Origin of the sequence: Laspinema olomoucense D3b (genome assembly GCF_025370785.1) — a bacterium.
GTDB classification, from domain to species: Bacteria; Cyanobacteriota; Cyanobacteriia; order Cyanobacteriales; family Laspinemataceae; genus Laspinema; species Laspinema olomoucense.
The window spans coordinates 1-94,823 of sequence record NZ_JAMXFA010000006.1 but is presented as its reverse complement, the minus strand read 5'-3'; the positions used below and the strand labels follow the sequence as shown (position 1 = coordinate 94,823).

The following is a 94,823-nucleotide window of genomic DNA, read 5'->3' as shown; positions in this document are numbered from 1 at the left end:
GTATGCAATACGCCCCTACAATGTGATTCGGGTATTTGGTTCGCAATGCTTGCGCCCTCCATCCAGGGCGTATGCAATACGCCCCTACAATGTGATTCGGGTATTTGGCTCGTAGGGGCGCAATGCTTGCGCCCTCCATCCAGGGCGTATGCAATACGCCCCTACAATGTAATGGGGACTCATGGGGATAATTGTTTCGTAGGGGCGCAATGCTTGCGCCCTCCATCTAGGGTGTATGCAATACGCCCCTACAATGTGATTCGGGTATTTGGTTCGTAGGGGCGCAAGCATTGCGCCCCTAGTTGATTAAAATCGTAGATCCAGTAACAGTTCTGAATTATTGGCTTGAAATTGAGGATGATCCGGATCTTCTACCCAACGTTGGGGATTTTGTTGGATATATTCTCGAATTGAATCCAGTGTTCTTTCATCTTGGATAATAGATTCATAATAGTTCCTCTGCCAAATGGGAATAGATGGATTTTGACAGAGTTGATTAATTTTTTTAGTTACACTCGCTTTGAACCCGCCAATAAAAGAACCCAAGGAATTGGCTTTTCGATGAAATGATTGTTTTGATAATTTATGGGATAATTCTTGACAATTTACTTTACCTAAAAGCACTGGACTTGAATTGCTTTTTTGCTCTTGTTCTGATTCAAACATCCACACAATTGCATGGAAATGATTGGGCATAACAATCCATTCATCTAATCTTAAGTTTTGTCTCATTTGGGCAGATTTTAGCCATTCATTTTGTACAATTTCCCCGAGTAGATTAATGTGCATTGTTCCGTCCTTAATCTGCCCAAACCAACATTGTTTTTGGGTGGTACATAGTGTAATAAAATAAGCTCCGGGCTGAGAATAATCATAGGAAGGGAGACGGATAGAACGGCGATGATGAATTTCGGGGTTATATTTCATGCGGATGTTGGGAAATCACAAGAGAAGATGCCAGAAATCTGGTTTCTTGGGATAGCCGATCGGGCGTTTAGTCAGTTGTGAGCCAAGCATGACCTACCGGATTGAGATTTATTTGATTACAAATCGTCTCTTTCCTCCACTCCTGGCGACGAGAACCAAGTATCAATAATCGCTTGGCGGATATCTTGACCAAAAATCGTCACAATAAGTGCTAGAATCCCTACAATAAGTGCTAGAATCCCTACATATAGCATATAGAGATTTAGCCGAAAATTTGGATCATGAGGGGGCTGCTGTGGTAACGGTTTGACCCCTTGGGGAAGCGGCAACAAGGCTAAAAACTCTTCAATGGTTTGGGGGCGATCGCCATAATCCAACTCCATCCCCTGACGGATTGCCCAATTCGTTTCAGCACTTACCCCGGGGATGTCCGGCAACTTCTGATCCTTTCGCTGCAAATTCACCCGCTTTTGGGCATTAGGGGGGACATCCCCCGATAACAGATTGTAGAGAGTCGCCGCCAAAGCATAGACATCGGAATAAGGTTTCGCCTGCTCATTGGGATCATAAAGCTCTGGGGGGCTAAATCCATCGGTATTGCTGGAATCAATGGAGGTAAGCGTCTCGTCAAATCCCTTCGTCACGCCAAAATCAATCAGCACTGCCTCGGATTTTCCTGCCCGCAGCATGATATTAGCAGGCTTAATATCCCGATGCACCAACCCCTCCCGATGCACCACCGTTAATGCCTCTCCCACCTGGCGGATATAGGTCAACACCTCCTCTTCTGGCAGGGTTTTCGTAGGCAAACTCGCTAAATCATCCCCCGCCACAAACTCCATGACAATAAATGTCTGACCCCGTTCCAGAAATGAGTCCAAACACCGGACAATATGGGGATGATGGCAACCCCTCAACCGCAGCGCCTCCTTCATCAGCTTATTATTTAACTTGTCCCGTTGCTCTGGGGTCAGTTTTGCCAAAACGTCATCCCGCAGGGTCTTGATCACGACGCGATCGCCTCCTTTGCGCTGCGCCAGATAACTAATTCCCACCCGCCCTTGATTGAGCGATCGCTCCACCTGATAGTGTCCCCCGTGCAGAGTCTCACCCGCTTGCAAACTCATAAATTCTCCTCGACCTGACTCACCTCCTTTATGTTAATCGGAAGTTGGAGCATCGGAGCCAATCAATTCGTGGCAAGAAATCTTGCTGCCAGATCCGGATCGCTGTTACCCTCACTCGGCAAACTGTACCTACCGAATCACTGGGGAAACCGATATATATTTGTTAAATGCCGTGAGATTTTCCAGATTCTTGCTAATTATCTCCATCCTAATGGCTCTAAAATTAAAATGTTTGTGAAAACTTAATACGGAATTCGGTTCTGAGAGGTCTATACAAACAAACCCACACCCTCAAGGGTGGGTCTACACAGACAAAGCCCGCCTGCGCGGGCTAATACAGAAAACCGGATTTGGTATAATTTGTATATAAAGAAGTTGTGCCACGGAATTGCTGTATAAAGTAGGATTAAAATGAAGCTTTGCGGTTTAGACGGACAACATTGTATCTAATTTAAAATATAAGACATACCAAACTGATGACCTGAGTCTGAACTCATGTCATGCTGAAATCAGTTGTGCCATTGATTCGATTTGAATTTTGACGCCGGTTTCTCCGTCGGGGATGTGCCGCCAACTGCCGAAGGGAATCTGTTTGAGGCTATCGGATGAGAAGATTCCGGCTCCGACTAAAGCATCGCACACGCTGCCGATCGCATTGTCGCCATCTCCTCTATGTTTACCCCGTAAGATAATCCGCACGGCTGCTCTTTCAATGGGTAACTGCGGTAAGGGGTTCATCTGATGCACTTGCATGAGGATTTCTCCTTCGGCACGTAGTCTCCATTCCCGATATCGTTTGGGTAAAAATGTGCCATTGGCGGTCACCCGAGGACGCGCTTTGGGGGTGACTGACCCGGGAATCCATAAGGTTAGGGTTCTCACGGTCCGTTGAGCGTCCGGTTCCGTGGATTGCGGTGTCTCTTGGGGTTTAGTTTTTCGCGGTTCGGTTCGCAAAATTCGCGATCGCGTTTCGGGTTTGGGCCGTTGTAGCAACGAGACAAAGGTGAGTCGCTGTGCTGACTCAGACATCAGTTGAGCATTCACAACTAAGGGAGGTTCGGATATCTCTTCCTCTATGGCGGTGTCGGTTGCAGACTGTCCTATTTCCTGGGTTTCTGGCTGCAAATCATTGGGGACCGGGCTTGGGGCGATCGCCGGGTCTTCTTTGACCGAGGGCCATCCCTGGGCCATTTTCATATAGGTTTGTGCGGTGGCCTCTGGAACGTTACAATAAGCGGCTAACCAGACGTGCCATTTTTGCGCCGGGACCCGAAGTTTGGCCTGGATCAGGAGTTGTCCGGCGGTGCAAGCGTGCAGGAGTCCGATCGCCACCGACTGTTGACAGCGTTCGTGTTCGCGATTAATTTGGGCCGCTAGTGCGCTCAAGGGGACCATTCCTGGGGTGGATTGTCCCTGGCGATCGCCTTCTAAGGGCAGCCGGTGGCGGGTTTGCGAATCGATGGGGTAGAAGACGGAGGTTGTCGGTGGCATGAGGAAATAGCTTGGGTGGTTAGGGGCATCGGTTTCCAGACGCATCCGGATATCTTAACCTAGAGTTGAGATTCCTTCCAGAATTTAACCCGAGGATCTGGGCGATCGTCCGGGGGACTCTCGGGGAGGGACCGGATAGACTCTCGTTTTCACGGAGTCGTTCCATAGAAGTCTTCCACAGTTAATCCCGGAAATCCGCACAGTCTCAAGATTTATGCAGATTTGATGGGCCCTTGGTCATTGGTCCTTGGTCATTTAGCCCGCGCAGGCGGGCTTTGTTTGTAGAGCCAGACCCTTTAGGGTGCGGGTTTTTACAAACCCCTAACACCCCAATTTTGTATAAAGTTAATTATATTAATCATAGAGAAAGCGAGCATTTTACTCGGTTTCTTTATGATGAACTCCTCCCCGACGGGCTATATATACTTCGGCGACTTGGGGATGGGCAGAGAACCGGGGACCTGGATGCAGGATTGCCAGCCGATCGCCCTTTCCAAGCGGCACAATCTTCTGTCCAGGTTCCCCTAAATCCAGCCATTCTCAAGGTTTTAACTCTTCCACGAAGGCGATCGCCTGGGGATTGGCATTGGCCCAGGATTCGCGATCGCGCCGGATCTGGACTAGGTGCGGTTCTAGGGTTTCAGAAGTCATCAGGACGCCGAAATCTGGGGGAACGGAGGCCGTTTCATAGTCAAAGAGGCGATTGAGGACGAGATTGCCGACTTCTTGTCGATAATGCGAACTGTCCCAATAATAGGCCATATTCTCGCTGATGGGTTCGCTCGAAATGGAATGATAGCCGGAAAAATCCCAAACCGGGGCAATGGCGACCAGTTCCCGTTTCCACTGTTCAAAATCCTCCCAATGTCCTGCTATGCGTAAGGCTTCCCATTGAGTGGCATGAGAGGGGGAAATAAAGATGTGTAAGTCAATATTTCGGCTGCGACAAATTTCGACTAACTCTCGGAAATCATTTAAAAAACTTTGGGAGAATTTGTAGCGGGGATAATATCCTTCTTCCCGGAAAAACCCATGAATCATGTTTTTAAATTCCTGGGGCAGGGGACGGTCTGGTTCATTATTATGAACATACCGAAACCCATTGTCATGGTAGAGAAAATTGGCTTGCGATCGCCAGCTATTTTTTATCGTGCCTAAACTCGACTGGGTTACCCCTAAAGAAAGGGTAACATTCAGCCATTCTTGGGGGGTGAGGCTATCTCGTTCTAATCGAGCTTCTTCAAAGTCGGCAGGATTAGTTTTATATTCATTGAACATAAAGAAATCCACCCCGAGGACGACGGTTTTTAAATTGGGTTGGTTGGCGATCGCATGGTCAAAATAGCGTCTGACTTCATACATATTCGGACCCACTAATCCTAAATTGTAGGCGGGTTTCCCGTCAGCCAAGGCGGGATGTTTTGGGTCCAGTCCTAAATCGGTGCGGGATGAGCCTAATAACACCGTTTTGGGGGCGATGCGCTTAACTGAACTGGCTTTAAACAGGCGAACATGATTAAATTGTTCGGTTCTTAAGCGATTCAGTCGCCATTGAGGGCTATTCATTACCCCGTATGGATCAATGCCAATATTGAATAAGCCAACGGCTAATAATCCGGGTATGGTGAGGCCAAAAAAGGCGCGGTTAAATTGACGATAATTTTTCATAAAAAGCCCCCTGGATTAAAATTGGAAGTAGAGAAATTCAGAAATTCGGTTCAGGGAAAGTAGACAGGCGATCGCCACGGCACTGAGTCCGACAGCCCATGCGGTGGTCGGTTTAAAGCGTTCGACTATTTGTTGGGTATTGGGTAATAAAACCGCTCCCATTAATACCACTCCCAATATTACAAAACTTTGGCGGTAATTCGGTGGGAGAGCAGGGAGTTGAGCGACTTCTCGAAACTGCACAACGGATTGAGGTAACCAGCCTAATAAGGGTTGAAAATCGGGGGTTAAAATAATTCCTTTTAAGCCAAGGGCGGCTTGGATAATTTGTCCCGCTTGGGTGATATTTTCGGCGCGAAATACGACCCAACTCAAGACGACGGCGATAAAGGTAATAACCCAGGCGATCGCCCCGGGCATTTTCAGTCCCAAGCGTCGCCAGCCGTGATTGATGACTAGAAAAGTGCCATGCAACCCGCCCCAGAGAATATAGGTCCATCCCGCCCCATGCCATAATCCACCGAGTAGCATGGTAAGCAGCAGATTGATGTATCGGCGCACTTCTCCTCGCCGACTGCCTCCGAGAGCAATGTAGAGGTAATCTCGCAGAAAGAAAGATAAGGTAATGTGCCACCGTCGCCAGAAGTCTACGATGGAGGTGGATTTATAGGGAGAATTAAAGTTAAACGGCAGGCGGAAGTTAAACATCCATCCTAAGCCGATCGCCATATCGGAATAGCCTGAAAAATCAAAATAAAGTTGTAACGTATAGGCGATCGCACCCACCCAGGCTTCGATGAAGGTGAGGGAATCGGCTTGTGCAAATACGGCCCCCACCCAAGGGGATACCGTATCTGCAATTAGCACTTTTTTACCTAATCCTAGGATAAAAAAGCTTAAACCAATGGCGACATTTTTATGAGAAAAAACGAACTGCCTAAGCTTTTTAAATTGCGGAATGAGTTCGTCATGTCGTAAAATCGGCCCCGCAATCAGTTGGGGAAAGAATGTGACAAATAGGCTATAAGACACTAAGTCATATTGAGCATCTTTAGTTTGTCCGCGATAGGCATCGACTAAATAAGCAATTTGAGTGAAGCTATAAAAGGAAATTCCTAACGGGAGTTCGATGGCAGGAACCGGAAACTGGGTTTGAAATAGGCCATTGATAGAGGCAATCAAAAACCCTGCATATTTGTAATAACCCAGAATACCTAAATTAAAAAAAACTCCGGCCCATAATAAAATTTTGGCCTTTGGGGTTCCGGTTTGCACCCCATCTATCCACCGTCCAAAGTAATAGTTACCCAGGATAGAAATTAGCAATAGGGGGATGTAACTGATTCCCAAGTATCCATAAAAAACGAGGGAGGCTAACAGAAGCCATAGTGTTGCAGCCTTGACCTGACGATAGGCGCTCAACCCGAAGTAAACAATCAGGGCAAGGGGTAAAAAGATAAAGATGAATTCGTACGAGTTGAATAACAAGGTCTTTTCTGATGTTTTATTTCAACAGGTTTAGTGTGCCAGAAACTTTTTAGCTCGTCATCTGCTCTCAGGGGTTGTGTAATTGGCAAATTTGAAGTAAGATGTCACTTTTGGTGCTTTAAAGTTATATAAGAGTCCTTAATCAATGGTATTATGGATGCCCGGTCAAGACCCTCCTCTGTGCCTTCGCCTAGGGTGACGTCGGGGCAGCACATCTTCCTCGCTGGGTGGGTTACAACTCATTTAAGATTACTATGGCACGTCTAAATCAGTCTGCTCAAAGAATTGAGGAGTGGGAGCATTTTGCTCCGTACTGCTTCTATAAAGCAAGATGCTCTCACTCCTGCAGGGGGAATTGTCCCATTCATTTAGATGCCCTATCGTTTGTTGCTAAAGTAACAAACGATAGGGTATTGATTAAACGAGGATAAAATCATCAGCGTTAATCAGGGTGGCATGGATACCGCGAAGGATTGCCAAGGATTCCCCGGTATTGGCGATCGCAATCTGAGTCTGACTGGCATCACTGCCAGGGGAAATGACAAGCTGCTCAAACTGCAATCCGTTAGTGAGTCCGATGCGATCGCTACCGCTTTCAAAGTCCGCGATCGTGTTTGTTCCTTCCCCGGACGCTAAAATAAAGGTATCTTCACCCGCACCCCCGATCAGCCAGTCATTACCCTCACCGCCTCGGATCTTATTCGATGCATCATTTCCGATGAGAGTATCATCATAAGCGGAACCGATGATATTTTGCACATCAGTGAGGCTCTCTTCACCGCTGGGTAACATCCGAATTTCGGAATACCATTCATCTGCGAGTTTATCATATCCACTAGCATTTAGGTGAATACCATCCTTGTCATAGTCTCCGGCGACGAAGGGCAAATTAAACATATCCACAAACCGGATATTTGGGTTATTGTTGGCGCGGGGTGCAACAACAAATTTCTCTACTTTTTGACTAAATTCCTGGGTCCGCTGTTGCAAAGTTGGCTCATTAGAAATATGGGGAATAATGGAACTGACTAGCACTTGGACTTCGGGCATTCTTGTGATAATCCGGTCCACTAGAATTCCTAGGTCGGTGAGGGCTGTTTCTACAGGTTTGTTTTGAAGAATATCATTCGTACCCGCCATTAATAAAATCGCATCGGGTTGGGCGTAATTTAACGCATTTTCTATGGTCGAATAAAGGGGGGCTGCGGGCTGATTAAATCCCGAAAAGTTGTTGCTATTTTCAATGAGTTGAGGGATAGTAAATCCACCCCTGCCTTCATGGTCTCTATCAATATCTTCCGGTCCACTTTTAGCTTGCCCCACAAAATCGATATTAAACCCATTATCTACCACTAATCTTTCCCACAGGCGGGTTCGATATCCCCCAATACTTGCTTGATTAGGATAGCCCCTTGTATTGGAATCTCCTAAAGGCAAAATCTTGAAAGGAACATCCTCATCGGTGGTAAATAAACGGGTAACAACGCCTTCTGACAGGTCGGCAATAATCCCACTCGCCGCGTCAGAATAATTGGCGGTGGTGCTGATTTCACTGTCATCACCGCTACCATCATCCCCTTCCTCATCCACAGGATCATCCTCTATTTCGCCACTGGTATCCTCCCCCTGTTCATCTTCAATAGGGGGAGTTTCATCCTCGTCAGGGATGGGTTCCTCCTCTTCTTCGTCTGTTTCCGGAGGAACATCCGGTTCTAAATTCGATGGTTCTTCTTCGTCTGTTTCCGGAGGAACATCCGGTTCTAAATCCGAGGGTTCTTCTTCTTCGATTTCTGAGGAAATATCCGGTTCTAAATCCGATGGTTCCTCTTCCTCTGTTTCCGGAGGAACATCCGGTTCTAAATCCGAGGATTCTTCTTCGATTTCTGAGGCAATATCCGGTTCTAAATCCGAGGGTTCCTCTTCTTCGATTTCTGAGGAAACATCCGGTTCCAAATCCGAAGGTTCTTCTTCTTCGATTTCTGAGGAAATATCCGGTTCCAAATCCGATGGTTCTTCTTCCTCGGTTTCCCGAGGAACATCCGGTTCCAAATCCGATGGTTCTTCTTCCTCTGTTTCCCGAGGAACATCCGGTTCTAAATCCGAGGATTCTTCTTCGATTTCTGAGGAAATATCCGGTTCTAAATCCGAGGGTTCCTCTTCTTCAATTTCGCTCAATTTGTCGTCATTGAAGATAATCGATTCGGGCTGTTGCTGTTCTGGGAGGGTCACCATAACGGGATTAGTTAGCTCAATTTTTGCCCCTCCGGTTGGGTTGCTTAAAAGGAGAGAAAAGGTGCTTTTAAGGTCTTCTTGTTTATTTTTAATCAGGGGAATTGTCACAGTTTTTGCTGTTTCTTCCTCGTTAAAGGGGAGAATAGCAGAGGTGGTTTCAGAAGTTGCTGAAGCTGTTGTTATGCCCTTGTGGAGGGTAACTGTAACGCTGACTTTTTTATGAAGAGCATTCTGGCGAATTAAGGTAATTTCTAGGGCGGGGGTATTATCGTCTAGGACGGTATAGCGAATCGTACTGAAGGCGATCGCCGCCGAAGAGGGGTTGGGTTTAATAGGAGAAACTTTTTCACCGGGAGAAACCACATCGGTAGGAGAAGTGTCCTCAAGAGGTAGAGAGGGGTTTATCCGGGGGTTTTGAGGGGGTAAGGATGGGAGGGGTGGTTGAGAATATGGCCAAAAATTATCGCGGGCGATCGCCTCGGGAGGGATATTTTTGACAATGGCTAAATACTCTTGAGTCATTGTATCTTGAATGATAGTATCCCCTGCATTTTCCCCGGTATCCGCAAAAATATTCAATTCATCAAATGTCAGTTCCCCCAGCAGTTCAATTAAGTCTTGACCCGGGGTAAAGTCCATAATCCAGTCTGCATGATCCAGGGTCGGTCCTCCGGTACTGAGAAATCCGGGAACATCAAACCGCCTGCCAATTTGAAAGCGATTTTGTCCTTCACCGCCAGAGAGGGTATCGCTTCCTAAGTCACCCGATAAAAGATCATTTCCGCCATTGCCTTCCAAGCGATCGCTATCTTTACCCCCATAGAGGGTATCGTCTCCATCACCGCCATAGAGGGTATCATCTGCTTGATTTCCAAAGATTAGATCATCTCCGGAACCCCCTATTAAAAAGTCCTCTCCTTCCCAGTCTTCTGCGATCAGATGACCCGTTCCTCCAGACAGGGTGTTATTACCGCTTCCCCCATAAATAGTATCGTTGCCGACATCACCAATTAATAAATCATCTTCGGAACCTGCCAATAGCAAGTCGTTGGGTGAATCACTGGCGATCGCATCATCGGTTCCCACTCTGATTGGGGTATTGTTCCCTACTAGCGATCGCCGGATATCTGCTTCAGACAGTCCCGCTAGAATTTCATAAATTGATGAATCATTACTCCATACCATAGGAATTTTCTCCTTGATGTTTAAGAAAGGGGGTTCAAACAAGAATTTTAAAATTAGGTCAAAAACCTTCTAAATCTGGTTAAAGTGTTTTTTGGGGAAGTGTCGAGGGATGTAAATAGGCTACACTGGATTTAGTTAAATGGACGTTGAATTTCCTTCGGGGTCACTCATCAATCTATCTCTTTAGATCTACCCTCTGAGGGGGGGGAAGTATATCTATCTCTCGAAAGATTATAAAAAATGACCTTAATCTCCTTACACCGAAAGCTGTAGGAAGGAGAATGGGTCAATCAACAAGAAAGAGTGCTATCAGTGGCGCGACTCGGAGTTTAAATTTTTACCAAATTTAGACAAAATTTATATAAATTTTTGATAAAGATATAAATTAAATCATTAAAAATTTCGTAAAGTGGAGTCAAAAAAGTCCCTCTCTAGGGAAACAATATTTTTTTTTCTACAGAGGTTAAAATAGGAGCAGCAGGCTGAAACCAGAGAAGAGAGAGGAGGCCCAAGGGAAAAACAGAGAAATTGGGGGTTCAGGGGCGATCGCCAGCTCGGGTTATTCTCACAAAGCCCGGTACGGCATCTACCCAAAGGAGTAAATTTTTCATAAAGTGAGGCGATCGCCCCAGGGTCACAAAACAGAAAGCGTCACCCTGAAATATCACCCCCCCGTTTTTACGTCCATAATAGGGAGTCAAGATAGAGAAAAATCATAAAATCCAGCCATGATCCCTATTGATGATAATCTCCCCAATCGTTATCCCCCCTTGGCAACCTACGGCCTCATCGGGTTAAATGTGGCCCTGTTTGTGATGGAACTCAAACTAGAGGCAACGGGCCAACTCGGGGCCTTTTTGCAAAGTTGGGGCGTCGTCGGCGATCGCATGACTTCTGTAGTCACCGATGCGATTCGGAATCCCAGTCCTGCTGCTTGGGTGGCCTTAATTGTCATGTCTGCCGGTCCCTTGCTGTTTTCAATGTTTCTCCACAGCAGTTTTAGTCAAATTTTGGGGAATATGCTGTTCTTGTGGGTGTTTGGGAAGCGGATTGAAGAGATTCTCGGACATGGCCGGTTCTTGCTGTTTTACGTCTTGTGTGGCATCCTCACCGCGATCGCCCAGGTGGCGATCGCCCCGAACTTAGCAGTCCCCGTCGTCGGGGCTAATGGCGCAGTTTCGGCCATTTTGGGCGCTTATTTATTGAACTTTCCCAAAGCTAAAATCGAAACCCTCTTACCCTTATTCATCCTGTTTATTCCTATCGAAGTTCCCGCCTTATTTTATGTGATGTGGTGGTTTATTCAACAGGCATTTTATGGCATTGGTCAACTCACCGTCCTGAGAATGGTCAACCCCACTAGCTTGGGTTATTGGGCGACGGGAGTCGGATTATTTATAGGGGCAGGATTAGTTTCCCTGTTAGTTAAATATAAACCTAAGACGGCTATTTATTAACCCAAACATTGCCTAAACTGGCCTGTAATGTAAAAAAAGGAGGAAGAGCAATCCCTATCCTCCTTGGAAATATAAAAACGTTTAAAACTGGGATAATTTATGGCTTTTTAAAGCTTGCTGGTTAACAGGTGTATGCTGGAGATTTAACCGGAAATCGGGGCAATTTTCCGCATTTGGACCGTGGGGATGTATGGCACAGAGTAAGTGGGGATCTCCGGAGTAAAAGTGACAGCGATCGCACTCCCCGCATTGTTCTGATAAATCCCCTTGTTGGAACTGCCAAGACTTACCCCGATAGGTTCCAGAAATTTCCCCCGGTGGGGTTTTCACGGGAGGCGTTAAATCATAGCTGACACCACGATAATAAAGTTTCATCAATCTCACCTGTTAGCGATCGAGCAGTTCATGAATTCCTCAGCAAAAAAAGGCTTCACCCCAACTCTACCCTCGGGTAGATGTCAAAAAATTGGAATTGAGGTAGACTTCCTAAATCTGCAACTCATTTCTTCATTTCCTCGATCTTGACATCAGGAAACCGGCGATCGCACCGATCCCCAGTATGAGTTCCAGTCAATTTTGTGGAAAATTTCCCACCGACTCCCCCGATTTCTGAGTATCCGGGGTGCGATCGGTCCAAAAGTCGGTGCATTCTCAATCCAGAACGCACAGCATTACCCCTATCCCTCAAAATAGCAGCGTCATTAAATTCCGTCGATAAACCTTCGTCAGAGTATGGTCATTTCCCAGTAGCTCAAAAATAGACAGCATGGCTTTTCTGCCTCCATCCTTTTTATAACTGCGATCGCTTTCCACAATTTTTAGGAAAAGTTGCAACGCCTCCTCATAGTTTCCTGCTACAGTCAAACAAGATGCCTGAGAAAATATCCGGTCCAATTCACTCTCTCCTGAAGGATGATTACATTCCTTTTTAAACTCAAGTAACGCCTTCACTGCTTGCGCTTGCGCAAAAAATTCCGGTTCATCGGATTGAATTCCCTCTAAAAGTTCCTCAACCTTTCCCAACTCATCCTGACTGATATAGAACTTTGCCGCTTCTAATCGTAACCGTCTATTCAGGGGATATTTTGTTAACAGGGATGCAAACATCACCTCAGCTTCGGTGCGCTTTTCCCCTAAAAGTAACTGACGAATCGCCTCCAGTCCTTCGTCTAAACTCGACTTAATATCACAATTTGCTAAAAATTCTCGCAATTGGGGTTCCGGTAACACCCCCACAAACCCATCCAAAACTTCCCCATTTCGGATGATTTTTACATCGGGTACTCCTTCCACCCGAAATGCTTGTGCTAGATATTGATTTTCATCAATATTTACCTTTGCCACCACACAATCATATTCCAAGGCGACCTTTTCCAACATCGGTTTTAACATCTGACAAGGACCACACCAAACCGCATAAAAGTCCACGATCGCCGGAAGTTCATAAGACTTTTCTAAGACTTCTTGCTCAAAGTTGTGGTCATAGACCTCAATCGAATATCCCATCGTTTCTTCTGAGTTGCTAAACTGCGAATCCTCCCATTGTAGTGAAACCTGGGAAAGCAGGAAAGCTACTCGCTACCCTAGGCGCAAACCATAAAAGGGAGCCGCACAAAAAGCGGGCGATGGGACTCGAACCCACGACGTTCAGCTTGGGAAGCTGACATTCTACCACTGAATTACGCCCGCGTCAAGTCATTTGTTACAAACTGCTACTTTTTAGCACTGAAGTTATAACTTTAGACTAGAGAACCATTATATAACCATTGCCCCCAGGTTTGTCAAGGGGTCAGTTAAATTTTTCCTCCCAGACACCGCCCAGTTCAGCCCGAGGCCCTCCACTGTTCAACGTCCGGGCTTGCTGCCGTTATCCTTGCTCCTGTTCAATAGACTTCTTGCAAAATTCTTTAAAGCCCCCCTTGGAAAGGGGGGTTAGGGGGATCAATCCTTTGTTTGCAAGAGATCTAATATCACGACTTGCTATCGTTATCCCCCATTGGCAGTTTGAGAGTGACTTCAACATGAGAATTATGGCTGTCCTTAAGTTCGGATGCCTACCCTATCCCCAGCTAAATTGATAGGAAAATGCCGTATTCCTTCCGGGTGAATTTACTTTCAGAAAGTCCCCCAAATAACAAGTGCCTGTTATTTTGGGGTGGTATTCACACAATCAGTAATTGTCCCCCAGAAAACCGTAAAATTTAGGAAATTCCCGGTAGGGGAATGGTCCTGAGCGGCGGTATGTACTCACTTGATCCTGCGCGATCGCCTCGGTGACGGAAGGAACAAAAGGGCCAATTTTAGGGAGACCCAAGGGAACTACAATCGCTTCAAAAGTAACGGAATCCCCGAAGCGATCGCCGCCCGGTGTTCAACAAACAGGGAGTACCTCGCGATCGTCATCAAGCCTATATTTCACTCCGGTAGTGGGCAGTTAAAACCCCAAGATTATTGATTTTTTATGTCAATAATCCTCCTCCCCTTCTCCAAGTCCCCATCCTCTAATCCCTCAATTGTGGCCTGATCCCCCCATTTATAGGCCGTCTCAGCGCTCACTCTGGCTCGAAAGGGGTGTTCAAGGAGGGTGAGGACTTGCGATCAAATTCCCTCAATTAGGCGGAAATTTATTGCCCAAAAAATGGCATTTAAATACAAATAATCCAGGCATTGAGTCTTTTTTTGTAGTGAATCCTTCCTTTGGTAGATGTAAAATTCACGAAAAAAATGTACACCCAAGATTAGTAGATACACGATGATTAGCAAGTGAGCGAGTCTGACCACCCAAACCACCAGGACCTCTGTAAATGATGGAACAGCAGCCAGCCAAGCGGAAGATAAGGAGAGAACAATTGGGATGGACAGATAGCGCTTATCTGGACAGCCTAAGCAAGGTTTGTGACTGGTCCAGCACAGCTCTGGGTGCGATTGAGACTTGGGGCCCCAGTTGGCGGACAGCGGTGAGTTTGGGTCTTGCTTCCCAATTTCCGACCCTGATCTGGTGGGGTCCAGAACTGGTCCTGATTTACAATGAGGCGGCCCTGGGGTGGTTGGGGGACCACAATCATCCGCATTACCTAGGTAAACCGGCAGCAGAGGTCCTCAAGCGGGAAACCTGGTGCATCCTCTCTCCGATGCTAGAACGAGTGTTCCGCAGTGGAGAGGGCACAGGAACACAGAATTGTTGTCTGTTGTTCGATCGCCCGGGGTCGGAGGTGGTGGGGTGGTTCAATCTTTCTCACAGTCCCATATACGATGAAGGGAATGGAGTTTGTGGGGTCTTGACGACGGCGATCGCCCTGCCTACGCCCAGAAATGAACCCTCAAAGAACGAAGAAAAACTCCCCGAATCATTAGAGGTTCGTGAGCGGGAATCTGCACCGCCTGCGCGGATCTTGCTGGTGGATGATAACTCGGTACGTCGGGACTATGTAGAGTCCCAATTGGTACGCCGAGGATATCACGTCAAAACTGCAGGCGATCGCACAACCGCCCTGGATGCTGCCCGGGATTTCTCCCCCTCGGCGATTCTCACCGATGCGATCGTCCCAGAAATCGAGGATTTAGAGTGGGTACAGCAATTAAGGGCGAGGGTGAATGGAAAAGATATCCCAGTGATCCGGTTTCCCCTTCCGGCGATCGAAGGGGAATCTGTGGAGTTGACGACAGAAACTGACTGGGGGCCAGAGTTTCTCCACCGCTCATCCTCTATCCATGAATTGCTGACTCGGGTCAGCACTCACTTAGAAATCGCTGAATTGGATCAGGGACCCGAACTTCAGGGACAGACTCGACACCCATTCACCACAGCGCCCAAGAAGGAAACCTTGACCCTCCTAGAAAGTATCACCGATGGGTTTGCCTGTTTTGACCGCCAGGGGCGTTATACTTATATTAATCCTGCCGGGGCAAAACTGCTCACTCACCGGGCCGAAAATCTGGTGGGACAGTATGTGTGGGATGTCTTTCCCGAAAGTGTCGGGAGTTCCTTTTACCGGGGGTATCATCGCGCATTGGCAGAGGGAAGAACAATCGGACTCGAAGAGGATTATCCCCCGTTACAAAAACGATTTGAAGTGCGGTTTTATCCCCTGGAAGACGGGCTTTGTGCGTATTTCCGAGAACAGGGTGAAGGCGCACAATCAGCCAGAATGGAACTTCACCAAGAACGGGATTTTTTAGCGGCAGTGGTGAATGCGATTCCCAATTTAGTTGTGATTCTCGATCGCCAAGGTCGGATTGTGGGTTTTAACCAAGCTTGCGAAACCACCACAGGTTATTCTTTTGCGGAAGTGCAGGGGTTGTATGTTTGGGATCGGTTGGTGGTTCCCGAGGAAATCGAGTCCATCAAGCGAGTGTTTCAGACCCTGCGCTCAACAGTGACGCCCAACGAGTATATTAACGACTGGGTAACCAAAGATGGGGACCGACGAGCGATCGCCTGGTCGAATACGGTATTGTGCGATGCCCAAGGGGAGATGGAGTATATCATCGCCACGGGCATTGATATCAGCGATCGCTACGCTGCTGAAGCTGCCTTGCGCCAATCCACGGAACGGTTTCGTATTGCAGCGGAAAATACGAGTGATCTCATCTATGAATGGGATATTGCCACGGGACGAGTGGAATGGTTTGGGAACATTGACGACCAACTCGGATATGAGGCGGTCCCATTTGCCCGCACTCGCCAAGCTTGGCTCGATCGCCTCCATCCGAGCGATCGCGAGCGAGTCGAAAATGCGATAGACCGGCATTTACAGACCCGAGAGCCCTTTGATGAAGAGTACCAAATCCAAAGGGCCGATGGGATTTATCTTTACTGGAGCGATCGGGGAACGGCTTTGTGGGATGAGCAGGGACAACCCTATAAATGGATCGGCGCTACAACCGATATCACCTTGCGTCAGTGGGCACAGAGCGAAATTCTCAAGCTGAATCGTACCTTGAAGCGCCGGGTTAAAGAGTTACAAACCCTGCTCAAGTTTATCCCCATTGGGATTGCCATTTCGGAAGATCCTCACTGTGAAAAGATCCGGTTTAATTCGGTTCTGGCTCACAATTTAGGAATTTCATCGCCGAGTGTTCCCCATTTTAACCCCCTACCTGAAGCCAGGACACATGGATTTAAGCTGTACCACAACGGGCGGGAACTGGCTCCCGACGAGCTTCCTATGCGTTATGCGGCTAAACATCAGGTCGAAGTGCTAGAGTTTGAAGTGGATGCTATCCATGAAGATGGGAGAGTGATCGAGTTCCTAACTTATGCCGCTCCGATCCTAGATGAAGATGGGCAAACCCGAGGAACGGTGGGAGCTTTTGTGGATATTACCCACCGGAAACAGATCGAAGAAGCCCTCCGCAACAGCGAAGAACTGTATCGCTCCCTAGCGGAAGCTCTCCCCCAAATGATATTTTTGTTTACGCTGCAAGGAAAACTGGAATATTGCAACCCCAGTGGAGTGAATTATATTGGGCTGAGTTTAGAACAAATTCTGCAACGATCTGCCCTAGAGTGGATTCATCCGCACGATCGCTCAGAAGCTGTCGCCCATTGGCGAAATGCTCTCACTACGGCAACCGGCTACGAAATAGAGGTGCGCTTGCGGAGTTCCGAAGGACACTACCGTTGGCACATCCTCCGCATGAATCCGATCGCGGGAGTGGGCGATCGCCTCCGCAAGTGGTTAGGAACAGCTACCGATATTGATGATCGCAAGCGATCGCAGCAGCAAGAGCGATTTTTAGCCACCGCGAGCAGTATTCTGGCGAATTCTCTCGACTACCAAACCACCCTGGATAGTCTGGCTCATCTCACGGTCCCCAGTATAGCAGATTGGTGTGCGATCGATGTGGTGGACAAAGATGGTACAATTGAGCGGCTGGCGGTAGCTCACATGGACCCCGCCAAAGAAGAACTCGCCCAAGAACTGTTTCGCCGCTACCCTCCGAAAAAAGACATGACAACGGGGCAACTTAACGTCCTGCGCACGGGACAATCGGAACTGTATCCGCATATTGCCGACTCGCTGTTGGTTGAGGCTGCATTGGATGCAGAACATTTGCGAATTTTGCGCGAGTTGCGCCTCCATAGCGGAATGTGTGTACCGCTCAAAGCCCGAGGAAAAACCCTCGGAACCATCACGTTTGTGTTAGAGGCGGGCAGTCGTTCCTATGATCACACCGACCTGATTATGGCAGAAAAGCTGGCTCATCGGGCGGCGATCGCCTTAGATAATGCCCGTCTCTATCGGGAAGCTCAAGATGCCAACCGGCTCAAAGATGAGTTTCTGGCGACCCTCTCTCACGAGTTGCGAACCCCCCTCAATTCCATTCTGGGATGGGCGCAGATTTTACGCAATCGCCGACTGTCTGAGGAAAAAATGAGATTAGCCCTGGAAACCCTCGAACGCAACGCCCGATTACAGTTTCAATTGATCGAGGATCTGCTGGATGTATCCCGGATCATTACGGGGAAATTACGTCTGAATGTGACCTCGGTTTCCCTGTTGAAGGTGATTGAAGATGCGATCGAGTCGGTTCGTCCCGCTGCGGAGGCTAAACATATTCAACTGAAAACACAACTAGATCGCCATGCCGGTCCCGTTTCTGGCGATCGCGATCGCTTGCAGCAAATTGTCTGGAACTTACTCTCCAATGCCATTAAATTTACCCCCCCAGAGGGCTGCGTCACGGTGATTTTGGAGCAGTTCCAAACTTCTATACAAATCTGCATTGTGGATACAGGGCAAGGGATTAAACCAGAATTTCTGCCCTATGTTTTTGATCGCTTCCGGCAGGCGGACAGTTCTAGCACCCGCGCCTATAATGGACTCGGACTCGGACTGGCGATCGTGCGACACCTCACGGAACTGCACGGGGGTACAGTGTCAGCGGACAGTCCTGGATTGGGTCAAGGTGCGATGTTTACGGTGGAACTGCCTCTGATGCCTCGGTGTGAGCTTCCAGAACCGACTGAATCTAATCCCCTCAGTTTACAGCCTGCCCAGGAGTCAAACGCCAAGAATTCTCTGGATGGTGTGAGGGTGCTGGTGGTGGATGATGAAGCCGATGCACGGGGTTTACTCACTCTCGTCCTGGAAGAGTGCGGTGCACAGGTCCAGGCAGCCGCCTCGGTCCGCCAAGCCCTGATGGCGATTCCCCAATTTTACCCCCAAGTGCTAATTTCCGATATCGCCATGCCGGAAGAAGATGGATATACCCTGATCCATCACATTAGAAGAATGGAATTATCGGAAGGGGGATATTTACCCGCAGCCGCAGTCACAGCGTATGCCCGGTCAGAAGACCGCACCCGCGCCCTCAAAGCCGGATATGATATCCACCTCCCGAAACCTCTGGATACAGCGGAGTTAATCGCTGTAGTCGAACGCCTTGCGGTGCGATCGCGTCATACCCCTTAATCCGGGGAGAGGCGATCGCCTGGGGGATTTACCGATAGCAGGCTAACCGCTGTAGCACTTGGTTTTGCAGGGTCTGACTTTGCAGCGATCGCACCACCTGCATCGCCGAGTCCTTCTTTCCCAGTTGCCCGAACCGGATGGCGATTTCTTCATACAAACTCCCTCGATCCATCGGGTCTTCTACTTCGGTGTAACCAAACCAATTCCCCTCGGCATCCATCTGTCCCCCAAATCTCATAACATTAGATTCTTCCCCAGGAATGGTCCGTGCCAGCTCAAAGGCTTTGTCTAAGGCTTCCCGAGCAACATCTTGCTCTCCCGCCTTCAGACTGCGATCGGCAATAGCAATTAAATTCGTAACTTTTTCCGCCGGGGATTTCAACAACTCGATCGCCTGATAGGCTTTATCAATTTGTCCCCCTTGGATGAACGTTTCCACCAGCCTCTTAATTAATGAGCTTTGGAAATATTCTTCCTTCATGCTGCGGACTAGCTGCAAGGCCAAGTCATCCAGTCCACCCTCCACAAGCCGGTCAAATACCGTCACCCAGGCATAAGAGTTTTCTTGAACCTGGTTGCTGATTAAGAGGACTTGGGTAAATAACTCTTCCGCTTTAGCCTGTTGTCCAGCTTTGGCATATTCTACCACAAGAGAGGCAAATGCTTCAAATTTTAGCTCGTTAGTTTCTAGGGAATCAATGGATTTTATCCCTCGGTTTAAGAGTTCGTTCCCCCGTTCCAGTTGGCCGATATTTTGATAGATAAAAGCCACAGCAACTAAGTTGATCGGCATAATTTCCGCAGCCTTCACCGCTATTTCATCATCCCCTCGGTTTGCGGCTTCAGTTGCCAAGGCTAACAAAAGAGCCTGTTTTTTTTCTGGATAAGGAACTTGTTGGGCAGCTTTAATTGCCACTTCATAGAGTCCCAACCGAGTATAATCTCTAACCATGTCCATCAGCAGAAATTGTTGTTCATGGGCTTCGGAAATTGTCCCGACGGTTTCTAAAGCTTGTCCGGCGATGGTGGAAGCTTGTTCCCGTTGTCCTTGGGTGGCATATTCAATCGCAATAGCGCTGAGGACTTTGGCTTTTATTTCCGGCCTTTCTAGGGGGGTAATTTCCTGCAAAGCTCGGTCCGGATATCCCGCTTCCGCATAGTGGATTAAAATGGGGGAAAGGGCAACCATACGAGTGTTTGGATCCGAGATTAAATTGGCCTGACGCAAAGCCTCTGTAAATAAGGGAATCACGCGATCGCTTTGTCCCTGTTTGGCCGATCGCAGCCCAATTTCTGCCAAAACTCGGGCATTAATTTCCGTGTCACTGACGCCATTTAAAACAATTTCATGGGCGCGTTCAATGTTACCTTGCTCCGCCACATCTTTGGCAATTCTGGCAAAAGTCTCATTGCGATAATAAGGCTCAGGAATTGTCCTAGCCAGCTCTAAAGCTTTATCCAATTGTCCAACTTGACCATAATAAATGGCGAGGGGTTGGAAATCCCAAGCTTGACTGTAGGCATCCTGATAGACGATGGATTGAGCCTGCTGGAGCGATCGCCCCAGGATTTGTGAGGCTTGAAGGGTATCTCCTAGAGCAATATAAGTGCGGGCAATTTCACTTAATCCCTTGGTTTTAAAGGCCGCACCTCGGATGCCCGTTTCTGCTAAAATAGCACGGGCGAGGGTTGTCCTGGCGCGATCGCGCTGTTCAGTTTGGATATACAACCGCGCAATTCCTGCCAAAGTCCGGGTTTTGCCATAGCTATATCCCGTATCCAAACTATTACTCACTCCCGCTGCCGCATCCAGGACTGACACCGCCTGAGAACCCTTTCCCTGTTCCACTAGGCGATTAACCAGGGTTTCTAACATCCCCTCTTGTGCCTGAGTGCCAGTGACGATTTCAATCAAAGATAGGACTGTATCTCGCCGAGGACTGACCGTTTGCATCCCTTGAAATAGCTCAATCAGGTCCTTTGCTGCCTGCTCCAGTTTGCCGGATTGGATATGATTTTGAGCGCGATCGCGTAATTCAAACAGGCGGTTGTAAGTAGCTTGATTCTGCTCATCCTGACAAGTCACCCCCTGGGCGATCGCCAAGGGTTCCAACAGCTTACAGCCACTCATGAACAACATCATCCCTAACCCTAATCCCACGGTCCCTACGAGTGATTTTTTCATAGATTTATCTAGGCTAGTTATCGCTTCCTTCGTCCGATTCAGAAGTGCTTTTAGGAAACTCATTCTCTGGATAGTCTGGACTCGAAACCTGTTCCAAATGTTCGGAGGATTTGGATGGTTTCTCCCCCCATTCCGAGGCCCGTTCTGCCGCTTTTTTCCTGGATGCTTTACCCACCCCATAAATCGGCGTAGGCGTGGGAGTCGGCGGCGAGGAACCCGGTAGCAGTTTTAATGGCTGGGGTTTAGACTCAGGCGGTTTCGGTCCGGTTTGAGGGTTGGTTTGCCTCGTTTGGCCAAGACCACGCCGCCGTTGCGAGGTCCCTTCCTCTGCTGTATCTTCTGCCACCACTTCATACAAAATTGCTCGTTTATTTTTCTGGGTTCCTTTGCGTAGAATTCGTCCTAACCGTTGAATATACTCCCTGGTCGAACCCGTTCCCGAGAGCAAGATTGCCACTCTCGCATCTGGCACATCTACCCCTTCATTTAAAACATGAGATGCGATAATCGTTTTATAAATTCCTTCTTTAAAACGAGTCAAAATTTCGTGACGTTCTTTGACCGGAGTTTGATGGGTCAAGGCGGGAATTAAAAAGTCCTGAGAAATGCGATAAACCGTAGCATTATCTGCGGTAAAAATTAGAATTCGTTCCGGGGAATGTTGCGCCAGTAAATCCGCAAGAATCCGCATTTTTCCATCGGTTCCCAGGGCGATTTCCTTGGCTTCCCGATGCGCTAACATAGCCCGACGTCCCGCAGGCGATCGCGCCGAAGCTTGAACAAAGTGCTGCCATCCTTGAAGACTGCCCAAGGCAATGTGAGATTGCTGCAAAAACTCATTGCGCGTTTTAATTAACCGATCGTAGCGATCTCGTTCTAACTTGGAGAGTTTAACTTTAATTTGGACGATTTCATGTTCTGCTAAAGCACCACCGGCTAAATCTTCCGCCGTTTTGCGATAAACTTCCGGACCGATTAACTGCGTCAAATCCGCGTGTTTGCCATCCGATCGCTCAGGAGTCGCCGTTAACCCCAACCGATAAGGCGCGATCGAATATTCCGCGATCGCCCGATTAAAATCCGTCGGCAAGTGATGACACTCATCAAACACAATCGACGCATAGCGATTCCCCAACGCCTCCGCATGGATCGCCGCACTGTCATACGTTGCCACCAAAATCGGACTTTTATCCCGAGAACCACCCCCCAACAACCCCACCTCTACATCAGGAAACGCCGCTGCCAGATGCGCGTACCACTGATGCATCAAATCTAACGTCGGCACCACAATCAGGGTCGTGCGCGGGGTCGCCTGCATCGCCAACTGGGCCAAATACGTCTTCCCTGCCGCAGTCGGCAGCACCACCACTCCCCATCGTCCCGCCTGTTTCCATGCCGTCAGCGCCTCTTCCTGATGTTGATAAGGTGGCATCTCAAAGCTCGGGACCAGATCCAGCGGTCCAAACCCTTTCGCCTCGTCAATAAATTCCGTCCCTTCTGCTTTGAGCGCCTCAATCAACGGACGATAGTCAATCGCACGAACGCGAAACTTTTCCACCCGTTCATCCCAAGTGGCAAAATCAATCCACCCTTTACCTCGCGGTGGTGGATGCAGCAACAAAGTTCCCCGGTCAAAGCTAATCGTCGGTATGCGGGCCATCAGTTCATCACGGATTCAATCTCTCACCCATTGTACTACAGCATGAGTATTGCATGAAATTCCCCGAACAAGATTACAGATTCACTCCTACATTTGGGAGTGAATCTGTAATTAGGGTTACGTCTTGGATAAACATCGAATGCTGTCTTGATGCTCTAATCTTCTATTTTATACCCCAACTCCGCCAACTGAATGCGAGATTGTCGCCAATTGGGTTGGACTTTGACAAAGATTTCTAAATAAACTTTACCCTCAATGAGCTTTTGCATTTGTTCTCGGGCCGCCGACCCGATCGCTTTGAGCATTTGTCCGCCTTTGCCGATAATAATTCCTTTTTGAGAGGGACGTTCTACATAAATAGTTGCTAAAATCCGGGTTAAATCCTTCGTTTCTTCCATGAGATCCAGGCTAATGGCAACGGAATGGGGCACTTCTTCTCGGGTTAAATAGAGAATTTGTTCCCGAATCAGTTCGCTAATAATAAAGCGTTCCGGTCGATCAGTGACTAAATCTGGGGGATAGTAATAAGGGCCCGGTTCTAAGCGATCGCGCAGTAAAGTTAATAAATCCGGCAGTCCCTCCCCAGTAGTGGCTGAGAATCTGGCGATCGGCCACTTGAGGTTGTCCGCGAGTTCCTGATAGCTGCGATCGATGACTTCTACATCTCGTGAACGGGATAAACTAGACCGTAAATCGATTTTATTTAAACCGAGAATAACCGGCGTTTTGGTTTGCAGCAAAATTTCCGTAATAAAGCGATCGCCTCCCCCCGCTTCCACCGAACCATCCACCATCAACAGCAGGATATCCACGGTAGAAATGGCCCCGATCGCATTTTTCACCAACACCTTTCCCAGTTGGTGATGGGGTTTGTGAATCCCCGGAGTATCCACAAAAATAAATTGAGCCTCTGGCGTTGTTAAAATTCCCCGTAAACGGTTTCGGGTCGTCTGCGCCACTGGGGAAGTAATCGCTATTTTTTGTCCCACCAGGTGATTCATCAGGGTAGACTTGCCCACATTGGGCCGTCCGATAATCCCGATAAACCCGGATTTAAACCCGGCAGGGGGTTCGGGAATGACAGAAAAATCTGAGGGATTCAGGGTCGTACCTCCTAAAAAAATAAACCAGTTTCTTGCTATTTTAATTCATTTTCAGAAAAGCTTGTCAATTTTTTTGGAGTTTATGTACCTCTCAACGGTCAATCTCCCGGTTTGGCGAGGAAGCAACCCCAGGCGATCGCCCCATCGGACTTGATTACTTTTTGCAACCGACTGTTAAGAATTCGCAATAATTCCGGACAGTCCAGAACCTAGATGCTAAAATCGCCAAATTAAAGCCAAAGCCTTACCTGACAGGAAGTATCATGAATTACTTTTCAGTGCTGGTTAAACTACTTCAAGATCGCCAATCCTTTTTGGAAGAAATCCACAAAGGTATAAAGCTGAACAACAAAATCGTTGCTTTATTGATATCGAGTGCCGGTTTTTTTGGAATCTATGGGGCAATTATCGGGGCATCTCATAGTTGGATGCAAGTTGTTTCTTCGTTTTTTAAACTACCGGCCCTTTATCTCCTAACCTTGCTGATTTGCTTCCCGACGTTATACATTTTTAGTATCATTTTTGGTTCAAAGCGGAGTTTCACCCAGTATTTAACCTTACTGATGACTGCGGAAGCCATTATGAGCGCCATCCTCTTTGGGTTTGCCCCAATTACCCTATTTTTCCTGATAAGTACCCAAAGTTATGATTTTTTTCTGTTGTTGAATGTGGCCATTTTAGGGTTAGCCGGATTTTTGGGCATCAAATTATTTTATGAAGGAATGCAGCTACTAGCAGAACCGGAAATAACCGGGCAGGATACGCGAACTAAATTGCTACAATTTTGGTTATTGCTCTATGCCTTTGTGGGGACCCAAATGGCTTGGACCCTAAGACCGTTTTTTGGGTCTTCCGGAGATTTTCAACTGTTTAGAGATTTAGAAGGAAATTTTTACGTCAATGTCTTGCAAATCGTGGGGCGGTTATTGGGTTATTAAACCCAGGGCGATCGCCGGGTATAACCCTTGACAAAATCAGGAGAGAATAGGAGGATTAAAGAGTTTATGCGCCCCGATTTAGAAAGTGCCATCGTCACCGACAGCGAACTAGAGGCGATCGCGGGGGTAGATGTGAATGATATTGGGTTAAGTCTAGCCTACCGCCCTGCTTTCCTCCAAAATTTGAACAAACTCCTATCCTTTGCGATCGCCCAGTTGTTTATCTTGGTCGTCTTCTTCATTTTACTCACCCCCCTGGGAATTTTAATGGTTCGCAATTCCGGACTCTCTGGACAAGAGATGGCGACAACCTTTTATTTTCTGCTATTCACCGGCGGAATTGCTGGAGTTGCGACCCTTCTTCTTAACTTGTATTTATGGAGGCGATCGCAAAAATTCCAGACCTTTTTAACCCTTCTGGATGAAATTCAAAAATATAACGAAGTCGTGCGATCGCTCGATATTTTAGATAAAATAGAAGCAGCCGGGGCCAACATCCAACTCAGCGATCGTCAGGAAGTTATTGAAGCCCTCTGCATCACCCGCGAGAGTTTACTCGGTAGCTTGCGAACCGATAGAATTCTCCGAGAAAATCAAGACCTCATCGACCGTCGCTATGAATTATTTGCTAAAATAGAAAATAATCTAGCCACCTTAAATCACTTAAAAATTAGCGACGAAGCTACCGAATATGGGCGATTGCTCAATCAAGCCCTCAAAATTGGCGTCAGCGTCGATCGCGAAATTCGTCGTCTTCAAAATCGTCCCTTGAATTAATCAGCCTGCGTCCCTATATTCCTCCAAATTGTATCACATCCTGTTCTATTTCTGTTCTATTTACAAAAAAAGTAGGGGCAATTTATCAATCGCCCCTACTTGAAATTTATGAGTATTACATGACCGCAATTATAGGGATTCTAAATCGATGCCCTTCTCCCGCAGTCGCGCTTTAAGTGCCTCCAATTCCGAGAGGGCTTCCTCAGCCCGTTGGCGTTCATCCTCAGCCCGTTGGCGTTCATCCTCAGCCCGTTGGCGTTCATCCTCAGCCCGTTGGCGTTCAATTTTAGCCAGTTCTTCGGGCAACAAAATCAAACTTCCCTCGCCATCAAAAAACCTTAACCAAGTTGCTGTTTCCTGTTGCAATGTTCCCTCCCAAGTTCCCAACCAAAACCCGAGAGAATTGCACCATAACCAACCGCGATCGTCCTTAGGTAACTCCTCATACCCTTGTCCCGTTAACCGCCATCCCCGCAATGAATCAGGCGCAAATGGGTCATAAACAAAATAATCAGGGAGTCTAAAAACCCGTTCATAAATGTCCTTTTTATGCCCGAGATCCTCGCGCGCTGTAGAGGGGGAGAGGAACTCTACAATCACATTGGGATAGCGTCCTTCTTCTTCCCAAACGACCCACCCTTGCCGTTCCTTTGTCCCATCAACATCAAGGGTGACAAAAAAATCCGGGCCTTTAAAATCCCGATTTCGGGCTTGTTCGCTACTAAAATAGACGAACATATTGCCCCCAGTAAAATAGTCTTGCCGCCCAGCAAAGGCTTCATGCACTGCGGCAATCAGTACATTCATGGCGATCCGGTGACGATTACTTTCCAAGGGTTCTCCATCATCAAAAATTAAATCCGTAGGAGGCATCGGGGGAGTCCATTCCTCCTCCACCCCTATGGGATTTTGCAGTTCTGGGGTGAGTTCAGCTTTAGTCATAAAATTCCCCACCAATTACTAAATTATGCTGTTTTTCACTGCCCCGAGGGACAGGGTAGGAATAAGGCAATGCCCTATCTTCCCCCCTTCTTCCCCGGCTAGATCTATTGTACCCGATAGGGCTTCCGAATTTGCCCAAAAATCAGCAACTTTAGCTCTTTTAAAGGTCCCCTAAAATCATTGGGTAATTCTTCAAATAGTCCTTAAATCAGAAATTGAATTGTCAAGCTGTTCTTGCCATCTTAAAACAGCTTCTTTGAATTGGGTTAAGGAAATTGTTTCGATGGGTTCAGCGTCCACCAAGAGATTCTCTATCGTCACAGTTTGCGGTGAAAGAATCAAATAATAGGCATTTCCGGATCGCGTCCATTCGCAAATTTTTCCTGTCTCTAGGGCTTCTATTTTGTCTAATAACTGATTAACCCATTCTTGGCTATTTTGAATATCCAGAGTCAGAAACTCTAAAACCCGCCGATGAGCATTACTTTGGTCAAACCAGTCCGTTTCATTCCACGCTTGTTCGGTCATAATCTTGATTACCTTAAGGGAAAGCCCGTATTAATTTTACCATCTCGAAGGCTTGCCCCAGCAATCCGATAGGAACTGCTATTATTCGCGGTACAAAACCGAGTTTGCTGGCTGCTGTCTGTCGGCCCATTTAATCCGCACCAGGCCCAATTCGGTGCGCCGTCCGGACATTGTACCCGATTGGCTTCGGCATAAGCAATGGAATTGATCACTTGTTCTGCACTACAGCGATCGGGAAACATGGTTGAAAACTTGCTTCCGCCCCCGGAGGTATGACTCCATTCTCCCCCGTAAATCCCCTGATTATTCACCGATTGAGTGACTCTAAATTGGCGGACAGTAGAGGGGTTTTGTCCCCGGGGTCGCGCATGAAATCCCACCAAACGCCCCTCTCGATTCACCTCTCCACAAAAAATGTGAGCGTGATTCACCTGCTGATTATTATAAGCTGTCACCCAATGGGATGAATTCCCACAATTGATGCCCTGGCCTTGGGCTTGTGCTATACTGTTTAAGCAAGCCACGAGCAAACAGGCGACTGCGCCTATTACAATTTGACGGATTGTTCTCCTGTTTAACAGTTGCCCAAATGTGCGGTTCATTTGTGCGCTTAACCTCCAGATTTTATGCATAACTTGAAATTGGCTCTCAACGTATCATACCGGCTATCTCAACGCAATCCGCAAATTTGCTAGAGATGAATGGGCGAACGTGAGAATTTTGAAGTGAGGAGAGAGGGATTGGTCATTGGTCATTGGTCATTGGTTGCGGGTGAAGGGGCGATCGCCACTGGGTGCGGATACTCTAAGGATTTGATAGGATGAACCTTCAAGGCTTATGCTATCCTCTGTGTCGAATACCTGCACTGACTTGCTCCCTCCCTATGCTAAGAACTTCCCGTTTGACTGCTGCCGTATTGGTCACCCTATCTGTACTCATAACGGCTTGCAATCCTTCAGAAGCCCCCCAAACTGAAGTCCCCTCGGCAGCAGCCTCGGACCCAGAAATTCCGACTCCCGAACCTCCAAAAATTCCGACGATCGCCCCCTTAGACAACCCTGACCCCACGGTTACCGCTGCGATCGCCCAATATCTCAACACCCTCTCCTCCCAAGGATTTGCCCGAGAAAATCAAGGCATCTGGATGCAAAGTGGGCAGACCCTCCTCGCCCAACATCAAGGCACCACCCCCCTCCCTGCTGCCTCTCTCACTAAAATCGCCACCTCCCTCGTTGCCTTGCAAACCTTCGGTCCCGATCACGAATTCGTCACCCAAATTGGGGCAACTGGACCCATTAAAAATGGCGAATTACAAGGGGATTTAGTCATCCAAGGAGAAGGCGACCCCCTGTTTGTTTGGGAAGAAGCAATGGCGATCGGCAACCGCCTCAACGAAATGGGAATTCAGCGGGTAACCGGAGATCTGGTGATTCTGGACAAATTTTATATGAACTTCGAGACAGACCCGGCGATCGCCGGTAACCTCTTCCTCGAAGGTATTAATGGGCAAATTTGGCCCTCAGAAGCTGAAACCCAATATCAAACCTTACCCCCAGATACCCCCCGACCCCAAGTGGCGATCGCCGGTACAGTCCGAGTCGCCTCTGCACCCCCCAGTCAACTCCAACCCCTTGTACGTCATTATTCCCTACCCGTGGTGGAACTCCTCAAACGCATGAATCAGTACAGCAACAATCCTATGGCGGAAATGTTTGCCGACGCCGTGGGAGGTCCCCAAGTCGTCGCCCAAAAAGCTGCGGCTGCTGCCGGAGTTCCCCCCCAAGAAATCCAACTGATCAACGGGTCCGGATTAGCCGAAGAAAATATCATGTCCCCCCGCGCCGCCTGTGGTCTATTTCTGGCATTAGAACGGGAATTACAACCCCATAACCTGACCATTGGGGATGCGATCGCCATTGTCGGACAAGATGAAGGCATCCTCAACCAACGCCAAATTCCCCGCTTCTCCGTCGTCAAATCCGGCAGTCTGAACTATGTGAGTGCCTTAGCCGGTGCATTACCCACCCAAACCCAGGGTTCCGTCTGGTTTGTGATTATGAATGGCGGCAGTAACCTGGAGGGATTCCGCCTTGAACAAGAAGCGCTACTCACTCAGTTTGTCACTCAATGGGGATCGGTCACCGCACTCCCCCCGGAATTAAGCCCGAATCCCCTGCGAAAAACCAAAACCTCCCGCAGTGAAATCGTCAAACAATAGGGGAACTTTAACGGTAATCAATCGAATAAAACACCAGGTTTCTGGGCGGAATAGAGGGCGACTGAGCAAAAATTTTGTCCAGGAACATAGTTTTTCTTTCCCGGGTTTACTGCTGCGGGTAAAAGCTAGTTTAAGTGAGATAAGTATTCTTAAACATCAACTCCCGTTTTTCTATTTTTAACCGCTTCAGCATCCTCACTCAACCCTAAGTTATTATACCAAATCCGGTTGGTAAAAGTCGATTTTCTGTATTAGCCCGCGCTTCTCGGGCTTTGTCCGCTTTCCTCCCCGCCCTTGAGGGTGTGGGTTTTTACAGACCTATCCCAACCGGATTCCGTATTAGAACCCATTCAAGCTTGGTTAGATCTCCCTGACTTTGGCCAACCTTGCTCGGAAAAATGCGCCAATTGACTGATGTTCCACTCCAGTCAACAAGGTAGAATGAAGTCGGGAAGCAAACTAACCACTTGGGCAAAGTATTGATACAGGACTTACCCAGAGTGTGAAAATCCACCCTTTTAGGTTGGGGTGATTCACAAAGGATACTCCTTCCTTTAGCGGCAATGCGTAAGTCCTCTATACTTTCGCCTGACTTATTTCTAGCGATACCCCACCTCGAACTGTGAGAGCACACTATGTCTATGACTTACCGGATCTCTCGGGTCGCCCCTGCCTTGGTCATCCTCATGGGGATCATCCCTTTGCTGGGTTGGCATTTTAATCTGGAATGGTTCATTAACGGTTTGGTTGAGAACCCCCACCAGATGAAACCCAATACGGCTTTGTGCTTTGTATGTTCTGGCACAGCCCTGGGATTGTTACAACGCCCAAGACTCCATAGACGATGGCAATCCGTGGCCCAGGGATTGGCTGGGGTGGTCATGGCGATCGCATCTGTAACCTTATTGGAGTATATTTTTGGCTGGAACTTCGGCATTGATGAACTGTTGGTTCCTCATCTGAGTGCCTCGCCGATTACGCCCTATCCAGGGCGGATGGGGGAAAGCGTTGCCTTGAATTTTCTCTTGGTCGGCACCTCCCTGTGGCTGTTGGCCCAGCAGACCCCGCGCCATGACCAACTCGCTCAGATCTTAACGTTGGGAGTGGCAGTAAGCGCATTGGGGCCTCTCGTGGCACACCTGTTTGGTTCGGCGTTCTTGTATGAGTTATTCGTCTCTACAACTAGCAACCCTTTCAATACCCCCGTCACGTTGCTCCTCCTGTCTATGGCGATCTTATTCACCCCTCCACAACAGGGGCTGATGCGGACACTTTTGAGTCCTGTGGTGGGAGGAATGATGGCGCAGGGACTCTTGCCTGGGGCGATCGCCTTGCCTTTGGCCCTGAGTTGGTTGATCTTTCTGGGTTATCAACTGGAGTGGTATGACCCACAAACCGCCTATGCGGGTCTGCTCATCAGCGAGATTGTTCTCTACTCCATTGGGATTTATCTCCTGGCAAAAGTGCTCAATCGCATCGAAGGCGATCGCCAAGAGTCACAGCGATGGTTTCAATTAGCCATCATGAATTCCCCAGTCCCCATCATGCTACACGCCGAAGATGGAGAAGTGCTGCAACTGAATACCGCTTGGTCCCGGATGAGTGGTTATCAACTTGCAGATATTCCCACCCTCCACGACTGGACAGAAAAAGCCGCTCAAGACAGAACTAAAACCCTCAGAAAACCGATCCAGACAATTTACCCCTTAGAAGCAGGCCAGGTCCAGGAAAAAGAGCAAACTGTTCGTACAAAAAACGGCGAAAACCGCGTTTGGTACTTCTATCGGGTGACTTTAGGAAAAACCCGTGATGGCCGAAGAATTACCATGAATACCGCCGTCGATATCACCGAACGCAAGCAAACCGAGCAAGTCCTTCGGGAATTCAATCAAGCTTTAGAAAATCGCATTGCTGAACGGACGGTTGAACTCCAACAAGAATTGCACCAGCGACAGCAAATCGAGGGGAATCTGCGAGAGAGCCAAGCCCTTTTGAAGAGTTTGATAGAATGTACCCCCGACATGATTACCGCGCTGGATACAGACTTCACCTGTCTCGTGGCGAATGAGTCGGCTAAACGCGAATTTAAAAAACTGTTTGGCTGCCCCCTTGAACTGGGGGATAACCTACTTGAATGTTTATCTCATTTACCCAGCGAACAGGCTAATATTAGAAACCTTTGGAACCGAGCATTTCGTGAAGAAAACTTTAGCATTACCCTGAAATTCGGAGCCCTACCTCCCGACCGTCACTATTATGAACTGAACTACAGTTCTATGCGAGATCCCAGTGGAAAAATCTTAGGTGCATCTCTGATTTGGCGAGACGTTAATGCTCGGATTAAAGCCGATCAAGCCTTGCGTGAAAGCGAAGCCAGATTTCAGGCATTTATGAACTACAGTCCGGCCCTTGCCTGGATTAGCGATCGCAATGGCCAAATCCTTTACTGCAATCAGAACCTGGCGAGTTTATTCCGTTGGTCTGTGGATGAGTTGCTGAGTAAAACACCCTTTGACGTCCACCGTAGGGATATAGCCGAACAGCACGTGGCAAACACTCGTTTAGTGGCTGATGGCGGTGAAGTCGTCGAGGCGATCGAATCCGCATTTCGTTCCGATGGTTCCCTCGCGGAGTTTTTGGTTTATAAATTCCCCCTAGAAATTGACGGAGGAGAGCATTTAGTTGGAGGAGTTGGGTTCGACATCACCAAGCAACTTCAGGCCGAAAACGCTTTGCGAGAAAGTGAAGCGAAATTAAAAGCCATTTTAAATAATGCGCCCGTGGGAATTTATTTGAAAGACCTAGAGGGCAAATTTTTATTAGTCAATCAGTATCTCCTGGATGTGTTGCAGGTCTCAGAAGAGCAGTGTTTGGGTAAAACTTTTGCCGAATTCTTCCCAGGAGAGTTTGCCGAGCAAGTTGAGGCCAATGAACGAAACATTGTCGAAAACGGAGTGCCTTATTATTTTGAAGAACTCCTCACTTTACCCGACGGCATTCATACCTTTTATACCGTCAAATTAATCCTCCAGGATTTGAGCGGTCAACCCTATGCTTTATGTGGAATTTCCACGGATATCAGCGCTCGCAAGGGGGCTGAAATAGCCTTAATAGAAGCAAAAGAAGCAGCGGAAGCGGCTAACCTGACTAAAAGCGCCTTTCTCGCAAATATGAGCCATGAACTGCGAACCCCTCTGAATGCGATTCTGGGCTTTACCCAAATCTTAGCTCGCGACTCGTCTTTAAATCCCCACCAACAAGAACAAATTGCAATTATCAATAGTAGTGGTGAGCATTTGCTGAATTTGATTAACGATGTCCTGGAAATTTCCAAAATCGAAGCAGGGCGATCGGCCCTTCATCTCAGCAATTTTGACTTCTATGCTTTGCTCACTGATTTAGAAGCCATGCTCCACATTAAAGCGGCTTCTAAAGGGTTACAAATTATTTTTACCCGAGAGAGTGTCCCCCAATATATCACCACCGATGAAAGCAAATTGCGCCAAGTTTTGACCAATCTGGTCGGAAATGCCATAAAATTTACCCGGACAGGTGGGGTATCCCTGCGAGTGAGAGCAACTGCGATCGAAGAGGCCAATTTAGAACCCGCCTCTCGGTTCTATTTCTACTTTGAAATCGAAGATACAGGCATGGGAATTGCGCCGGAGGAATTGCCCGGATTATTTACACCCTTTCATCAAACTGCCACCGGCAGAACCGCCTCAGAAGGAACAGGTTTAGGATTAAGCATTAGCCGTCAATTCGTCCAAATGATGGGCGGTGATATCCAGGTGAGCAGCCGCCTTGATGTGGGGACCCTGGTTAAATTTACCATTCAAGTGTCAGTAGCCCAAGGCAGTGACCTCAAAACAGCCAGTCAGGTCCCACGCATTATCGGATTAGAACCGGATCAGCCCTCTTATCGGATTCTGGTGGCGGACGATCGCAGTGAAAGTCGCCGCTTAATTCGCTGCTACCTCGAACCCCTGGGATTTGAGGTCCGCGAAGCCGAAAATGGCCAACAAGCGCTAGAAATATGGGAAAGTTGGGAACCCCATCTCATCGTGATGGATATGCAAATGCCTGTCATGAATGGTTACGAAGCCACGCGACAGATCCGGTCTCATGTAAAGGGTCAGGCGACGGTGGTGATTGCGTTAACTGCCAGTGTTTTTGAGGAAAATCGTAGCTTAATTTTATCCGCTGGTTGTAATAAGTTCCTGCGAAAGCCCTGCCGACAAGAGGTACTCTTGGAAACTTTTGCTCACCACCTAGGAGTGCGCTATCAATATGAAGATCCCGAGTCTGGAATAGAAGACAAGAGTGATTCACAGGATGCTGCCTTTATTCAAGGCCCTGCGGCATTGCAAGGGATGCCACTCCCCTGGATTCATGCCTTACACAAAGCTGCCCTTGCTGCGGATAGTGAAGCCATTGATGAACTCATCCAGGAAATTCCGGAAAGTTCAGCAGCGATCGCTCACTTTCTCCAGGACTGGACCAACAACTTTCGCTTTGACAAAATTAGCGCATTGACCCAGGAGCTCCTTTATGAATAGCGATCAAATGATGGGTAATTTAGCCGATATTTTAATTGTGGACGATGAACCGAATAATTTGCGGTTGTTGTCTAATTTGCTAAAACAACAAGGCTATAAAGTCAGAGCCGTCCTCTCAGGAGAAATGGCTTTATCGGCTGCAAAATTAATGCAACCCGAGTTGATTTTGCTAGATATCATGATGCCGGACATGGATGGATACCACGTTTGTCATCAGTTAAAAAATAATTCCGAAACTTGTCAAATTCCAGTGATTTTTGTGAGCGCAAAAGACCAAGGATTTGATAAAGTAAGGGCTTTTGCGGTTGGCGGAGTAGACTATATTACCAAACCGTTTCAAGTCGAAGAGGTCATTGCCCGCATCAACTGTCATCTGAAACTAAATTACTTGCAAATAAAGCTAGAGGAACAAAACTATCAATTGCAAGTGGAAATGTGTCAGCGCAACGCCGCTGAAAAAGCCCTACAGCAGCAAAATGAACACCTCAGGCAAGAAATTGAACGACGGCAAATCACCGAACTAGCCCTGCAAAAAGCTAACCAAGAACTTGCTCGGTCTAATGCCGATTTAGAACAATTTGCGGCAATAGCATCTCATGATTTACGCTCACCCTTAGCCACCATCAATGGCTATGCCCAACTTTTGCAAATGTGCGGAAAGGGACAACTGGATGATAAATCTAACGAGTTTGTGGAGCAAATTATCAAGCTCTGCGATCGCACTGATTTATTAATTGGGGAGTTACTCTCCTATGCTCATCTGAATCAAACTCCGGAACAGTTTCAACTCCTACAGAGCGATCGCCTAGTCCAACAGGCTCAGGAAAATCTGGCGACGGAGATTTATCAAAATAAAGCTGAGGTGACTTATGACGCTTTACCCACAATTATTGGCACTGAATCCCAATTTGTGCAACTCTTCCAAAATTTAATCGAAAATGCCATTAAATACCGTCGCGAAGAGCCGCCCCGAATTCATGTGAGTGCTGTACTCCAAGACCATGACTATTTATTTTCAATCCAAGATAACGGCATTGGGATTGATGAACAATATTCCGAGCATATTTTTCAGATCTTTAAACGCTTACACGCCCAAGACTATCCCGGGACCGGCATCGGATTAGCAACTTGCCGCAAAATTGTGGAACAGCATGGGGGTTCCATCTGGCTCAAATCCGAAGTCGGTCAGGGTTCCACATTTTATTTTACAGTCCCCACAGCGAAGGGGGTGGTGGAGCGACAGATGATAGCGGCGATCGGCCATCCTAACTGAACCACTGCGTCAAAAAAAAATAAGCCCACCGCAGTGGACTTATCCGGTAGAGTGGCAAAATAAAATTTGATATTCTGCCACTCCTATATGAGAGTTCTTGCAAAATTCTCTCAAGCCCCCCTTAATAAGGGGGGTTGGGGGGATCAATCCTTTTTTTGCAAGAGGTCTATTGATTCCCCAAGGGAAAATCTTACTTGATGGTGACTTTTCCGCCTGCTTCTTCCAGTTGCTTCTTAGCATCTTCTGCTGCATCTTTGGCGATGCCTTCTTTAACGGGCTTCGGTGCAGATTCCACCATATCTTTGGCTTCTTTCAGACCTAATCCGGTTAAAACGCGCACAACTTTCAGAACGGCAATCTTCTTGTCTGCGGGAACTTCTTCGAGAATGACATCAAATTCAGTCTTCTCTTCAACTTCTTCAGCAGGAGCAGCCGCGCCAGGAGCCATCATCATCATGCCGCCCGCAGGTGCAGCAGCACTCACGCCAAATGCTTCTTCAATTTGTTTGACCAGTTCAGAAGCTTCCAGCAAGGTCAGGGATTTTAGCTTTTCGAGAATTTCATCAGTTGCTGCAGACATGGATTAACTCCTATCAAATATGTAAAGGGAATAGTTTTTTGTCGTTTGTCCTTTGTCCTTTGTCCTTTGTCCTTTGTCCTTTGTTACTAGACAAAGACATAAGAGTGTGAAAATCGTTAATTCCTCATCCCACAACAAATGACCAACGACCAACGACCAATGACCACTGACCACCGACCAGCGCTTAGGCCGCTTGGTCTTCGTCGCTGGTGCTGCCGTCTTTGTCGGCGTAGGCTTGAAGACCCCGGGCCAGACCCGAAGGAACTTCTTTGATACCCACAGCAATCTTCGTTACCACGCCATTGAGAGCACCGGCAATTTGAGCCATGAGCTGTTCTTTGGATGGCAGATCTCCGATCGCCTTAACTTGCTCGAAAGTCAGCGCTTTTCCTTCTAATACACCACCCCGAAGTTCACTCTTCTTGGTCGCTTTTTGGAAGTCTTGATACGCCTTAATTGGACCGTTAAGGTCCTCTTTCAGGAACAGAAAGGCAGAGGTATCCTTCAGAAATCCCTCTAAAGATTGCCAGTTTTCGTCGCCATCAACTGCCCGTCGCATCAGGGTGTTTTTAGCGACTGCACAGGTTGCACCGCTTTCGCGCAGACGCCGACGTAAATCGGTAATTTCTGCCACGGTTAACCCTTTGTAATCGATCACAAGCGTCATCTGGGACTGGCTCAACTCTTGTTTGAGCTCCGTCACCATCGCTTGTTTATCTGCCAGCGTTTTACCCACTCGTTTTCACCTCCTGATTGGGATGAAGATTAAGAAATAAGAGACATTTGGGAGCTGGAGCATTCATCCCCTGGGAATATTAGTGGAATGTATGACTCCCACTGCTCCCCTATCCCCGACCCAATCAAAAACCCCAGCAGGGTAGCCGGGGTTTTGTCAGATTCCCACGCCAATCGGGTCAACTCATGACCTGATCAGCACAAAGGGAAAGATAACGCAAACCTAGGTAGGAAATTAAGCCCTGTTGGGCACCTACTGTCTCCGGCTACTGTGCTATTTAATTGTGGGGTTTGAAGGGATGAATTTTGAGTTTCCTCAAAATTTTAAGTCGCTCTTAGGCGGTTTCCGTCAGCTTGAGATCACGCAAGGCGCTGATATCGACTTCAATGGAGGGTCCCATCGTAGAAGTCACATACACACTGCGCCAGTAGCGGCCTTTAGCACCGGAAGGACGGTTGCGGTCAATGCTTTCTTGCAACGCCTTCAGGTTAATTAAGAGATCTTGAGCGGGGAAAGCAGCTTTGCCGAACATGACATGGACGATGCCCGTGCGATCGGCGCGAAATTCTAGTTTACCGGCTTTGAACTCATTAATCGCTTGACCGAGGTCAAAGGTCACCGTACCACCTTTTGGCGAAGGCATCAACCCCCGAGGGCCGAGAAGTTTCCCTAATTTGGCCACTTGGGGCATCATATCCGGGGTGGCAATCAGTTTATCGAAGTCCATGCGGCCTTGTTGGATTTCGGCAATGAGATCTTCAGATCCTGCCAAATCTGCACCAGCATTGGTAGCTTCGGTCACTTTTTCCCCCCGAGCAATCACCGCCACGCGGACAGTTTGACCCGTTCCTTTAGGGAGGGCCACGGTAGTCCGAAGCTGTTGGTCGGTGTACTTGGGATCGATGCCTAAGCGAATGTGGGCTTCGGCGGATTCAGGAAATTTGGCTGTGGCGGTCTCTTTTAAAAGGTTGAGCGCCTCTAAGGGTTGATAAGGCCGCTCTTCGACCTTTTTGGTGAGTTCTTGTAATCTACGCGAGATTTTTTTGGGCATTTTTCTCTCCTGGGGTCATAACGAGGTGATGCCTCTGCCCCTTGTATGGGTCACTCGGTTGAGATTCAGGTTAGAAGGAAAGCACGGTGGTGCGATCGCTCTGTGTGTCTCTTTGGAAACCTAATCTAGGTCACTTCAGAGATTTCAAACCCCAGTTCTTAGAATCTATCAGTTTTCTCAACCTCTAAAATCTAAAATCTAAAATCTAAAATCTCCCATCGGTTCCTAATCGGCGACGGTCACACCCATATTCCGGGCAGTCCCTTCGACAATTTTCATAGCCGCTTCAATGTCATTGGCATTGAGGTCAGGCATTTTGGTTTGGGCAATATCTCGGAGTTGAGCCCGGGAGATTTCTGCCACTTTCTTGCGATTGGGTTCCCCTGAACCTCTTTCAATCCCTGCTGCCTTGCGAATCAAGACAGAGGCGGGAGGGGTTTTCAGAATGAAGGTGAAACTGCGGTCTTCAAAGACGGAAATTTCTACCGGCACCACGAGACCCGCTTGATCGGCAGTTCTGGCGTTATATTCTTTACAGAACATCATTATGTTTACGCCATGCTGACCGAGCGCTGGCCCGATCGGGGGTGCGGGGTTGGCTTTTCCGGCATTAATCGCCAACTTAATCACCGCAACTACTTTTTTTGCCATTTGCTGTGTTAGCTGCTTTAACTCAATTTGCGGACTTGATTAAACTCCAGTTCGACGGGTGTATCTCGTCCGAAGATAGACAGGAGTGCTTTGAGCTTACTGCGCTCTGGGCTAACTTCTATGACTTCCCCATCAAAATCTTTAAAGGGTCCAGAGACCACTTCAATTTTTTCTCCGGGAGTCAAATAAGTTTTGACTACTGGCTCGGCTTCATCCCGTTGCCTGAATATTCGTTGAACTTCCGAATAACTCAGGGGCATGGGTTTGACGTGACCGCGTCCGCGTCCGTAACGGCGTTTTTGTTCGGCCCCCACAAAGTTAATCACATGGGGGGTGTTTTTGACAACCTGCCAGCTTTCATCATCCATGTCCATTTGGACGAGGACGTAACCGGGGAAGATTTTTTCATCCGTTTGCTGTCTGCTTCCATCCTTGCGGATTTTAAATGCAGCAGCTTGGGGAATCTCGACTTGAAAAATCCGCTCACCCATATCCAGGGTTTGAATCCGCTGTTCTAGAGTCGCTTTGACCCGTTTTTCACAGCCGGAAGCCACCTGGACGGCATACCAGCGCTTTTGCACTGATGATGTGGATTCTTCCGTTTCGTCGGTTTCTGACGGTTGAGTTGAATATTGAGAGTCGTCGTCCGATGCAAACATCATCCGAACACCTGTGTAGCTGCCCAACCAAAAAATTTATCGATGAAATAGATTAAGCTGGCAATTAAGGCGACCATCGAGAGGACGGCCAAGGATTCACTAATTACCTGCTGCCGAGATGGCCAAACTACCTTAGCTAGTTCTTCTTTTGTTTCCTGGAAAAACTCGGCGGGATTGAAACCGCTTGCTGTTTCTTGGTTTGCTTCGTTATTCTTTGCCACAATTGCTTTTCTTCTCCCACTGAACGCAACAACAGGTAGTTCTTTCTTGGCAACAGCTTTCATGCTCCAAGCCAGTGAATCACGCCACACCCAATTGGGTGGCTGCACTCGTCGCCGTTCTAGCTTAAACTTTTTCTTGTTCTTCCAATACTTGGTACGAACCACCCAGATAATAATTCTACCCGAAAGTTTTTAGGTTGTTTGCTGTTTTTGCAGCAGACATACTTTCGGGCAGATATCTTTCGGAAGATGGTTCAGCGCGCCCTGGAGGACTTGAACCCCCGACATCAGGTTTTGGAGACCTGCGTTCTACCAACTGAACTAAGAGCGCACGGGTTGAATCTGCTGGTTAGAGCGATTCACCCATTTCCTATCCTATACCCAAACTGGCGATCGCGTCAACCCACCCTGGGCAATTTTTTTGGATTGGTTTTAGATAGGGCGGTCAAACCGTTGTTTGATGCGGGTGGCTTTACCCACGCGATCGCGCAGATAGTACAGCTTCGCCCGTCGTGCTTTACCCCGACGCAATATTTGGATGCTCTCAATCCGGGGGGAGTGCACTAAAAAGACTCGTTCCACCCCAACCCCTTGGAAAACGCGGCGCACGGTAATGGTTTCGTTAATCCCACCATTGCGCATGGCAATCACCACTCCCTCGTAGGGCTGGGTTCTTTCTTTGCCCGCTTCTCTAATTCTGACTCCCACTCTTACGCTGTCACCAACGTAAATCTGCGGCAGGTCCGTTTTTAACTGTTCCGCTTCAAGCTCACGGATAATCTGTTCAGCCTTCATAGTTATGGTTTTTAACTCACAATCTCCCATCATACTGCTGAATCTGCATTTCGGTCTAGGCAATTTCCAAGAGTTTTTTTCCCCCGTTTCTAGCCCCGGTTTTGGCCGCGAATTCTACCCTGAGAAGCGGGCCCAGCAGCATCACGCCACCTCCGGTCCCCTCCCCTGTGTCTTGGGGAGGGTTAGGGTGGGGTCCTCTTAGGGACTTACAAGGGTTGGTTAAGCGTAACAAACCTATTCTTGTCAGACCCTGCCATTGTCGGCATTTCGGCCTTTCCCATCTGCTCTGAGGTAAGTCCTACTTCTCCCGAGAGAGCTTCCAGCCGATGAAAAGCCGAAAAAATGCAAAAAAAGGAGATAATCCCCTGTTATCTAACCCTAAAGGCAGAAATTAGCTAACAAAAGTCAATTTCCAGATTTCAGCCCTGGAATTTTAGTGCTAGAGTAGAGTGAAAATGTTGTCTTCTCAAGAGAGGTTGCATAACAACGTTGAAACTCTTTGCTCTAACTGGCTACCCTTGGCGTGGCCTCTGGTATCTGGATATGCAGTTGAAGCGTAAACGGCATTGCGACCCGGCGCTGTCCTGGACTGATCGATGTGAAGCGCCTAGTATGGTCCGATCGGCCTGTTAGATAAGGTTTGCGCTCGGTACTTCTGAAGCTTCTTGTAAGCTGCTGTTAAGACCCTAAGTCTTTAGGGGTCCGCAAACTAGGTCGATCGGGGTTATAGACCCACAAAATTTTGACAAGGAGACGGCGTTCCGATAACCGTCTTCAAACAAGCTGGATTTGTCCGGCCCTAGCTCTATCAAAAATCGAGCGGATTCATGATAGAGAAACTCGCATCAGATGAACGAAACATCTGTCAGATGCCGTCATTAAGCATCATGCTTGCGGGATAGAGCGTTGGGTTGAGTTCTCCAGCCACTGCCTCGGGATGAGGTCGGTTCCCAGGAACCTGACCCCATCCTTCACCTCTGGCAGCGATGTCAATTAACTTGAATATTCATGATTGAACATAGTCAATCGCCTTAGTTGCTTGGTCTGCTAAGGCCACTATGCCCTGTATTTCAACCGTTTGGAGTGGAAAAATGTCTCAAATGATAGATCGCAAAATTGCACCCGCCCCCATGACTGAGAACGTGAGCGTCGTGGACTTAATTGATGGTTACTTCACCGCTTATAATTCCGCTCGGTTGCGGGAAATCTGTCACCTGCTGACCCAAAAGGTAATGCGGGAGGGGGTGACTGTGGGACTGAGCCTATCTGGGGCCATGACTCCGGCGGGATTCGGGGTATCAGCCTTAGCACCGCTGATCCGCAATGGTTTTGTTGATTACATCATTAGTACCGGCGCAAATCTGTATCATGATATCCATTACGGACTGGGATTAAACCTCTATGCGGGAAATCCATTCGTGGATGATATCAAGCTGCGGGAAGAGGGTCATATCCGCATCTACGACATTATTTTTGACTACGATGTGTTGTTAGAAACCGATGGCTTTATTCGGACGATTTTGCGGGCAGAACCGTTTCAGAAGCGGATGGGAACGGCTGAATTTCACTATCTGCTGGGCAAATATGTCCGGGAAATCGAGAAGCAACGCGGGGTAGAGCATTCCTGCTTGCTGGCAACGGCGTATGAGTGCGGGGTGCCGATTTATACCTCGTCCCCGGGAGATAGCTCGATCGGGATGAATGTGGCGGCGCTTGCCCTAGAAGGGTCGGCATTAATCATTGATCCGGCGATCGATGTCAATGAAACAGCGGCGATCGCTTATGCTGCCCGGGACCCCAACAAAGACTTCCCTGGAGAAAGTGCCGCGTTCATTCTCGGTGGCGGTTCTCCGAAAAACTTCCTCCTGCAAACTCAACCCCAAATTCACGAGGTCCTGGGTTTGGAAGAACGGGGACATGACTACTTCATCCAGATTACTGATGCCCGTCCCGATACCGGCGGTTTATCTGGGGCCACACCCTCGGAAGCGGTAAGCTGGGGCAAAGTTGATCCCAATGAACTGCCCAATACTGTCGTTTGCTACACCGACAGCACGATCGCCCTGCCGATTCTCACCGCTTATGTGATGAATCAGTGTCCCCCTCGTTCCCTTAAACGCTTGTACGATCGCCGCCAGGAAATGCTGACCAAACTGCAATTAGACTACCAATTGGCGCAAGCGAAAAAATCTGAACGAACCGCCCCCCCCGTTTCTGAAAGACCCGAACCTGTTGCCACTTATCCCTGTGGTACGCCCATCCGCAAGGGCCGTGGTTAGCGGTTCATACTGTATCGGGTGGCGATCGGTGTGTAAAATCCCGCAGGCTGTTCGCGTAGCGTTCCGCAAGGAAAGCCTGAGGCTATACGGACAAAGCCCGCCTGCGCGGGCTAATCGAGAGAGATCCCGTAAGATAACCGGATTTGCTATAAATTAGTCTTCCCCGGATTTAAACCCTCTGAGTTTCTGAAACTTGGAGGGTTTTGTCTTGCCCTGTTTTATCCCAAATTTGATTGTTAAAAGTCGATTTTCTATATTAGCCCGCGCAGGCGGGCTTCGTCCGTATAGCCCCAAGCTTTCCTTGCGGAACGCTACGCGAACAGCCTGCGGGCTAAACCAGACCTGATTATTCCCATCAACATCCAGGGTAGATTTTGTCGGCAAATACAACAGTATCTAATTGTTAAAAGTCGAGTTTCTATATTAGCCCGCGCAGGCGGGCTTCGTCCGTATAGCTTCCGGGCTTCAGCCTGCGGGCTAAAGCAGACCTGATTATTCCCATCAACATCCAGGGTAGATTTTGTCGGCAAATACAACAGTCTTCTTACGGTTTGCCCCCCTGAGCATCAACCCAGATTTTTCTATCCTAGAGTCATGGTCAACCCGGAATGAAGATTTAAAACTTTTCGCCCATCGGCGGCAAATACAACAGTCTTCTTACGGTTTACCCCCTGGTTAAGAGAGTGTTAGTTAACCTACATTAGAGAGAAGTAACCCACTCGAAATTTGCAACATCATTGCACCAAAAGTAGGGATTAAATGCTTTATTTCCCGAAGGTTACATAAAAATTTATCGGTGTTTTAATCGCCCACTGGTTCGATAAAACCCGATTCTGCCCACTCTACCGATTTCAGAATTCACTCTTATTTTGGAGAGGAAACCCGATGAGAACTTCAATGAATTTTGACCTGTTACGCGAGGTCGATGCCTGGGGACGTCAATTTGAACAACTCTTAACTGAACAACCCCCGTGCCAACGTCCCGAAATGGGTAGAGTGTGGCAACCGGCGATCGAACTGGAAGAAACTGAGAATAGCTTTGTATTGCGGGTGGAAGTACCCGGTTTAACGGGATCTGAAATTGATGTGCAAGCGAGTCGCTTTCAAGTGGCGATCGCCGCCCACCGTCAGCCACCCCAGAACGTGAGTCAGAATAGCGGTTACCTCCGTTCCGAACTCCGTTACGGCAAGTTGCGTCGGGTCGTACCCTTGACGAAACCGATTGTGCCGAACTGCATCGAAGCTCAGTTAAACGATGGCATTCTCACCTTAACCTTGCCAAAATTTTCCGCCCAACAACCCCAAGTGGTCAAGGTGCGGTTGGATGAGATCAAATCCGAGGGTAACCCCGTGATGCCGGTAGAGCAGAAACAGGATCTAACCCCCCAGAAAACTGAGGAGAAAATTGCTCCCAGTGAGGGGGAACTGTTAAATGACTTATGGGCAAACCAAGGGTAAATCGGCTCACCCCAAATCCGGAGGTTCGATGGATGGAGGGACAAGGGTGGGAAGAGGGGGCGATCGCCATCCTGATGGGATAGACCCCAAAATCACCGGCGATCGGCCCATAAAAACACCCCCTAAGCCTGCTTTCTCGGTAAACCGTCCCTAATGAGGTTCGGTAAACTCCCCTTCAATAGAAGCCTAACCGCCCACAACATATAGATTGGTAGGCTTAAAAAATATTCAATCTGGAAAAACTGCTCTCGTGCAGTTCGTCCGATAGCCCAAATAAACCGGGCTAAATCAGCCCAAACCCTTTGTTAGTAGTAATTGGAGTAAAACATCCATAATGGGTAAAGTAGTTGGAATTGACTTAGGAACCACAAACTCTTGCGTTGCCGTGATGGAAGGCGGTAAGCCCACCGTGATTGCGAACGCAGAGGGCTTCCGCACCACGCCTTCGGTGGTGGCTTACACGAAAAACAGCGATCGCCTGGTTGGTCAAATCGCCAAGCGTCAAGCTGTCATGAACCCGGAAAATACCTTCTATTCCGTTAAGCGGTTCATCGGACGCAAACATACCGAAGTCACTCACGAAACCACCGAAGTTTCCTATAAAGTCCTTAATATCAATGGCAACGTTAAACTCGATTGCCCTGCCTTAAGCAAGCAATATGCGCCGGAAGAAATTTCTGCTCAAGTGCTGCGGAAACTGGTGGATGATGCCAGCACCTACCTGGGTGAAAAAGTGACCCAAGCCGTGATTACGGTTCCCGCCTATTTCAACGATTCTCAGCGTCAAGCGACGAAAGACGCCGGGAAAATTGCCGGGATTGAAGTATTGCGGATCATCAACGAACCCACTGCCGCATCTCTGGCTTATGGGTTAGACAAGAAGAGTAATGAAACCATTCTGGTGTTTGACTTAGGGGGCGGGACCTTCGACGTTTCCATCTTAGAAGTCGGCGACGGTGTGTTTGAAGTGCTCGCCACTTCTGGAGATACCCACTTGGGTGGGGATGACTTCGATAAGAAAATTGTGGACTTCTTAGCTGAAGAATTCCGCAAAGCTGAAGGAATCGACCTGCGGAAGGATAAGCAAGCCCTGCAACGGTTGACTGAAGCGGCTGAAAAGGCCAAAATTGAACTCTCTAGCGTGACTCAAACGGAAATCAACCTGCCCTTTATTACGGCAACCCAAGAAGGTCCCAAGCACTTAGATACGACCTTGACGCGGGCTAAGTTTGAGGAACTGACAGCAGATTTAATCGACCGTTGCGGCATTCCCGTGGAAAATGCGGTTCGCGATGCCAAGCTGGATAAGAGTGCGATCGATGAGGTGGTCCTCGTCGGGGGTTCTACTCGGATTCCGGCAGTGAAAGAACTGGTGAAAAAGGTTCTGGGTAAAGAACCGAACCAAACGGTGAACCCCGATGAAGTGGTAGCTGTGGGTGCGGCGATTCAAGCGGGTGTGCTCGCCGGTGAAGTCAAAGACATTCTGCTGCTTGACGTGACTCCCCTCTCCCTGGGTGTGGAAACCTTGGGGGGCGTGATGACCAAGATTATTCCTCGGAACACCACGATTCCGACGAAGAAGTCGGAAGTGTTCTCCACCGCAGTGGATGGTCAAACGAATGTGGAAATCCACATTCTGCAAGGGGAACGCGAGATGGCGAACGATAACAAGAGTTTGGGAACGTTCCGCTTAGATGGAATTCCCCCGGCACAGCGTGGTATTCCTCAAATTGAAGTGACGTTTGATATTGATGCGAACGGGATCCTGAATGTCCATGCGAAGGATAAGGGGACTGGTAAGGAACAGTCGATCAGCATCACGGGTGCGAGTACCCTGCCTGGGGATGAAGTGGAACGGATGGTCCGGGAAGCGGAATCGAATGCCTCGGCAGATAAGGAACGTCGCGAGAAGATTGATCTGAAGAACCAAGCGGATTCTTTGACTTATCAAGCTGAGAAGCAGATGAGTGAGTTGGGAGATAAGGTCCCAGCGGATGAGAAGACGAAGGTGACAGATTTGATTCAAGCGCTGAAGGATGCGATCGCCAAGGATGACTTTGAGCAGATCAAGTCTCAAATGACTGAGTTGCAACAAGCTCTGTATGCGATCGGTAGCAAGATCTACGAGCAATCGGGTGGTGGTACAGGGGCCCCGCCGAATGATAATGACGGCGGCAGTGGTGGCACTCCTCCCTCTGGCGGTTCTGACGAAGATGTCATTGACGCTGAGTTCTCTGAAACGAAGTAGGTTAGCATCATCATGTATAGGAAGAGAGGTAGGGTTAATCCTGCCTCTTCCTGACAGCCCGTTTAGGCGGGCTATTTTTTTGGGGATGGGTTGGGCGATCGGCCATCAATTGTAAATACTATGTGAGTAGAATAGAGAAGCTTAAAACAGGGGCAATTGATGAATTACCCCTGACGATCGCCGTTTAATTGCGCGATCGAATATCAGCGGCGATCGCGGCCTCGACTAAATCCGATAAAATGGCTCGAATCATCACCAACTCAATCGGAGGATTTTCCAAAAATTCTGGACTACTCGCCTCAATAAACGCATTATAGGCATTAACCGAAGCCCATAACCGTTTGGGGTCAACCTTACCATCTTTGATCAGTCCAAGCAAGCTTCTCACTAATTGTTCGGCTATCTCTCGGGATGGCGCACCTAGTATTTCTAGCAACCCTTGAACCAAGGTGTTCAAGTTTTCACTATTGATCGAAGCTCCAGCTACTATATTTTGTATATTTTCTACGGCTGATTCACCCGCTCCTCCTTGGAAACCGGACTCTCCTACACTGATACCAAGCTCTCCCAGGGGTGAGGAGATGTCGATAATATCTCCTATGTCATTGCCTGTAGTGGGCTGGTCCGGAGAGAATCCAAATTCAAGAGTGGGAGAGTCTATTGGGGGATTGATGGAAGGTCCCGAGGTACTTTGTCCCCCATCTCCAGGAGTTTCCTCCGTTGTTGTGAGTGTAGGTTCCTGGCTGGTTTCTCCTGGGATTTCTACGGCAGTTTCCCCTTCAGTTTCTGCCGTGGTTTCCAGTAAGTTGGGTTGATTAATATCCGGACCCGCTTCGATCGTTGGGGTAGGGTTTACTGGGTTAGGTGTTATGTCTCCAGGAGATTCTCCTGGCGTTTCTCCCGGTGTATCTCCTGGTGTATCAATATTGGGCTGCGGGCTGTTTTCGGGTGGCGCTATAGTTTCGGGTCGTACAATTGGTGTTTCAGTTTCCTCCTCTGGGTCCTTATTTTCAGTTTCGGGTGTTGGGGTTGGCTCATCGCTTATGACCGAGTCGGGGGGGACTTCATCACTAAAAGCATGAACGGAACCGGGGATGAAGCCTAAAATTAGAATAGCCCCAAGGAATAAGCGAATATTGTGACGCCATGAGAAGATTTTAATACTCATAAATTTAGGGAATTGCTCCGACTTAAAAGCTGAAAAAGTGACTATACCCAACTCCCAATCGGAAGCGAGCACCATCTCCTGCACTTCCGGTAATATCGGCAATGGCGGGAGTGAAGACGAGGGGAATATTTTTGAAAGGAACAATCGAAGCAGCCAGGGTTAAATCTTGACCACTCCAGTCAGCGATCGCAGAGACTTGGGGGTGAACTCGCACCCCAACACTGCCAAAGACATTCACTGTATTTACATCATTATTGAAGTCATCTTCAAAGCGAAACCGACCATTCCCCACGCCGAGAGAAACCGTCACTCGACTAAAAGGTTCTTCTGTATTCTCACGGAGGCTAAATGTTTTACTCACAACCCCATAAGTGCTGGTTCCTGCATCGGTAAATCCCCAAACAATGGCATTTTCAACTCCCACCGCCACTGCAAAGTTATTGGGCAGTAGGCGATGGAGTTTGAAACTGATGCTACCTCGTTTCATAAAGCCATCATCGTCATTTCTATTGGACATCAAATCTAGGACCGTGACGGTCGTTTGTAGTCCCACAGTTCGGCGGGGATTTCCTAGTCCAAATCCTGTAGAAATTGTGCCATCGGCAGAGTCGGTAAATCGAGTTCTATTTTGAAATCCAGCCCCCCAGAAAAATTGTCCCAATCCAGGACCAAAGGCGGTGGGGGAAATGGAACTGGAACCCGGTGCAACCCGAGTCCCACCTCCCCGCCGGATTGTAGCGGTTGGCGGTTCGATGGGAACGAAGGTTGTCGGAGGTAAAGGCAATCGCCACTCTTGCCGTAACTCTTCTATTTCTGCGGGACTTTCAGTGGTTTGCGGTGAGGGGGGTTCGCTTAGGGGAGGGTCTTGGGCGATTAACTGTGGAGTTTGAGCCCATAAAGAGCGGTTAAATGGGTTAGCAATCGCCGGTGTTTCGCTGACCGAATTATCGGCTAAGGGAATCATCGGTAAAGTGGGCCGCGTTGTGATGATTTTGGGGGTAATTTCATCCGCTTTTAAATCCAAATTCCTCTCCAAAAGAGGGGATAAAGTGGCAGTATCTTCCAGGGAATTGGCAAGGAGGGGGGTCGGATGGAGTAAGGTAGTGCTGAATAGAAACAAGGCGATCGCTTTCAAGGGTTCAATCCTCACAAATTTGCAGGGATAATGGAGAGAATATTTTTGCCACTCAGGCGCTCCTGGTGTTCCCCAGATTGATGGGATAATGTACCCTCAAAGCCGCTTGAATATTTACGGACTAGGGGACCCAGAATAAAGGAGAAAACTAGGGAATGGGGATAGTAACTATAGCGCCACTAAATAACCTGGACAATTCCTCAAGGGAGCAAGATGCTCCCTTGTTGTAGTAGGGAGTAAAATGCTCCCACCCCTGAATTTTGTTGTCACAAGGATTTAGACTAGCTATATAGAGAGGGGAAACCGGGTTTCTTTATAAAATATCTACTTAGCTCCAATAAATTAGAGGGAGAACCCGGTTTCTGGTGGTGTGTATCTCAACCTGAACACCTATCGCAGGCGCGAATTAGGGATTATCCTCTAAGTCGGATATGGCATCGCGAACTTCCTGGAGGTAGGTGTTATTAGGGTCAAGTTGATGCGCTTTGGCAAAGGCATCTGCTGCTTCGTCATAGCGGTTTTCCATCAATAAAGTCATCCCTTTCGCAGTCCAAGCGGCGGCATCTTCTGGATTGCTAACGATCGCCTCCTCAAAAGCTGCGATCGCATCCTGATGATTTTGTAAACTTAATTGACCCCACCCTCGCCGATGCCATACATCAGGTTCATCCGGTTGAATTGCCAGGGCCCGATCCAACGCCGATGGGTCGTCTGGATTTTGCTGCAAAAATTCATTAATGAGAGTTGCCCGACTCATCCAAGCTTGATAGGTATTGGGCTGAATTTGAATGCCCCGATTGTAAGCTTGAATCGCCCCTTCCAAATTATTCATCCCCCCTAAAGCGAGACCTCGATGAATCCAGGCATGGGAATATTCATCGGGATTAATCAGCAGGGCGCGATCAAAGGATTCCAAGGCGGCCTCATTTTCACCCAAAGCTAATAAAGACATCCCTCGCAAATCCCAGGAAATGTAATCAAATTCCTGGATTTCATTGACTTTATCAAAAGCTTTAACTGCTTCTTCGTGACGTTGTAGCTTGGAGAGAATTATTCCTTTGTATCGCCATAAAGTGGCATAAAATCCCAATTCCCCATTGAGGGCATTTAATAGTTGTTGTTCTTCGGCGTTAGTCGGCTGACCCAAGGTTTCAAATTCTTGCTGTTTTTCCTCATAAGGGAAAATTTCAATAGCGCGACTGTAAGAAGTGAGGGCATCATTAAACTCTCCCAATTCAAACAACAAATTACCCCGACCATACCAGGCTTGATAAAAATTGGGGCTAAGTTCCACGGCTTTATTATAAGCCTGGAATGCGCGCTGTTTCAGTTGCTCGGCTTGAGCATCTCCGTAATATTGATACAGATTGGCTAATCGCCAGAGTTTATTGCCATGATTGACCCATTCCCGGGAATCAGAGAGTCCTGCCTTGGGGATAAACAACGATTCTAAGGAACCTATATCTTGTTGTTCGAGGGGAGTTGGGGCTGAGGATTCTACGGTCAGTTGCGATCGCTGGATGCCGACTTCCTCTGCAAAATCCAGAAAGACAGAAATCGGAATTCCTTGACTAAACCCGGCTTTTACGCGAAAGTCACTGCTTCCAGATTCTTGTTCAGCGAGTGTTTCCCCTTCCGATCGCCCATGAACGCCAATCACTCGTCCATTGGAATCTAAAACAGGCCCACCGCTCATCCCGGGATAGGTATCACTGGTATAAAACAATTGATACCCTTCTTCAATGGATTGTTTAGCTAGTCCAGAAGCCATATCTAATGGCATTCTTAGCCCCGGACTCAACAAGCGATCGCCTTCAACAGGCGCTTGTTCCACTTCTTGTCCCTCAAAGGGAGTACCGGAAACAAATACCAAATCAGTTCTACCCGCGAGGACATTTTCCCCTCTTTGCAAATCATAATTCCCTAATCGGGCAGTTTGATAATCGCGATCGCTTGTAAACTGTAAAACCGCTAAATCTTTCTCATAAATTTTCTGAACCTTCGTGGTATAATCCTCCACCACTAAAGTATGTCTCTCTCCATCAGCGGTAACAATTTGATATTCATCGTTTTGTTGGACCACGTGCCATGCCGTCAGCACATAGTAAGTATTCCCTTCCCGAGCAATAATAAACCCTGAACCAGGAGGTGCGCCGGACTCAATTCTAACTGTAATCTGTTGGGCAATAGTCTGAACCTCTTCCCGGCTTAAAGCATTGGCTATGGGCGACTGCATGATCACCAGTGCAGCAGTAGTCCCGAACAAGGCGGCTTGAAGTGCATATTCAAATCTCATGGTTACACCTATTCACTACACCACATCAACTGTACTTTTCTGTAGGAAGGATGCAGTCACAATCCACCCATGCTTTAGACTCATTCTTACGGGAATTCCCCACACCCGATTGATCTGACTTGCCTAAAGTATGTCCTCAAAATGACTGCAACCCCTGACTTTCCCACTTCTCTCCTACAGAGGCTTTACCAGAGTCTTCCGGGCTGGGAATTTCCCTCACTGGGCCCTAGATCAGATTGTTCCAATGTGGGGGAAATGGAGTGAGATGGGAATGACTCAGACTCGTGGAAAGGCATCTGCGATCGCACCGGATTTCCGCTTTCCCATTGGTCCAAAGGAACCAATTCCCCAAACTCAGTAGACCACCCAGAACCGGGGGCGACAGGGGCCGCAGGCAGATTTTCCTCATGGAAATTGTCCAAGGGGACCAAATCTCCCATCCCAGAGCTTGCCGGGGAAGAATCTAACTCCAAAGGAGGCAAAAATGGGTTAAGTTTAGCGGTTTGCGTTTCTAGGGGAAATGACAATCCCATCGCCCCTTGTCTAAAGGTCTCAATCGGAATCGCCAAACTCGATCTCGTCATGATTTCGCGGATAGCTGCATCAGGTCTTGTGCCATCCAGAAAGACATAAGGATCTCCCCACAGGGGATAGGCGTGCATCCCGTTGATCGCCACCACCTGACCTTGCCGATTTAAAACCGGACCGCCACTCATGCCTTTTTGAACGTCATTGGTATATCCAATCTGATACCCTCCATTGACGGCGCGATCGCTTAACAGGGTGATTTCCCCCTGAGTGAAGACAAAACCCAGGCGGCGATCGGGATTCGCGCCAAAGGGAAATCCCGCCGCAAACACATCATCGCCAACATTTAAACTGGAAGCGTCGGCAAGGGATGCTACGGCATACTCCCCATTCGCACTAAATTCCAACACCGCCAAATCTTGACCATTGAAATTAAACCCTCGGGCGACCGTCGCCTCATGAAAGCGACCATCTGGCGTTTGGATCCGGTAGGGAGCTCCCAGGGTTAAAACGTGTTCATTGGTGACCACGCTATACTGTTGTCCTTGCCGTTGAATGACAATCCCCGAACCATTATTGCGATCGCCCGAGAAGATTTTGACCGTAATCGATTGGGCCAACTGTTGTAATTGTTCCGTGGAGAGTCTATTAGAAACAGATTCCGGTAAGACGCTGGGGGTGAGATCTACTCTCACAGTTCCCTCAGAAAATGCCGGTACTGGCAGTAAGGTAAACAAACTGCCAATACAAGCACTCAGCGTCACTAAACGCCAATCATTCATCAGATTTACCAAGCCATCCCGCCACTAGGTTGGGTTGTTGCCGGTTGAGTGGCTCCGGGCGAGCTGGTAGGGCCACTATTTGCTGTTCCGAGATCCAAATCACTCGGGGCAACAGAGGGGGCTTCACTCAGGAAGCGGGTCATATCCAGGTAGGGACGAGACTCGGACTCATACAGCGGTCCAGCCCCAGCACGACCCATTTGGATGTCAAACAGTTGTTGCAACGTTTGACTGGCATTAGCACCCGGTTTAAGGGTGTAGAGAATATCGCTACAAGGTCCCCCCGACGCACTGGAAGTACAAATCACGGGTTGACCGTTCCTCATGCCGGTGGTGACGAAATTGAGCCCTCCACTCACATAAGCCGATTGGAACCGCGCCGAAACTTCCTGACACCGGCGTTCCGGAGTATAGCCCGAAGCATCGAAATAGTCAGAAACCCAGTTAATTACAGGAATGGCTCGACCCGTTTGGTCATTGACCGCCGCCGTAACAGGTCTGCCGGTGAGGGGGCCGTTAATGTAGCGAGCACAAACAAACCTTGTACTGGCTTGAGCGGGCTGCTGGTGGGTGAAAGTTGCCGCGATCGCAACTGCCGCAGCCGTCAACATTGACGTAATGGCGAATTTTGCTTTCATAATGTATGATGAGATACGGAACAGTGGAATCAAGAGCTTGCATCTCTTATTTCACACTCAGGAATATCCTGGCCTTCTTATACTAACAGAAAGAGCCAGGATATTTTCTTGATTTACAAAACTTAACAAATATTATTTCTTTTCTTTGTAGCGCTTAATCTTAAGCGAAAACATTAAACAATAAATTGAAAATTTTTTAAACAGTCCATTTTCAGGTGTGAAATTAATCTAGTTGAATTCGCTTCAATTTTTACAGGAAAACTTGACACTACAATTAACGAGTGGTAGCATCTTGCTCCCTTATAGCCGTAGAGAGCAAGATGCTACCACTCCTTATATAAAAATATAGAAGAATCCCCTCTTTCCTTCACAGGTAAAGGGTTCATCGGGAATTAAGGAGGGGAATTTATTTTAACCGAGCCACTAATTTTAAAAGACTTATAATAATAAGAAATAACCTTAATTTTCACAAAAATTGACAAGGGAATAATTTGCCTAGGGATTTTGGGCAGCAAATTATTCCCTTGCTTATGACGATAAAATTTAACTATACTTGTCTTACTTTAACCCCGAATTTTTTCAATCCTGTTCTGTGAGGAGTTCTTTTAGCTCCGTGAGCAAAGACTCCATTTTATAGCGCTTATCTGGGTTGTCCCATGCCTTAAAGTGGGTAAATTGTTGCAAAAGTCCTTCCACCTCGCGTTGTTGTTGCGCTGAGTTTCGGGGTGTTTTTTTCTCTCGGACGATTTGTTGAATTTGTCGCAGACTCAGAGACTGGGCGATCGCCCGTTCCAGGAGTGCCAACCGCTCAGACTCCGACTCTAACTTGGCAATTTCCTTCGCCTTGGTCCACTTAATCCGGCCATAGCGAAGCGCTTCAAACAGTTCTGGAGGAAGTTTCAGCAACGGCAGGCGATGAGTTCGGAACGATTCAGGCGTGAGTCTGCCGATGGTGGCAAACACGTCTTGAATCAACTGTTGTTCTCGATTACGGACAGCGCCGTCCGTAAGTTCTCGATTACGGACAGCGCCGTCCGTAAGTCCCCGCTTGCCATTCGCGATAGAGTTGAGCAGGGAGATAATCCAGTCCCGGTCCTTTTGCAGGCGCATCTCCAGCAATTGTAAAATCCCCTCCGTCTCTTCAACGGGATTCAAATCCTCCCGTTGTAAGTTTTCGACTAAGGCGTACTGTAGAACCTCCGGATCGGTCATTTCCCTGACTGTTACCGGCACTACCGTTAATCCCAGGGCTTGAGCGGCTTTATACCGACGTTCTCCAGCGACTAACTCATATTGATTCCCGGGCATCGGGCGTACGAGTAAGGGCTGAAGGATACCATGTTCTTTGATACTAGCGGCGAGTTCCTCCATAGCCACTTCGTTAAAGTAGTTTCGGGGTTGAAACTTGGACTGGCAAATTTGCTCAAGTCGCAGGGTCTTCGACGACAGGAACGTGGGGATAAGATGTGGAATATTTTGGCTGTCCATCTGCTTTTTAAGTGGTGAGTGGGAAGCGATTAAAGAAAGCGATCGCCGTGGTGCGATGGGGCTGGGTACATCGGGTCAGGGCTAAAAGCAGGGTGGACTCGATGAAAAAACGCTTCCCTGAACAGGGGTGGGATGAATTCTCCTGAGAGTTGTAAGTACATGAGCAAAATATCTTAATAGGATTCTATATCTATCTCTAGGAGTAGCCTCGGGTTTTTATGCGTTTTTTTACCTTCTTTATGAAAATTTCACAAACTTGATGCTCATCGGCTACTGAAAACCAGCAGATTGTTTATAAAAATTTAAGCCGGTTAGGGAGTCGTATTCCTTTCGAGTCAAAGGTTAGACAGGAATTATTGGGATCATTCCCCAGCGTAGAGAAGCGCTTTTTGGCAGGGGATTTTTTATCCCGAGTCGGGTCGCCTGGAGTACCGAGTCACTCCTCAGACAGACGCGCTGAGGATGAGCGCATTGAGAATTTTGGCAGCGCTTCGCACTAAATATTGTGCTTGGTCGGTCAGGCTGCTGTTTATGATTTAATTTTGTTCTGATTTTTCAATTTTTAAAATATATACAGCGAGTTTGAATCTTTCGGGACAGAGGAGTGAGAGCATCTTGCTTTCTTGTAGCAGCAAAAAGCAAGCAAAATGCTCATACTGGCTTTAAAATTTGTTTAATTGAGTGAAAATTTTATATTACTTTACTAATTGATTAACCCAAGCGAAAAACATCAATGTAAAGACGATTTTCAATTTAATTCCCTGGCAAAATTTTGGAGATCCAGACACTCTTGAAGTTTCTGCCAGCCTCTTTAGGGGGTGATGGAGGAGGGGGATTGTATAAAATTTCGAGAGCAGGGGGAAGGACAGCCTGTTTTTGATTACCTTGGGTTCATTTGCTGATTATCTCGATGAATGGGACACTTTTTCGAGCAAAAATGGGTGGGAGCATATCCCGGGGATTTCCTCATTCTGCGTGAGCAAGAGGAAGGATTGCTTTGCTTTCTCTCTCGCTCAACAAGCGTCTCACGTTTGGGCCTTGGGCCAAAGGGGAAGAAGGAAAGGGGCTAAGGTGAGTGAACTAGCTATAAGCGGATTAGACGGAAACAGACTCAGACAAAGTTCACCATTTTGAGAAGAGGGTTGGAGAGTCGGTCGGAGACCCTAAAGATATTTTAAAAAATATAACAAAATGGAAAAATGGGCAATAAATATGAGAAAATAAGAATAAGAAAACCCATAATTGTTGGCGACAATGAGAGGAATTATTCGGTCAATCTAGTTTAGATTTTGCCCCATCTCTCCTGGACCTCATTCCCTGGGTTTATCGCGATCGCCCTCTAATTAGGTAGGACCGAAAACCTTCTAATTGTTACCCGGGCGTCGCGAGTCTTTCATGAGATCATCTATAACCGTTCCTGCTTAAAACTATGGTTCAGTACACGATCGCCCAATCTCCAGAAATTATCTTGACCGTTGCGGGCAAAGATTCAACAAAAGCCCGTGACAAAGCAATGGATCAACTCCTCGAAATGATGGATGAGGGGAAACTGCCCCCCAAACTTTCTAACAAACTCTCCGAGGGATTTAGCCCCGATGAATTTATTGAAGTGAAAGAGCCCGACAGCTTAGATGAAAGCACCGATGATGCGCTGACAGAAGCGGTCCAAATTCTTAGCAGTTTGGTCACCCTCAAAGAAAAAGTGGATAGGTCCCATGCCGAGGCGCTCAAAGTGCGTGAGCAAATCGATATTCTCTTTCAGGACCGCCCTGTTACTGAAGAAGAAATTGCCAATCTTAAAGAAGGGTTTAAAACCCTAAAAACCTTTGCCCAAGCGAATCAGCGCTATCAAGCGGCGAGAGACCAAGCGGAAGAAGCGCGAAATATTCTCGATCGCGTCTTAAAATCCACCACTGCTGAGTAATCTCCGATGCAATGGATGCGACTGCACCAAATCCCGTCCGCAGTCGCATCCCTAATTCTTCGAGTAAAAAGAGTTTAAATCTTGATGTTCAGATTGTATTCAATCCAGAAAATTGATAGAATGAACGACAGATGATGCTTATGGATTGAGTCGCCGTCGGTCAAAACCGAACTGGCATCGCATCCGAAATTATCCTTAAACTCCAGTTGTCGTTAAGCGTGAGAGGGCGATCGCCTTGTTCAATACCATCCAAGCGAACTTACCGATTTTATACTTCTTAGCAGTCGCGCATTGTATCATGGGACTCCTCGCCGCAGGGGTTGCCCAACGCAAAGGATATCATCAGGGTTTTTGGCTGATTTGGGGACTGATTGGCGGGACTGTCGCCTTTGTCACCGCTTCCCGATTAAAACCCAAAACTGATATATTCTAGCCCGCGCTTCTCGGGCTTTGTCCGTATAGCCGCACCCTTCAGGGTGTAGGGTTTTGCTCCATAAAAATAGCCCGCCGAAGCGGGCATTGATGAGTCGTAGCGTAGTATTGAATCGGTTTTGAGAGGATTTGCAGGGGGTCAAATACCTGACCCATCCAGAAACTCCTGAATCGCTTTATTATTAAGGTTACAATTCGGCGGGAGTTGCTCTAAAGAGAACTCTTCAGAACGGGCACCGACTAACACAAAAGAAGGTTTCTGGGGTTTCATATCTTGAACTTGCTGTTCGAGAGCTTCAATGCGATCGAGTAAACTGCGAATCGCCGATGCTTCTGAATCAGGCAATTGACCATGTTCCAAGGGGTTGACTCGAACCCCCGAACGATAGAGAATCCGACCGGGAACGCCGACTACGGTACAATCCGAAGGAACATCCCGCAGGACCACAGAACCAGCACCAATGCGGACATTATTGCCAATTTGGATATTACCCAGCACCTTGGCACCAGCACCAACAACAACATTTTCCCCGAGGGTGGGGTGACGCTTGCCGGACTCTTTCCCGGTACCGCCGAGGGTGACCCCTTGATAAATCAAGCTATAATCGCCCACGATCGCCGTTTCGCCAATGACCACTCCCATGCCATGATCGATGAAAACTCCCCTACCGATCGCCGCGCCGGGGTGAATTTCAATCCCGGTGAAAAAGCGACCCAGATGAGAAATCAGGCGCGGAATGAAGGGAATGCCGACTTGGTGTAACCAGTGGGCGACACGGTGAAACAGCAGCGCTTGTAAACCTGGATAGCAAAACAAAACTTCTAGCCAGTTGCGTGCCGCTGGGTCACGCTCAAAGATAATTTGGAAGTCAGCTACAAGGGTATTTAGCACGCTTCGTTAGCACTCTCGGCAAATAGACCAATTCTTATTGTACCGTGCTTAGACGAATCCGACCGATCGCCCCTGGATCCGAAGCCGCTTTCTGGGGGAAATGTCACCGCTTCAACATTTTCCCGAGTTAATTTTCCTTTCAAGGCGCTGTACCCGACCCTTACTCATAAACGGAAAGTCGATAGCGGCGGCGAACTCCCATTTCTTTCGTGCCCACCCAAATCTGATAAGTCCCTTGGGGCCAGCCTGTATCTGTGATTTGGGCGTCCCGACTTAACTCGGTATTATCCCCACAGCGAAAGGTATTATCGGGTCCTCGGATAATTAAGGTGGTATCCAGATCTCTGCTCTTTATTTCGACCGTTAACTCGGGAAAGTCAGCACGTAATTCCATGATAGGATCCGGAGTTGGATCTCCGAATCCTAGACAGAGTTGGTTCTGGCGATCGCGCACGGTGGTGACGGCAGGAAGCGAGATAGAACCCCCTGTAAAACCCGAGACAACTCCACTACTGGATTGAAATCCCCGGGATAAAATTATGGGTTTAAAATTGGCCGAATTGGCGAAAGCGGGAAGGACATTGAACGCAAAGGTTAAGGCGATCGTACCGGTCCATTTCCAGAGATTGATGCCATTTGTTAACATAGTTTTACCCTCCTTTTGCCTAATTGTGGAATTCAGCTTGCAATTCTCTAGGGCTTCTGGTTAGGGATTAGAGAAAAGAGGACCAGAAGGGGGTTTGTGAACCTTTCTTGGTGACAAAGCAGACCAAGATTGGGTCAAGAAACCCGGTTTCTAACCCCTACTGTAACGACCAGGCCCTAGGTCTTCGATGTGCCAATAAGAGGTGAATCGATATTATCGATATTGCTGCTTTCTATGTTAACGAATGCCAAAATCTGATAGCCCTCTCGATTATTTTCCTTAAATTGTCATTATGTCTGTGATTGTCATGTTAGTAGTCAGTTACCTGGCTTGGTTGCTGACTTCATTGTTAGTGAGTATCCCCCTGCTGTTGGTAGGGTCGATCCGCTTGCCTTTACAGGTGGGTTTGTTTGTCATTTTTCTGCTAATTTTATGGACAGTGGATGATTGAGGGGGACAAAAGATATCGCCACTCTTGAGGATGAGAGGGAAGCAATCTCGTCCTTGAGCGCCAGTGCTGATGCTCCCTTGGCTCTATTATTTTCGATTCTTTAAACCGTAAAAACCTAAAAAATACGATGAACTGGTGGAAAAAGTTAAAAAAGAATCCCTTGGCTCGGTTAGGAGCTATTTTGTTATTGGTCTTTTACTTAGGGGCGATCGCGGCGGAATTTGTTGCCCCTTATGATGCTTACAGTTCCCAGGCGAATGGGGCGCTGTTGCCACCGACACAGATTTACTGGCGGAATCAAACCACGGGAGCCTTTATGGGTCCCCATGTTTATCCAACCAGCCAAGGGGCGATCGACCTAGAAACCGGCGATCGCGAATTGATCGTCGATTTTGAGCAACCTTCCCGAATCGGACTCTTTGTCAAAGGACCCGCCTATAAACTCTTTGGATTCATTCCCGGAGACATTCATCTGTTGGGTACCACAGGACCTGCACCCTTAAACCTGCTAGGGACCGACGATCAAGCGCGCGATCAATTCAGCCGCTTGGTCCTCGGGGCGAGAATTAGCTTATTTATCGGGTTAGTTGGTATTTCGATTTCCTTTCCCCTAGGAACGATTGTGGGCGGGATTTCAGGGTATTTTGGCGGCCCCGTCGATAGCATCTTAATGCGCCTGGTGGAAGTGTTGATGACCATTCCCAGCATCTATCTCTTGGTGACCCTCACCCTGATTTTACCCGCTGGAATCAGCAGCGCCCAAAGGTTTATCTTAATTGTGGTGATTACCTCCTTTGTGAGTTGGTCCGGACTGGCGCGGGTGATTCGAGGTCAAGTTTTGTCCATTAAAGAGCGCGAATTTGTCCAGTCGGCGAAAGCAATGGGAGCAAAACCGCTCTACATTATTGTCCGGCACGTCATCCCCCAGACGGCTACCTATACGATTATTGCGGCAACCCTCTCGATTCCTGGGTTTATCGTCGCCGAATCGGTGCTGAGTCTGATTGGGTTAGGAATTCAGCAGCCGGATCCTTCCTGGGGGAATATGCTCTCCCTGTCTACCAATGCCTCAATTTTGCTGTTGCAACCTTGGTTAGTCTGGCCCCCAGCCCTGTTAATTATTTTGACCGTACTGGCGTTTAACCTACTGGGGGATGGGTTGCGCGATGCGCTGGACCCTCGGAGCGTGGAACGGTAACGGGAGTGAGGGATTGGGTCAATCGGGGAGGCGATCGCCTAGGGGAATTGCCGTTTCTGCCGGTAGCGGTAACGGGGGTTCTGGACTGAGGATATTGTTGAAGAAACTCCCAGTTTGCGGGGGTGAGGTGGGGTCGATCGCAATTTCCACAATACTTTTGATCACCCCAGTCAGAGGAATCGCCAGGATAATCCCTAACAATCCTCCAACTTTGGCTCCTAACAGCAGGGAGGCAAAAATAATCACTGGGGATAATCCGGTGAGACTGCCCATAATCCGAGGAGCCATAATATTATCCTTGACCTGTTGCAAGGCGATCGCCACGGCTAAAACTTGCAGAGCCAACCACCAATCAATAAACGCCACAATCAGGCAAACCGCACCAATCCCCAGCGTTGCCCCCACAAAAGGAATAACTTCCATGATGCCAATAAATACCGCAAATAAGAGGAAAAACGGGACTCGTAATGCCCAAAATGCCGGAGTCAGGGTCACTGCCATAAATAACCCTAGCAGCAATTGTCCTGAGACAAATTTTTGAAGATTTCGCTGCAAAGACTCCGTGAGTTGATCCCGAATAATCGGGGCGAAAATCCAGGTGAGGGTGCGCCACAAACGGTCCCCATCCAGGAGCATATAAAATGAGATAACCAGAATCAGCACGCCATCTAAGAACCAGCTCACGGTTCCCAGGACCAAGCCAAACCCTCGGGAGGCGATCGCCTGCACCTGTCCCTGCATTCGTTCCCCGATCTGTTGCCCCACCAGCCCCACATCAAAAGGCAAATTGCGTTGCTCACTCCAAGTCTGAAATTCGCCTAATTGGTCCTGTGCCGACTTAAGCAAGGCAGGAAAGTTGTCAATTAATTGCCGACCCTGATTAAAGACTGGCGGCACCACCGTCAATGCCAGCACCAACACCAGTAAACCCGCCAGCAAATAGACCCCCACCGCCGCAATCCCACGGGGTACAACGGTTTGCAATCGACTCACCGGATAGTTGAGTAAAAAGGCAATCAACCCCGCAGTAACCAGAATCCCGATCGCTTCTCCAACATAACTGAGCGCACTCAGGGTAGCCCAACCCACCGCTAACATAAGTAGCCAAGTTAGTAAAAACTGTTGGAACGGTGAAAAAACTTGTTTCATGAATCAAGAGGGGCTTTCACTAGACATCTTGCCTCATTATTTTAATGGGATGAGGCGAAACCTCGTGGAGAATCCACCTCATTCCATCACGCGATCGCCCCCTTCTCCAGGCTCAACCCCTCTGCAACTCCAATGCTTGTCACAGCAGTTGTTCTGTCCCAGTTTCACCTATTACTCGGGCTGCTCTTGGGCGCTCTCATGTTCGACCACAAAAACATTAGAGTAGAGATTGGCGATCACCTGTTTTCCTTGCTGGGTGAGCGTCAGATACTCTAAGGCATCTTTGACGTAGGGGAAAACCCCATTCCAATAAAACTTGGGATAGTTCTTCCGTAAATCCCCCGGATGCTTATAGCCGAGCACCGCATTCGTGCCGGTTTCTTCAAATTCATAGAACAAAGCGCCGATTTTCTTCAAATAGCGCGGATCGCTCAGTTGTCCGATTAAATCTGCCGCCCGAACCATCCCAGGATAGTTAATCGTATCTTGGTGATCCTCGGCTTTCGGGACTGGAAACCGGGTGAGTTCGATGTTGTACTTAATCTCTTCAGCATCAATCAGTTTATGACCCCCAAACCGTTCGTCAATAAACAGTTTGGCGCGATCGACGTGATACGGCGTCAGTCCTGCATCGCTTGAACCCGGTTTGAGCTTAATCATTTCCCCATTTTGTCCCGTGGCATACCATCCATTGTTGTCCTGTCGGCACACGCCCTTGACATAGCCAATATCATGACAGACTAGGGAAATAATGAAATGAAGCCATCCTTCACAAGACACCCCTCCTTCCCGGATGTGCTTGCCTCGCATGATCTCCTGCCCCACCAAAGTCACTAAAATGGTATGTTCGACATTGTGGTACAGGGCATCACTGTTGGCAATATTCTCTAGGGCCATGCTCCCCGCCCAGGCAATAATATCCTCGTAGTCCGGTTTATATCCTCCGTAGGTTCTGCGGTAGCCTTCCCTCAGCTTGTGCACAAAGTTGTCGATCAGTAGTTCAGTGGTATTGAGCATAGTTGGTACTCGCGCTTTGCAGAGTTCTATTTTCCCGGGTTTGCAGGAGTTGCAGATGGTTCTTCTTTTTATTTACCCCATCTTTGTCTATCTTGTCATCAAAAGTTGGGCGGGTTTTGTCCGAGTCCGGGTCCCGTTCCTCTTCCCCTGATCCTACAAGGCTAGGCTTTGGATCCACGCTTCCTCGGAGGACGGTTCTCTTACAGCCGTTCTTCTCCCCCTTTCCCTGGTGGGTTCCGATGGTTTTGGGCTGGACTATTCCATTCCCTAGTTTATGGTTATATTGCCCTTCTGTTTCACTTCCAGCATTTTTAGAGGGGAAGCAGCTTTTTTCTCTGACCCAGATTACGGAATGAGAAAAATATGCAAAAAAAAGACTTATTATTATAATTCAATTTTGTTTAAAGACCTAAAATGCTTTCAGCAGTAGTTTTAGTGGGAATTGATTCTCAATTCGGGCATTTTCAACTTTTCCTAAATTGCTGATAGATAATTTGCAATAGGGGAACATGGGGAAATGGAGGTTTGTAGTAAAAATGACATCCCTAAAGAGAACAAAGTCTATTAAAATTTAAGAAATGAAACAAATTGCAATGTTTCTTTGCAAATGCTAAAAATTATTACGCTAAAGACTTGGGGGGAAAATGAGGAAAGGGGCTTTCTCACAAGCGGAGACTGAGGACACAATGGAAAACCCAGACATTCAAGACTCAGGGAGGCTGCCTCAAGAGTCTGGTCTTAAATTGGAGCCGGTAGAGGATTCAGAGGATTCAGAGGAGTCTGCCCTTGGCACAACTCGCGATGCCGCCCCCCCAAGAACGAGCGACTGGAAAAAACTGATGGTGGGGATAGGGATTGGGGTGGCGATCGCCGTCGGTGGAATGCAGCTACTGAATAGACCCCAGGAAAAAACGGCGGCGAATTCTTCGGGAGTGGCGGCAGAAGCGCCGAATGCCCAACCTGTTGCCAATCAAACCGTCACCGTAGCGATCGCAGAAAGCGCCCGAGTAGAAAGGTCCCTAGATGCCACCGGAACTGTGCAAGCCTACGACCTTTTGCCGGTACTGCCCCAAGCATCCGGCTTGCAAATCCAGCAAGTCTTAGTGGATGAGGGAGATTTAGTGGAAGCGGGGCAGGTTTTGGCAATCCTCGATGATGCCGTAGAGCGATCGCAAATCACCGAAGCCGAGGCTCAAATCGACTCAGCTAGATCCACTGTAGCAGACCGACAAGCGGCGATCGCCATTGCCGAAGCTGCCGTCTCCCAAGCCCTTGCCACCCAATCGGAAGCCGAAGCCGCTGTTGCCACAGCCATCGCCGCCAAAGCCGAAGTGGAAGCCGGGGCAGGACAGGTTACGGCAGCTCTTTCCGAAGCCAAATCAGAGGTTTCCCAGGCAGTGGCTGCCCAAGCTGAAGCCGAAGCGGGACTCGAACAAACCCGCGCCAGTCTCGCCCAAGCCCAAGCCGAACTCGCCCAAGCCGAACGAGAACGCGATCGCTATCAACAATTAGCCGAAGCCGGGGCCGTTTCCACCCAAGAATTGGAAACCCGCAGCACAGCGGCTGACAACGCCCGAGAACGGGTGCGGGTCGCCCAGGCTAATATTAAAAGTGCTGAAGCTAGGATTGCCAGCAGTGAGGCGAATATTGCCAGCATGAGGTCCCGAGTTGTCAGCGCCAACTCCAACATTGAGATCACCAAGGCGCGGGTGCAAAGTGCTGAATCCAACGTTAACAGCGCTCAAGCCCGACTGGAAAGCGCCATTGCCAACGTCCGGATCGCGCGATCGCAACTAGACAGTGCCCGCGCTAATGCCAACGGTTCCGCAGCCAGCCTCCGCAGTACCCAAGCCCGGGCGCAACAGGTGGAAACCCAACAAGAACGCACCGTGGTCCGCGCACCAAAAGCGGGGATTATCGCTGAAAGAGTCGCCCGAGTTGGGGATGTGACCAGTAATACAAAACAACTGTTTTCGATTATTGCTAACGGTCAACTCGAACTCCAGGTCAAAATTCCCGAAACTCAATTATCCCAAATCAAAATTGGTGCACCTGTTGAGGTAACCTCCGATGCGGATAGCCGGATTAAGGTAGCAGGGACTGTGCGGGAAATTGCTCCCTTGGTTGATGAAGAAAGCCGTCAGGCAACGGTTAAAGTCAGTTTGCCTTCGGATTCAATTTTGAGGCCCGGGATGTTTTTAAGGGCTGGAATTACCACCAGTGCGACGCAATCGATTACGATTCCTGGAAAAGCCGTCTTGCCGCAAGCCAATGGTTCGGCGATCGTCTATCGCTTAGTGGGGGAAGATATTGTGCAGGCACAGCCGGTAGAAGTGGGAGAGGTGGCTTCCGGGTCTCCCACGGACCTCAGTAGCACCCGCGTGGAAATTAAAAGCGGTTTATCTTTAGGCGATCGCGTGGTAGTCGAGGGTGCTGCGTATCTGAAAGATGGCGATCGCATTCGCATTGCTGAGGAAGTTACTCCGACTCCCCAGGTTGAGCTTTAGATCTGTCATTTGTCATTGGTAATTTGTCATTGGTCCTTGGTTGATGGGGAGTGATGGGGAGGACCGCTCATGTATCTCTCGTATCATGGCTCTGCCGTGATACGCACATCTTGCGGCTCTGCCGCCTGATCCTGTACTGGAGGCAGAGCCTCCAGATTACATGACTCGCTTAAGCCAAGTCACGAGGAAATCTCCCCCATCCTCCCCATCCTCCCCATCCTCCCCATCCTCCCCATCCTCCCCATCCTCCCTATCTCCCCCATCTCCCCTATCCTCCCTATCTCCCCCATCCTCCCCATCTCCCCCATCCACCCCTATCCTGAAACTACACCCTAGATCCGCTCATGTCTTTTCACATCTCCACTTGGTCTATCAAAAGCCCCGTTCCCACCCTAGTCATGTTTCTCATTTTGACAGTGGTGGGCTGGATGAGCTTTGGTCAGTTGGGTATTGATGAAAATCCCAATATTGATATTCCCATCGTGAGTATTACCGTCACCCAAACGGGTGCAGGACCGACGGAACTCGAAACCCAGGTGACCCGAAAAGTTGAGGATGCGGTTGCTGGGTTAGGGAATATTGACGAACTCATCTCCACCGTCACCGATGGGATATCCACGACTACGATTAACTTTATTTTGGGAACCGATAGCGATCGCGCCACCAATGATGTTCGCAATGCGATCGCTCAAATTCGCCAAGACTTACCCCAAGATATTAACGACCCCATCGTGAGCCGCCTCGACTTTGCCGGGGGGCCAATTCTTACCTACGCCCTGCGGTCCGATCGCCGCAGTGTGGAAGAATTGAGCGATTTAGTCGATCGCCCCATTGCTCGCGCTATCCTCGCTGTTCCCGGAGTCGCTCAAATCAATCGGATTGGTGGCGTGGACCGCGAAATCCTCATCGAACTCGACCCGGTTCGTATCAAAGCTTTGGGCATTACCGCCACCCAAATTAACGACCAAATTCGCAGCTTAAATATCAACCTCCCTGGGGGTCGTTCCCAAGTCGGCGGCAGTGAAAACACCATTCGCACCCTTGGTTCGGCTCAAACCGTCGAAGCATTGCGACAAAACCGCATTGTCCTCCCTTCCGGGGAAGCGGTTCCCCTGGAAAGTGTCGCTAACGTTATTGATGGATTCGCCGAACCCCAACAAAGCGCCCGATTCTGGTCCGTTCAAGAGGGTGTCAATACCCAACCTCAAGCCACCAACTCCGGGGAAATTGCCACCCCCGTGGTTGCCTTTTCCGTGTTGCGGAGTACCGGCAGTACCCTGGTTACTGTGGAGGAAGGGGTCCGAGAAAGCATCCAGGAACTGCAAAAAACCCTACCGGATGATATCGAATTTGAACTAATCTTTACCCGCGCCGATGAGATTCGTGAGTCCTATCAAGCTTCCATTGATGACTTGGTAATCAGTTGTTTCCTAACGGTTGGCGTGGGGGGTTTATTTTTAAAAGATTGGCGGGCCACGTTGATTACTGCGGTTGCGTTACCCCTGTCAATCATTCCCACCTTTATGGTGATGCGGCTCGTGGATTATACCCTCAATGGGATGACGTTGCTGGCTCTCTCTTTGGCGGTGGGAAATTTAGTCGATGATGCAATCTGCATGGTTGAAAATATTGACCAACATTTAAACATGGGGAAAAGACCCTATCAAGCTGCAATAGATGCCGCCCAAGAACTTGGGTTAGCGGTGTTAGCAACTACAGCAACTATTGTGGCGGTGTTTTTGCCCGTGGCATTTATGGGAGGAATTCCCGGTCAGTTTTTCCGACCCTTTGGGGTGACGGTTTCGGTTTCCACCATGTTTTCAACCTTTGTGGCAATTACAATGACGCCGATGTTAAGTGCCTATTTGCTCAAAGACAAGCACTCCTCAAGCCAAAAACGCAGAAGTAAGAAGAACTCAATGGGAACCGCATCGGAGGAAATGCCCAATTCCCCCCGTCGAAAAATTACGCCCTATCGCACGGCTCTCACTTGGGCGCTGAAACATCGGGCGATTACGTTGTTAATTGCGTTCGCTTTCTTCCTGGGCAGTTTGCAGTTAGTGCCTTATATTCCTAAGGGTTTGTTTAATAGTGGGGATACCGGGTTAAGTACGGTGAATGTGGAACTGCCTCCGGGTTCTACTCTGCGGGAGACCGATCGCACAGCCCAACGCACGATCGCCCTGTTACAACAACATCCAGCGGTGGGAAGTGTGCTGGCAACGGTGGGCAGTGGCGGTTCATCTCGGGAACTGAATAGGGGTACATTGTATGTAAATTTGTTGCCAAAGGAGGATCGGGAGGTCTCCCAACAAGCTTTTGAGCAACAAATGCGCGAAGAGTTTACCAAAATTCCTGGTGCAAGAATTAGTTTCCAGTCTGCTGGGGCGGGGGGAAGCAACAAAGATTTATCAATTGTGTTAAAAAGTGAGAATCCCACAGCTTTGCAAGAGGCTGCGGATACTTTAGAACGACAGATGCGCGAAGTCCCGGGATTGGTAGAGGTGTCCTCTAGTGCATCAGTGGTTAAACCGGAGATTTTGATTAAACCCGACCCCCAACGGGCCGCAGATTTAGGGGTATCCGTGCAGGCGATCGCCCGGACTGCATCCCTAGCAACTTTGGGGGACAATGAGGCGAATTTGGCTAAATTTGAGTTAAGCGATCGGCAAATTCCCATCCGAGTCTGGTTATCGGAAAGCTATCGCAATGACCTCAAGGCGATCGGTAATCTGGAAATTCCTAGTCAATCCGGGGATTTAGTCCCCTTATCTGCGGTTGCTAACATCGTCCTGGGCAGTGGTCCAGCCCAAATCGATCGCTATGATCGCGCCCGTCAAGTCTCCATTGAAGCCAATTTACAAGGCATTTCCCTCGGCGATGCTCTCGCAAAAGTTGAAGTGCTACCGGGGATGACACTCCCTCCCGGGGTTGAACAACAATCTTCGGGAGATGCCAAAATTATGCAAGAAATTTTCGGACGCTTCTTGGGGGCCTTAGGACTAGCTGTCCTCTCGATTTTTGCTATCTTAGTCCTTTTGTATAACAGTTTTTTGCATCCCGTAACCATTATGGTTTCCCTCCCTCTCTCCATTGGGGGCGCACTTCTCGGACTCCTGGTTACCCAAAAAGAATTAGGACTTTTTGCCTTAATTGGAATTGTCATGCTAATGGGATTAGTTACCAAAAATGCCATTTTGTTAGTCGATTGCACTCTCGCCAATCAAGAACAAGGAATGCGACAAGTTCCAGCAATTATAGAAGCGGGAGTTTCCCGATTACGCCCGATTTGTATGACCGCCCTTTCCACCGTTGCCGGAATGATGCCGATCGCCCTGGAAATTGGGGCTGGCGGCGAAGTCCGTTCTCCAATGGCGATCGCCGTTATTGGTGGATTTTCCACCTCCACCCTCTTAACCTTAATCGTCGTCCCCGTCTTATTTACCTACGTTGATGGATTTCAAACTTTCCTTAAAAACCTCATGAATAGCAAATCTCGTCACCGTCGCAAGTTAAAAGCCCTCCAAGGCAAAAAGGATAAAATTAAGGTTCTCGGCTTAAAATAACAGCCCATTCAGGACAAGAATGAAAACTAAAAACTTCCCAACTCACATTCAATGCTTGTAGTAGCGACTGAAGTCGTTCTCGTAAGTTTAGTATCAAAACTGAAATCGTTCTGTGAACTTCGTAGCAATGACTGAATTGGTTGTAAGATTAACACCATTGGCAAATTTACCGAACTCATGACACGAGTAATTGGCTTAATTAGTGGCACTTCTGTAGATGGCATTGATGCGGCGATGGTGGAGATCACCGGAACCGAATCCGATCTCCAGGTGGATTGGATAGCAGGCACAACCTATCCCTATCCAGAACCGCTGCGACAACAAATTTTAGCGGTTTGTGCAGGGGATCCGGTATCAATGGCGGAATTTGCTGACCTTGATGATGCGATCGCCCAAACTTTTGCCCATGCTGCCTTAACCCTGCAAGGAGACAACTCGGTAGACTTAATCGGTTCTCATGGACAAACCGTTTACCATCGTCCCCCTCAGACAAAACAACTCGGGTACAGTCTGCAATTAGGACGAGGTGAAGTCATTGCCAAACTTACCGGAATTCCCACTATCACCAACTTTCGCGCCGGGGATATCGCGGCAGGAGGACAAGGTGCGCCCCTGGTTCCTAAAGTGGACCTCTACCTCCTGGGCGATCGCCACCATTATCAATGTGTTCAAAATATTGGCGGCATCGGCAATGTGGCATTTATTCCCCCTCAACAAAATTCCCCCTCTACGGGTTCTCATTCTCCCCAGATGCTGGGATGGGATACGGGTCCTGGGAATAGCCTCATCGATTTAGCCGTTCAATACCTCACCAATGGGGAAGCCAACTACGACCGAGATGGGGCTTGGGCTGCTAAGGGAGTGCCCTGCCAACCTTTACTGGCTCATTGGCTTCAACATCCATTTTTCCACGAACCGCCCCCCAAGTCTACGGGACGAGAATTATTTGGATGGGACTATTTTCGCGACTGTTTATCCGATGCTGAACCCTATTCCCTCACTCCCGAGGATTTGCTGGCAACTCTAACACAACTCACCGTAGAGGCGATCGCCATCAACTATCGCTCTTTTTTACCCGTGCCCCCAAGTCGGGTCCTGTTATGTGGCGGTGGAAGTCGCAACAGTTATTTAAAACAACGTTTACAAACCCGCTTGCAGGAAATCTATGGTCAATCTGTGGCGATATTGACCACCGATGAAGTGGGCATGAATGCCGATTTTAAAGAGGCGATCGCCTTTGCAGTTTTAGCCTATTGGCGTCAAGAAGAAATTCCCGGAAATCTACCCGAATGTACTGGCGCTAAAGTCCCTGCCCTCTTGGGAGAAATTCACTATCCTATTTTGTGACATTTTAGAGCTAAAATAAGGGGGTAGTCCCAGGATTTAAAAGGTTTGACCTCAAACCTAACTCAAGCCTAAATTTTCCCCAAGCAGCCTATTGGCTTAATAATTTTCCCTATCTCACTTTAAAAACTACTAAATGAATTTTCTCTGAATTCAAATAACTAATTATATTAAGGTCCGTTAATTAACCTAAAAAAACATTTCTTCCTCTTCTCCCCCCTACAGCAATAAAAAAAAATGGATTATACTTTCCTCTCTTTTTACGAGAGGGTCTTAGGAGAGGTGGTAAGGGGGAAAGGGGGTTAGGTCAGTGTGAGTAATCGACCCAACATAATAAGGGTTTTATATCAAGTTTCGGAGATTGACCAAAAAACTCTTTTTTCCTCTTCTCCCCCGTACAGCAAAGGCATTTATTCTTTATACCTCCCTCTCCTCGTAGGAGAGGGCATTAGGAGAGGTGGTTCGGGGGGAAAGGGGGTTCGGTCAGGGGGGTGCGGGAGGGTAGATGATAGGATTGACAAATTTTCTAGTTGATTGCACCTGAACACAGCTAGAAAACTGATTCCTTGTCCCTGGGATGGAATACATTACCGACCTCTTAGGGGAATCCCTGAATCCACTTTAAAAGTAAAGAAAGTTTATAGGATTTATACTCAAAAACTGAGGAAATTATCAAATCAAATATTCAACCTAATAATTTATATCCGGTCTAGTTCCAGTTTTATGCTAAAAAGTCAAAAAATTTCTCCTTCATAAAAACCACGCCCCATAAAACCTGGTAGCATATAAATTCTATAGGGGCAGACTGCAATTCAAGCAAGGATATGGTGCCGTGAATCATATATTTTTACTACAACCGGGTCGCTGGACCCTTGAAGGCACTTGGTTAGAACGGAATGTTCCAACCAGTCCCGTCATCGGGAAAATTTTAGTGGCATGGACTCGGGAAGATTGGTTTAACATGGTGACCAAGCTGGTCTTTCCCGGAAGCGATCGCCCAGAAATCACCCTCCAATATCGGGGACATTTTGACCTGGGGGACCGGCAATACACCTTTGTCCTCCAACATAGCGAACTCGGACGAGTGGAGGGGGAAGGGTGGATCGCCCCAGAAACGATTATCCAGCGCTATTGGGTCCTTGGGGATGAAAAAAAGCGACGCAGTGGGTTTGAAACCTTGCATCGCCTCAATCACAACACCTACTACCATTCAAGCGGCATTTTAGCAGGGCACTACTTAACCAGTGCAATGGAAGCAACCCTCACGCGACTGGGGGATTAAATGCTTCACTTAAGGCTGTTAACGCCGGGAGGGGAAAAAGATGACAGGTTCACAACTGCGCCGCAGGACCTCTGCCGCAAAGCTGGGGAACCAATCCACAATTTTGCCTAAGCTATTGGAAGCCAGTGCCACTGCACTGATGTCGGACATCTGTGTTAGATCTAAAATATCCAGCACTGGCTCACCTAAGCGGACTTCCACATCAACCTGTAAGCCGATCGCTTCTAACTCAGTTTGGATGGGGGCTAACTTCTCATGAGCTTCCTTGAGTTTGTAGTCCTTCGGGACGTTTCGGAGGACACCCGCATCAATGACCCACGCTAACATACAGCGTTCTAATGAATGAGGGGGACGGTTCTGCGCGTACCGCTTAAACTCCTTGATTAATACCCCCGATGCTTGGGTATCAGCATAAGGCAGCAGAATATAGCGGAACAAATGCCGACAGCGCAGATCCAACTCCTCAGACGTTAAGGGAGAGATCAGTGCAGTGGGAATGGTCATCAGGGGAATATTAGTTCGTCCCGATAAATTAAGGGTGGTACTGCCAAACAGTTGTTCGCTGAGTAAATTGCGGTTGGAGGCCCCTAAAATAATCACCTCGCTTTTGTACTGTTCCGCTGCCTTGAGAATGTTCTCCGTCGGATTACCCGATCGCACCTCAACCTCAACCTGCAACCCCTCCGGGACCTCATTCAAAATGGCATTGAGGCGATCGCGTGCCAGACTGATTTTTTCCGTATCTTCCCGAGGAATTTGCCCTTTCGTCCACAGGGGAACGCTATGGACAAATACGATATGCTCCATCCCTCCGGCAGCTAAACTTGGTAAGAATTTTCCCAAGCGCACTAAGCCATCTGACAAATCCGTACTAATTAAAACACGCTTAAACATTTAAACCAATTATTCCCGTATCATTGACCGCCCACAAACTGGGAAATTCGGCGACGGGCTTAGCTTTTGGACTTTTTGCCCTCAGCGCGATCGCTCCCCCAATTTTTCTCATCCTCAAATTTTAGCAGCTTGCGGCCCAGTGGGTTACGATAAGTCCCACCTCCCGATGTTCACTGTCACCCTGTCAGTTGTCATCCGATGCTCACCGTCACCATGTCAGTCCCCATCCCCTGTTTGTAGTAACGACTTCAGTCGTTATCCAAGGCTCCACATCAAAACGTCCCTCATTATCCCCTCTTTGTAGTAACGACTTCAGTCGTTATCTAAAGTCGGAAGTGTTCTTCCACCCACGAAGATTATGCTCGGCAATGTCCACCTGAAAAGTTTGGGCGACAATTTGGGGCGGGTATTTAACGGAAATTAATGAGTAAATCTACTCAAATTCAGTCGCCACTTTTTATCCTATACTAAAGTAGTTGATAAAAATCCGACGGATCAGCCAGAGCTAGATTTAATTTTTAGGCTTCTGATCGCCCGGTTAAGCAATTTATCAAAGTGGTTGCTTTCTTAACCACATAACTGAATTTGAAGAGGAAAAACATGACGACTTTATTTGACAAACTAGGTGGCAAAGCCGCCGTTGACCTGGCAGTAGATAAGTTTTATGAACGGGTTCTCAATGACGATCGCATCAAGCATTTTTTTGCCAATACTGATATGGCTAAACAGCGAATGCACCAAAAAGCATTTCTGACTTATGCCTTTGGTGGCAGCACTCACTATGATGGGCGCTATATGCGAGAAGCACATAAAGCTTTGGTAGAAGAACAAGGTCTAGGCAGTGAGCATTTTGATGCGGTGGCCGAAGACCTCATGGAAACCCTTAAAGAAATGGGGGTTGCTGATGATTTATTAGCACAAGTCGCGGCAGTCGCTGCTGCTCCGGAACACAAAAAAGATGTGTTAAACCAATAAACAGCAACTCGGATAGACTGCCATCCCCTGTTTTTAGTAAACACTTCAGCCGTTACTACAAACAGGGGATATCAACGACTGATGGGATTAATATGCATAAAACTTGTGCCTGAGCAGTTGCTCAGGCACAAGTAGAAGGACAATAGTTTTGAGTAAGATTTGAACTGCAGCAAGGGTTTGTGCTGTCCCTTTTCGGACAAAACACGATAAATTTTATCAACGAACTTTACTAAGGGTTTATCTAATCAAAGGGGGTGGGAGAATATCTTAAGAGATAGGCTCCGGTGTTTTGTTTGGTATTGAATTGAACAGTTTCCATGGAAGGAAATAGAGTTGACGCCCCAGCATCCCCAGCTCCTCTCCCCATTGGGAACTAAGCAAGAGACGGAGGTCGCCCACTGTGGGACTTGGGTAAAATTTAGCACGGTTATTAAAACTCACTGCTAAAACGTGGTCCCTGGTCTAAACCCCATTCATGTTTCAGGAATTGCTGATACATGGTTTCCCGCACCATCATTTGTCTGTACAGTTCTTTGAGAAAATGCTGAGACTGTTCAAGGCTCATTTTCTCGACCTGGGTTTCAAAGGCGCGGACGCTAAATTGTTGTTCCAAAGATAGCTCGATAGGTTGGCTCATTGTAAAACTCCTATGTTTTGATAGTCACACTGGCTGGAAGGAGAGTGGTAAAGCGGGTAAACCCGTCTTTATATGCTGTCTCTTTCTGCCTTTGCTGGGGGCGCTCAGGATATCCTGTTTGCCTCTTGTTAAGAAATATAACAAAGATTTGACAAAATGGCAATCTTGCCCTGGGGGTATATCTGGAAACGATGACTTAGCAGGTTTCATGGGTTGAAGCCTGGGCCTAAAGTCTTTGTATCAAATCAAATCTTTGAAAATTGCTCAGTTTGAACCAAATTAGGTATTTCTTCGGGTTGACATACCGATTGTGGCTCTTACTGTATCTTTACTATGACGGATATGATGGCCTGTTGCCCTCTGTCCCCAGATACGTTTTTGCAGGCTTTCGGGCCCTCTAAGCGATTAGTTTTGGCAAAAAACGCATAAAAACATAAAAAAGCCGCTTCTGAATGCCAGAAGCGGCTCTATCCGATGGATGATGGACAGGTGCAATTTTCTGTTTGGCGGTTAGCCTCTTTCTAAAGCATCGGCACTGTAGAAGAGGATAGGAATGGGACAACCGGAGGGGAGAAGCAGTTTGGGATTAAAAACCCGGTTTGGGGCCAGTTTTGGGAAGGGTTTCTGGGGTGATGAAAGGGTTATGTCTGGAATCCCTGACTTGGAGGGATTTGCGATCGCCTTAGTCGAGGGTGATGATCACCACGGTAATGTTATCCCGTCCCCCTTTATCTTTAGCGGCATTCACCAGTTTCTTAGCCGCTTCGTCACCGGAGAGTTGCAATTGAAGATGAGGGCCGATCGCCTCAGCGGAAAGTTCTTCGGTTAACCCATCACTACAGAGCAACAGGCGATCGCCCGCTTGGACCTCAAACTCTTGCAAATCAATCTGTTGTAAATCCTGGCGTCCCAGACATTGAGCCAGAACGTGCCGCCAGGGATGCTTACGTGCTTCCTCCACGGTGAGGTGTCCAGCTTTGAGTGCTCGTCCCACCCAGGTATGATCTTCCGTAATCTGAGTCAGTTCCTGTCCGCGCAGTCGGTATAACCGAGAATCGCCCACATGAGCACACCAGGGTTGATTGCGATCGCGGAATACCACCGCCACAGCAGTCGTTCCCATGTCAGAACGCTCGGGATGGTCTAATTGATCGTCAACAATAGCTTGATTAGCCTTCAAAAAAGCTTCTTTTAACAGATCGGGAGTCTTCTGGGAAGACTTCCACCCTTCCACTAAATATTTTTCGATAGTTTCCGTAGCAATTCGACTGGCCTCTTGGCCTCCCGCATGGCCTCCCATACCATCGGCTACGATAAAAAATCGCCCCTCCGGGTCATCTATATAGAAGGCGTCCTGATTCACAGAACGAACGAGTCCCGTATCCGTCAGACCCGCGAAAGATCGTTTCATAACTCAACGCTTACTATGACAACTTTTACAGGGGGAATACAAAATTGGGTTTAGATTGGATAGGCGATCGCGCCCAATTTCAAATCTAAGGGTTCCAAGTTACAACATTACATCATTTTATCTGACCGCTCGATCCGCATAATCAGTCGGATCAAACTTCCCGCCAACAATAGTGCCACAGCCCCGACAATTAGGGCCAGCCAGATTTTATCGTTCACCAATAAAATCGTTGCCGAGAGGGTAAATGCACTGACCAGTAAGGCTAAGTTGGTTCCCATTTGAACGTTACCAATGCGCCGCAGCACCCGATCAGTTTCAATGGATCGGACGCGGATGCGAATGTCCCCACGTTCTAATTTTTCTATAGTATCCTCAATTCGGCCCGGTAAACCCAACGCCGTTGAGCCGACTTGGGCCGCTTGCCGTCCGATTTCATTCAAGAAACTATTGCGATCGAGCGAGTTACCATTCGTCATAATCTGCATTGCAAAAGGTTTTGCAACCTCCATAAAGTTAAACTCTGGATCCAGACCCTTACCTACACCTTCCAGGGTTGAAAAGGCACGCATGACGAAGGTAAATGTAGCGGGAAAGCGGAAGGGCTGATCGTAGGCGATCGCATAGAGATCATCACTAATCGCCGCCACCGACTGCTCCTCAAACGGCTGATCCATCAAATTATCCAGAATATACTGGATCGATCGCCGCACGGGTCCCATATCATCCGTTCGAGCCAGGGCCTCCAACTCAATGAGGCACTCTACTACGTCCTCAGCATTTTTTTTGGCAATCCCAAAAAACAGGTCCAGCAGCTTGACTCGAACATCGGCACGGATCCGCCCCATCATGCCAAAGTCGTAAAAAATTAACGCCCCATCAGGACTCACCGCGAGATTCCCCGGATGGGGGTCCGCATGGAAAAACCCATGATTGAGGAGTTGTCTCAAATAGGCTTCAGCCCCGAGTTTGGCGAGGATTTTGCGATCAAGTCCAGCAGCCTCTAGGGCTTCATAATGGCTAATTTTAATCCCCGGAAGGTATTCGAGCGTCAGCACCCGAGGGGAAGAATAGCGCCAGTAAACCCGAGGCACTCGGACCCATTCTTTATCGCGAAAATTGCGGCGAAAGGTATCCGCATTGCGACCTTCATTAATGTAATCAACCTCTTCGTAAAGGATTTTGTAGCACTCGTCATAGATACCCAACCAATCCCGACCTCGACCCCAGCGGGGGTGATTTTGGAAATAGTGGGCAATCGTTTTGGCGATCGCTAAATCAATGCCAAACAGGCGTTTGAGTCCAGGACGCTGGACCTTGACCACAATTTCTTCTCCCGAATGGAGTTGTGCCTTGTGGACTTGACCCAAACTGGCTGCAGCTAGGGGTACCGGGTCAAAACTGCGGAACAGGTCATCAACTTTGCGACCAAAATCTTCCTCAATAATGGCTTTAGCCTGTTCATAGCTAAATGCCGGGACTCGATCTTGGAGTTTAGCCAACTCCTCTACATATTCACTGGGAAACAAATCCGATCGCGTGGAAAACAACTGTCCCAACTTAATAAAAGTTGGACCTAGTTCTAATATGGTCTCACGAATCCAACTGGCTTGTTTTCGCCGTCTGGCGATTTTTTTGGCTTCTGTGAACCCCCCTTTATAGGTCCAGGGTTTGTTCATGGACCACAGACTGGCCAAAAACTGTAAAACAAAATTCCAAATTTCGATCCGCCGCCGATTGGGGGAGTAATTGGGACGACTCCAGCGGTATGCCTTGGGACTATAGGGTAGGGTTCCCCCTTTCCCTCGAAGGGCGAGAGGACCTCCCGATCGCCTCATTAATTTAGGACCTTCTGGAGTTTCAGGATTTGGGATAGGATCGTTTAAGAGTTCAGACACTCGGGTTTGCGACTGCTATATCTAATCGGTCGATAATTTAATAATGACAAGGATTGCGTCGGATCCAGGATCGGGAATCCGATTTCAGGTTACAGACGACGCGGCGATCGCGCCCTAGTCTGTCCGTCTGTTCCCTTAAGGACGGTTACTACGGTAAAGCTGTAACTGAGCGCGAACTTGGGCAATTTCTGCTCTCAACTCATCAATGGTCGCTTGCAGATCCCCCGGTTCAGGAATGGGGCTTCCCATTGGACTCGGCATACCCGAATTCACCGGCGAGTTCATCACGAAACCTGATTCGCGACTCGCTCGTTCCATCACCTCTTGGGTGAATAAACGCAGACGCTCTCGCTGTTCCGCATCAAATTTACCCAAATCGCTCAGGGCATTGGTTAGGGTTTTTTCTAGCTCGTGGTAAAGCGCTTGGGATAAGGCTCTCCCCACAAAAAAGGCATCGACTACAGGTTTACTCATCTAAATTATTATACGCAGGCTTCCGTAAAGAATTATAACGTTGATGAGTCCGATGACGCAGGCTCTCAGGGGTGGTCTTAGGGCTAAAAACAACCTATAGCCGACATTTCGCTTTAATTTCTTCCCTCAAAACTTTAAAAAGACCCCCTGATTCAGGGGGCTTCGGGCGATCGCCTCAGACTAATGCCCCGGTTCTAATAAAGTTTGAACCCAATTTGACCGTTAATCCCTCGGAGGTTGTGGTATCCCGCCCCAAAGAAAAAGTTACCATCGGGCCTGATTTGCACCCCTGCCGAATAGGCAAAGTCTTGTCTACTGGCATTGGGTTTATCATAAAGTCCTACCCCGACATAGCCGGAAATCGTCCCAATCAAGGGGGGGCTGATAAATTTCATCACGTCAATCCCCACCGCACTCTCATTGGTCAAACCCACTTCTAATCCTAAGCCCAATCCCCGGACTCCGACAGAAAAGGTCGGTTCACTCTCTTGCACCCCTACGGAAACCCAAGGTTGTGGTAACAGTTGCGCCTTGGCGCTAGGGGCGAGAATCAGGGTCGATAATCCCAACAGGGTTGAATAAAGCAGGGTATTTTTCATCACTTTTCTTCTGAGTTCTCCCAGAATTGTTAGGAAGTCTTGATTTTTTAGGCTTGATCATACCTTGGGGGTCCTGGACATGGCTGGATTCACCCAAATGGGCCGGTTTTAGGGGGAATCAAGCCCCGGCGGGGGTGTTTTTCAGATGACTGACCCGCACCCTGTTCGCGTAGCGTTCCGTAAGGAAAGGGGGGGGCTATACGAACAAAGCCCGAGAAGCGCGGGCTTATTGAGAAAACCGAGGGCTTACAACTGGATTTGGTATAACGACCCAACCCGAAACTCTAATGCTTGATTAGCCCCAAAATAATCTGTGCTGCCCGATCGCAAACTCCTGGTTCCCCCAAGGCATTTCGCATTTGCTCATAGTCTTGCTGCATTTGCTCTCGGCGATCGGGATTTTCCAGTAAGTCCAGCGCTTCCCGAACGATGTTCTCGGCTGTAGCTGACTCTTGCAGCAATTCTGGAACCACGGCTTTCATTAAGACGAGGTTAGGGGCGGACATGAAGGGGATGGAAAATTTGAGCAAATGACGAGCAATCCAGGCAGTGAGGGGATTGACGCGGTAGATCACGACTTGAGGGATGTTTAACAGGGCAATTTCTAAATTGACGGTCCCCGATTTGGTAATGGCTAAGTCAGCGGCGGCGATCGCCATGCGACTTTGACTCGCTTCCACCAATTTAGCCCGCAATCCATAACGCTGAATCTCGGTTTCTAAGGTGGGGCGATATTTTTCCCAGGATAAGGGGATATAAAACTGTGCGGAGGGATGGTGAGTTTGGATCTGCTGTGCCGCCTCAAACATCACGGGTAAGAGATAGCGGAGTTCTTGTTGTCGGGAGGCAGGGAGGAGGGCGATCGCCAGTTCATCAGAGTCAATTCCCAAGGTTTGACGCGCCTGCTCTCGGCTTGGGGCCTTCTCAAGGACATCAATGAACGGATGACCCACCCAATCAACCGCTGCACCATGTTCTTGGTAGTAACGGGCTTCTATGGGAAAAATGGCCAGGAGGCGATCGCACAGTCCCACAATCTGAGTTGTGGTGCGATCGCCCAAAGACCAAGCCCACTCCTGGGGGGCAATATAATAAATTCGCGGCACCTGGGGCAGGTGCGTCTTAGCAAAATTCCCAATCCCCAGATTGGGCCCGATATAGTCAATCAGGATAATCGCATCCGGGGGGGAGTTTCGCAGATAGGCTTTAGCAGAGCGCTGGATTTGCACAGTGGGCCAAATATAGGGCAAGGATTCGAGAATCCCCACGGAACCAATCCCCGTCGTATCGCCCAGGAGGACTGCACCGGCTTGGGCCATTTTTGCCCCACCCAAGGCCATAATTTCTAGGGGTATGCCAGCGGATTGAGCCTGACGATAGAGGGCTTCTACCAACATTGCCCCTTGCATATCCCCAGACACTTCCCCGGTGCTGATAAAAATTGTTGCCATTGGCGACCCCTTATTCTGGACTCGAATCGCGTCGCCGTCCGGGAATCGGTCCCCGGCGATCGCCCGTGATGGACTGACGCAGGAACTCGGACAGATGGAGGAGATAGGGGGTTTGGGGCAGGTCCGTTAATTGTTCCAGGGCTTGTTTAAAGGTTTCCTCCGAGCGATAAATCAAGCGAAAGGCTTTTTTGAGCATGGACAGGTCATCCGGGGAGACTCCGGCGCGTTTGAGGCCGATCAGGTTGAGCGATCGCACCCGAGAGGGGTTGCCCTCGACCAACATATAGGGCGGGACATCGCGATCGATCCGCGTCATCCCCCCCACCATTGCCAGTTCCCCAATATGCACGAACTGATGAATCCCCAAAACTCCGCCAACTCTGGCGTGATTTTCAATGCGAACATGACCCGCGAGTTGCACCGTATTGGTAATCACCACGCGATCGCCAATTTCACAATTGTGGGCGATATGCACATAAGCCATCAACAAATTATCATTGCCGATCGCCGTCGCCTCTCCCTCTCCCGTGGCTCGATTAATCGTCACATACTCGCGAATCGTATTCCCATCGCCAATTTTCGTGAGACTTGAAGCCCCAGAATACTTCAGATCCTGTGGCTCAAACCCGATCGCTGCCCCTGGAAAAATGCGATTGCGCGCCCCGATTTCCGTGCAACCCTCGATCGCAACATGAGCACCAATTGTCGTATCTGCACCTACTTTCACTTGCGCCCCAATCACGGCATAAGGTCCGACTTCAACAGTCGGGTGCAGTTGCGCATCCGGATGGATGACTGCCGTCGGATGAATCAGAGTTTTCATAAAATTACTCGAAGAAGGAAAAAGGAAGAAAAAAGAACCAACTGGCAACAGTGAACGGTCAACTGTTTCCTAGGGCTTAATTCTCAATTCTCAATTCTCAATTCTTCCCGCTCACTCCTCACTGATAATTTCCCGTTTAATCTACTCGCGAGAACAGGAGTTCCCCTTCAGTCACCAATTGACCATCCACTTCAGCCCGCGCTTGCATCTTGGCAATGCGCCGTTGGGACACACGCACCAGTTCCGTGGTCATTACCAGTTGGTCCCCGGGAATGACTTGACGACGGAAACGGACTTTATCAATGCCTGCAAATAAAAACAGACTCCCTTCCATGCCGGGAAACTGAGTCAGCACCACACCGCCGACTTGCGCCATTGCTTCGACAATTAACACCCCAGGCATGATCGGACGCCCGGGAAAGTGGCCTTGAAAATGAGGCTCATTAAAGGTGACATTTTTAATCCCCACCGCCCGCTGTGCCGGAACATACTCGATAATCCGGTCCACTAAGGCAAAGGGATAACGGTGAGGCAGCAGTTGCTGGACTTCTTCGAGGGTGAACGTCGTTTTTAAAGCAGTCCCGGTCCCATTCGGGGGGGTGCTTTCGCTCTGGCTTGGGGTAGACTCGGCTGATTGAACGGAATTAACTTCAATAGAAGTGGTCATGACTCGCTATAGTCGATAGGGTCTGGATCGAGAGTGGAGAGAGTTATCAAGCATACCCCGCCCGCTTCGTTAAATCTGGACCCGTGATTCTGCCAGGGCGCGCACAAGCTGGATATGCAGCTTATGACTCGCTTTGTAAGCAATAAAATGAGCCAGGGGCAGAGGGCCGAGTAAACTCAGATCTCCTACTAAGTCTAAAATTTTATGACGCACTGGTTCATTTGGAAATCGTAGAGGGGGATTTATCCACCCAGTTTCCCCGCAAACCAGGGCATTGTCTAAGCTACCCCCTTTGATTAAACCCGCTGCCTGGAGTTGTTCGATTTGACGGGCTAGACCAAAGGTGCGGGCTGGGGCGATGTCTGTGACAAAGCTGGACTGACTGGGGGACCAACTGTGCCACTGGTTGCCGATCGCCGGTTCGGGAAAATCAATTCCATAACTAAATCGCAGTTCCGGGGAAGGGATGGCCGAAACAAAAGCATCTCCTTCATAGACGGAAACCGCAGCGGACAGAGGAGTAATTTCTGGCCGGTCCCCGGGGATGGTGGGGACTAGGCCAACTTCGGCGATCGCCTCCACCCAAGGCAGTGCAGACCCATCTAATAGGGGCATTTCCGGTCCATCCACTTCAATGCGCGCATCCTCCACCCCCATTGTCATCAAAGCGGCTAACAAATGCTCAACGGTTCGCACCGATGCCTCTGCGATCGCCAGTTCGGTGGAAAGGGTCGTCTGATGGACGGCATCAAATCTCGCCGGAATCACCGGGCACCCAGGAAGATCAACCCGCACAAAGTAGCGTCCTTCTCCCACTGCACCGGGCAGAATTTTCACCCGAGTCACTGTCCCCGTATGCAATCCCACCCCAGCGCATTCCACAGGTGCAACTAAACCCTGTGGAGGCTGAGATTTTACCGAAAGCCGATGGGACGAGGGATTGATCAACAAATCTGGCCTCCTAGAATCGTTCGCCAAGACCAAAATGGAAGCGACTGCCACCATCATCATTCAGGGCGAAATCCACCCGAATCGGACCCAGGGGAGACTGGACTCGGATCCCTAACCCATAGCCAAAGCCGCTACCCGGTTTGTTGCGGGCCTCTGCCGGTCGTCCCGGAACGTTGCCCCCAGTTCCGAGGTCCGTAGCCGCATCAAAGAACAGTGCCCCACCCACCACGGAATAAATCGGGAAGCGATACTCGGCGGAGCCTTGCACATAACTGCGTCCGGTTCCCACCCCCCCTTCATCGTAACCGCGCACGGTGGTAGTACCGCCGAGGGAAAAGGCTTCGTAGGGGGGTAAATCCCCCAGTACCGTTCCCCCTTGAACGCTTAAAGCAAAGGTTTGAGGTCCTTCAGAAAAGCGAATTAAATTGATGGGGATGTAGTAGTTATAACTGGCTCTCAACCGATTGAAGAAGATACTCCCCAGGCCAATGGGAACCGATTGTTCCGTACTGATGCGCAGGACACTCCCGGAGGTTGGCTGCAACGCACTATCGCGTAAATCTCGGGTGCCACTGAGTTGGAAGGTAAACAAATCATCTTTACCGTCGCCACTAAAGCTCAAATCGTTTCCGGCTTCGTCAGTTCGGGCGATATCCCCATCATCATCTCGGGTACTGACTCGTTGATACTGGGTTCCTAATGAGGCTCTCCAGCCATTATCCAAGGGACGGGAAAAGGTGAGTCCCCCGCCAAAGCGCAGAATTCGCGGACGGCCCCCGTCGTCGGGGAGTTCGATTTCCGGATCTCCCCCATCAAAAATAAAGGAGATGGAGCGCCGTCGGAATAGATTGACGGTATAGGAGGTGCGACTATCCCAACCGGCAATCCAGGGGTCGGTAAAGTTGACATCAAACAGCACCTCGCGCTGTCCAATTTGCAACTCGGTTCCTAATTTGAGGTTTCTCCCAAATAGGTTTTGCTCTTGCACGCTGAGGGTTCCAAATAAACCACTGGCCGAACTAATCCCTGCACCTGCGGCGATCGACCCGGTACTTCTTTCTAAGACATTGACCACAACCACGACGTTGCGAGGATTTTGACCCGGGTTGAGGGAAATTTGGACATCTTCAAAAATGCCCAGTCCAAAGACTCGCTGTAAATCCCGTTCAATGGTTTGGCGATTAAAGACTTCTCCGGGTTCTAGTTCCAGTTCTCGGGTGACAATGTATTCCTTAGTCCGGCCTCGAATGGGTTGCCCTTCGGCGTCCACCAGTTCCCCTTCTTCGTTGATGAACTGGATTTCAATACTCTCGACGACCCCTTCGGCGACTTCCAGAATGACGGTACCATCAGCGGCAACTTGGGGGGTGTCAATGACTTGGGCCAGGACGTAGCCGTTTTGTTGATACCATTCGTTTAACTGTTTGATGCCTTCCTGGAAGTCGCGCAGGTTGAGGATATCCCCATACTGTTCGGCGAAAATTTCATTAATAACCTCTTGCGGGAGGACTTGGTTTCCTCGGACTTCTACGCTGGTTAATACGGGGTTGGATTCGACTACAAAGGTGACTCGGACACCAAGGGGGGTGTCTTGAGGTTCGGCCCGGACGTTAGAAAAATAGCCGGTGGCAAAAATGGCGTTGATGTCCTGTTGCAGTTGGGACCGGGTGGTGGTCTGTCCTGGACGCAGGGAAATGACGCGATACACTTCGTCTTGGAGTTCTCCTTCAACGCCACTAACGACAACTTCGGCAACCAAGACTTGCGGTTCTGCTTGGGGTGCTGGTTGGGACTGGGGTGGAATCAGTGGTGGGGGTGTTATGGGTCGTGGGGTGGTTTGGTTCGTGTCTTCGGGTGTAGCTTCGTCTGTGTCTTCGGGTGTGGCTTCGTCCGTGGTTTCAGGAGTTGCTTCATCGGTGGTTTCGGGGACGACTGGACGAGTCGAGGGTTCGGTTTCTATGGCATCAGGTTCGGCGGGTTCGGTTGGGGTGGGGTCTTGGGCGAGCGCCCGCTTCCAGTCCTCTGCGCGATCGCTGACGTCTGGTTGTTGTAAGGGCGGGGTGATCAGGAGTTCGGCAGGGGATTGACTGGGGCGATCGCTCTGTGCCCCAATGGCGGCGATCGCTTCTTCTGGGGCGATCGCCTCGGCTAAGGGTTCTTCCTCTACTGCCTGTTCTGATGCAGTCACGGGGGTCTGCGGTGTGTCATCCCCCTGGCTCAATTCCACTCCCGGTTGCTCTGCATCGGATTCAGGTAGAACAATATCCGGTGCCGGGGATATCTCCTCCCCTTGTCCCTGAGTCACAGCTAAACTGGCTGCATCCCCATTCTCAATCTTCTCAATACTTTTAATCCCCTCAATTAAGGAAGATTCAGCCCAGTCTGTGGGTCCATCGGGCGATCGCTCGGCAGGGTCGGTTGTCGTGAGATCCTCCACTTCCATTGAAGGGTCGGTTGTGGATGGGGCCAAGAGTGCCGAGGTCTCTCCCCGACTGGGGTTGGCAATACTGAGAATGGCACAAGTAGCAAGAACGGCTGACAAGACAGGAGATAAGCGCATGGGTTTAGTCGTTATTTGGCACGTCCAGAGAAACCAAAAGAAAGGATACAAGCGTGAGTCACTACAATTCCTGAAGGAAGTAAATTCTCCTCCCTTCATTAAGGCGTTAGGGCTAATTAATCCCTCGGACTCTTAAATCGATAGATGAGAAAGCACCCGTTCAAGGACTTGCTGATAGGCATTTTCTACATTTCCCAAATCCTGCCGGAATCGGTCTTTATCCAGGATGCGGTCTGTGGGATCCGTTTGGGATTCATCCCAGAGTCGGCAAGTATCAGGACTGATTTCATCGGCAAGTATTAGGTTCCCCTTGCCATCGAATCCGAACTCCAGTTTAAAGTCAACTAGGATAATTTGACACTGATGGAAAAATTCTGAGAGGATTTGGTTGATTTCCAATGCCATTGCCCTCAGTTGCTCTAGTTGTTCTGGGGTGGCAAGTTCTAATAAAAGCAGGCGATCGCGGGTTAACAAGGGATCCCCAAGTTCATCGTTTTTATAGAAAAATTCCACTAGGGGTTGTTTGAGGACTGTTCCTTGGGGGATGCCGGTTTGCTTACACAAACTTCCGGCGGCAATATTGCGGATGACGACCTCTAGCGGGACGATCTGCACCCGCTTGACTCGCATTTCGTTCGGACTGGTTTGCTCGATGAAATGGGTGGGGATTCCTTTGGATTCCAGCAGGTTAAACAGGGCCGTGCCGATCGCACAGTTCATCTGCCCTTTTCCGACGATGGTCCCCCGTTTGAGCGCATTAAAGGCGGTGGCATCATCTTTAAACTGGGAAACCACTACCTCGGGGTCTTCGGTGGTATATAGGATTTTCGCTTTGCCTTCATAGAGTTTTTCCATCGCCGCCATAACCGTTTTTGCTTTCTGAACAGTGAACTTAGGACCCAGAACGGGGCCACAAATTCGACGACTTGAGGTCGCTCAATCATTTTATCGTTGTGTGGCCAGAATGATTGCGGGATCCTCATGGGCGATCGCATCACCGCTGAAAATGACCGGGGGATGCTGGGCAGCAGTGGCCCTAAGTTCCCCCCTGCTAGGGTCCTAGTAAAGTTTTACACCGACATTTTGCAGCAATGGGGATGAGTTCTCTCAGTTTGCGGTAGGATAGTTTGGCCCTGGGTTTCCTTGGGACTGACAATCGGGAAAGATGTCCAAGATCGGGACATAAACCAGGGATTGACTTTTGGTACAACATGGACAAATCTGTAGAACAAAGAGACGCGATCTCAATTACGGGCCTGCGCTATTACGGTTACACGGGCTATTTGGCCGAGGAACGAATGCTCGGTCAATGGTTTGAAGTGGATTTAACCTTATGGGTGGATTTATTAGCGGTGGGAAACAGCGATCACCTAGAAGACACTTTAGATTATCGCCAATTGGTTGAGCGGGTTCGCCATCAAATCGAAACCGCCAAATTCAATACAATGGAACATTTGGCAACCCAAATTGCTCGCTCCATTCTCCAATGCAAACAAGCTCAAAAAATTAGAGTTCGCTTAACAAAAGTTTCCGCTCCAATCCCCGATTTCTCGGGAAAAATTTCCGTGGAAATCACCCGAACTCCCTCGGATTTTGTAAATTCATAAACCCGGGCTAAATCTCTGATTGGAAACCGAAAGGATTGCGTAGAGTTTCAGAGAATGCTACAGTACCAGAGCAGTTCATTATCCTGCTCGACCCCGGTGAGGGTCAAATGGAGACTCCCTCGGTCGCGATCGCTCACCTATTCCTCCTGGGAGTATCCAGTCATTTTTGAGGTAAAAGACATCAAAGCTATTCACTTGAGAGACTTAAAAAGCCCCCCTTATTAAGGGGGGTTGGGGGGAACTCTAATCGTTATGATTGTCCCCTGAAAATGAGTGGTCTTTAGCCTTTACAGTTAGATTGATTGACAACATTAAGGAGAATCAAAAACATGGATGATTGGCAATTAACAACCCCGGTTGCTTTGCTCATCTTTAACCGACCCGATACGACCGCACAGGTATTTGAGTCGATTCGTCAAGCTCAACCGTCTCAGTTGTTAGTCATTGCCGATGGGCCGCGTAGCGATCGCCCCGGGGAAGCCGAAAAATGTGCAGCGACTCGACAGATCATTGACCGCGTAGACTGGGATTGTCAAGTCCTCAAGCATTATTCCGACATTAATTTAGGATGTAAGTGGCGCGTTTCCAGTGGCATAGATTGGGTCTTCGACACCGTGGAAGAAGCCATCATCCTGGAAGATGACTGTTTACCCAATCAAAGCTTCTTCCGCTATTGTCAAGAACTTTTAACTCAGTATCGAGACGATCCCCGAGTCATGCATATTGCTGGAAGCAATGAAGGAATTACCGGGCAGAATCTGCATGAAAGTTACTATTTTTCTCGCAGGACACATATTTGGGGCTGGGCAACTTGGCGTAGAGCATGGCAAGCTTACTACGATGTTGACATGAAATTATGGCCAGAATTAAAACAAACCCAAAAATTGGCAGAACTCATCGGAAATAAACGAGAATCATCCGTCAAGACCCAAATTTTTGACTTGGTATATGAAAACCAAATCGATACCTGGGATCATCAATGGAATTTTGCCTGTATTTATCACCAAAATTCTTCCATTTTACCCAATAGAAACTTAGTGTCTAATATTGGGTTTGGACATCAAGAAGCCACCCACACCATCCATCCGAGTAGTTTTGGAGACTTGCCCAGACATGAACTCGATTTTCCCATGATTCATCCTCAAATTTTCAAGCAAGATGTTGAGGCAGATGATCAGTATTTCGAGGCAAGGCAAACCAATCAAGTCAAACGTCTGCTGAATGCTGACGAATTGGCCGAGTGGGTATAACCCCTCTCCATCATCACAGAGATAGCCTTGGGCGGACGGAGGTTGTTACACTAATCTCTACAGGAGATCATCCAAACCCTCCCTCCGTCTGTTTGTCGATTACCCCAGGGGTTATAACTCATGCAAGATTCATCATTGGTTTCACCCAGATCCACCATTCAAACCTTTCCTTTAAGTACCGTAGGGGCCCTGGTTTGTGGCCCTAGCGAGCGGGTTTTGATTGCTAAAACCACGAAATGGCGTGGGTTATGGGGGGTCCCCGGGGGTAAGGTGGATTGGGGGGAAACTCTGGAAGCGGCCTTATTACGAGAGTTTCGGGAAGAGGTGGGACTGGACTTGGTGGAGATTCGGTGGGCGCTCTTGCAAGAGGCGGTTTTGGACCCGCAATTTTGTCGGGAAGCTCACTTTATTATGATGAACTATTATGCCCGTTCCACCACAGAAACGGTGATTCCTAATGATGAAATTGAGGAATGGGTTTGGGTCACGCCACCGGAGGCACTCAACTATTCTTTGAATACTTATACCAGGGTGCTGGTTGAACATTATCTGAATCGGGGTGATGGCTAAAGCAAAAGTTCAGGGGGAATCCGTCTTCAAAAGGGGTCAAAAAACTGGGTGACTTCTCTTTGGAAACTCATCTCTAATCCAGTCGGGATGCCTTCAAAAAATCGGTCCTTTACCATCAATTATTGACCATGCCTAATTTTAATGATATCAAACGTCGCCAATTCTTGAAAATGGGTTCTTTGTTTATAGGAACCAGTCTCTTAACCAGTTGTCTGAATCAAGGGTCTCAACCTTCCTCCTCCACATCACAAGGATCTCAACCTTCCCCCTCCAAATCAAACGGAAAACTCGACAAAATTAAAGTGGGGTTAAGCTGGAAAGCTGAAGCAGAGTACGGCGGATTTTATCAGGCGCTGGCGACGGGGATTTATCGAGACTATGGATTTGATGTAGAAATTAGACCCCTCCCGCCCCAAGGAAATGTGACTCAACTGTTGATGGGGGATTTGGTTGACTTTAGTATCGGACAAGCAGTCAATGCACTACAAGCGGCGGATCAAGGCATTCCCAAAGTGACCGTCGCTGCCATTTTTCAAAATGAAATTCAAGCCTTTTTAGCCCATCCCGGGGTCGGCAATGACTCGTTGGCACAACTGAAGGGAAAACGGGTGTTTATTGTTCCGGGACTGAGTAGTATTTATTGGCCTTTTCTGGAAAAGCAGTACGGTTATACTCAAGACCAGCAACGCCCTTATAATTTCAATGTTACTCCCTTTTTGCTGGACAAAAATTCGGTTCAGCAGGGATTGCTAACTTCGGAACCTTTTTTGATTGAAAAAGAGGGAGGGTTTAAGCCGGTGATTTTACTGCTAAGTGAAACGGGATTGAATCCTTATAATTTTACCCTAGAAACTACCCATAAATTAATTGACTCTAAACCGGAGTTGGTTCATCGCTTTGTGGATGCTTCTATGAAAGGATGGTACAGCTATCTTGAAAATCCCGCACTGGGAAATGAGTTAATTCAGCAAGATAATTCAGAAATGTCTGATGAGTTGCTGGCTTTTGCTCTGGGTAAGATAGCGGAATATGATTTGATTAAGTCGGGAGATGCTCAAACCCTGGGGATAGGGGCGATGACCGATGAACGATGGAAAACACTGTTTGACCAGTTGCTAACCGCTGGGGTTGTACAGGACAAGCCTAGCTATAAAGATGCCTACACTTTAGAGTTTATTAATAAGGGGGTAGATTATTACCTGGCGTAAAAACCCACACCCTTAAGGGTGGGGCGTTTGCGTACAAAGCCTGCCTCCGCAGGCTAGAAAAGCCCAACTTTTTACAACTGGATTGGGACTTAGCTTTGTTGAGTTAAAATAAAATATGATGAACCCTGAAACGGCGATTAATATCAGCCATGTGAGCAAGGTTTTTAATAATGGGGTAGTGGCTTTAAAGGATGTAAATCTGAAGGTGGATCGGGAAGATTTTGTCAGCTTAGTTGGCCCTTCTGGATGCGGAAAAAGTACCATTTTAAGAATTATTGCTGGACTCAGTGAGAGCAGTGAGGGGAAAATTGAATGGGCCGATCGCAGTTTGAAAGAACAGATTGCGTTTGTCTTTCAAGAACCGGCTTTAATGCCTTGGAGTACGGTGCGAAATAATATTCGCTTACCCCTTAAACTGATGGGAATCTCTAAAAGAATGGCGGATGCCTCGATCGCCAAGACGTTGGAATTAGTGGGACTGGAAAACTTTGCGAATGCCTATCCTCGGCAGCTTTCTGGGGGGATGAAAATGCGGGTTTCTATTGCTCGGGCGATCGTCACTGAACCCAGTGTTTTACTCATGGATGAACCCTTTGGGGCTTTGGATGATATCACCCGCACTAACCTCAATGATGAATTACTGTCGTTATGGAATCACCAACGGCAAACGATTCTGTTTGTGACTCATAATATTTATGAAGCGGTTTATCTCTCGAAGCGGGTGGTGGTGATGGCGGCCAATCCTGGACGAGCGATCGCTGAGATTCCCATCGATGAACCGTTACCCCGCACCGAAGCGTTTCGGACTTCTGAGCGTTATCTCAACTATTGTCAACAGGTATATGCGGCTTTATCGGAAGCAATGGATCCGCAATCCCATGAATCCCCCCGGCAATTTTTCCAGGTCTAATTCTGCTATCAAAAATTGGGATGATTCAAGGCATATCTAGGATAAAGAATGATGCTTGTTCTGGGACTAGCAGCCTCAATAAATCCGAGTGATTTTCCCCCTTTATCCGAGGCTACCTCCCTAGGTTTGAGGAGATTGGACGGGATAGTGGGGGAAAATTTGAGCAGCGGGATGATGGGATTATTTTGGCTCATAAGGGTCTAAATTTTGCTATAATTAACGCCGGGTTCTTAGTTGCGGTTTCTTTGAAGTAGGGTCAATCAACCAGAGTTCTAGCGCCGTTTTCTATTGAATCTTGCCCCTACGAGAAGGAGATGCTGAATCATTTGGAGAAATCTTTAGCGGGACGAGTTGCCATTGTCACGGGAGCAGGTCGTGGGATTGGTGCCGCCACGGCGCGGCAGTTGGCACAGCGAGGAGCCTCTGTGGTCCTCGTGAGTCGGAGTGGGGAGGAACTGGAGGAGGTCAGAGGGGCGATCGCTGCTGAATCTCAGCCTGAGCAAGTGTTAGTTTATCCGGCAGATGTCAGTTCAGAGGCACAGACTCAGGAGGTCTTTGACCAGGCGATCGCGGCCTTTGGGCGGGTTGATATCTTAATTAATAATGCCGGAATGGTTCAAGTGACCGATTTTACTCAAATTGAACTGGCGGACTGGGAACGGGTGATGGCAGTGAATGTAACAGGGATATTTTTGTATTGCCGGGAGTTTTTTCGCCGTGCGATCGCCCAATCTCATGGCGGCGCGATCGTCAATGTTGCCTCCCTCTCCGGTGTTCGCGGTCCCGACAAATTTCCGGGATTCACCAGTTACATTACCAGTAAATACGGGGTGGTTGGCATCACCGATTCCCTCGCCGTGGAAGGTAAACCCCACGGAATTCGCGTGAATAGCGTTTCCCCCGGTGCGGTGGATACTGCGCTTTTGAAACAAGCTGCGCCTTTTTTAAAAACGCAAACCACCCCGGATGATGTGGCTCGTACCATTGTTTTTTTGGCAGATGATTATCAAGCGCAATGTCTCACCGGCGCTAATCTTGAAATTTTTAGTAATGCTTAGGAGTTTTCACTATGTCGATGATTTATATCACCCATCGAGTCACCTTTTCTGCCTCTCATCGTCTCCACAGCGATGCCTTATCCGATGAAGAAAATCGCCGGATATTTGGTAAGTGCAACAATCCAAATGGTCATGGTCATAACTATGCCTTAAAGGTGACAGTCCGTGGAGAAGTTAATCCAGAAACGGGGATTGTCTTAAATTTCTTTGACCTTCAAGATGCCATTGATGCCGCCATTTTGGCGGAGGTAGATCACAAGCATATTAATTTAGATGTCCCCGCTTTCAAAGGCATTAATCCCACGGCGGAGAATATGGTAGTGGTATTTTGGAATATGCTGGAACCCAAGCTACCCCCGGGGTTACTCTATGAAATGCAGCTTTATGAAACCGACAATGATCATGTGACCTATCGGGGAACCTAGAGGCTGCTACTGTCCGACCTAACTAGAGGATTGCTATAGTTTATCCCAGGGATAAGAAACCGGGTTCTCACCCTAAATGGGAAATTACCCAAATTTTTGACAGAAACCCGGTTTCTAACCCCTCATTTTGTACGGATGCCCTTTGGGTCGATTGATGTATCTATCCTCTCAACTCGGGACGGATTAACCCCTTGCAGACAGCACCTATTCATCGATTACTGAAACCGATAAAATGAACAAAGATATCGCCTTAATTTTAGCCAAACTTAAGAAAACCAAGTTATTCTCTTTGGATACCGTGGCCCCGATCCTGGTAGGAATTTTGGTGCTATATGCTTGGGAAATTGGGGTGCAAATCACTGAAACTCCCGTTTATTTATTGCCAAGACCTTCGGTGATTTTCCAGGCTTTAATTAAGGACTGGCAGATTTTATTTCCCGCCTTAATTATTACATTAAAAATTACGGTAGTGGCCTTTATAATTGCTGCAATTTCCGGATTAATGATTGCGGTTTTGATGTCTCAAAGTAAGTGGATTGAGAAAAGTCTGTATCCTTATGCGATCGTTTTACAGACCACTCCCATCGTGGCGATCGCACCTTTAATTATTATCTGGTTTAAAGACTATACCTTTGGCGCTTTGGTGACTTGTGCCTGGATTGTCGCCTTTTTCCCGATTATTTCTAATACCACCTTTGGGTTAAACAGTCTTGACCCCAATTTACGGGATTTATTTATCCTCTACAAAGCCTCCCGCTGGCAAACTCTCTGGTATTTGAGACTACCGAGTGCCTTACCTTATTTTTTATCAGGATTGCGGATTAGCGGGGGATTATCGTTAATTGGTGCCGTGGTTGCAGAATTTGTCGCCGGAACTGGGGGAACCGATTCCGGTATTGCCTATCAAATGCTGATTGCGGGTTACAATCTGCAAATTCCCCGAATGTTTGCCGCATTATTCCTGGTAACTATTCTGGGAATTCTGATTTTTACTGTGTTATCAAAGATATCAGATTGGGTGTTAGGGGAATGGCATGAAGGGTCAGTCAAACGGGATAGTTAACGGACCATTGTTATCAAAATCATATTACTTCGTTGTCATCGTATGCACGCCATCCCAGTCCTCTGGCGGTGGCATTTTAAGATAATCTTGCGCTCTTTGAATGTGAATTTTTACCGCTTGATCTTCGGGATAAATTGCGCCTGCGGATTGAAAGAGGGTAATCGATTGGATAAAATTTCTAGAGACATAGGCGGCACGTCCAGCGCTATAAAAGTCTAAGAATTTCTCTTGTTCGGCATCTAGGGGTCTGTGGCGATCGCCAATTAATTCATAAATCCCTACGGCCTGATTTTTCCCCTTGACCCGAATCTTATCTAACTCTCTTACCCATATCAGATCGCTACAAAGTTGATAAGTAAATTCACTAATAATAATATCACATTTATATTCCTTAGTCACGCTTTCTAAACGCGCACTTAAATTCACCCCATCCCCAATCACGGTATAATCCATCCGCTTTTGACTGCCAATATTTCCGGAAACCACTTCCCCGGAACTAATCCCAATGCCAATGCGAATATTATGTTCTTTTTGCCGCCGATTAAATTCAGCTAAACGCCGACGCATATCTAAGGCTGATTGCACTGCCTTCCAAGCGTGTTCTTTAAGCGGTAATGGTGCACCAAATACGGCCATTAACGCATCCCCAATAAATTTATCTAAAGTTCCATCAAAGTTAAACACAGCTTCTACCATCGTCTCGAAATAGTTATTCAAAAGCGAGACAACTTCTGCAGCTTCTAAGTTTTCCGTAAGACTTGTATAACCTCGAATATCAGAAAATAAAATGGTGACTTCTTTACGTTCCCCCACCATTAAGGCATCTTCCCCTAATGCCATGACTCGTTCTGCTACCCCAGGGGTCATATACCGATACATGGTAGTCTTCATCCGTTTTTCGCGGCTAATATCTTCCAAAACCACTAACCCACCCCGGACTCCTCCTTCTGGGTTCGTTAAAGGATTCACCGTGAGGTTGAGACTGCGTTCGATTTCTTTAACTTGACTCTTGGGGTATTTTATGACATTTTCATCCGGCTCATTCCAGGGGATGTAAAACTCCGGATTGTTGCGATCGCCTATCACCAAAATTGGATTTTCCATATTTATTTCGTCCAACTTGACTAACCCAATGGTTAAACTTTGTTCCGGGACAAAATGGCGTGCGGCATTTTGCAACGCATCCTCTAAGCGAAATCGCAGATGGTCAATGGGAACAACTTCCCAAACATAGCGGCCTTGTAACTTTTGCTGCCACAACAGCAGTTTTTGCTTATTTTCCCGCTGGATCTGAAACTGGCGATCGCTCTGGTTACGGTCATCCTTCTGAATGGGACATCCCAGCAACTCTAACGCCGCCTCATTAATCGTGACAATTCTCCCATCCATATTGGTGGAAATTACCGCATCGGAAAGGCTTTCTAAAATGTCTTTTTGATATTGCTTCTCCAACAACACACTCTCAAACAATTGCGCGTTTTGTAACGCAATTCCCGCCTGAGCATTAAACGCGCGCAAAAACGCTTCATCAGAAGAATTAAAACTTCCCTTGTTTTTATTAATCAGTTGAGTCACCCCGATTAACTCCCCCGACGCATTAAAAACCGGCATACAAAGAATTGTAGAGGTTTGATAGCCAGTTTTCCGGTCCGTCGTCGGGTCAAAGCGGGGGTCAAGATAGGCATCATGAATATTCAGGGTTTGACCCGTAGAGGCCACATAACCGGCGATACCACGATTTGCCGGAATCCGAATTTCCACCATCGTTTTGCCATCTGCCTTGGCGACTTTCGTCCAGAGTTCGTCCGTTTCCTTGCTGAGTAAAAATAAGGTACTGCGATCGGCCTGCATTAAATCTTTGGCGCGGTCCATGACAGCGCGTAACGTTGTTTCCAGGTCCAAACTTTGGCCTAAAGTCGTCGTTGCTTCCAGTAACGCACTAACCCCGCGTTGATTTCTTGCCGCCACATAAAAAGACTGACAACTTTCGAGAATAATCGCGATCGAAGAGGCAAACCCAGCAAATTGAAGCTGATCCTCGCGATTGAACGGAACCTCGCCTATTTTATTAAGGACCTGAACCACCGCCACCACGCGATCGGTGTCTTTGCTGCTAAAAATGGGTTCACAAAGCAGATTTCGCGGGTCGCATCCCGGGGGTTCATCGACTTCTGCTTGAAATAAAGGATGATGACGAACATCGGCAATATTGACACTTTCTCCATTGCAGGCAACATGACCGAGAATGCCGATATGGATGGGTAATCGGATTTCGGCACTTTTCCCGGTTTCATCCGGGCTAATTTTTGACCAAAGTTGTTCTTTTTCTTGGTCAATTAAAAAAATAGTCGTGCGTTCGGCTTGTAGAATTTGACTAATTTTCAGGGTGAAGGCATCGAGGAGTTGTTCTAACAGAATTTCGAGCGCTTCATTATTAATCAGATCGATCGCCAGCAGACATTGTTGAAATTCTGCCGTAATAAAATCAAGGATGCAGACAAATTCCCCAACCTGCATATCCTTGACCCGCCGGGTCAACTCCCCCATGCGACCCACCCGAGTTAAAGCCGCTAGAACGCTACCAGTGCCTGAAAATGTCATCTTTTATAAACGCTTACCGGCTCAGATTTGCCTGATCTCTATGGTACGCTACCCCTGGGAAATGTGGGGAGGTGGGGAGATGGGGAGGATGGGGGGGATGGGGAGGATGGGGAGGATGGGGAGGATGGGGAGGATGGGGGGGATTTACCTCAAGTTTAAAAGCACCTCCGGTCCCCTCCCCTTGGCAAGGGGAGGGTTAGGGTGGGGTCTCCGGTGAGGTAGCGATTCCCTACGGGATGGCTTTGCTTACCGCCACCTGATGCACTCTTACAGGTTTAAGCAGCTGTATGGAGGCTAGAGAAACCCCATTCTTCGTAAGGTGGCGATCGCATCTCTACGAAAACTCTCCATGTACCCATTCCTTTTGAGGTGGCGATCGCACCTCAAGAGGACCCCACCCTAACCCTCCCCAAGACACAGGCTATGCGTTACTCGCATCTTTCTTAACAATTGATGAGCGTTCGCTCACCCCTTATGCGTCCCTCGTTACCTCTTGT

74 protein-coding genes, 2 tRNA genes and 1 other annotated feature are annotated in these 94,823 nt (G+C 48.3%); of the genes, 28 read left to right on the top strand and 48 right to left on the bottom strand.

Going from position 1 to position 94,823, the window contains the following annotated elements; all coding sequences use genetic code 11:
* Positions 1-306 precede the first annotated feature (306 nt).
* From NG792_RS06060 to NG792_RS06030, 7 genes are all read right to left on the bottom strand, one after another.
* The gene (locus NG792_RS06060; protein WP_261199821.1) at positions 307-927 is read right to left on the bottom strand and encodes a transposase; all 621 of its coding nucleotides are present in this window, start codon (positions 925-927) and stop codon (positions 307-309) included.
* A 116-nt stretch (positions 928-1,043) separates the two neighbouring features.
* Positions 1,044-2,054 (bottom strand): serine/threonine protein kinase, encoded by a 1,011-nt coding sequence (locus NG792_RS06055; RefSeq protein ID WP_261234849.1) that lies wholly within the window; start codon positions 2,052-2,054, stop codon positions 1,044-1,046.
* Positions 2,055-2,552: 498 nt separating this feature from the next.
* Positions 2,553-3,545, bottom strand: coding sequence for a RusA family crossover junction endodeoxyribonuclease (locus NG792_RS06050; protein WP_261234848.1), 993 nt, complete (start codon positions 3,543-3,545; stop codon positions 2,553-2,555).
* A gap of 378 nt (positions 3,546-3,923) precedes the next feature.
* Positions 3,924-4,049 carry a hypothetical protein gene (locus NG792_RS06045; protein ID WP_261234847.1) on the bottom strand — a complete coding sequence of 42 codons (126 nt, stop codon included), beginning with the start codon at positions 4,047-4,049 and terminating at the stop codon, positions 3,924-3,926.
* 36 nt (positions 4,050-4,085) lie between these two features.
* Positions 4,086-5,213 carry a hypothetical protein gene (locus NG792_RS06040; protein WP_261234846.1) on the bottom strand — a complete coding sequence of 376 codons (1,128 nt, stop codon included), beginning with the start codon at positions 5,211-5,213 and terminating at the stop codon, positions 4,086-4,088.
* Positions 5,214-5,228: 15 nt separating this feature from the next.
* Positions 5,229-6,701, bottom strand: coding sequence for an MBOAT family O-acyltransferase (locus NG792_RS06035; RefSeq protein WP_261234845.1), 1,473 nt, complete (start codon positions 6,699-6,701; stop codon positions 5,229-5,231).
* Positions 6,702-7,118: 417 nt separating this feature from the next.
* Positions 7,119-10,118, bottom strand: a complete 3,000-nt coding sequence (locus NG792_RS06030) for an SGNH/GDSL hydrolase family protein (protein ID WP_261234844.1) — start codon at positions 10,116-10,118, stop codon at positions 7,119-7,121.
* Between the two features lie 728 nt (positions 10,119-10,846).
* Here NG792_RS06030 and NG792_RS06025 point away from each other — a divergent pair.
* The gene (locus NG792_RS06025) at positions 10,847-11,575 is read left to right on the top strand and encodes a rhomboid family intramembrane serine protease (protein WP_261199815.1); all 729 of its coding nucleotides are present in this window, start codon (positions 10,847-10,849) and stop codon (positions 11,573-11,575) included.
* An 81-nt stretch (positions 11,576-11,656) separates the two neighbouring features.
* Here the strand turns inward: NG792_RS06025 and NG792_RS06020 are convergent, their stop codons facing one another.
* The 3 genes from NG792_RS06020 to NG792_RS06010 form a co-directional block, all read right to left on the bottom strand.
* Complete coding sequence (locus tag NG792_RS06020; protein ID WP_261234843.1) at positions 11,657-11,950, bottom strand: DUF4278 domain-containing protein; 294 nt, start codon at positions 11,948-11,950, stop codon at positions 11,657-11,659.
* 309 nt (positions 11,951-12,259) lie between these two features.
* Entirely contained in the window at positions 12,260-13,081 is an 822-nt protein-coding gene (locus NG792_RS06015; RefSeq protein ID WP_261234842.1) for a tetratricopeptide repeat protein, read from the bottom strand.
* A gap of 111 nt (positions 13,082-13,192) precedes the next feature.
* Positions 13,193-13,264 (bottom strand) — tRNA-Gly (locus tag NG792_RS06010).
* Positions 13,265-14,379: 1,115 nt separating this feature from the next.
* On the opposite strand from NG792_RS06010, the gene NG792_RS06005 reads away from it, so the two are divergent.
* Entirely contained in the window at positions 14,380-18,993 is a 4,614-nt protein-coding gene (locus NG792_RS06005) for a PAS domain S-box protein (protein WP_261234841.1), read from the top strand.
* A gap of 28 nt (positions 18,994-19,021) precedes the next feature.
* Here NG792_RS06005 and NG792_RS06000 read toward each other — a convergent pair whose 3' ends face one another.
* The 3 genes from NG792_RS06000 to era form a co-directional block, all read right to left on the bottom strand.
* The gene (locus tag NG792_RS06000; RefSeq protein WP_261234840.1) at positions 19,022-21,178 is read right to left on the bottom strand and encodes a tetratricopeptide repeat protein; all 2,157 of its coding nucleotides are present in this window, start codon (positions 21,176-21,178) and stop codon (positions 19,022-19,024) included.
* A 13-nt stretch (positions 21,179-21,191) separates the two neighbouring features.
* Positions 21,192-22,838, bottom strand: a complete 1,647-nt coding sequence (locus NG792_RS05995) for a DEAD/DEAH box helicase (RefSeq protein ID WP_261234839.1) — start codon at positions 22,836-22,838, stop codon at positions 21,192-21,194.
* Between the two features lie 155 nt (positions 22,839-22,993).
* Positions 22,994-23,857: a GTPase Era gene (era, locus tag NG792_RS05990; RefSeq protein WP_435387566.1), complete on the bottom strand. Its 864-nt coding sequence runs from the start codon at positions 23,855-23,857 to the stop codon at positions 22,994-22,996.
* A gap of 347 nt (positions 23,858-24,204) precedes the next feature.
* Between era and NG792_RS05985 the strand changes: the two genes are divergently transcribed.
* Together NG792_RS05985 and NG792_RS05980 are read left to right on the top strand one after the other, a co-directional pair.
* Positions 24,205-24,879 carry an actin-binding WH2 domain-containing protein gene (locus tag NG792_RS05985; RefSeq protein WP_261234838.1) on the top strand — a complete coding sequence of 225 codons (675 nt, stop codon included), beginning with the start codon at positions 24,205-24,207 and terminating at the stop codon, positions 24,877-24,879.
* A gap of 66 nt (positions 24,880-24,945) precedes the next feature.
* Positions 24,946-25,656 carry a hypothetical protein gene (locus NG792_RS05980; protein ID WP_261199808.1) on the top strand — a complete coding sequence of 237 codons (711 nt, stop codon included), beginning with the start codon at positions 24,946-24,948 and terminating at the stop codon, positions 25,654-25,656.
* A 129-nt stretch (positions 25,657-25,785) separates the two neighbouring features.
* On the opposite strand, the gene NG792_RS05975 is transcribed toward NG792_RS05980, so the two are convergent.
* From NG792_RS05975 to NG792_RS05965, 3 genes are all read right to left on the bottom strand, one after another.
* Positions 25,786-26,598 (bottom strand): Uma2 family endonuclease, encoded by an 813-nt coding sequence (locus tag NG792_RS05975; protein WP_261234837.1) that lies wholly within the window; start codon positions 26,596-26,598, stop codon positions 25,786-25,788.
* A gap of 192 nt (positions 26,599-26,790) precedes the next feature.
* A complete protein-coding gene (locus NG792_RS05970) occupies positions 26,791-27,126 on the bottom strand; it encodes a YacL family protein (RefSeq protein WP_261234836.1) in 336 nt (111 codons plus the stop codon).
* Positions 27,127-27,134: 8 nt separating this feature from the next.
* On the bottom strand, positions 27,135-27,728 hold the full coding sequence (locus NG792_RS05965; protein ID WP_261234835.1) for an EndoU domain-containing protein: 594 nt from the start codon (positions 27,726-27,728) through the stop codon (positions 27,135-27,137).
* A 281-nt stretch (positions 27,729-28,009) separates the two neighbouring features.
* On the opposite strand from NG792_RS05965, the gene NG792_RS05960 reads away from it, so the two are divergent.
* The 3 genes from NG792_RS05960 to NG792_RS05950 all read left to right on the top strand — a co-directional run bounded on the left by NG792_RS05960 (position 28,010) and on the right by NG792_RS05950 (position 35,176).
* Positions 28,010-29,344 (top strand): D-alanyl-D-alanine carboxypeptidase, encoded by a 1,335-nt coding sequence (locus NG792_RS05960; protein ID WP_261199804.1) that lies wholly within the window; start codon positions 28,010-28,012, stop codon positions 29,342-29,344.
* A 635-nt stretch (positions 29,345-29,979) separates the two neighbouring features.
* Complete coding sequence (locus tag NG792_RS05955; RefSeq protein WP_261234834.1) at positions 29,980-33,903, top strand: PAS domain S-box protein; 3,924 nt, start codon at positions 29,980-29,982, stop codon at positions 33,901-33,903.
* Positions 33,896-35,176 carry a response regulator gene (locus NG792_RS05950; RefSeq protein WP_261199802.1) on the top strand — a complete coding sequence of 427 codons (1,281 nt, stop codon included), beginning with the start codon at positions 33,896-33,898 and terminating at the stop codon, positions 35,174-35,176. The genes NG792_RS05955 and NG792_RS05950 overlap by 8 nt, the downstream gene beginning before the upstream one ends.
* A 190-nt stretch (positions 35,177-35,366) precedes the next feature.
* On the opposite strand, the gene rplL is transcribed toward NG792_RS05950, so the two are convergent.
* From rplL to rplS, 8 genes are all read right to left on the bottom strand, one after another.
* Positions 35,367-35,756, bottom strand: a complete 390-nt coding sequence (rplL, locus tag NG792_RS05945; RefSeq protein ID WP_261199801.1) for a 50S ribosomal protein L7/L12 — start codon at positions 35,754-35,756, stop codon at positions 35,367-35,369.
* Between the two features lie 184 nt (positions 35,757-35,940).
* Complete coding sequence (gene rplJ, locus NG792_RS05940; RefSeq protein WP_261199800.1) at positions 35,941-36,492, bottom strand: 50S ribosomal protein L10; 552 nt, start codon at positions 36,490-36,492, stop codon at positions 35,941-35,943.
* A gap of 116 nt (positions 36,493-36,608) precedes the next feature.
* Positions 36,609-36,775: a sequence feature (ribosomal protein L10 leader region), on the bottom strand.
* A gap of 51 nt (positions 36,776-36,826) precedes the next feature.
* On the bottom strand, positions 36,827-37,543 hold the full coding sequence (gene rplA / locus NG792_RS05935) for a 50S ribosomal protein L1 (protein WP_261199799.1): 717 nt from the start codon (positions 37,541-37,543) through the stop codon (positions 36,827-36,829).
* A gap of 225 nt (positions 37,544-37,768) precedes the next feature.
* Positions 37,769-38,194, bottom strand: a complete 426-nt coding sequence (gene rplK, locus NG792_RS05930; protein WP_261199798.1) for a 50S ribosomal protein L11 — start codon at positions 38,192-38,194, stop codon at positions 37,769-37,771.
* A 17-nt stretch (positions 38,195-38,211) separates the two neighbouring features.
* Entirely contained in the window at positions 38,212-38,856 is a 645-nt protein-coding gene (nusG, locus tag NG792_RS05925; protein ID WP_261199797.1) for a transcription termination/antitermination protein NusG, read from the bottom strand.
* Entirely contained in the window at positions 38,853-39,074 is a 222-nt protein-coding gene (secE, locus tag NG792_RS05920) for a preprotein translocase subunit SecE (RefSeq protein ID WP_254563764.1), read from the bottom strand. Before secE ends, nusG begins: the two co-directional genes overlap by 4 nt.
* 258 nt (positions 39,075-39,332) lie before the next feature.
* Positions 39,333-39,405, bottom strand: a tRNA-Trp gene (locus tag NG792_RS05915).
* Between the two features lie 101 nt (positions 39,406-39,506).
* On the bottom strand, positions 39,507-39,869 hold the full coding sequence (rplS, locus tag NG792_RS05910) for a 50S ribosomal protein L19 (RefSeq protein WP_261199796.1): 363 nt from the start codon (positions 39,867-39,869) through the stop codon (positions 39,507-39,509).
* Positions 39,870-40,960: 1,091 nt separating this feature from the next.
* Between rplS and NG792_RS05905 the strand changes: the two genes are divergently transcribed.
* The 4 genes from NG792_RS05905 (at position 40,961) to dnaK (ending at position 45,854) form a co-directional block, all read left to right on the top strand.
* Positions 40,961-42,148 (top strand): homospermidine biosynthesis protein, encoded by a 1,188-nt coding sequence (locus tag NG792_RS05905; RefSeq protein ID WP_261199795.1) that lies wholly within the window; start codon positions 40,961-40,963, stop codon positions 42,146-42,148.
* An 885-nt stretch (positions 42,149-43,033) separates the two neighbouring features.
* A complete protein-coding gene (locus NG792_RS05900; protein WP_261234833.1) occupies positions 43,034-43,606 on the top strand; it encodes an Hsp20/alpha crystallin family protein in 573 nt (190 codons plus the stop codon).
* Positions 43,581-43,760, top strand: a complete 180-nt coding sequence (locus NG792_RS05895; protein ID WP_261199793.1) for a hypothetical protein — start codon at positions 43,581-43,583, stop codon at positions 43,758-43,760. Before NG792_RS05900 ends, NG792_RS05895 begins: the two co-directional genes overlap by 26 nt.
* Before the next feature lie 180 nt (positions 43,761-43,940).
* On the top strand, positions 43,941-45,854 hold the full coding sequence (gene dnaK, locus NG792_RS05890) for a molecular chaperone DnaK (protein ID WP_261234832.1): 1,914 nt from the start codon (positions 43,941-43,943) through the stop codon (positions 45,852-45,854).
* A 184-nt stretch (positions 45,855-46,038) separates the two neighbouring features.
* Here the strand turns inward: dnaK and NG792_RS05885 are convergent, their stop codons facing one another.
* The 6 genes from NG792_RS05885 to NG792_RS05860 all read right to left on the bottom strand — a co-directional run bounded on the left by NG792_RS05885 (position 46,039) and on the right by NG792_RS05860 (position 53,889).
* Positions 46,039-47,022, bottom strand: a complete 984-nt coding sequence (locus tag NG792_RS05885; protein ID WP_261234831.1) for a hypothetical protein — start codon at positions 47,020-47,022, stop codon at positions 46,039-46,041.
* A gap of 22 nt (positions 47,023-47,044) precedes the next feature.
* Positions 47,045-48,172, bottom strand: a complete 1,128-nt coding sequence (locus NG792_RS05880; protein ID WP_261234830.1) for a hypothetical protein — start codon at positions 48,170-48,172, stop codon at positions 47,045-47,047.
* Between the two features lie 391 nt (positions 48,173-48,563).
* Entirely contained in the window at positions 48,564-50,453 is a 1,890-nt protein-coding gene (locus NG792_RS05875) for a tetratricopeptide repeat protein (protein ID WP_261234829.1), read from the bottom strand.
* A 185-nt stretch (positions 50,454-50,638) separates the two neighbouring features.
* Positions 50,639-51,763, bottom strand: coding sequence for a S1 family peptidase (locus NG792_RS05870; protein ID WP_261234828.1), 1,125 nt, complete (start codon positions 51,761-51,763; stop codon positions 50,639-50,641).
* A 5-nt stretch (positions 51,764-51,768) separates the two neighbouring features.
* Positions 51,769-52,401, bottom strand: a complete 633-nt coding sequence (locus NG792_RS05865) for a COP23 domain-containing protein (protein WP_261234827.1) — start codon at positions 52,399-52,401, stop codon at positions 51,769-51,771.
* Between the two features lie 579 nt (positions 52,402-52,980).
* Positions 52,981-53,889, bottom strand: coding sequence for a ParB/RepB/Spo0J family partition protein (locus NG792_RS05860; protein WP_261234826.1), 909 nt, complete (start codon positions 53,887-53,889; stop codon positions 52,981-52,983).
* A gap of 1,429 nt (positions 53,890-55,318) precedes the next feature.
* Between NG792_RS05860 and NG792_RS05855 the strand changes: the two genes are divergently transcribed.
* Positions 55,319-55,813: a hypothetical protein gene (locus NG792_RS05855; RefSeq protein WP_261234825.1), complete on the top strand. Its 495-nt coding sequence runs from the start codon at positions 55,319-55,321 to the stop codon at positions 55,811-55,813.
* 235 nt (positions 55,814-56,048) lie between these two features.
* Complete coding sequence (locus NG792_RS05850) at positions 56,049-56,246, top strand: hypothetical protein (RefSeq protein WP_261197854.1); 198 nt, start codon at positions 56,049-56,051, stop codon at positions 56,244-56,246.
* 138 nt (positions 56,247-56,384) lie between these two features.
* On the opposite strand, the gene cysE is transcribed toward NG792_RS05850, so the two are convergent.
* A complete protein-coding gene (gene cysE / locus NG792_RS05845) occupies positions 56,385-57,137 on the bottom strand; it encodes a serine O-acetyltransferase (RefSeq protein WP_261197853.1) in 753 nt (250 codons plus the stop codon).
* Positions 57,138-57,297: 160 nt separating this feature from the next.
* On the bottom strand, positions 57,298-57,783 hold the full coding sequence (locus NG792_RS05840; RefSeq protein WP_261234824.1) for a hypothetical protein: 486 nt from the start codon (positions 57,781-57,783) through the stop codon (positions 57,298-57,300).
* A gap of 292 nt (positions 57,784-58,075) precedes the next feature.
* Between NG792_RS05840 and NG792_RS05835 the strand changes: the two genes are divergently transcribed.
* Together NG792_RS05835 and NG792_RS05830 are read left to right on the top strand one after the other, a co-directional pair.
* Positions 58,076-58,234: a hypothetical protein gene (locus NG792_RS05835; RefSeq protein ID WP_261234823.1), complete on the top strand. Its 159-nt coding sequence runs from the start codon at positions 58,076-58,078 to the stop codon at positions 58,232-58,234.
* A gap of 127 nt (positions 58,235-58,361) precedes the next feature.
* A complete protein-coding gene (locus NG792_RS05830; protein ID WP_261234822.1) occupies positions 58,362-59,432 on the top strand; it encodes an ABC transporter permease in 1,071 nt (356 codons plus the stop codon).
* An 18-nt stretch (positions 59,433-59,450) separates the two neighbouring features.
* On the opposite strand, the gene NG792_RS05825 is transcribed toward NG792_RS05830, so the two are convergent.
* Both NG792_RS05825 and NG792_RS05820 read right to left on the bottom strand, forming a co-directional pair.
* A complete protein-coding gene (locus NG792_RS05825; RefSeq protein WP_261234821.1) occupies positions 59,451-60,581 on the bottom strand; it encodes an AI-2E family transporter in 1,131 nt (376 codons plus the stop codon).
* A 171-nt stretch (positions 60,582-60,752) separates the two neighbouring features.
* Positions 60,753-61,598, bottom strand: coding sequence for an Npun_R2479 family HD domain-containing metalloprotein (locus NG792_RS05820; RefSeq protein WP_261234820.1), 846 nt, complete (start codon positions 61,596-61,598; stop codon positions 60,753-60,755).
* A 686-nt stretch (positions 61,599-62,284) separates the two neighbouring features.
* On the opposite strand from NG792_RS05820, the gene NG792_RS05815 reads away from it, so the two are divergent.
* The gene (locus NG792_RS05815) at positions 62,285-64,105 is read left to right on the top strand and encodes an efflux RND transporter periplasmic adaptor subunit (RefSeq protein WP_261197847.1); all 1,821 of its coding nucleotides are present in this window, start codon (positions 62,285-62,287) and stop codon (positions 64,103-64,105) included.
* 156 nt (positions 64,106-64,261) lie between these two features.
* Here NG792_RS05815 and NG792_RS05810 read toward each other — a convergent pair whose 3' ends face one another.
* On the bottom strand, positions 64,262-64,417 hold the full coding sequence (locus NG792_RS05810; protein WP_261234819.1) for a hypothetical protein: 156 nt from the start codon (positions 64,415-64,417) through the stop codon (positions 64,262-64,264).
* A gap of 32 nt (positions 64,418-64,449) precedes the next feature.
* On the opposite strand from NG792_RS05810, the gene NG792_RS05805 reads away from it, so the two are divergent.
* From NG792_RS05805 to NG792_RS05795, 3 genes are all read left to right on the top strand, one after another.
* Complete coding sequence (locus NG792_RS05805; protein WP_261234818.1) at positions 64,450-67,671, top strand: efflux RND transporter permease subunit; 3,222 nt, start codon at positions 64,450-64,452, stop codon at positions 67,669-67,671.
* A gap of 177 nt (positions 67,672-67,848) precedes the next feature.
* A complete protein-coding gene (locus NG792_RS05800) occupies positions 67,849-69,018 on the top strand; it encodes an anhydro-N-acetylmuramic acid kinase (protein ID WP_261234817.1) in 1,170 nt (389 codons plus the stop codon).
* A gap of 829 nt (positions 69,019-69,847) precedes the next feature.
* Complete coding sequence (locus tag NG792_RS05795; RefSeq protein WP_261197844.1) at positions 69,848-70,297, top strand: hypothetical protein; 450 nt, start codon at positions 69,848-69,850, stop codon at positions 70,295-70,297.
* Positions 70,298-70,315: 18 nt separating this feature from the next.
* Here NG792_RS05795 and NG792_RS05790 read toward each other — a convergent pair whose 3' ends face one another.
* Complete coding sequence (locus NG792_RS05790) at positions 70,316-71,191, bottom strand: universal stress protein (protein WP_261197843.1); 876 nt, start codon at positions 71,189-71,191, stop codon at positions 70,316-70,318.
* A gap of 600 nt (positions 71,192-71,791) precedes the next feature.
* Between NG792_RS05790 and NG792_RS05785 the strand changes: the two genes are divergently transcribed.
* Complete coding sequence (locus tag NG792_RS05785) at positions 71,792-72,166, top strand: group I truncated hemoglobin (protein WP_261234816.1); 375 nt, start codon at positions 71,792-71,794, stop codon at positions 72,164-72,166.
* Positions 72,167-72,596: 430 nt separating this feature from the next.
* Here NG792_RS05785 and NG792_RS05780 read toward each other — a convergent pair whose 3' ends face one another.
* The 11 genes from NG792_RS05780 to purC form a co-directional block, all read right to left on the bottom strand.
* Positions 72,597-72,803 (bottom strand): NblA/ycf18 family protein, encoded by a 207-nt coding sequence (locus tag NG792_RS05780; protein ID WP_261197841.1) that lies wholly within the window; start codon positions 72,801-72,803, stop codon positions 72,597-72,599.
* Positions 72,804-73,485: 682 nt separating this feature from the next.
* Positions 73,486-74,214, bottom strand: a complete 729-nt coding sequence (locus tag NG792_RS05775) for a Stp1/IreP family PP2C-type Ser/Thr phosphatase (RefSeq protein ID WP_261234815.1) — start codon at positions 74,212-74,214, stop codon at positions 73,486-73,488.
* Between the two features lie 107 nt (positions 74,215-74,321).
* A complete protein-coding gene (locus NG792_RS05770) occupies positions 74,322-76,049 on the bottom strand; it encodes an ABC1 kinase family protein (RefSeq protein ID WP_261234899.1) in 1,728 nt (575 codons plus the stop codon).
* A gap of 195 nt (positions 76,050-76,244) precedes the next feature.
* Positions 76,245-76,583, bottom strand: a complete 339-nt coding sequence (locus tag NG792_RS05765) for a DUF6825 family protein (protein ID WP_261197839.1) — start codon at positions 76,581-76,583, stop codon at positions 76,245-76,247.
* 194 nt (positions 76,584-76,777) lie between these two features.
* A complete protein-coding gene (locus NG792_RS05760; protein ID WP_261234814.1) occupies positions 76,778-77,182 on the bottom strand; it encodes a hypothetical protein in 405 nt (134 codons plus the stop codon).
* Between the two features lie 284 nt (positions 77,183-77,466).
* Positions 77,467-78,633, bottom strand: a complete 1,167-nt coding sequence (gene lpxB / locus NG792_RS05755; protein WP_261234813.1) for a lipid-A-disaccharide synthase — start codon at positions 78,631-78,633, stop codon at positions 77,467-77,469.
* Positions 78,634-78,643: 10 nt separating this feature from the next.
* Positions 78,644-79,456, bottom strand: a complete 813-nt coding sequence (gene lpxA / locus NG792_RS05750; RefSeq protein ID WP_261197835.1) for an acyl-ACP--UDP-N-acetylglucosamine O-acyltransferase — start codon at positions 79,454-79,456, stop codon at positions 78,644-78,646.
* 136 nt (positions 79,457-79,592) lie between these two features.
* Positions 79,593-80,123 carry a 3-hydroxyacyl-ACP dehydratase FabZ gene (gene fabZ, locus NG792_RS05745; RefSeq protein WP_261234812.1) on the bottom strand — a complete coding sequence of 177 codons (531 nt, stop codon included), beginning with the start codon at positions 80,121-80,123 and terminating at the stop codon, positions 79,593-79,595.
* Between the two features lie 69 nt (positions 80,124-80,192).
* On the bottom strand, positions 80,193-81,068 hold the full coding sequence (gene lpxC / locus NG792_RS05740; protein ID WP_435387567.1) for a UDP-3-O-acyl-N-acetylglucosamine deacetylase: 876 nt from the start codon (positions 81,066-81,068) through the stop codon (positions 80,193-80,195).
* A 16-nt stretch (positions 81,069-81,084) separates the two neighbouring features.
* Positions 81,085-83,634, bottom strand: coding sequence for a BamA/TamA family outer membrane protein (locus NG792_RS05735; protein WP_261197833.1), 2,550 nt, complete (start codon positions 83,632-83,634; stop codon positions 81,085-81,087).
* Positions 83,635-83,766: 132 nt separating this feature from the next.
* Positions 83,767-84,498 (bottom strand): phosphoribosylaminoimidazolesuccinocarboxamide synthase, encoded by a 732-nt coding sequence (purC, locus tag NG792_RS05730; RefSeq protein ID WP_261197832.1) that lies wholly within the window; start codon positions 84,496-84,498, stop codon positions 83,767-83,769.
* A gap of 347 nt (positions 84,499-84,845) precedes the next feature.
* On the opposite strand from purC, the gene folB reads away from it, so the two are divergent.
* From folB to NG792_RS05690, 8 genes are all read left to right on the top strand, one after another.
* Positions 84,846-85,241: a dihydroneopterin aldolase gene (gene folB / locus NG792_RS05725; RefSeq protein ID WP_261197831.1), complete on the top strand. Its 396-nt coding sequence runs from the start codon at positions 84,846-84,848 to the stop codon at positions 85,239-85,241.
* Positions 85,242-85,570: 329 nt separating this feature from the next.
* Complete coding sequence (locus NG792_RS05720) at positions 85,571-86,491, top strand: glycosyltransferase family 2 protein (protein WP_261234811.1); 921 nt, start codon at positions 85,571-85,573, stop codon at positions 86,489-86,491.
* Positions 86,492-86,611: 120 nt separating this feature from the next.
* Positions 86,612-87,061, top strand: a complete 450-nt coding sequence (locus tag NG792_RS05715; protein ID WP_261197829.1) for an NUDIX domain-containing protein — start codon at positions 86,612-86,614, stop codon at positions 87,059-87,061.
* Between the two features lie 128 nt (positions 87,062-87,189).
* Positions 87,190-88,269 carry an ABC transporter substrate-binding protein gene (locus NG792_RS05710; RefSeq protein WP_261234810.1) on the top strand — a complete coding sequence of 360 codons (1,080 nt, stop codon included), beginning with the start codon at positions 87,190-87,192 and terminating at the stop codon, positions 88,267-88,269.
* Between the two features lie 115 nt (positions 88,270-88,384).
* Entirely contained in the window at positions 88,385-89,179 is a 795-nt protein-coding gene (locus NG792_RS05705; protein WP_317618830.1) for an ABC transporter ATP-binding protein, read from the top strand.
* Between the two features lie 314 nt (positions 89,180-89,493).
* Positions 89,494-90,237: an SDR family NAD(P)-dependent oxidoreductase gene (locus NG792_RS05700; protein ID WP_261197827.1), complete on the top strand. Its 744-nt coding sequence runs from the start codon at positions 89,494-89,496 to the stop codon at positions 90,235-90,237.
* A gap of 11 nt (positions 90,238-90,248) precedes the next feature.
* Complete coding sequence (locus NG792_RS05695; protein ID WP_261197826.1) at positions 90,249-90,662, top strand: 6-carboxytetrahydropterin synthase; 414 nt, start codon at positions 90,249-90,251, stop codon at positions 90,660-90,662.
* Positions 90,663-90,894: 232 nt separating this feature from the next.
* Positions 90,895-91,725, top strand: a complete 831-nt coding sequence (locus NG792_RS05690) for an ABC transporter permease (protein ID WP_261234809.1) — start codon at positions 90,895-90,897, stop codon at positions 91,723-91,725.
* Positions 91,726-91,749: 24 nt separating this feature from the next.
* On the opposite strand, the gene NG792_RS05685 is transcribed toward NG792_RS05690, so the two are convergent.
* On the bottom strand, positions 91,750-94,326 hold the full coding sequence (locus NG792_RS05685; protein WP_261197824.1) for an adenylate/guanylate cyclase domain-containing protein: 2,577 nt from the start codon (positions 94,324-94,326) through the stop codon (positions 91,750-91,752).
* Positions 94,327-94,823: the final 497 nt, after the last annotated feature.

Coding starts and splice junctions, on each gene's coding strand:
- NG792_RS06060 (WP_261199821.1), bottom strand. CDS start 927: ATGAAATATAACCCCGAAATTCATCATCGCCGTTCTATCCGTCTCCCT.
- NG792_RS06055 (WP_261234849.1), bottom strand. CDS start 2,054: ATGAGTTTGCAAGCGGGTGAGACTCTGCACGGGGGACACTATCAGGTG.
- NG792_RS06050 (WP_261234848.1), bottom strand. CDS start 3,545: ATGCCACCGACAACCTCCGTCTTCTACCCCATCGATTCGCAAACCCGC.
- NG792_RS06040 (WP_261234846.1), bottom strand. CDS start 5,213: ATGAAAAATTATCGTCAATTTAACCGCGCCTTTTTTGGCCTCACCATA.
- NG792_RS06030 (WP_261234844.1), bottom strand. CDS start 10,118: ATGGTATGGAGTAATGATTCATCAATTTATGAAATTCTAGCGGGACTG.
- NG792_RS06025 (WP_261199815.1), top strand. CDS start 10,847: ATGATCCCTATTGATGATAATCTCCCCAATCGTTATCCCCCCTTGGCA.
- NG792_RS06020 (WP_261234843.1), bottom strand. CDS start 11,950: ATGAAACTTTATTATCGTGGTGTCAGCTATGATTTAACGCCTCCCGTG.
- NG792_RS06015 (WP_261234842.1), bottom strand. CDS start 13,081: ATGGGATATTCGATTGAGGTCTATGACCACAACTTTGAGCAAGAAGTC.
- NG792_RS06005 (WP_261234841.1), top strand. CDS start 14,380: ATGATGGAACAGCAGCCAGCCAAGCGGAAGATAAGGAGAGAACAATTG.
- NG792_RS06000 (WP_261234840.1), bottom strand. CDS start 21,178: ATGAAAAAATCACTCGTAGGGACCGTGGGATTAGGGTTAGGGATGATG.
- NG792_RS05995 (WP_261234839.1), bottom strand. CDS start 22,838: ATGGCCCGCATACCGACGATTAGCTTTGACCGGGGAACTTTGTTGCTG.
- NG792_RS05985 (WP_261234838.1), top strand. CDS start 24,205: ATGAATTACTTTTCAGTGCTGGTTAAACTACTTCAAGATCGCCAATCC.
- NG792_RS05980 (WP_261199808.1), top strand. CDS start 24,946: ATGCGCCCCGATTTAGAAAGTGCCATCGTCACCGACAGCGAACTAGAG.
- NG792_RS05975 (WP_261234837.1), bottom strand. CDS start 26,598: ATGACTAAAGCTGAACTCACCCCAGAACTGCAAAATCCCATAGGGGTG.
- NG792_RS05970 (WP_261234836.1), bottom strand. CDS start 27,126: ATGACCGAACAAGCGTGGAATGAAACGGACTGGTTTGACCAAAGTAAT.
- NG792_RS05965 (WP_261234835.1), bottom strand. CDS start 27,728: ATGAACCGCACATTTGGGCAACTGTTAAACAGGAGAACAATCCGTCAA.
- NG792_RS05960 (WP_261199804.1), top strand. CDS start 28,010: ATGCTAAGAACTTCCCGTTTGACTGCTGCCGTATTGGTCACCCTATCT.
- NG792_RS05955 (WP_261234834.1), top strand. CDS start 29,980: ATGTCTATGACTTACCGGATCTCTCGGGTCGCCCCTGCCTTGGTCATC.
- NG792_RS05950 (WP_261199802.1), top strand. CDS start 33,896: ATGAATAGCGATCAAATGATGGGTAATTTAGCCGATATTTTAATTGTG.
- rplL (WP_261199801.1), bottom strand. CDS start 35,756: ATGTCTGCAGCAACTGATGAAATTCTCGAAAAGCTAAAATCCCTGACC.
- rplA (WP_261199799.1), bottom strand. CDS start 37,543: ATGCCCAAAAAAATCTCGCGTAGATTACAAGAACTCACCAAAAAGGTC.
- rplK (WP_261199798.1), bottom strand. CDS start 38,194: ATGGCAAAAAAAGTAGTTGCGGTGATTAAGTTGGCGATTAATGCCGGA.
- nusG (WP_261199797.1), bottom strand. CDS start 38,856: ATGATGTTTGCATCGGACGACGACTCTCAATATTCAACTCAACCGTCA.
- rplS (WP_261199796.1), bottom strand. CDS start 39,869: ATGAAGGCTGAACAGATTATCCGTGAGCTTGAAGCGGAACAGTTAAAA.
- NG792_RS05905 (WP_261199795.1), top strand. CDS start 40,961: ATGTCTCAAATGATAGATCGCAAAATTGCACCCGCCCCCATGACTGAG.
- NG792_RS05900 (WP_261234833.1), top strand. CDS start 43,034: ATGAGAACTTCAATGAATTTTGACCTGTTACGCGAGGTCGATGCCTGG.
- NG792_RS05895 (WP_261199793.1), top strand. CDS start 43,581: ATGACTTATGGGCAAACCAAGGGTAAATCGGCTCACCCCAAATCCGGA.
- dnaK (WP_261234832.1), top strand. CDS start 43,941: ATGGGTAAAGTAGTTGGAATTGACTTAGGAACCACAAACTCTTGCGTT.
- NG792_RS05885 (WP_261234831.1), bottom strand. CDS start 47,022: ATGAGTATTAAAATCTTCTCATGGCGTCACAATATTCGCTTATTCCTT.
- NG792_RS05875 (WP_261234829.1), bottom strand. CDS start 50,453: ATGAGATTTGAATATGCACTTCAAGCCGCCTTGTTCGGGACTACTGCT.
- NG792_RS05870 (WP_261234828.1), bottom strand. CDS start 51,763: ATGAATGATTGGCGTTTAGTGACGCTGAGTGCTTGTATTGGCAGTTTG.
- NG792_RS05865 (WP_261234827.1), bottom strand. CDS start 52,401: ATGAAAGCAAAATTCGCCATTACGTCAATGTTGACGGCTGCGGCAGTT.
- NG792_RS05860 (WP_261234826.1), bottom strand. CDS start 53,889: ATGGACAGCCAAAATATTCCACATCTTATCCCCACGTTCCTGTCGTCG.
- NG792_RS05855 (WP_261234825.1), top strand. CDS start 55,319: ATGGTTCAGTACACGATCGCCCAATCTCCAGAAATTATCTTGACCGTT.
- NG792_RS05840 (WP_261234824.1), bottom strand. CDS start 57,783: ATGTTAACAAATGGCATCAATCTCTGGAAATGGACCGGTACGATCGCC.
- NG792_RS05835 (WP_261234823.1), top strand. CDS start 58,076: ATGTCTGTGATTGTCATGTTAGTAGTCAGTTACCTGGCTTGGTTGCTG.
- NG792_RS05830 (WP_261234822.1), top strand. CDS start 58,362: ATGAACTGGTGGAAAAAGTTAAAAAAGAATCCCTTGGCTCGGTTAGGA.
- NG792_RS05825 (WP_261234821.1), bottom strand. CDS start 60,581: ATGAAACAAGTTTTTTCACCGTTCCAACAGTTTTTACTAACTTGGCTA.
- NG792_RS05820 (WP_261234820.1), bottom strand. CDS start 61,598: ATGCTCAATACCACTGAACTACTGATCGACAACTTTGTGCACAAGCTG.
- NG792_RS05815 (WP_261197847.1), top strand. CDS start 62,285: ATGGAAAACCCAGACATTCAAGACTCAGGGAGGCTGCCTCAAGAGTCT.
- NG792_RS05805 (WP_261234818.1), top strand. CDS start 64,450: ATGTCTTTTCACATCTCCACTTGGTCTATCAAAAGCCCCGTTCCCACC.
- NG792_RS05800 (WP_261234817.1), top strand. CDS start 67,849: ATGACACGAGTAATTGGCTTAATTAGTGGCACTTCTGTAGATGGCATT.
- NG792_RS05790 (WP_261197843.1), bottom strand. CDS start 71,191: ATGTTTAAGCGTGTTTTAATTAGTACGGATTTGTCAGATGGCTTAGTG.
- NG792_RS05785 (WP_261234816.1), top strand. CDS start 71,792: ATGACGACTTTATTTGACAAACTAGGTGGCAAAGCCGCCGTTGACCTG.
- NG792_RS05780 (WP_261197841.1), bottom strand. CDS start 72,803: ATGAGCCAACCTATCGAGCTATCTTTGGAACAACAATTTAGCGTCCGC.
- NG792_RS05775 (WP_261234815.1), bottom strand. CDS start 74,214: ATGAAACGATCTTTCGCGGGTCTGACGGATACGGGACTCGTTCGTTCT.
- NG792_RS05770 (WP_261234899.1), bottom strand. CDS start 76,049: ATGAGGCGATCGGGAGGTCCTCTCGCCCTTCGAGGGAAAGGGGGAACC.
- NG792_RS05765 (WP_261197839.1), bottom strand. CDS start 76,583: ATGAGTAAACCTGTAGTCGATGCCTTTTTTGTGGGGAGAGCCTTATCC.
- NG792_RS05760 (WP_261234814.1), bottom strand. CDS start 77,182: ATGAAAAATACCCTGCTTTATTCAACCCTGTTGGGATTATCGACCCTG.
- lpxB (WP_261234813.1), bottom strand. CDS start 78,633: ATGGCAACAATTTTTATCAGCACCGGGGAAGTGTCTGGGGATATGCAA.
- lpxA (WP_261197835.1), bottom strand. CDS start 79,456: ATGAAAACTCTGATTCATCCGACGGCAGTCATCCATCCGGATGCGCAA.
- fabZ (WP_261234812.1), bottom strand. CDS start 80,123: ATGACCACTTCTATTGAAGTTAATTCCGTTCAATCAGCCGAGTCTACC.
- NG792_RS05735 (WP_261197833.1), bottom strand. CDS start 83,634: ATGCGCTTATCTCCTGTCTTGTCAGCCGTTCTTGCTACTTGTGCCATT.
- purC (WP_261197832.1), bottom strand. CDS start 84,498: ATGGCGGCGATGGAAAAACTCTATGAAGGCAAAGCGAAAATCCTATAT.
- folB (WP_261197831.1), top strand. CDS start 84,846: ATGGACAAATCTGTAGAACAAAGAGACGCGATCTCAATTACGGGCCTG.
- NG792_RS05720 (WP_261234811.1), top strand. CDS start 85,571: ATGGATGATTGGCAATTAACAACCCCGGTTGCTTTGCTCATCTTTAAC.
- NG792_RS05715 (WP_261197829.1), top strand. CDS start 86,612: ATGCAAGATTCATCATTGGTTTCACCCAGATCCACCATTCAAACCTTT.
- NG792_RS05710 (WP_261234810.1), top strand. CDS start 87,190: ATGCCTAATTTTAATGATATCAAACGTCGCCAATTCTTGAAAATGGGT.
- NG792_RS05705 (WP_317618830.1), top strand. CDS start 88,385: ATGATGAACCCTGAAACGGCGATTAATATCAGCCATGTGAGCAAGGTT.
- NG792_RS05700 (WP_261197827.1), top strand. CDS start 89,494: ATGCTGAATCATTTGGAGAAATCTTTAGCGGGACGAGTTGCCATTGTC.
- NG792_RS05695 (WP_261197826.1), top strand. CDS start 90,249: ATGTCGATGATTTATATCACCCATCGAGTCACCTTTTCTGCCTCTCAT.
- NG792_RS05690 (WP_261234809.1), top strand. CDS start 90,895: ATGAACAAAGATATCGCCTTAATTTTAGCCAAACTTAAGAAAACCAAG.
- NG792_RS05685 (WP_261197824.1), bottom strand. CDS start 94,326: ATGACATTTTCAGGCACTGGTAGCGTTCTAGCGGCTTTAACTCGGGTG.